79 protein-coding genes and 1 pseudogene (1 of these 80 running past the window's edge) are annotated in these 99191 nt (G+C 75.2%); 54 read left to right on the top strand and 26 right to left on the bottom strand.

Translation table 11 applies throughout. The features are described from left to right. Window positions 1-146: 146 nt before the first annotated feature. From AC3WT4_RS06290 to AC3WT4_RS06265, 6 genes are all read right to left on the bottom strand, one after another. On the bottom strand, window positions 147-452 hold the full coding sequence (locus AC3WT4_RS06290) for an SHOCT domain-containing protein (RefSeq protein ID WP_257416705.1): 306 nt from the start codon (window positions 450-452) through the stop codon (window positions 147-149). 153 nt (window positions 453-605) lie between these two features. Further along, window positions 606-1271 (bottom strand): response regulator, encoded by a 666-nt coding sequence (locus AC3WT4_RS06285; RefSeq protein WP_074804688.1) that lies wholly within the window; start codon window positions 1269-1271, stop codon window positions 606-608. Then, window positions 1268-2512 carry a sensor histidine kinase gene (locus AC3WT4_RS06280; protein ID WP_492315004.1) on the bottom strand — a complete coding sequence of 415 codons (1245 nt, stop codon included), beginning with the start codon at window positions 2510-2512 and terminating at the stop codon, window positions 1268-1270. Before AC3WT4_RS06280 ends, AC3WT4_RS06285 begins: the two co-directional genes overlap by 4 nt. A gap of 123 nt (window positions 2513-2635) precedes the next feature. Next, a complete protein-coding gene (locus AC3WT4_RS06275) occupies window positions 2636-3115 on the bottom strand; it encodes an SRPBCC family protein (protein ID WP_492315003.1) in 480 nt (159 codons plus the stop codon). Between the two features lie 162 nt (window positions 3116-3277). Beyond that, entirely contained in the window at window positions 3278-3742 is a 465-nt protein-coding gene (locus AC3WT4_RS06270; protein ID WP_257416708.1) for a hypothetical protein, read from the bottom strand. 130 nt (window positions 3743-3872) lie between these two features. Continuing rightward, a complete protein-coding gene (locus AC3WT4_RS06265; protein ID WP_492315002.1) occupies window positions 3873-4802 on the bottom strand; it encodes a quinone oxidoreductase family protein in 930 nt (309 codons plus the stop codon). 177 nt (window positions 4803-4979) lie between these two features. Here AC3WT4_RS06265 and AC3WT4_RS06260 point away from each other — a divergent pair, with 177 nt between their 5' ends. Further along, window positions 4980-5363: a TraR/DksA family transcriptional regulator gene (locus AC3WT4_RS06260; protein ID WP_074804705.1), complete on the top strand. Its 384-nt coding sequence runs from the start codon at window positions 4980-4982 to the stop codon at window positions 5361-5363. Window positions 5364-5387: 24 nt separating this feature from the next. Here the strand turns inward: AC3WT4_RS06260 and AC3WT4_RS06255 are convergent, their stop codons facing one another. Together AC3WT4_RS06255 and AC3WT4_RS06250 are read right to left on the bottom strand one after the other, a co-directional pair. Further along, window positions 5388-6152, bottom strand: coding sequence for a glucose 1-dehydrogenase (locus AC3WT4_RS06255; protein WP_061269402.1), 765 nt, complete (start codon window positions 6150-6152; stop codon window positions 5388-5390). A gap of 125 nt (window positions 6153-6277) precedes the next feature. Next, the gene (locus tag AC3WT4_RS06250) at window positions 6278-6940 is read right to left on the bottom strand and encodes a TetR/AcrR family transcriptional regulator (protein ID WP_074804708.1); all 663 of its coding nucleotides are present in this window, start codon (window positions 6938-6940) and stop codon (window positions 6278-6280) included. Window positions 6941-7116: 176 nt separating this feature from the next. Between AC3WT4_RS06250 and gad the strand changes: the two genes are divergently transcribed. Genes gad through AC3WT4_RS06230 form a run of 4 tightly spaced genes read left to right on the top strand, consistent with a single transcriptional unit; the run spans window position 7117 to window position 14731 of the window. After that, complete coding sequence (gene gad, locus AC3WT4_RS06245; RefSeq protein ID WP_074804711.1) at window positions 7117-8523, top strand: glutamate decarboxylase; 1407 nt, start codon at window positions 7117-7119, stop codon at window positions 8521-8523. A gap of 27 nt (window positions 8524-8550) precedes the next feature. Then, entirely contained in the window at window positions 8551-10194 is a 1644-nt protein-coding gene (gadC, locus tag AC3WT4_RS06240) for a glutamate/gamma-aminobutyrate antiporter GadC (protein ID WP_108048178.1), read from the top strand. Next, window positions 10191-13529 (top strand): bifunctional lysylphosphatidylglycerol synthetase/lysine--tRNA ligase LysX, encoded by a 3339-nt coding sequence (gene lysX / locus AC3WT4_RS06235; protein WP_492315001.1) that lies wholly within the window; start codon window positions 10191-10193, stop codon window positions 13527-13529. The genes gadC (AC3WT4_RS06240) and lysX overlap by 4 nt, the downstream gene beginning before the upstream one ends. Before the next feature lie 2 nt (window positions 13530-13531). Continuing rightward, window positions 13532-14731: an alpha/beta hydrolase gene (locus AC3WT4_RS06230; RefSeq protein WP_492315000.1), complete on the top strand. Its 1200-nt coding sequence runs from the start codon at window positions 13532-13534 to the stop codon at window positions 14729-14731. Between the two features lie 4 nt (window positions 14732-14735). Here AC3WT4_RS06230 and AC3WT4_RS06225 read toward each other — a convergent pair whose 3' ends face one another. The 3 genes from AC3WT4_RS06225 to AC3WT4_RS06215 form a co-directional block, all read right to left on the bottom strand. Then, on the bottom strand, window positions 14736-15158 hold the full coding sequence (locus tag AC3WT4_RS06225; protein WP_074804717.1) for a hypothetical protein: 423 nt from the start codon (window positions 15156-15158) through the stop codon (window positions 14736-14738). A 50-nt stretch (window positions 15159-15208) separates the two neighbouring features. Further along, on the bottom strand, window positions 15209-16723 hold the full coding sequence (gene gadC / locus AC3WT4_RS06220; protein WP_108048172.1) for a glutamine/gamma-aminobutyrate antiporter GadC: 1515 nt from the start codon (window positions 16721-16723) through the stop codon (window positions 15209-15211). A gap of 149 nt (window positions 16724-16872) precedes the next feature. Continuing rightward, a complete protein-coding gene (locus AC3WT4_RS06215) occupies window positions 16873-18147 on the bottom strand; it encodes an amidohydrolase (RefSeq protein WP_492314999.1) in 1275 nt (424 codons plus the stop codon). Between the two features lie 539 nt (window positions 18148-18686). Between AC3WT4_RS06215 and AC3WT4_RS06210 the strand changes: the two genes are divergently transcribed. From AC3WT4_RS06210 to AC3WT4_RS06175, 8 genes are all read left to right on the top strand, one after another. Beyond that, a complete protein-coding gene (locus AC3WT4_RS06210; RefSeq protein ID WP_108048261.1) occupies window positions 18687-18890 on the top strand; it encodes a cold-shock protein in 204 nt (67 codons plus the stop codon). A gap of 184 nt (window positions 18891-19074) precedes the next feature. After that, a complete protein-coding gene (locus AC3WT4_RS06205) occupies window positions 19075-19761 on the top strand; it encodes a Pr6Pr family membrane protein (RefSeq protein ID WP_492314998.1) in 687 nt (228 codons plus the stop codon). A gap of 10 nt (window positions 19762-19771) precedes the next feature. Further along, window positions 19772-20443: a hypothetical protein gene (locus AC3WT4_RS06200; RefSeq protein WP_492314997.1), complete on the top strand. Its 672-nt coding sequence runs from the start codon at window positions 19772-19774 to the stop codon at window positions 20441-20443. Window positions 20444-20532: 89 nt separating this feature from the next. Further along, entirely contained in the window at window positions 20533-21231 is a 699-nt protein-coding gene (locus AC3WT4_RS06195; protein WP_074804733.1) for a copper resistance CopC family protein, read from the top strand. Between the two features lie 88 nt (window positions 21232-21319). Next, complete coding sequence (locus AC3WT4_RS06190) at window positions 21320-21856, top strand: hypothetical protein (protein WP_146177670.1); 537 nt, start codon at window positions 21320-21322, stop codon at window positions 21854-21856. Window positions 21857-22038: 182 nt separating this feature from the next. Then, window positions 22039-22773, top strand: a complete 735-nt coding sequence (locus tag AC3WT4_RS06185) for a YcnI family copper-binding membrane protein (RefSeq protein WP_492314996.1) — start codon at window positions 22039-22041, stop codon at window positions 22771-22773. 3 nt (window positions 22774-22776) lie between these two features. After that, complete coding sequence (locus tag AC3WT4_RS06180; RefSeq protein WP_492314995.1) at window positions 22777-24489, top strand: copper resistance CopC/CopD family protein; 1713 nt, start codon at window positions 22777-22779, stop codon at window positions 24487-24489. Then, window positions 24486-25103: a DUF1775 domain-containing protein gene (locus tag AC3WT4_RS06175; protein WP_492314994.1), complete on the top strand. Its 618-nt coding sequence runs from the start codon at window positions 24486-24488 to the stop codon at window positions 25101-25103. The genes AC3WT4_RS06180 and AC3WT4_RS06175 overlap by 4 nt, the downstream gene beginning before the upstream one ends. Window positions 25104-25169: 66 nt before the next feature. Here the strand turns inward: AC3WT4_RS06175 and AC3WT4_RS06170 are convergent, their stop codons facing one another. The 3 genes from AC3WT4_RS06170 to AC3WT4_RS06160 all read right to left on the bottom strand — a co-directional run bounded on the left by AC3WT4_RS06170 (window position 25170) and on the right by AC3WT4_RS06160 (window position 36115). Further along, a complete protein-coding gene (locus tag AC3WT4_RS06170; protein ID WP_492314993.1) occupies window positions 25170-27086 on the bottom strand; it encodes a sigma-70 family RNA polymerase sigma factor in 1917 nt (638 codons plus the stop codon). 167 nt (window positions 27087-27253) lie between these two features. Continuing rightward, complete coding sequence (locus tag AC3WT4_RS06165) at window positions 27254-34528, bottom strand: DUF5979 domain-containing protein (RefSeq protein WP_492314992.1); 7275 nt, start codon at window positions 34526-34528, stop codon at window positions 27254-27256. A gap of 390 nt (window positions 34529-34918) precedes the next feature. After that, window positions 34919-36115 carry a CobW family GTP-binding protein gene (locus AC3WT4_RS06160; RefSeq protein ID WP_492314991.1) on the bottom strand — a complete coding sequence of 399 codons (1197 nt, stop codon included), beginning with the start codon at window positions 36113-36115 and terminating at the stop codon, window positions 34919-34921. 174 nt (window positions 36116-36289) lie between these two features. On the opposite strand from AC3WT4_RS06160, the gene rpmB reads away from it, so the two are divergent. The 7 genes from rpmB to AC3WT4_RS06125 all read left to right on the top strand — a co-directional run bounded on the left by rpmB (window position 36290) and on the right by AC3WT4_RS06125 (window position 39419). Beyond that, entirely contained in the window at window positions 36290-36526 is a 237-nt protein-coding gene (gene rpmB / locus AC3WT4_RS06155; RefSeq protein WP_021483267.1) for a 50S ribosomal protein L28, read from the top strand. Beyond that, window positions 36526-36693, top strand: a complete 168-nt coding sequence (rpmG, locus tag AC3WT4_RS06150; protein WP_021483268.1) for a 50S ribosomal protein L33 — start codon at window positions 36526-36528, stop codon at window positions 36691-36693. Before rpmB ends, rpmG begins: the two co-directional genes overlap by 1 nt. After that, on the top strand, window positions 36693-36998 hold the full coding sequence (rpsN, locus tag AC3WT4_RS06145; protein WP_492314990.1) for a 30S ribosomal protein S14: 306 nt from the start codon (window positions 36693-36695) through the stop codon (window positions 36996-36998). The genes rpmG and rpsN overlap by 1 nt, the downstream gene beginning before the upstream one ends. A 59-nt stretch (window positions 36999-37057) precedes the next feature. Continuing rightward, entirely contained in the window at window positions 37058-37357 is a 300-nt protein-coding gene (locus tag AC3WT4_RS06140; protein ID WP_074804761.1) for a type B 50S ribosomal protein L31, read from the top strand. Beyond that, window positions 37354-37476 carry a type B 50S ribosomal protein L36 gene (gene ykgO / locus AC3WT4_RS06135; protein ID WP_021483271.1) on the top strand — a complete coding sequence of 41 codons (123 nt, stop codon included), beginning with the start codon at window positions 37354-37356 and terminating at the stop codon, window positions 37474-37476. The genes AC3WT4_RS06140 and ykgO overlap by 4 nt, the downstream gene beginning before the upstream one ends. Window positions 37477-37588: 112 nt before the next feature. Continuing rightward, window positions 37589-38983: a zinc metallochaperone AztD gene (gene aztD, locus AC3WT4_RS06130; protein ID WP_074805700.1), complete on the top strand. Its 1395-nt coding sequence runs from the start codon at window positions 37589-37591 to the stop codon at window positions 38981-38983. Window positions 38984-39137: 154 nt separating this feature from the next. Then, on the top strand, window positions 39138-39419 hold the full coding sequence (locus tag AC3WT4_RS06125) for an HU family DNA-binding protein (RefSeq protein WP_021482680.1): 282 nt from the start codon (window positions 39138-39140) through the stop codon (window positions 39417-39419). A gap of 93 nt (window positions 39420-39512) precedes the next feature. On the opposite strand, the gene AC3WT4_RS06120 is transcribed toward AC3WT4_RS06125, so the two are convergent. Continuing rightward, entirely contained in the window at window positions 39513-39884 is a 372-nt protein-coding gene (locus tag AC3WT4_RS06120) for a hypothetical protein (RefSeq protein WP_074804764.1), read from the bottom strand. Between the two features lie 178 nt (window positions 39885-40062). On the opposite strand from AC3WT4_RS06120, the gene rpmF reads away from it, so the two are divergent. The 3 genes from rpmF to AC3WT4_RS06105 all read left to right on the top strand — a co-directional run bounded on the left by rpmF (window position 40063) and on the right by AC3WT4_RS06105 (window position 42639). Next, a complete protein-coding gene (gene rpmF / locus AC3WT4_RS06115) occupies window positions 40063-40233 on the top strand; it encodes a 50S ribosomal protein L32 (RefSeq protein WP_009864893.1) in 171 nt (56 codons plus the stop codon). Window positions 40234-40336: 103 nt separating this feature from the next. Next, window positions 40337-41653 (top strand): YibE/F family protein, encoded by a 1317-nt coding sequence (locus AC3WT4_RS06110; protein WP_400111505.1) that lies wholly within the window; start codon window positions 40337-40339, stop codon window positions 41651-41653. Between the two features lie 68 nt (window positions 41654-41721). Further along, the gene (locus AC3WT4_RS06105) at window positions 41722-42639 is read left to right on the top strand and encodes a ketopantoate reductase family protein (protein ID WP_492314989.1); all 918 of its coding nucleotides are present in this window, start codon (window positions 41722-41724) and stop codon (window positions 42637-42639) included. Between the two features lie 34 nt (window positions 42640-42673). Here the strand turns inward: AC3WT4_RS06105 and AC3WT4_RS06100 are convergent, their stop codons facing one another. Beyond that, complete coding sequence (locus tag AC3WT4_RS06100; RefSeq protein WP_492314988.1) at window positions 42674-43534, bottom strand: SDR family NAD(P)-dependent oxidoreductase; 861 nt, start codon at window positions 43532-43534, stop codon at window positions 42674-42676. Window positions 43535-43645: 111 nt separating this feature from the next. Between AC3WT4_RS06100 and AC3WT4_RS06095 the strand changes: the two genes are divergently transcribed. From AC3WT4_RS06095 to AC3WT4_RS06050, 10 genes are all read left to right on the top strand, one after another. Continuing rightward, window positions 43646-44239: a TetR/AcrR family transcriptional regulator gene (locus AC3WT4_RS06095; protein WP_074804774.1), complete on the top strand. Its 594-nt coding sequence runs from the start codon at window positions 43646-43648 to the stop codon at window positions 44237-44239. Window positions 44240-44401: 162 nt separating this feature from the next. Continuing rightward, window positions 44402-48607: an SCO7613 C-terminal domain-containing membrane protein gene (locus AC3WT4_RS06090; protein ID WP_492314987.1), complete on the top strand. Its 4206-nt coding sequence runs from the start codon at window positions 44402-44404 to the stop codon at window positions 48605-48607. Window positions 48608-48781: 174 nt separating this feature from the next. Continuing rightward, window positions 48782-49495: a LytR/AlgR family response regulator transcription factor gene (locus AC3WT4_RS06085; RefSeq protein ID WP_074804780.1), complete on the top strand. Its 714-nt coding sequence runs from the start codon at window positions 48782-48784 to the stop codon at window positions 49493-49495. Then, complete coding sequence (locus AC3WT4_RS06080; RefSeq protein WP_074804783.1) at window positions 49492-50874, top strand: ATP-binding protein; 1383 nt, start codon at window positions 49492-49494, stop codon at window positions 50872-50874. Before AC3WT4_RS06085 ends, AC3WT4_RS06080 begins: the two co-directional genes overlap by 4 nt. Window positions 50875-51219: 345 nt before the next feature. Continuing rightward, window positions 51220-53619: a glycoside hydrolase family 3 N-terminal domain-containing protein gene (locus AC3WT4_RS06075; RefSeq protein WP_492314986.1), complete on the top strand. Its 2400-nt coding sequence runs from the start codon at window positions 51220-51222 to the stop codon at window positions 53617-53619. 128 nt (window positions 53620-53747) lie between these two features. Then, entirely contained in the window at window positions 53748-54164 is a 417-nt protein-coding gene (locus tag AC3WT4_RS06070) for a hypothetical protein (RefSeq protein ID WP_257416728.1), read from the top strand. Between the two features lie 198 nt (window positions 54165-54362). Further along, window positions 54363-57356 carry a glycoside hydrolase family 3 C-terminal domain-containing protein gene (locus AC3WT4_RS06065; protein WP_257416729.1) on the top strand — a complete coding sequence of 998 codons (2994 nt, stop codon included), beginning with the start codon at window positions 54363-54365 and terminating at the stop codon, window positions 57354-57356. 244 nt (window positions 57357-57600) lie between these two features. Then, on the top strand, window positions 57601-60099 hold the full coding sequence (locus tag AC3WT4_RS06060) for a glycoside hydrolase family 3 C-terminal domain-containing protein (protein WP_492314985.1): 2499 nt from the start codon (window positions 57601-57603) through the stop codon (window positions 60097-60099). Between the two features lie 21 nt (window positions 60100-60120). Then, entirely contained in the window at window positions 60121-60759 is a 639-nt protein-coding gene (locus AC3WT4_RS06055) for a hypothetical protein (RefSeq protein WP_108047939.1), read from the top strand. After that, window positions 60756-61799: a glycosyltransferase family 2 protein gene (locus AC3WT4_RS06050; RefSeq protein ID WP_492314984.1), complete on the top strand. Its 1044-nt coding sequence runs from the start codon at window positions 60756-60758 to the stop codon at window positions 61797-61799. The genes AC3WT4_RS06055 and AC3WT4_RS06050 overlap by 4 nt, the downstream gene beginning before the upstream one ends. A 21-nt stretch (window positions 61800-61820) precedes the next feature. Here the strand turns inward: AC3WT4_RS06050 and AC3WT4_RS06045 are convergent, their stop codons facing one another. Then, window positions 61821-62297 (bottom strand): Lrp/AsnC family transcriptional regulator, encoded by a 477-nt coding sequence (locus tag AC3WT4_RS06045; RefSeq protein WP_492314983.1) that lies wholly within the window; start codon window positions 62295-62297, stop codon window positions 61821-61823. A gap of 142 nt (window positions 62298-62439) precedes the next feature. On the opposite strand from AC3WT4_RS06045, the gene AC3WT4_RS06040 reads away from it, so the two are divergent. From AC3WT4_RS06040 to AC3WT4_RS06000, 9 genes are all read left to right on the top strand, one after another. Further along, window positions 62440-63753, top strand: a complete 1314-nt coding sequence (locus AC3WT4_RS06040; protein ID WP_083385000.1) for a thiamine pyrophosphate-dependent dehydrogenase E1 component subunit alpha — start codon at window positions 62440-62442, stop codon at window positions 63751-63753. Further along, window positions 63750-64778: an alpha-ketoacid dehydrogenase subunit beta gene (locus AC3WT4_RS06035; RefSeq protein WP_492314982.1), complete on the top strand. Its 1029-nt coding sequence runs from the start codon at window positions 63750-63752 to the stop codon at window positions 64776-64778. The genes AC3WT4_RS06040 and AC3WT4_RS06035 overlap by 4 nt, the downstream gene beginning before the upstream one ends. Continuing rightward, window positions 64775-66490 (top strand): dihydrolipoamide acetyltransferase family protein, encoded by a 1716-nt coding sequence (locus tag AC3WT4_RS06030; RefSeq protein WP_492314981.1) that lies wholly within the window; start codon window positions 64775-64777, stop codon window positions 66488-66490. The genes AC3WT4_RS06035 and AC3WT4_RS06030 overlap by 4 nt, the downstream gene beginning before the upstream one ends. Beyond that, window positions 66487-68127 carry a carboxyl transferase domain-containing protein gene (locus tag AC3WT4_RS06025; protein ID WP_492314980.1) on the top strand — a complete coding sequence of 547 codons (1641 nt, stop codon included), beginning with the start codon at window positions 66487-66489 and terminating at the stop codon, window positions 68125-68127. Before AC3WT4_RS06030 ends, AC3WT4_RS06025 begins: the two co-directional genes overlap by 4 nt. 4 nt (window positions 68128-68131) lie before the next feature. Next, window positions 68132-70408 (top strand): acetyl/propionyl/methylcrotonyl-CoA carboxylase subunit alpha, encoded by a 2277-nt coding sequence (locus tag AC3WT4_RS06020; protein ID WP_492314979.1) that lies wholly within the window; start codon window positions 68132-68134, stop codon window positions 70406-70408. Beyond that, window positions 70405-71580, top strand: coding sequence for an acyl-CoA dehydrogenase family protein (locus tag AC3WT4_RS06015; protein WP_114554177.1), 1176 nt, complete (start codon window positions 70405-70407; stop codon window positions 71578-71580). The genes AC3WT4_RS06020 and AC3WT4_RS06015 overlap by 4 nt, the downstream gene beginning before the upstream one ends. Window positions 71581-71686: 106 nt before the next feature. Next, the gene (locus tag AC3WT4_RS06010) at window positions 71687-72328 is read left to right on the top strand and encodes a MaoC family dehydratase (protein ID WP_492314978.1); all 642 of its coding nucleotides are present in this window, start codon (window positions 71687-71689) and stop codon (window positions 72326-72328) included. After that, window positions 72322-73209, top strand: coding sequence for an HpcH/HpaI aldolase/citrate lyase family protein (locus tag AC3WT4_RS06005; protein WP_492314977.1), 888 nt, complete (start codon window positions 72322-72324; stop codon window positions 73207-73209). The genes AC3WT4_RS06010 and AC3WT4_RS06005 overlap by 7 nt, the downstream gene beginning before the upstream one ends. Before the next feature lie 115 nt (window positions 73210-73324). Beyond that, window positions 73325-73912 carry a hypothetical protein gene (locus AC3WT4_RS06000; RefSeq protein WP_051028391.1) on the top strand — a complete coding sequence of 196 codons (588 nt, stop codon included), beginning with the start codon at window positions 73325-73327 and terminating at the stop codon, window positions 73910-73912. A gap of 42 nt (window positions 73913-73954) precedes the next feature. On the opposite strand, the gene pntB is transcribed toward AC3WT4_RS06000, so the two are convergent. The 3 genes from pntB to AC3WT4_RS05985 all read right to left on the bottom strand — a co-directional run bounded on the left by pntB (window position 73955) and on the right by AC3WT4_RS05985 (window position 79936). Further along, the gene (gene pntB / locus AC3WT4_RS05995; RefSeq protein WP_257416738.1) at window positions 73955-75364 is read right to left on the bottom strand and encodes a Re/Si-specific NAD(P)(+) transhydrogenase subunit beta; all 1410 of its coding nucleotides are present in this window, start codon (window positions 75362-75364) and stop codon (window positions 73955-73957) included. After that, window positions 75361-76959, bottom strand: coding sequence for a Re/Si-specific NAD(P)(+) transhydrogenase subunit alpha (locus tag AC3WT4_RS05990; protein ID WP_492314976.1), 1599 nt, complete (start codon window positions 76957-76959; stop codon window positions 75361-75363). Before AC3WT4_RS05990 ends, pntB begins: the two co-directional genes overlap by 4 nt. Before the next feature lie 172 nt (window positions 76960-77131). Next, window positions 77132-79936 carry a flippase-like domain-containing protein gene (locus tag AC3WT4_RS05985; RefSeq protein ID WP_083384925.1) on the bottom strand — a complete coding sequence of 935 codons (2805 nt, stop codon included), beginning with the start codon at window positions 79934-79936 and terminating at the stop codon, window positions 77132-77134. 170 nt (window positions 79937-80106) lie between these two features. On the opposite strand from AC3WT4_RS05985, the gene AC3WT4_RS05980 reads away from it, so the two are divergent. From AC3WT4_RS05980 to AC3WT4_RS05960, 5 genes and pseudogenes are all read left to right on the top strand, one after another. Continuing rightward, window positions 80107-81045 (top strand): HdeD family acid-resistance protein, encoded by a 939-nt coding sequence (locus AC3WT4_RS05980; protein ID WP_492314975.1) that lies wholly within the window; start codon window positions 80107-80109, stop codon window positions 81043-81045. A 342-nt stretch (window positions 81046-81387) separates the two neighbouring features. Next, window positions 81388-83034, top strand: coding sequence for an ABC transporter substrate-binding protein (locus AC3WT4_RS05975; protein ID WP_492314974.1), 1647 nt, complete (start codon window positions 81388-81390; stop codon window positions 83032-83034). Between the two features lie 115 nt (window positions 83035-83149). Next, a complete protein-coding gene (locus AC3WT4_RS05970) occupies window positions 83150-84271 on the top strand; it encodes an ABC transporter permease (protein WP_083384927.1) in 1122 nt (373 codons plus the stop codon). Between the two features lies 1 nt (window position 84272). Beyond that, window positions 84273-85272 (top strand): annotated as a pseudogene (locus AC3WT4_RS05965) (ABC transporter permease); the annotation flags it as partial. Between the two features lie 289 nt (window positions 85273-85561). After that, window positions 85562-87292 (top strand): dipeptide ABC transporter ATP-binding protein, encoded by a 1731-nt coding sequence (locus AC3WT4_RS05960; RefSeq protein WP_492314973.1) that lies wholly within the window; start codon window positions 85562-85564, stop codon window positions 87290-87292. A 150-nt stretch (window positions 87293-87442) separates the two neighbouring features. Here AC3WT4_RS05960 and AC3WT4_RS05955 read toward each other — a convergent pair whose 3' ends face one another. The 3 genes from AC3WT4_RS05955 to AC3WT4_RS05945 all read right to left on the bottom strand — a co-directional run bounded on the left by AC3WT4_RS05955 (window position 87443) and on the right by AC3WT4_RS05945 (window position 89810). Beyond that, a complete protein-coding gene (locus AC3WT4_RS05955; RefSeq protein ID WP_370670905.1) occupies window positions 87443-88303 on the bottom strand; it encodes a CPBP family intramembrane glutamic endopeptidase in 861 nt (286 codons plus the stop codon). 182 nt (window positions 88304-88485) lie between these two features. Then, window positions 88486-88845: a type II toxin-antitoxin system antitoxin gene (locus AC3WT4_RS05950; protein WP_492314972.1), complete on the bottom strand. Its 360-nt coding sequence runs from the start codon at window positions 88843-88845 to the stop codon at window positions 88486-88488. Further along, complete coding sequence (locus tag AC3WT4_RS05945) at window positions 88842-89810, bottom strand: SPFH domain-containing protein (RefSeq protein ID WP_074804826.1); 969 nt, start codon at window positions 89808-89810, stop codon at window positions 88842-88844. Before AC3WT4_RS05945 ends, AC3WT4_RS05950 begins: the two co-directional genes overlap by 4 nt. A 189-nt stretch (window positions 89811-89999) precedes the next feature. Here AC3WT4_RS05945 and AC3WT4_RS05940 point away from each other — a divergent pair, with 189 nt between their 5' ends. The 4 genes from AC3WT4_RS05940 to AC3WT4_RS05925 are packed head-to-tail and all read left to right on the top strand — an operon-like array spanning window position 90000 to window position 92881. Beyond that, window positions 90000-90770: a hypothetical protein gene (locus AC3WT4_RS05940; RefSeq protein WP_492314971.1), complete on the top strand. Its 771-nt coding sequence runs from the start codon at window positions 90000-90002 to the stop codon at window positions 90768-90770. Next, window positions 90763-91068: a transcriptional regulator gene (locus tag AC3WT4_RS05935; protein ID WP_400111459.1), complete on the top strand. Its 306-nt coding sequence runs from the start codon at window positions 90763-90765 to the stop codon at window positions 91066-91068. Before AC3WT4_RS05940 ends, AC3WT4_RS05935 begins: the two co-directional genes overlap by 8 nt. Then, a complete protein-coding gene (locus tag AC3WT4_RS05930) occupies window positions 91065-92093 on the top strand; it encodes an ABC transporter ATP-binding protein (RefSeq protein WP_492314970.1) in 1029 nt (342 codons plus the stop codon). The genes AC3WT4_RS05935 and AC3WT4_RS05930 overlap by 4 nt, the downstream gene beginning before the upstream one ends. Continuing rightward, the gene (locus AC3WT4_RS05925) at window positions 92090-92881 is read left to right on the top strand and encodes an ABC transporter permease (protein WP_391513639.1); all 792 of its coding nucleotides are present in this window, start codon (window positions 92090-92092) and stop codon (window positions 92879-92881) included. Before AC3WT4_RS05930 ends, AC3WT4_RS05925 begins: the two co-directional genes overlap by 4 nt. Window positions 92882-92971: 90 nt before the next feature. On the opposite strand, the gene AC3WT4_RS05920 is transcribed toward AC3WT4_RS05925, so the two are convergent. From AC3WT4_RS05920 to AC3WT4_RS05910, 3 genes are all read right to left on the bottom strand, one after another. Further along, complete coding sequence (locus AC3WT4_RS05920; RefSeq protein WP_492314969.1) at window positions 92972-95617, bottom strand: heavy metal translocating P-type ATPase; 2646 nt, start codon at window positions 95615-95617, stop codon at window positions 92972-92974. 214 nt (window positions 95618-95831) lie between these two features. Continuing rightward, window positions 95832-96206 carry a heavy-metal-associated domain-containing protein gene (locus AC3WT4_RS05915; protein WP_081895986.1) on the bottom strand — a complete coding sequence of 125 codons (375 nt, stop codon included), beginning with the start codon at window positions 96204-96206 and terminating at the stop codon, window positions 95832-95834. A 23-nt stretch (window positions 96207-96229) separates the two neighbouring features. After that, entirely contained in the window at window positions 96230-96568 is a 339-nt protein-coding gene (locus AC3WT4_RS05910; RefSeq protein ID WP_034654885.1) for a metal-sensitive transcriptional regulator, read from the bottom strand. Between the two features lie 248 nt (window positions 96569-96816). Here AC3WT4_RS05910 and AC3WT4_RS05905 point away from each other — a divergent pair, with 248 nt between their 5' ends. The 3 genes from AC3WT4_RS05905 to AC3WT4_RS05895 all read left to right on the top strand — a co-directional run. Then, on the top strand, window positions 96817-97299 hold the full coding sequence (locus AC3WT4_RS05905) for a hypothetical protein (RefSeq protein ID WP_074804843.1): 483 nt from the start codon (window positions 96817-96819) through the stop codon (window positions 97297-97299). An 85-nt stretch (window positions 97300-97384) separates the two neighbouring features. Further along, window positions 97385-98482 (top strand): DUF2330 domain-containing protein, encoded by a 1098-nt coding sequence (locus tag AC3WT4_RS05900; RefSeq protein ID WP_108047976.1) that lies wholly within the window; start codon window positions 97385-97387, stop codon window positions 98480-98482. Between the two features lie 159 nt (window positions 98483-98641). Beyond that, on the top strand, window positions 98642-99191 hold the 5' portion of the coding sequence (locus AC3WT4_RS05895; RefSeq protein ID WP_492314968.1) for an HdeD family acid-resistance protein. 53 nt of this gene lie beyond the right edge of the window; the window shows 550 of its 603 coding nt (coding positions 1-550); the start codon lies at window positions 98642-98644; the stop codon falls past the right edge of the window.

The raw sequence follows: 99191 nt of genomic DNA, 5'->3' as shown, positions 1-99191 counted from the left end.
AAACAAACCCCCCCCCCCCCAGATGATACCTCCTGTCTCGTGGGCTCGGAGATGTGGAGAAGCCCCCCCCATCCGACGGATCCCGGTCGCCGACCCCGTTCTCGCGTCCGGGAGGGGTGGGGGCAAGGGGGGCGGGGGTCAGGGGGTCAGGGGTGGTGGGGGGTCTCGCGGAGGACGGCGAGGCGGGTGCGGTACTCCTGCTCGTCGATCTCGCCGCGTGCGTAGCGCTCGCCGAGGGTCGCGACCGGGTCAGGGCCGGTGGCGCGCCAGCCGCCCGGGCCCCCGCCGCGGCGTGCGCGGCGCGCGAGCAGGAACACGACGGACGCGAAGAGCAGGAACCACAGCAGGGGGAACACGAACCACCACGGCCCCGGCCCCCAGCCGGCGTGACCCCACGCCGCGACGGCGTCCGCGGGGAGCGTGCCGGCGGCCCCGGTGAGTGCGGTGAGCATGACGACCTCCGGTGTCGGTGCGCCTCGCCGGTCCCGGCGAGGACGGCCGTCCGCCGGCCGCACCTCCAGGCTCGCGGTCGTCCGACGCCGCGTCGTCACCCGGGCGTGCCGACCTCGCTCGTCCCCGGGTACCGCGCGCAACGGCCGGAGGCCTCAGCCCGCCCAGCCCGGACGGACGACGCCCGACTCGTAGGCCGCGACGACGAGCTGCGCCCGGTCCCGTGCGCCGACCTTCGCCATGACCCGCGAGACGTGGGTCTTCACGGTCGACTCGGACAGGAAGAGCGACCCGGCGATCTCCTCGTTCGACAGCCCGCCCGCGACCTCGACGAGCACCTCGCGCTCGCGCGGCGTGAGCTCCTCGACACCGCGCACCGGTCCGACGTCGCGCGTCGCGTCCGCGACCCGGGACAGCAGCCGCCGGGTCACGGTGGGCGAGAGCAGCGCGTCGCCGCGTGCCGCGACCCGCACCGCCCGGACGAGGTCGACCGGCTCGGTGTCCTTGACGAGGAAGCCGCTCGCGCCGCCGCGGATCGCGTCGGTCACGTACTCGTCGAGCTCGAACGTCGTGACGACCACGACGTGCACGTGCGCCGCCGCCCGGTCCGCGACGATCCGCCGCGTCGCCTCCAGCCCGTCGAGACCGGGCATCCGGATGTCCATGAGCACGACGTCCGGCAGGTGCTCGAGCGCGAGGCGGACGGCGTCGTCGCCGGTCGCCGCCTCCGCGACGACGCGCATGTCGTCCTCGGAGTCGATGAGCGCGCGGAAGCCCCCGCGCACGAGAGCCTGGTCGTCGGCCAGCACGACGTCGATCACGGTGCCTCCTCGCGCTGCGGCGGTGCGTCGTCGGCCGCGTCGGACCGTCGGGCGGTGCCCGGCCCGGGCGGGGAGCCCGGCCAGGGAAAGACTGCCCGCACGCGGAAGCCACGTCCAGAGGGGGACGGTGCCGGGCCGGCGACGAGCGAGCCGCCGACGCTCTCGACGCGCTCGCGCATGCCCCGCAGGCCGTAGCCCGGCTCGGGCTCCACGCCCGGGGCAGCGCCGTCGTCGGTCACGGTCACGGTCACCGCGCCGTGCGGCGCGGGTCGCACCGCGACCTGGACGTCGGCCCGCGTGGCGCCGCGCGCGTGCCGGCGCACGTTGGTCAGCGACTCCTGCACGACGCGGTACACGACGCCCGCGAGCCGGTCGGGCAGGCCCGCGGTGGCAGGGTCCACGTCGAGCGCGACCGTGAGGCCGCCGCCCTCCGCCTGGCGGACGAGCCGGGGGAGCGCGGCGAGGTCCCAGGTCGGGGCGAGCGGGGCGCCGTCGTCTCCCGCCTCGCCGCGGACGACGCCCAGCACCGCGCGCACCTCGTCGAGCGCCTCGGTGCTCGCCGCGCGGATCGCGGTGAGCGCGCCGCGGGCCTGCTCGGGGTCGCGGTCGAGCAGGTGCAGGCCGACCCCTGCCTGGACCGTGATCGCGGACAGCGAGTGCGCGAGCACGTCGTGGACCTCGCGCGCGATCCGCAGGCGCTCGTCCGCGACGGCGGTCCGCTCGCGTTCCGCCCGCGCGACGCGCTCCGCCTCCCGCGCGGCGGCGAGACGCGCCGTCCGGTCCCGGACCGACCCGGCGACGAGCAGCACGACGACCGTCCACGCCGTCCCGCCGAGCAGCGTCGCCGGGGGTGGCGCGTCCGGGCGGAGCGCCGCCGCCGCGACGACCGCTCCCGCCAGCAGCGCCGCCCCGCCCCACGCGACCCGGCGCGCGCGCCCCGCGGGGCCGCTGAGCAGCACCCCCACGAGCACGCCCACGGGGCCCGCGAGCACAGGGCCCCACGCGTACCCGGCGACGAGGAACGCGCCCGCCGCGCCCACGGACACGACGACGGCGACGACCGGCCACCGCACGAGGAGCACGAGCGCGAGCGGGGGCACGAGGAGCAGCGCGAGCGCCGCCGCGTCGAGCGGCCGGGCACCGGGCTGGCCGTGCGTGGCGCCCGCCGACCCGGCGACCGTGACCACCGCGAGCACCACGGCGAGGAACGCCCGGGGGCGGCGGCGGTCGAGCGGGCCCATGCGTCGCACGCTACGCCGCCCGCGTTCGGGGCGCGTCCGACCGGGGTGCCGGGCGGCGTCGTCCCGGGGTGCCGGGCCGCGTGGTCCCGGGGTGCCGCGCGACGGCGGACGGGGGCGCGGGCGTCAGACGCCGTCGTGCACCGCGTCGAGCACGACCGGGTCGGCGCACCCGCGCGCGAAGCCGGCGATGCGGCGGTCGACGTCGCGCTGGAGCACCCACGACCCGACACGCTCGGCGACCGGGGCGAGCCAGCGCGGCCTGCAGCGGAAGCTGTAGCGCCACGTCGCGCGCGTGCCGCCGGCGGGGCCGGGCGCGAAGCGCCAGCCGCCCGCGAGGTTCTCGAAGAACCAGGACCCGCGGACCATGCGCATGCCGACGTTGGTCGGCGGGTTGTACGAGACGTACTCGCTCACCATCGACAGCCCGCTGCGGTGCCGGGTGAAGGTGCGCACGCCCTTCGCGGGCGCGGTCGCGCCGTCGAGGAAGTGCTGGTGGCGGATGAAGGGGTCCCAGCGCAGGCGGACGGCGCCCGTCGTCTGCGAGACGGCGAACGCGGTCGCGGGGTCGACGGGGACCACGAGCGAGGACTCGACGACGGGCATGGTCGGATGCTCCCACGCCGGGCCGCGCCTCGCCGCCCGCCCCCCGGTCGCGACGAGCCCCGGCACCGGCGCGTCTCCGGGGCTCGACCGGGACCTGCCCCGGACGCGAGGACGGCCCGCCCCTCGACGAGGGACGGGCCGTCCGGACCGCGGCGCGTGGCGTCAGGACGCGAACGCGTACCCGGCCTCGACGCACTGGGCACGGAACGCGTCGAGCGACGCCTGGAGCTTCGACGTGCTGACGGTCTCGCCCTGGACGGCCGCCTCGAACGGCGCCTTGATCCCGTTGAGGTTCTCCTGGAGCTCCGGGTCGGCGAAGTTCTGCACCGCGGCGATGCGCTCGCGCGTCGTGTAGATCGCAGCGGCGGCGTCCTCGTCGTCGGGCGTGGCGAGCAGCGGCGTCGTCTCGGTGACGAGGCGCTCGGCGGAGTACTCGCCCCCGTAGAAGGTGCTGCACGTCGTGGTGACGGCGACGACGGTCGGCGTGACCTCGGGGGCCGCCTCGCTCGTGGTCTCGGTCGCGGGGGTGGTCGCCGCGTCGTCGCTCGCCGGGTCGGTCGGCGAGGCGCAGGACGCCAGCAGGAGGGCACAGGAGAGCGCCGCGGTGGCGGCAAGAAGCTTACGCATGCTAACGATTCCACACTCTGGCGCACGCGGGGCGCAAGGAGATTCGGGGTCCGCGCGGTCGGGAGCGGCGGAATCCCGCGGCTCGCGGGCCGAGCTTGTGCTCAGCGTCACAACCGAGCGAGGCCGCGCGTCACACGACGTCGAGGACGACCTTCCCCCGCACGTGGCCCGCCGCGACCAGGCGGAGCGCCTCCGCGGCCTCGGCGAGCGGGAACCGGGCCGAGATCTCGGCCCGGAGCCGCCCGTCCTCCGCGAGCGCGAGCACCTCGTCGAGGGCGCCCTTCGCGTCGACCTTGTCGGCGATCCCCGCGGCACGCGAGGCATCCGTGCCGACGACGGTCACGGCGCTCGGCGGGTCGTCGCCGTCGGCGGGGGAGAGGTGCTCGCCCAGCAGCGCGACGGTCGCGGCGACGGTCTCCTCCGTGCCGACGAGGTCGACGACGACGCTCACCTCGTCCAGGCCGTCGGGCAGCGCGCGGACCGCGTCGACGAGCCCCGGGCCGTACGCGACCGGCGTCGCGCCGAGGCTGCGTACGTAGTCGTGGTTCGCGGGCGAGGCCGTCCCGACGACGCGGGCACCGAGCGCGGTCGCGATCTGCACCGCCGCGGACCCGACGCCCCCGCTCGCGCCGTGCACGAGCACGACGTCGCCCTCGCCCGCGTCGGCCTGCACGAGCGCGGAGAACGCGGTCGCCGCGGCGACGGGCAGCACCGCGGCCTGGTCGAACGGGACGGACGACGGCTTGCGTCGCACGTGGTCGGCCCGGACGAGCGAGAGCTCGCGCTGCGCCCCCGTGCCGTGCCACACGACCTCGTCGCCGGGGGCGAGGTCCGGCACGTCGGGCCCGACGGCGTCGACCACGCCGGCCGCCTCGAAGCCCAGCACGCCGGGGACGCGGCCACCGAACGCGCCGGCGAGCCGCTTGAGGTCCGCGGGGTTGACCCCGACGACGCGGTTCGCGACGCGCACCTGACCGGGGCCGGGAGCGCCGACCTCCTCGTCGTCGACCCGCAGGCCCTCGGGCCCGCCGAACTCCTCGAAGACGACGACCGTGCTCATGCCGACCCCCGTGGTCTCGCCGTCGGTCGCCCACCGCGAGGGCGAGTCCGCGCGGTGGCCCCGGGGTGGCCGGGCGGTTCCACTCTTCCATCGCGGACCGCCGCTGTCATGCGGCGGTGATGGGCAGGAGTGCCCGTCCGGGACGGTTTCACCCCGTCCCGAGCGTTGGGGAGGGTGATGACGACACCCCCCGAGGACCCCGGCCACCCGTTCGACCCGCAGTCCGCCCGCGAGCGGCTGCTCGCCGTGCGCACGGAGGCGTCGGAGCGCCTGCGGGCGCTGCGCGCCGACGTCGCGGGCATCGTCGAGGCGTCGCGCGACTCCAACGCGGACGACGAGCACGACCCCGACGGCGCGACGATCGCGTTCGAGCGCGCCCAGGTGGACGCGCTCGCGCGCGACGCGGCCGCGCGGGTCGAGGAGGTCGACGCCGCCCTCGCGCGCCTGGACGCGGGGACCTACGGCGTCTGCGCGGGGTGCGGGCAGCAGATCGCCGCCGGGCGCCTGGAGGCGCGCCCGACGGCGCGGACCTGCGTCGCGTGCGCGGCCGCGGCGCGCTGAGCGACCGGGCCCGCCGCGCCCGGGTCAGAGCTGTCCGTGGCCCTTCTTCGACGGGACGCCGGCGATGAGGCCGCCGTCCACGACGAACTCCGAGCCCGTCGAGTACGACGCCTCGTCGCTCGCGAGGAAGACGATCATGCGCGAGACCTCCTCGGGCGCGGCGGGGCGGCCGAGCGGGATGAGGAGGTCGTCCGGGTTGAGCGACGCGGTCATGGGCGTCGAGATGAACCCGGGGTGCACCGAGTTGACGCGCACGCCGTACGGGCCGAGGTCGAGCGCGACGGACTTCGTCAGCCCGCGGACGCCGAACTTCGAGGCGACGTAGCCGTGCAGGCCGGCGCTCCCGCGCATGCCCTCGACCGACGAGATGTTGATGATCGAGCCTGCGCCGGCCTTCGCCATGATCGGCGACACCGCGCGGATGCCGAGGAACGTGCCGGTGAGGTTGATGTCGATGATCCGGCGCCACGCGGCGACGTCGAACTCCGTGATGGGGCCGCCGTTGGCGATGCCCGCGTTGTTGACGAGCACGTCGACGCGCCCGAACGCGTCGAGCGTGGCCGCGACCGCGGCGGCCCACTCGTCCTCGCTCGTCACGTCGAGGTGCACGTAGCGGGCGTCCGGGCCGAGCTCGCGTGCCAGCGCCTCGCCCTTCGCGTCGTCGAGGTCCGCGACGACGACCTTCGCGCCCTCGGCGACGAGGGCGCGCGCGTTCGTGACGCCCATGCCGCCGGTGCCGCCGGTGACGATCGCGACCTTGTTCTGCACCCTTCCGGGAGTGCTGCCCATGGTGGGGCTCCTTTCCTTGCAGGGCACGGCGGCGTCGGCCCGCCTCGTGAGCGGGGGCGTCGTCGCGCGGGTGGTGCGCACCTGCCCGCCGGGGACCGCGGTCGACCGGCGGAGGGGGCGGCTCGTCAGGGCGACGGCGTGGTCCACCAGGCGGGCAGGGCGTCTCGGGCGACCCGCGGGAACAGCCCGGGGTCACGGGGAGGGGGCGTGGCGAGCCACACCTCGAGCGCGCCGACCGTGCCGAACCCGACGTACGTCGCGAAGGCGCGCGCCGCGACGTCGGCCGTCGCGACGGTCGTGGGTCCGGACGACGGGTCGGCTGGGACTCCCGCCGAGGTGCCGGCCGGGGCCGACGGCAGGAGGCCCGGGTGGGCGTGCAGGTGCTCGACGAGCGTGCCGGTGACGTGGCTCGCGAGCAGCCGGAACAGCGGCGCGCTGAGGCCGCCCTCCAGCGCGCGCTCGTAGACGGGGAGGTGGGCCTCGACGTGCACGACGAGCGCGCGGCTCCAGTGGTCGACGACCTCGCGGGAGCGGGCGGCGACGTCGTCGGCCGTCTCGGCGGCCCGGACGTCGGCGAAGAACCGGTCGCGGATCGCGTCGAGCTCGGCGCCGAGCACGCGCGCGAGGAGCTCGGACGGGCTCGACGCGTGGTCGTAGAACGTCACGCGGTTGATCCCGGCCCGTGCCGCGACGGCCGACACCGTGAGCCGGGTGACGTCCTGCTCCGCGGCGAGCGTGAGGATCGCGGTCCGCAGGGCCGCGGCGGTGCGGGCGGTGCGCTTGTCCACGGCCACCTCCTCCGCGTCGTGTCGTGCGCTGCGTCGTCTTCGACGTTACGCCGAGGCAATCACTTAAGCAACAGGTGTTGCCTATCTCACCCGCCCGGAGGCGGTGCCGGGACCGCGGTCGTACCGTCGAGAGAGCGGCCGCAGGTCCGCGGCCACACCAACCCGAGGGGGCGGACATGGTCACGAACACGCGCCGGGCCGAGAGGCACACCGGAGAACCCGACGTCGTCGAGCTCAACCCGGTCTTCGCCAGACCCGGGGAGGCCACCGCGCTGCCCAAGTTCCGCTTCCCCGAGGACGAGTCCCTCCAGGAGACGGCGTACCAGATCGTCCACGACGAGGCGATGCTCGACGGGAACGCGCGGCTCAACCTCGCGACGTTCGTCGGCACGTGGATGGACGAGCACGCCGCGCGGCTGTACCTCGAGGCCGCCGACAAGAACATGATCGACAAGGACGAGTACCCGCAGACGGCGGCCGTCGAGACGCGGTGCTGGACGATGCTCGCCGACCTGTGGCACGCGCCCGACCCGGAGCACACCATCGGGACGTCGACCATCGGCTCGTCCGAGGCGTGCATGCTGGGCGGCCTCGCCCTCAAGCGGCGGTGGCAGCACGCGCGCCGCGCCGCCGGGAAGCCGACCGACCGTCCGAACCTCGTGCTCTCGAGCGCGGTCCAGGTGTGCTGGGAGAAGTTCTGCAACTACTTCGAGGTCGAGGCGCGCTACGTCCCGATCTCCGAGGACCACAAGGTCCTCGACGGCCACGACCTCGAGACGTACGTGGACGAGAACACGATCGGCGTCGTCGCCATCATGGGCGTGACGTACACGGGCATGTACGAGCCGGTCACGCAGATCGCGGCCGCCCTCGACCGGATCCAGGAGTCCACCGGCCTGGACGTGCCCATCCACGTCGACGGGGCCTCGGGCGCGATGATCGCCCCGTTCCTCCAGCCCGACCTCGAGTGGGACTTCCGCGTCCCCCGCGTCGCGTCGATCAACACCTCGGGCCACAAGTACGGCCTCGTCTACCCGGGCCTCGGATGGGTCGTCTGGCGCGACACGGAGTCGCTGCCGGAGGACCTCGTGTTCCGCGTGAGCTACCTCGGCGGGGACATGCCGACGTTCGCCCTCAACTTCTCGCGCCCCGGCGCGCAGGTGCTCCTCCAGTACTACCTCTTCCTGCGCCTCGGGCGCACCGGCTACGAGGCCGTGCAGCGCACGTCGCGCGACGTCGCCCTCTACCTGTCGGGCGAGATCGCGAAGATGCCCGCGTTCGAGCTGTGGAACGACGGCTCGGACATCCCCGTGTTCGCGTGGCGCCTGCGCGAGGGCCACACGAAGAACTGGGACCTCTACCACCTGTCGGAGCGGCTGCGCACCAAGGGCTGGCTCGTGCCCGCGTACCCCATGCCCGACGACCTCACCGACCTCACCGTCCAGCGCGTCGTCGTGCGCAACGGCTTCAGCCACGACCTCGCGTCCGCGTTCCTCGCGGACCTGCGCGACGAGGTCGCGCTCCTCGACGCCCTCACCGGCCCGATGCCGACCGAGGGCCAGCGCTCCAACTTCCACCACTGACCCGGGCGACCGCGGGAAGGACGGACCATGGCACAGGGGGCAGCACAGGATCCGCCCGGAGGCGCGGGACCGCACGTCCGCGCCGACGGCACGCACGCGCCGACGGCGGCGCACGTCCGGCCGCACCCGTACGGGTCGCCCGGCTCCCGGCAGCCGCCGGGCCACACGGGCCCCGCCATCGGGGCGCCCGCCGCGGGCGCGACGACGTTCATGTCGGTCGTGCAGCTCGCGATGCTCACCGTGGTGGTGGTCGCGTCGCTGCGCTCGCTGCCGGCGATGGCGTCGTACGGGCTCGGCTCGGTGACGCTCTTCATCGTCCCGGCCATCCTCTTCCTCGTCCCGACGGCGCTCGTCGCGGCCGAGCTCGCGACGGGCTGGAAGGGCGGCGTCTTCACATGGGTGCGCGAGGCGTTCGGCGAGCGCGCCGGGTTCGTCGCGATCTGGCTCCAGTGGATCCAGAACGTCGTCTGGTACCCCACGCAGATCGCGTTCATCGCGGCGAGCCTGTCGTTCGTCGTGGGCGACCCCGGCCTCACGCAGAACGGCGTCTACACGGCCGTCGTGATCCTCGTCCTGTACTGGGGGTCGACGCTCATCACGCTCGCCGGAGGCAACCTGTTCGCCAAGGTCGGGTCGTGGAGCGGCATCTTCGGCACGATCCTGCCCGCCGTCCTGCTCATCGTGCTCGGCGCGGTCTGGCTCGGCACCGGTGAGCGCTCGGAGACGACGCTCGAGGCGTCCGCCGTCGTCCCGCCGTGGACGGGGATCGCGTCCATCGTGCTCATCGTCTCGAACGTCCTCGCGTACGCGGGCATGGAGGTCAACGCGGTGCACGCGAACGACCTGCGCAACCCCGGGCGCGGCTTCCCGCGCTCGATCGCCGTCGCGACCGTGCTGATCCTCGGCGTCTTCATCCTCCCGACGCTCGCGATCTCCGTGGCCGTCCCGAAGTCCGCGCTCGGCGTGACCGACGGCATCAACCTCGCGTTCAAGGCGTTCTTCGACCACTGGGGCATGAGCTGGGGCACCCCGGTCATCTCGCTCCTCATCGCCCTCGGGGCGTTCGCGTCGGTCGTCACGTGGATCGCCGGGCCGTCGCGCGGCCTGCTCGCCGCGGCCCGGACCGGCCTGCTGCCGCCCGCGCTCCAGCGCCGGAACAAGGCGGGCGTCCAGATCGGCATCCTCGCGGTGCAGGGCGCGATCGTCACGCTGCTCGCGCTGCTCTTCGTGCTCGTGCCGAACGGCAACACCGCGTTCATCGCGCTCGTGGACATGGCGGCGGCGCTGTACCTCGTCATGTACATGCTCATGTTCGCCGCGGCGATCCGGCTGCGGCGCACCAAGCCCGACGTGGTCCGCACCTACCGCACGCCCGCGATGCGGCTCGTCGCGGGGCTCGGGTTCGTCGCGTGCGCGGCCGCGTTCGTGCTCGCGTTCGTCCGGCCGTCCGGATTCAGCGGCCTCTCCGAGACCGCCTACCCGATCGTGGTCGCCGGCGTCGTCGTGGTGCTCGGCGGCCCGCCGCTCCTCTTCTACGCGCTGCGGCGCCCCACCTGGGACCGTCGTACCGCGGCGGAGCGACAGACCGCCGACGACGTCCTCGTCAACCCGCCGGCGCAGCCCGCGTCGGCGCCCGCCCGCGCACCGCGCGACCCGAAGGAGACCACGTGAGGGGTACCACGACCGTCGGGCGCGAGACGCCCACCCCGGACGGCGGACGGCGCGCTCCAGCGCCGCCCGCCGTCGCGTCGCCCTGGGGGGAGACGGTCGCGCGCTGGGGCGGCCGCATCCTCCAGGTCTACGCGGTGTGGCTCCTCGTCGCGCTGATCCTGCGGCCCGTCGCGCACCACGCCGAGCGCCCGGTCGCCGAGGTCCTGTCGGTCACGAACGTGCCGTCGTACCCGTCGCTCTTCTCCGCGGTCGTGGTCGGGCTCGTCGCGAGCGGCTTCCTGCGCCGACGCCGGGCCGCGCTGTGGTTCGTGGTCCTCGTCTGGCAGCTCCCCTCCGCGCTCGTCATGCTGCTCGCGATCGCGCTCGACCGGATCGACCCCGCGGCGGGCGTGCTCGACGACGTGCACTGGACCGCGTACGCGGGGGGCGTCGTCGGGCTCGTGCTCGTGGTGGTGCTCGTCGCCGCGCGGCGCGCGTTCCCGGCCCGCATCGCGCGCGGCGCGTGGTGGACGGCGGCGCTCGTCCTCGTGCTCGGCCTGGCGGTCGCGACCGGGGTCGTGTGGGCGCTGCTCCAGGTCGTGCCGTCGAGCCTCGACTCCCAGACCGCGCGGCTCGGGTGGGCCGTCAGCGTCTCGGTCGGGCTGTCCCCGCACGAGGAGCCGTTCGCGATCGACGGCGTCGCGCCCGGGTGGCTGGCGCTCGTCGGCGGTCTGCTCGCGGGTGCGGCGCTCCTGCTCGCCGTGCTCGTGTTCCTGCGGACGGGCCCGCGCGACGCGCGGCGCTCCCCGGACGAGGAGCTGGCCGTGCGCCGTCTGCTCCTGGAGCACCCGAGCGACGACTCGCTGGAGTACTTCGCGACGCGCGACGACCGTGACGCGATCTTCTCCGGCGACGGTCGCGCCGCCGTGTCGTACCGCGTGGTGAGCGGCGTGCTGCTCGCGGCGGGCGACCCGCTCGGGGACCCGGCGTCCTGGCCCGACGCGATCGAGCGCACGCTCGCCTACGCGCGGCGCCACGGGTGGGCGCCCGGCGTGCTCTCGGCGAGCGAGAAGGGCGCGCGCGCCTACCGCGACGCCGGGCTCGCGGTCCTCACGATGGGGGACGAGGCGATCGTCGAGACGCGCGAGTTCGACCTCGCGTCGCCGTCGATGCGGCCCGTGCGCCACGCCGTCGCACGGCCCCAGCGCGAGGGGTACACCGTGCGCCTGCGGCGCCAGCGCGAGATCCCGGCCGACGAGCTCGCGGCGCTGGCGAAGGCCGCCGACGCGTGGCGGCACGGCGAGGACGAGCGCGGCTTCTCGATGGCCCTCGAACGCCTCGGGAGCCCGCGCGACCCGCGCGTGCTCGTCGTCACCGCGCACGACCGCGACGGTGAGCCGCGCGGCCTGCTCACGTTCGTCCCGTGGGGGCGCAAGGGCGTCTCGCTCGACTACATGCGCCGGTCTCCGGACGCGGTCCCGGGCGTCACGGAGCTCATGATCTCGACGCTCGCGAGCGAGGGCGCGGGCATGGCGATCGACCGGGTCTCGCTCAACTTCGCGATGTTCCGGGGCCTGATCGAGCAGGGCGAGTCGGTCGCGGCGAGCCCCTTCCAGCGCTTCGTGCGCCGCCTCGTCCTCGTGGCGTCGCGCTGGTGGCAGCTCGACCAGCTGTACCGCTCGAACCAGAAGTACGAGCCCCGCTGGCGCGCGCGCTACCTCTGCTACGCCGCCCCCGCCCAGCTCACGTCCGTGTCGCTCGCGGCGGGACAGGCCGAGGGCTTTGTACCGCAGTGGCCCGGCGCGCGCGGCGGCGCCGGGACCCAGGCCGCGACGGCCGACGCCGTGCTTGGCTCGCCGGTGCGCGAGCAGGAGGACGAGCTCCTCGCGCTCGACGTCCCGACCCGGCGGCTCACCGACCAGGAGCGTGCCCGCCGGGCGAAGCTCGAGGTGCTGGCGGCGGCGGGCATGCCCGCGTACCCCGTGGCCGTGCCGCGCACGCACCGGCTCGCCGACGTCGACGAGCTGCTGCTCGGGCGCGACGTGTCCGTCTCGGGCCGCGTCGTGCGGCTCCGCGACCTCGGGGGCGTCGTGTTCGCCGTCCTGCGCGAGGAGAACCACGAGCGCCAGGTGATGCTCACGGCCGACGGCGCCGCCGACCTCGCGCTCTGGCGCCGCGTCGTGGACCTCGCGGACCAGGTGAGCGTCACGGGGACCGTCGCGCGCAGCCGGACGGGGGAGCTGTCCGTGCACGCGGTGTCGTGGGTCATGGCGTCGAAGTCGCTCAAGGCGCCGCCGGACAAGTTCCGCGGGCTCGCCGACCCGGAGACGCGCATGCGCCTGCGCCACGTCGACCTCGCGCTCGACACGCGGTCGTCCGTGACGCTCCGCGGTCGCTCCGCCGCCGTGCACGCGCTGCGCTCGTCCCTCGTCGAGCGGGGCTTCATCGAGGTCGAGACGCCGATCCTGCAACGCGTGCACGGGGGCGCCAACGCGCGCCCGTTCCGCACGCACATCAACGCGTACGACATGGACCTGTACCTGCGCATCGCGCCGGAGCTGTTCCTCAAGCAGCTCGCGATCGGCGGCATCGAGCGCGTCTTCGAGCTGGGCCGCAACTTCCGCAACGAGGGCGCCGACGCGACGCACAACCCGGAGTTCACGTCGCTCGAGGCGTACCAGGCGTTCGGCGACTACACGACGATGCGCCACCTCACGCGCGAGCTCGTCGTCGCGGCCGCGGTCGCGGTGCACGGCGACGCCGTGTCGCGCCGGCCCGACGGCACCGAGGTCCGGCTCGACGGCGAGTGGCCGGTGGTCACCGTGCACGACGCCGTCTCGCGCGCCGTGGGCGCCGAGGTCACCCCGAACACCCCCGCTGCGGAGCTGCACGCGCTGTGCGCGCGGTCCGGCATCGAGGTGGGCGAGGACGAGACGCACGGCGCGGTGGTGAACGAGATGTACGACCGTCTCGTCGAGGGCCAGACCGTCGAGCCGACGTTCTACACCGACTTCCCGGTCGAGACGTCGCCGCTCACGCGCGTGCACCGCCACGACCCGCGCCTCGCGGAGCGGTGGGACCTCGTCGCGTTCGGTGCCGAGCTCGGCACGGCGTACTCGGAGCTCATCGACCCGATCGACCAGCGCGAACGCTTCACGCAGCAGTCCCTCCTCGCGGCGGCGGGCGACCCGGAGGCCATGGAGATCGACGAGGACTTCCTCTCGGCGCTCGAGTTCGCGATGCCGCCGACCGGCGGTCTCGGGCTCGGTGTCGACCGCATCTACATGACGATCATCGGCGCGTCGATCCGCGAGACGCTCGCCTTCCCGTTCGTGAAGCCGCAGCGCCGGTCCTGACCGTGGCGACCGACCTCCCCGTCCCCGACACCGACCCGGCGCTGCCCGCCGACGTCCTGCGCGAGCTGGAGCCCGCCGGGACGTTCCTCACGAGCTACCCGGTCGCCGTCGTGCTCGTGGTGCTCGGGGCAGGCGCGGTGGTGTGGGCCGTGGTGCGCGCGCGGCGCGGCGCCCGGGCGCGCCGGGAGCGGCGCGCCCGGGGCGAGGAGGCGCGTCGGCCGCGGCGCTCGCGCGTCGCGACGGCGGCACTCGCGACGCTCGGCGCGCTGTCCCTCGTGCTGGGTCTGGCGGTCGGCGCGAACGCCTACTCCGGCTACGTCCCGACGTGGGACGCCGCCCGGGTGCAGCTCGTCGGGCTGGGCCTCGCCGACCTGTCGGGGGGCTCACCGGGCGGCGCGCACCGCGGCCAGGTGCGGACGCTGTCCATCCCGGGGACGGCCGCCGAGCAGATCGAGGACGAGGACGCCTGGGTCTACCTCCCGCCGGGGTTCGACCCCGACGGCTCGACCCGCTACCCGGTCGTGTACCTGATCCACGGGTCGCCCGACGACCCGACCAGCTGGTTCGCCGCCGGGCGGGTGCCGCGGACGATGGACGTGCTCGTCCGGCGCGGGCTCGTCGACCCGATGATCGTCGTCGCGCCCACGGTGAACGGCACGGGGCCGGGCGGGCTGGACACCGAGTGCCTCGACTCGACGACGGGCGGCGAGCAGGTCGAGACGTACCTGACGACGACCGTCGTCGACACCGTCGACGCGACGTACCCGACGCTCGCCGACCGGGAGCACCGCATCATCGGCGGCATGTCGTCGGGCGGGTTCTGCGCGCTCAACGTCGGCCTGCGCCACCTCGACCTGTACGGGACCATCCTCGGCATCGAGCCCTACGGGAACCCGGGGCCCGGTCCGGAGCGGACCATGCTCTCGACGCAGGCCGAGATCGACGCGAACACCCCGACCACCTACCTGCCCACGATGACGTTCACGCACCCGATGCCGGTCTTCCTCGACTCGGGGGCGGACGCGCCGCAGGAGGCGCTCACGACGGTGCGCCGGATGGCGAAGGACCTCGAGGACCAGGGCCAGACCGTCGAGCTCCGCGAGGAGCCCGGCCAGGCGCACACATGGTCCATGGCCGCGGTCGCGCTCCCGTACGGTCTCGTGTTCGCGCAGCGGCAGATGGCGGGCTCGGGCGGCGGCTGACGCGTCACTCGTCGGTGAGGAACTGCCCGCCGATGCCCGCCTGGGTCTCGAGCAGGTCGCCGGTGTCGCCGAGGACGACCCAGTTCGGCCCGGCGAGCGCGGCCTCGCCCTCCTCGGTGGGCTGGCGCGGCAGGAGCGCGAGGAACTCGTCCTCGGCGATCCCGTCGGCGAAGACCGCGAGGAGCGTCGTGTCGTCGCACGCGCCCAGCTCGACGTCGTCGCTGTCCGTGCTCTCGGTCGTGAACGACAGGCACGTGAGGCCGGCGGTCGTGGCGGCGCGATGGAGCGCGTCGAGCGAGTCGTACTCGACGTCCTTGTCGCCCGGGCCGGGGCCGGAGCAGGCGGCGAGCGCCCCGACGAGGACGACGAGACCGACGACCGGGCCGGTCGCGGCGCTGCGAGGGCGGGGAGCGGGTCGGGTAGGCATGTTCCGATGGTCCGCCGCCGCGCGGGTTCGCGCCACGGGAACCGCGCCCGTCATCCCGGCGGGCCGGGACCGTCCCGGCGAGGGGCGACGTCCGCGGACTGCCAGGTGAAGGGCGCGAACGTCGACGAGCCGTCCCGCCAGGCGGGGGTGCGGGCGCGGTAGAGGAGCAGCGGGAGGGCCACGAAGAGGGCGGCGAGCGCGACGAGGAGCACGACGTACGTCGTCGGGCTGCCGACCGCGACCTGGCCGGGCGGGGCGAAGCTGGTGAAGAGCGCGAGCAGCGACGCGACGAACCCGAGCCCGCCGACCGCCCAGACCCCGACGCGGCCCCCCGGCACCCGGTAGGGGCGCGGCCGGTCGGGCTGCGTGCGGCGCAGCACGACGACCGCGGCGAACATCAGGAGGTACGCCACGAGGTAGAGGATCACCGTGAGCTGGCTGAGCAGCTGGTACGCGGACTGCACGGAGGGCATGACCACGAACAGCACGGACAGCACGGTCACGACCAGCGCCTGGACGAGGAGGATGTTCGTCGCCATGCCGCGGTCGTTCGTCCGGTGGAACCACCGCGGGAGGAACCCCGCCCGCGCGACGGCGTGCAGCCCGGTGGCAGGTCCCGCGACCCACGTCGTCACACCGGCGAGGACGCCGACGGCGAGCATCGCCGCGACGACCGGTCCGGCCCAGCCGATCCCCGCCCAGGCGAGCAGGTGGTCGAACGCCTGGAGCAGGCTCGTCGTGAGGCTGATGTCCTGCTGCGGCACGACGACCGCGATCGTCAGCGTGCCGAGCGTCAGCACGACGACGGCCACGAGCGCGGCGACGAGGATCGCGAGCGGATAGGTGCGTTCCGGCCGCCGGATCGAGCGCACGTGGACCGCGTTGACCTCGATGCCCGCGTAGAACAGGAAGATCCCGGCGGCGAGCACGATGTTGTCGAGGCGCGTGAGGTCGGGGACGAACGCGCCCCACGAGAGCGTGGTCCGAGACGGCTCCCCGCTGAGGAGGTAGGCGGCGCCGAGCCCCACGAGCAGCGCGGCGGGGACGAGCGTCCCGACGATCCCGCCCCAGCGCGCGGTCCGGGCGAACGCGGACGCGCCGCGCAGGGCGATGAGCGTCGCGGCCCAGAACACGACGAGCACGATCGCGAGGACGAAGAGCCGGTCGTCCGCGACCTGTTCGTCGAACCGCGCGTCGGGCCCGGTGTAGGCGAGCGTGACGGCGGCGAACGTGAGGACGGTCGGGAACCAGATGCAGCCCTCGACGAAGACCATCGCGATCGCGAGGAACCCCCACCGGCTCCCGAACGCCTCGCCGACCCAGCGGAACATGCCGCCCTCCTCCGGCCACGTGGACGCGAGCTCGGCCGCGACGACGGCGACGGGAGCGAGGAAGCACGCGGCCGCGAGGAGGTAGTAGAACGCGGAGGAGAGCCCGTACTCCGCCTCCGCGGGCAGGCCGCGCAGGCTGACGACCGCGGCGACGTTGAGCATGACGAGCGACGTGGCGGTGATGGTCCCCGCGCCGGGGCGGGCCGGGTGCTGCGGGGTGGTGGTCCGAGCCATGACGTCCCCCTCGGCGGGCGCGACGGCCCTCGAGGGAACGCTAGCGACGCCGCGCGCGACCGGCGAGCGGACCGGCTCGGCCCGGGGCGACCCGCACGGCCGAGACCCTCGGACGGGTCGGTCCCGGGCCGCGCGGGTCGCCCTCGACGTCAGGCCCGGAAGCGCTCGCCGCGCTCGACGACGCGGCCCGCGCCGCGCCCGTCGGCCGCCGTCGCGTCCCACGTGTAGACCTCGGTGCCGGTGATGAGCACGTGCTCCGCGCGCGACGTCACGTCGAGCGGGTCGCCTGACCACACGACGACGTCCCCGTCGAGGCCCGGCGCGAGCGCTCCGACGCGGTCGTCGAGACCGAGGAAGGCCGCGGGGTTCACCGTGAGGGCGCGCAGGGCGGTGTCCCGGTCGAGGCCCTCCTTGACCGCGAGCGACGCCTGGTGCACGAGGAAGTTGATCGGCACGACGGGGTGGTCGGTCGTGATCGCGACGCGCACCCCCGCGCGGGCGAGCGCCCCGAGGTTCGCGATGTCGCGGTTGCGCAGCTCGATCTTCGAGCGCGAGGTGAACAGCGGGCCGAAGATCACCGGCACGTCGCGCTCGGCGAGCACGTCCGCGACCGCCGCGCCGTCGGTCCCGTGGTTCACCACGAGCCGGTAGCCGAACTCGTCGGCGAGGCGCAGCGCGGTCGCGATGTCGTCGGCGCGGTGCGTGTGCTGGTCCCAGTACAGCTCGCCCGCGAGGACGCGCGCGAGGGTCTCCTTCGCGAGGTCGCGGTCGAAGGGCTCGCCCTTCGCCTCGGCCGCGTCGCGCCGGGCCGCGTAGTTCTGCGCGTCGACGAACGCGGCGCGGATGACCTTCGCGACGCCGAGACGCGTCGAGGGCGTCTTCTTCTGGTCCCCGTAGACGCGCTTGGGGTTCTCGCCGAGCGCCGACTTCACGGAGACCGCCTCGCGGATCACCTGCTCGTCGACGGTGCGGCCGCCCCACGTCTTGATCGCGACGGTCTGCCCGCCGATGGGGTTGCCGGAGCCCGGCTTCACGACGGCGCTCGTCACGCCCCCGACCAGCGCGTCGCGGAAGCCCTCGTCCTCGACGTTGATCGCGTCGATCGCGCGCAGCGCCGCGCCGTTCGGGTCGGTCATCTCGTTCGTGTCGTTGCCGGCCCAGCCCTCGGCCTCCTCCATCACGCCCATGTGGGCGTGCGCCTCGACGAAGCCGGGCAGCACCCAGCGGCCGCGCGCGTCGAGGGTCGGGACGCCGTCGGGCACGACGACGTCCGCGCCGACCGCGGTGATGACCCCGTCCTCGACGAGGACGGTCCCGTTCTCGATCGGGTCGGACACGACGGGCACGACGTAGCCGTTCACGACGGCGACGCTGCGACGCGCGGTGCGGGGGGTGGTCCGGGCAGGGCTGGATGAGGTCGTCATGCCCCCATCATCGCCCGGGGCGACCACTCGTCCCGCGCCGTCGTGTAGCCTGGAGGCTGCGCCAGGTCGCGGGCAGGGTCCCGCGACGATCTTCGGTCCTCGGCATCGAAGCACGACCGCGGCGCCCGGCAGCAGACGCTGCCGACGACGATCTCCGCCCCACGAGCGCGGAGCGAGAGCAGAGACACATCACTTCTTCCACCATCCTCGACCGCCCGGCGACCGCACCTGCGGACGCGGGCACGCCCGGACCAGACCTCGTGCTGCGCCGCGCCGACGACGACCTGTGGGTCGCGACGGCCGACGGCGAGTACGCCGGGATGGTCACCCGACGCCCGGACGGCTTCCACGTCCACGACCGCTTCACGCGGCCCGTGACCGTCGTCGCCGCCCTGGAGCACGCGAGGCGCCACCTGGTCGCCCCGCCCGGTCGCCCGGCGGGCTCCCGCCGCGACCGCCCCCACAACCGTCGGCGCCCTGCGGGGCGCGGCACCCGGACCCGCGCACGCGGGCCGGTCGTCTCAACGAGAGAAGACATCATGGCTACAGGCACCGTGAAGTGGTTCAACGCGGAGAAGGGCTTCGGCTTCATCGCCCCCTCCGACGGCACCGCGGACGTGTTCGCCCACTACAGCGAGATCCAGTCGAGCGGCTACCGCTCGCTCGAGGAGAACCAGAGCGTCTCCTACGACGTCACGCAGGGCCCCAAGGGCCCGCAGGCGACGAACATCCAGGCGCTCTGATCGCCCACCCGCCCGGCGCCCCGCGCCGGCGCGGGTGACGATCCCCACCGGAGGGCCGTGCCTCGTGCACGGCCCTTCGGCGTGCCCGGACCTCGACGCGCGCGACGACGCCCGACGGCGGTCGTGCCCCGGTCCCGGGGACTAGGCTCTCGACCGGAGCCACACCGCGCGCGAAGGAGCCCGCATGCACGTCGTCGTCGGACTGTTCCGGCTGTTCCTCGTCGTCCTCGCGCTCGTCGGGACGCGCGCGATCTGGCGCGACGGGGACATCGAGGGCCTCGTCTACTTCACGAACCAGACGGGCTTCCTCATCGCGGTCGTCTTCGCCTGGGCGGGCGGCGCGTCCCTCCTGCGCCGGCGGCAGCCGCCGGGATGGCTGAAGGGCAGCGTGACGCTGTTCGCCGCGATCACGGGCCTCGTGTCGTGGCTCGTGCTCGCGCCCGAGGACCCGGGCGCGCCCGCCGTCTTCCTCGGGCTCACCGACGGCCAGATCGAGCACGAGGTGCTCCCGCTCGCCGTGGTCGCCGACTTCCTCCTGCTCGACGCGCACCGACGCCTGCGCGGCCTCGACGCCGCACGCTGGCTCCTGTACCCGCTCGCCTACTTCGCGTTCACGACCGTCCGCGGGTTCGTCAGCCCGGGCAGCGAGTACCCGTACGGGTTCGTCGACCTCGACGCGCTCGGGTGGACCGGGCTGCTCGTCAACGTCGTGCTCTACGGGGCGGGCTTCCTCGTGCTCGGGCTCGTGATCGTCGGGCTCGACCGGCTCCTGCCCACCGGCCCCGCGATCGGTCGGTACGCGGAGCGCCGGACCGCCCCGGCCGCCGCGTCGCAGCGGTCCCGGGCCGAGGGCGCGGACACCTCGCGCTAGGGTGGCCGTCGTGCCCTCCCCGGTCGTCGGTCCGCTGCGCGTCGCCCGCGCCGCGCTCGTGGCGACCCTCGTGCTCGCGCTGACGGCGCTCGCGCACCGCGTCGCCGGGGGCGCGCTCCCGGACCCGCTGGTCCTCGCGGCGCTCGCCGCGTTCACGCTCGCGGGCACGACGGCGGCCGCGCGCCTGCGCTTCACGCCCCCCCGGCTCGTCGTGCTCCTCGGGGGCGCGCAGCTCGCGCTCCACCAGGCGCTCACCGTCCTGACCCCGGGGTCGTGCCACGCCGTCGGCGGGGGAGCCGGGCACGGCGCGCACCTCGCGGCGTCCGCGGGCGCGGTCGTGTGCGCGGTGCCGTCGGCCGACGGCGCGGCGTCCCCGCTGCACCCGGAGCACCTCGCGGCGTCGGGCGCGTGGATGGTCGCCTCCCACGCGGCCGCGACGGTCGTGCTCGCCCTCGTGCTGGCGCACGGCGAGCGGGCGCTCGAGCGGTTCCTCACGTGGGTGACCCCGCGCGGTGCGCTCCCGCTCCCGGCCCGCTCGGCGGTCCTCGGCCGCCGCGGCGTGGCGCCGGTGCGCTCGGTGCGCGTCGTCGGCCTGTGGCGGTCGCTCCGGGCCCCGACGCGCGGGCCGCCGCGGGCGCACGGCCCGTCGGGAGCACTGCTGCGCCCCCTCGCCGCGTCCTGACGCGGCACCCGACGAGGCCGACCCGGCGACGGCCGGGTCCCGGGGCACCACCGTGCGGCCACCGGCCGCGCCTCGGACGGAAGAACCTCATGAACCTCTCCCTGCGCCGACCGCTGTCGGCCCTGCCCACCCTCCTCGCCCTCCTCGCCGCCGCGGTCCTGACGCTCGGCCTCACCGCGACGGTCACGACGCTCACGGCCGGCCCGGCGTCCGCGCACGACCGGCTCCTCACCTCCGACCCGGCCGACGGCGCGCAGCTCGAGGCCCCGCCCGCGGCGATCACGCTGACGTTCAACACCGAGCCGCTCCCCGTCGAGCCGCAGGTCGTCGTCTCCGACTCGGCCGGCACGGTCGTCACGCAGGGCGCGCCCACGATCGAGGGCAGCACCGCGACCCTCGCGCTCGACCCCGCCGTCGCGCTCGGCGGCGACACGTACACCGTCGCGTGGCGCGTCGTCTCGTCCGACGGGCACCCGATCGAGGGCACGTTCGCGTTCGCCGTCGCGGCCCAGCCCGAGGCGCCCGCGACGGAGGACCCGGCGACGGACGCCGCGACGCCCGCGGAGACGGCGACCGAGGAGCCGACGACCGACGCCACGACCGAGCCGTCCGCGACCACGACCACCGACGCCGCCGAGACCGCGGACGACGGCACGTCGTCGCTCCTGCCGGTGCTCGTGGGGCTCGGAGCGCTCGTCGTGGCCGCGGTGGTCGTCGTCGTGGTCGTGCTGCGCCGTCGGGGCACGGGCGGCACCGACGACGGCGCCCCCCACGACCCGCAGGACTGACCGTGCTGGCGCACGCCGCCCTCTCCCGCGCGGAGAGGGCGGCGCCGGACCCTGCCGCCGGAGCCCCTTCTCCCGCTAGGGTGCGTCCGTGACGTCGCCCGGAGCAGGGGTGCTCCGCGGCGTGCGGGTGCTGCTGCTCGCCGCCGCGGTCGTCGGGCTGTCCGTCGTCGCGCACGGCCTCGCCGGAGGTACCGACCCCGGGGCGGTCCCGCTCGGGGTCCTCGCGGTCCTCACCGCCGTCGCCGTGCGACCCCTCACCCGGCGCGAGGTCGGGCTGCCGCGGCTGCTCGGCCTGCTCGGCGCGGGCCAGCTCGTGCTGCACGTCGTCTTCGACCGCTGCGCCGCGCTGTCCCCGGCCGACGCCGCCGCGCACGCGCACTCCTCCTCGCCGCTCGCGATGCTCGGCGCGCACGCCGTCGCGACGCTCGCCGTCGCGCTCGTGCTGCGGTACGGCGACGCCGTGCTGTGGCGCCTGTGGACGTGGCTCGCGGGACGCCGGGTCCCCGGCCGCCCGCGCCGCCTCGTCGTCCCCGCGGCACCTCCCGCCGTCGGCGCGCTGCCGACGGTGCGCGACCTGCTCGTGCGCGGCGCCGCGCCCGGGCGAGGGCCGCCCCTCCCTGCCTGACCGCTCCCGGACGCCTCCGCGGACGACGTCGCCCGACGACGTCCGCGGCGTCCCGCTCCCGCGCGCCCGCGCGACCGCCCACCCGCCGCAGGCCGGCTCCGCCGACCCGTGGCGCGGCCCGCCGTCGTGCCCGCCGGAGCGCCGCAGTCCTTCTCCCGCAGCTCTCCCCGAAAGGCACCACCATGCGAAAGACCCTGCGCGCCGTCGGCGCCGCCGCACTGACCACCGGGCTCGTCGTGACCGGCGCGGCCGCCGCGTCCGCCCACGTGACCGTCACGCCCGACACGACCGAGGCGGGCTCGTACGCCCTCCTGACGTTCGGCGTCCCGCACGGGTGCGGCGACTCCCCGACGACGAAGGTCTCCGTACAGGTCCCCGAGCAGGTCGTCACCGTGACCCCCACGGTGAACCCCGGCTGGGACGTCGAGAAGGTCATGGAGGACCTCGCCGAGCCCGTGGACGACGGGCACGGCGGCCAGTACACCGAGCGCGTCGCGGAGGTCGTGTACACCGCGAAGGCGCCGCTGCCCGACGGCTACCGCGACGCGTTCGTGCTGTCGCTCAAGCTCCCCGACGCGGCGGGCGAGACGCTCGTCTTCCCGACCGTGCAGGAGTGCGCCGAGGGCGAGAGCGCCTGGGTGCAGGTCCCGGCCGACGGCGAGGACGGCGAGGAGCTCGACCTGCCCGCGCCGCTGTTCGAGCTGACCGCCGCGACCGGCGGCGACGCGCACGGCACGCAGGACGCCGCGGCCGACGCGACCGCTGAGCCGGCCGCCGCGGACGGCGAGGCGTCGGAGGCCGCCGCGAGCACGGCGAGCGGCCCGGCCCCCGCCGTCACGTGGACGGCGCTCGTCCTCGCGGCGGCCGGCCTCGTGCTCGGGCTGCTCGGGTTCGTGCGCTCGCGCCCGCGGGCCTGACCCGTGGGCCGCCCCCTGGCGCTGCGCCGGGTGGTGGCCGTCGTCGTCGGTGCCGCGGCCGCGGTCCTGCTCGCGATCCTCGCGAGCGGCCCGGCCGCGGCCCACGCCGTCCTCGTGGGCACCGACCCGCAGGACGGCACCGTCCTCGACGCGCCGCCCGACGCGCTGACCATCACCTTCAACGAGCCCGTCCAGGTCGTCCCCGGCGGCACGACGGTCCTCGCGGCCGACGGCACGCCCGTCGACGTGGACGTCGCCGCGGTGGACGACGCGCTCGTCGTCACGCCCGGCTCGACCCTCGACGACGGCACCTACGTCGTCAGCTGGCGCGTCGTGTCGCTCGACACGCACCCCGTGGCGGGTGCGTTCACGTTCTCCGTCGGCGCGCCGAGCGCGACCGCGGTCGAGGCGCGCGTGGCCGAGCCGACCGTGGCGCTCGTCGCCGTCCGGGCGCTCGACCAGGCCGCCGTCTACGCCGGGACGTTCCTCGTCGCGGGGCTCGTCGCGTTCGAGCTCCTCGTGCTGCACGTCTCGCCCGGCGCGGCCCCCGTGCTGCGGCGGCGGCTCCAGCGCGTCCGGCGCGGGGCGCTCGGCGTCGCGGTCGTCGGGACCGTGCTCGCGGTCCCGCTCACGCCCGCCTGGCAGGCGGGCGGCGGGCTGGGCGCGCTCGCCGACCCGGCGACGTGGTCCGCGGGCCTCGCCTCCGACACCACGGTCGCGGGCGCGCTCGGGCTCGCGGGGCTCGTCGTCGCGACGGTGCTCGCGCCCCGGGCCGCGCGCGAGACCCGGGCCGCGTGGCCCGCGGGCACGGTCCTCGGCGCCGCCGCGCTCGCGCTGGGGTCGCTCGTGCTCGTGGGGCACACGCGGACCTTCGGCCCGCCATGGCTCGTCGTCACGGCGGACGCGCTGCACGTCGCGGCCGGGGCGGTGTGGCTCGGTGGCGTCGTCGGGCTCGCGCTCGTGCTCGCGCCGTCCGCCCACGTGGACGCCCGTCGCGCGGGGGTGACCGTGGCGCGGTTCTCCGCGCTCGGCGCGTGGGTCGTTCTCGCGCTCGCGGTCACCGGGACCGTCCTCGGGTGGCGCATCCTCGGGTCGCTCGACGCGCTCGTCTCGACGACGTACGGCCGGACGCTGCTCGTCAAGGTCGGCGTCGCGCTCGTGCTCGTCGGCATCGCGGCGTGGAACCGGTACCGGCTCGTCCCGGAGGTCGCCGGGCCGGGAGGTGCCGGTGCGGCGGGCGGCACGACCGCCACGACCGCGCGCCGCCGCCTCGGCCGGACCGTCGCCGTGGAGGCGGCGCTGCTCGTGCTCGTGCTCGCCGCGACGGGCGTGCTGGTCTCGCGCAGCCCGGTCGTGCCGACGACGCCGTCCGCGCCGGAGGCCGCGACCTCCGGCGTCGAGGTGGTCGAGGAGCTCGGGGACGGGACGCTCCGTGCGCGCGTCACGCCGGGGCGCGTGGGCGTCAACGCGCTCGAGATCGAGCTGCTCGACGCCGCCGGGGCGCCGTTCGAGCCCGTCGCGGTGCCGGAGCTGGCGACGACGCTCGCCGACCCGGCGCTCGGCCCGTTCTCGCGGCCGCTCACACGCACCGGGCCGGGCGCGTACGAGGCGACGCTCGACCTGCCGATGCCCGGCTCCTGGACGCTCGAGGTCAGCGTGCGGACGTCCAAGTACGAGAACCCGATCGTCCGCATCCCCGTGGAGGTGACCTCATGACCCCCGACCGCCGTCCGCCCGGGCCGCACCGCGGAGCGCGCGCGCTCCTCGCCCTGGCCACGGCCGGGACGCTCGCCCTGCTCACGGCCGCGCCCGTCGCCGCGCACGTGCTCATCGAGACGGTCGAACCGCGCGGCGACGGCTCGGCGCGGCTCACGTTCACGTTCGACCACGGGTGCGACGGCGAGCCCACCGACGGCCTGCGCGTCACCCTGCCCGCCGGGGTCGAGGCGCTCGGCGCGGGCCAGCCGTCGGGCTGGACCTCCGAGGTGACGGACGACGCCGTCGCCTGGGCCGGCGAGCCCGTGCCCGACGGCGAGCGCGCGGCCTTCACGCTCGACGTCCGCGTGACGGGGGAGCCCGGTCAGGCGTTCGTCTTCCCGACGGTGCAGGAGTGCCCGTCCGGGGCCTCGTACGCGTGGACGGACACCGACCCGGCGGGCGCCCGCCCGGCACCCACGTTCGTCGCGACGGCGGCGTCCCTCGCCCCCGCGCCCGTCGCGGCGGGCGCGTCCCCGACACCGACCGGCCCGCTCGTCGGGGCGGTCGTGCTCGGGGCGGGCGTCGTCGGCGTCGTGGGCGGGGCGTGGTCGCGCCGTCGCGTGCGGGGGTGACGTCCGGGTCCGCGCAGCGTCACGTCGAGCGAGCGACGATCGCCGCAGCCGTCGCGGGTCCCGTTCTCAGGGGCCCGCGACGGTGAAGCCGACGCTCACGGTCGGCCCGAACCCCGCGACGTCCGACGCCGGCTCGACGAACCGGAGCCCGAACGTGTGCGGGCCCGGGGCGAGGCCGCGCACCTGGCGCACCGCAGGCTCGTCGCCGAGCTCGTGGAGGTTGCCGGTCGGGCGCCCGTCGACGAACGCCTCGACGACGAGGCCCGCGGTGCCCGCGAAGGTCACGAGCACGGAGAAGCGCGGGTCCTCCCAGGGTGCGGTCTCGCGCGCGCCGTCGACGGTCTCGCCGGGGCCCGGCGACAGCACGCGCGGGAGGTCGAAGACGTAGGGGCCGAGCGGCGCGGCGGCCGCGGAGGCGACGCCGTCGACGTCCTGGACGACGTCGAGCACGTGCTCCCCGGTGGCGCCGAGACCGGTCGGGACGAGCGCCCAGCGGCCGTCGGGCGCCGCGGTCGTCGTGCCGACGACCGTCCCCGCCGCGTCGAGCGCCCGCACGCGAGCCCCGGGCTCCCCGGTGCCGCGCAGGGCGGGGTAGAGGGTGAGCGTCCCTGCCGGGGGTGCCTCGTCGACGACGGGCGCCGGGGGCGCCGGTTCCTCGGGCGCGGGCTCCTCCGGCCCGGGCTGCTCGGGCTCCGGTGGGCTCGGGGCGGCCGGCTCGACCGACGGCGGGGCAGCCTCGGGCACGGTCTCGCCGGTGCCGGGCGCGCCCTGCCCGTCCGGACGCGAGGCGGGCGGGACGTCGAGGCCCGCGTCCGGCGGCTCGGGGCGGTCGCCCGCCCCGGCGGGGACGTCCGGCTCGGTCGTGACCGGCGCGTCGCCCGCACCGCTCTCCGCCGGATCGCCGTCCGCCGGGACGGGGAGCGGCGCGGCGAGACCGGGAGCGGACGCCTGCTGCCCGGCCGCGGCGGCGGGCGGCTCGGCGGCGGACCACGGCCGCGCCACGGCCAGCACGCCGACGACGGCCGCCACGACCACCGCGGCGAGCGCGCCGACCAGGACGCCGGGCGCGCCGGCCCCCGCGGCGGCGGCTCCGGCCCCGGCGCCGGACGCTGCCCCGGTGGCCCCGCCCCCGGCCGTGCCGGTCGTCGGGCCGGTCGTCGCGCCGGGAGCCGGGCCCGTCGTCGTGCCGGGCGCGGCGGTCGTCGCCGCGAGCGCGGACGTCGCGGCGTCGACCGCGACCGGGACGCCGAGCACGAGCGGCAGGAGGACGATCCGCAGGCGCGAGGCGACGTCGTCGAGCTCCTCGGCGAGGATCGAGCACGACAGGCACCCGGTCAGGTGCTCCTCGACCCGGTCCCGCGCGGCGCGCGACAGCGTCCCGCGCGCGTGGTCGCCCAGGCGCTCGACCGTCCAGCGGCACTCCGGTGCCACCGAGTCGGTGCTCACGTGGGCCTGGAGCCACTCGCGGCGCAGGCCCTCGCGGGCGCGGTAGGAGAGCGCGGCGGTCGCTCCCGCCGACAGCCCGAGCAGCGGCGCCGCCTCGCGCGGCTCCATCCCCTCGACCTCGGTGTACCAGAGCACGGCCTGCCACCGCTCCGGGAGGCGGCGGAACGCGCGGACGGTCACCGAGCGCTCGAGGACCTCGGTCGACAGGTCGCGCGGGTCGACGACCTCCGGCACGTCCTCGACGGGCAGCGGGTCCGGCGTCCGGGCCCAGCCCGCCGCGACGTGGCGCAGCGTCGTGTAGAGGTAGGGCCGGAACGGTCCGGTCGGCCCGTGGCCGGACTGCAGCGCGCCGAGCACGCGCAGGTACGCCTCTTGGACCAGGTCGTCGGGGTCGTACGTCGCCGTGAGGCGACGCGCGGCCGAGCGCCCGGCGTCCGCGTGCCGCTCCCAGAGCACGGCGAACGCCTCGGAGCGACCCCCGCGCACCGCGTCGGCGAGCTGCTCGTCGCCGAGCTCCGTCAGGTCCTGCGTGTGCACGCCCGCTCCCGTCCCGGCCGCCTCCGTCCGGCGGCCCTCAGGGAGGAGGACGCTCGAGAGCCGCGATCATGACGCGGTCCCGGGCGTGAGATGCATCTCGCCACGGCCCCGGAGCGGGAGACGGCTCGGCCCCGGACCGCGAGGCGGTCCGGGGCCGAGCGGCCGCGTCAGGCGTCGGGGCCCCTGCGTCGCCGCGCGAGCACGAGCGCCGCGCCGCCGAGGGCGAGGAGCAGCGCGAGCGCGGCCACCGCCCCGAGACGCGCGCCCGTGGTCGCCAGCCCGGTCCCGGTGCCGTCCGTCGTGCCGCCGGGCGTCCCGGCGGGTGCGTCGAACGTGTTCGTCACGACGACCGCCGCACCCGGCCGGACCGTGAGGTCCGCCGACGTGCCGTCGACCGTCGTCCCCGGCTCGCCCGGCGCCGTCACCGCGACCTGCGTGGCGGCGGCGCCGCCGGTCGCCGACTCCTCGACGGTGCACGCCGCGTCGAGCGGGAGGTCGGCGTACTTGACCGTCTCGTCCGCGCCGAGGTGGCGCACGCCGCCCCCGGGCACGTCGAGGGCGACCGCCTCGCCGTCGACCTCGCGCGTGCAGACCAGGCGGACCGTGAACGGCGCGTCGGCGCCCGGCGCGTCGGCCGCGCCCTCGACGCGCTTGGTGACGTCCAGCGACGCCACGTCGAACGTGTTCGTCAGGGTCACGACGGCGGGCTCCTCGCCCCCGACCACGACGGCCCCGTCCGCGCTGGTGGCGGTGGCGGTGGCCCCGCCCGTCCGCGTCTCGGTCACGACGCACCCTGCCCCGACGGGCAGGTCGCGCACGGCGGCGCGGTAGCCGCCGTCGGCCGTGAGGGCGAGGCGACCGTCGGCCGGGAGCGCCAGCGTGCGCGTCTCGCCGTCCACGTCCCACGTGCACACGGCCTGCGCCTCGAACGGTCCGGCGCCCCAGAGCTCGGCGCCCGCACCCTCGACCGTCTTGACGACCTCGAGGTCCGCGACGTCGAACGTGTTGGTCGCCGTGACGACGGCCTCCGACACCGTCCCCGCCTCGGCGGGGCCGTCCACGACGACCCGCCCGTCGGCCGGGGCGAGCGCCGAGCGCGTCGCCCCGCCCGCCGTCGTCTCCTCGACGACGCACTCCGTCCCGACGACGAACGTCCCGAACGTCCGGGTGCCGCCCGCGTCGAGGTCGAACGACTCCTCCAGCACGGTGCGGCCGTCCCGCGTGCAGACGACGTCGAACCCGAACGGCCCGGCCCCGTACGCGGCGGCGCCCGCCCCGTCGACCTCCTTGGTCACGCGGACGACGCCCGCGTCGTACCCGTTGTGGACGACGACCTCGGCCGGGGTCGTGCCGACGAGCACGTCCGCGCTCCCGTCCCCGTGGTCGGTCACGCCGTCGCCCGTGACGACGACGCGCTGCGGCGCGTCCGTGGTCGTCTCGGTGACGACGCACGTGGCGCGTGCCGGGATCGTGCCCTCGGGTGCGGTGAACGTCTCCCCGGCGCCGATCGTGAACCGCAGCTCGGTCGAGCCCGCGGCGTCGAACGTGACGGGAGCGCCGGTGGCCGACGTGCAGACGAGCGTGAAGTCGAACGGCCCCAGCTCCTCCTGCGTGGCCTCGGTGTCGACCTGCTTGGTGACGGACAGGCCCGAGAACGCGTAGTCGTTGCCGACCGTGACGACCTGGGTGGCCGGCACGTCGGCCTCCGGGGACGTCGCGACGTCGACCGCGACGGTCGCCGGCGAACCGGTGCGCGTCGTCTCGCCGTGCTCGCCGAGGGTCCCGCCCTCGGACACGACGCACTCCGTCCCCACCGGGAGGCCGTCGACGCGGGCCGTGAGCCCGCCGTCGACGGTCAGGGACAGCCGCGCCGCGTCACCGAGGTCGAGCGTCACGCCGTCGACGGTGCACACGACGTCGACCGGGTAGGCGCCGGGCGCGTAGCCCGCGGCGTCGCCGGTGACCTGCTTGTCGACGCGGAGGGTGCCCGTCGGGAGCGCGACGCCGACCTGGCTCGGCGCGAACCGCTCGAACGTCGTCTCGCCCGTGTAGCGCCACTTGACGCCGAACTGGTTCCACGCCACGTCCGGGCCCGCCGGGACGACGGGTGCGACCCCGCCCGGCGTCACGTCGGACGCCATGCGGTTGACCGTCGAGTAGATGACGTCGACGGCCCCACCGCTGTCGAGGCGCCCGGCCGCGGTCGTGCGGAAGTCGAGCGAGACGCGCAGGCCCGTCACGGCGGACCAGTCGGTCGCGTCGTCGGCCGGGGCCCACACCTCGCCGTTCTGCTCGCACACCGCCTGCGTCGTGAGGTCGCGCCACGTGCCCGCGCACACGTCCGGGCTCGTCGTCACCTCGACGACGGCCGTCGTGCCGTCCGGTGCCGCGAGCTCCGGCATGCCGGTGAGGACGGGGCGGTAGGTCGACCCGCGCGACGCGCCGGTCAGGAGCATGCGGTCGCCCGCGGTGGGGAGCTGCTCGAACAGGACCATCTCCTCGACCGGGGTCGTGCCCACGTTGACGACGTGCAGGAGCCAGTCGTCCGTCCCGCCGACGACGCTGTTCGCGACGCACGGCGTGCGGTACCAGGCGCCGCCGGCCGCCTCGAGCGTCGGACGGCACGCGGTGGCCGGGGCGGACGGGTTCGTCGCGCCGTCCACCGCGCCCCGCACGCCCTTGACGCTGTAGAGGTTCGGCCCGTCGACGGGGGCGACGAAGTCCGTCGTCCCGCACGTGCGCGGGTCGCTGCCCCAGGCCGGGGTCGTCGCGGCACCGTCGAGGCCCGTGCAGGTCTCGAGCGGCTCGTCGGTCCGCACGGTCATCTGGTTCGTCGCGCGCTCGCCGGAGGCGAGCCCCGGCTGGAGCTCGAGGAACAGCCGCACGCGGAACGTCTCGCCCGGCGCCATGACGCGGCCGTCCTCGGGCCACGTGAGGACCAGGTCCCGGCCGTCGACGGCGAGCGTGACGTCCGTGGACAGCAGCCCGCCCTCGGACGTCGCGTACGACGGCGCCGGGTCGCCCGGGTGCACGAGCGTGGTGGGCAGGGTGTCGCGCAGCTCGGTGAGCGTGAGGTACCCCGTGCCCGTGTTGGTGAACGACAGGTCCCACGGGACGGCTGCGCCGACCGAGACCGTCCGGCTCCCCTCGTTGGCGACCTTGCGGACCGCGATCTCGTGCGTGCCCGGGGAGAGGGAGACGGTCGCGCTCGTGCTGCGCTCCGGGGACGTCTCGCCGTCGGGGCGCTCGCTGCGCACCGTCACGGTGTTGTCCACGGAGCCGTCCAGGACGACCGGGTCGCCCGTGGATCGGGAGGCGTCGCGCAGCACGACCGTGAACGCGGCCTGCGCGTCCCAGGCCGGTGCGGGGACGTCCGGGCTGAAGAAGCCGCCGTCGGCGCGCGAGAAGGTGATGCGCACGCCCTGCACGTCGGGGTAGGCGTCGGCCGCCACGGGCAGCACCGGTGCGTCGACGGCCGTCGGGGCGCCCTCCGCCCAGGCGAGCGCGCCGTCCGTGCCGAACGGCCCGTAGACGTCGACCGCCACGCGGTCGGCGCCGTGCGGTGCGGTGAGCGCACCGAGCCCGGTGAAGGTGAACGTGTCCCAGAACTCCGGGGACGACGCGACGTCGTCGCGCAGCCAGACCTCGGCCGGCGCGAGCGAGCTCACGGGCCGGGTGCTGGAGGCGGCGCCGAGCGTGACGGTCACCGGCGTGCGGCGCGACGGCTCGGTGAGCGACGCGGGGGACACGGACTTCGTCGGCGCCACGTCGATGTCGCCGCCCGTGAGCACGACCCGCACGTCGTCGAGGTCGCCCGTGGACGTGCCCGGCGCGAGCACCGGGTCGGACGACTGCGCGAACGCGCGGTTCGGGACCTCGGTGGTCTGCCCCGCCCGCAGCGCGATCGGCTCGCCCGTGCTGCGCACGTGCGCGCGCAGGACCGTGTCGAGGGTGAGCGTGAGGCGGTTCGCCGCGGAGATCGTCCCCCCGGTGACCGCGGGGTCGCTGCCCTGGAACGTCACGCTCACGCCGACGACGTCGGCGAGGCGCTCGGGCCCCCACGTCACGAGGTCGGCGACCGTGGTGCGCTCGCTGACGTACCCGCCGTCCGCGGTGCGGTGCAGGACCCACGCGACGCTCTCCGCGAGGTCGACCTCGTGCGCGAGGCTCGCGTCCACACGCACGCCGGTGACGTCGTAGCGGTCGAACGCGCTGGCCGCGCCGTCGGGCGCCAGCCAGTCCACGTCGGCCGTGAACGGGTCGCCGACGGCGGCCTCGGCCGTGCCGGGCACCTCGCAGCCCGCCACGCCGCTCGCGGTCTCGGAGCACGCGGCGGGGTCGGTGATGCGGACGAAGGACGCGCGCGAGACGGACGTGCTCCGCGCCTGGATCGTGAACGTCGCCGTCGGCTGCGGCGCGTCCGAGTCCTCGCGGGGGACGTGGACGGGCTGCGTCGGGGTCACGGACTTCGTCACCGCGACGCCGGGCGCGTGGTCGACGAGCGAGATGGTCGCGGAGTCGGTGTCGCGGACGGGGTCGCCGCCCGCGGCGGGGACCGCCTCGACGCCCGCCGTGTTGACGACGCTGCCCGGGCGGTCGCCGTTGAGGGCGCTCTCCTGGGTCACCCACGCACCGGTCGAGCGGGTCGTGGAGCGCACCTGCCAGTCGAGCACGAAGCGGCGGTCGCTGCTGCTCGCAGCGACGCCCGTGCCGGGCTGCGGTGCGTACGGGTCGAACCCGGCGCCCGGTCGTCGGGCGGCCTCGCGCGCGGCGACGTCCTCCGCGAGGACGAGCCGCACGCCCGTGGCCCCGGCGCGCTGCTCGGCGGTCAGGGTGTGGCCGACGAAGCGGCCGTCCTGCACCCAGCCCCCGGCCGGGACGGGAAGAGCGGTCCACGTGCCGTCGACGAAGAGCTCGACCGCGGTCACGGTGTCGTACCGCAGGTACCAGCCGGTGCTGAAGGGCACGTCGCTCGCGTCGACCGGCGCGACGCGCACCAGGTCGAACGCGTCGAAGACGGTGCCGGCCACGTCCGCGGGGTCGCCCGCCGGGTCGCTGATCGTCACCGACGAGAAGCCCTCGCGCACGCGCCAGTCCAGCGCGGTGCTGCGCTGCTCGCCCGACTGCGACGCGACCGTGCCCTGCAGCCAGGACTTGTCGATCCCGACCTGGCCGGTGCCCTCGCGGGTGACGACGCGCGCCGTCGCCGAGTCCTCGGCGTCGTCGGTCAGCGTGGTGCCGCCCCGGGTCACGCCCTCGGCCCGCACCGTCGCCGTGTTCACGAACGCGGTCGCCGCGTCGGGCCGCTCGGTCACGTCACCGCCGGAGCGCAGCGTGCCGCGCGCCTGCGTGACGACGTACGGCGTGAAGCTCGTGTCGACGGGGAGGCCCGTGGCCGACTCGAGCACGAAGCGGATGCCCGTGAGGTCCGACGGCGAGACGCCCGCGGGGAGCGCCGCAGCCAGGTCGTCCGCCGTGACCTCGGCGACGAAGGGTCCGTCCTGCGCGGGGAACGCCGCCACGCGCAGTGCGGAGCCGTCGGGGCCGATCGCCTCCACGGTCAGCGACGCACCGGTCGGGACCTGCGTCGGCGCGACGCCCGACAGGTCGAACGCGTCCCAGAACTCCCCGGCGCCGCCGGCCCACGCGTCCTCCACGACGAACGTCCGAGGGCTGACGTACTCGGAGGTCCCGACGACCCGCGCGGCGAGGCCGGCGACGACGCGCGCGCCCGGCTCGACGGCGGTGCCCGGACGGACCGTCTTGTCGAGCGTCGCGTCGAGCGCGGGCCGGACGAGCTCGAGCGTGTCGCTCGCCTCGTCGGTCGCGGTCTGCCCGTTCGGGGCGACGACCTCGGCGCTCGCGGTGTTGCGGGTGGCGCGCGAGACGGCGTCGCCCGCGGCGTCCTCCGTCGTGACGACGTCGAGGACGAGCGTCGCGGTGGCGCGCGGCACGATCGCCCCGGTGAACGTCACCGCGAAGCCGGTCACGTCGGTGTCCGGGACGTCGGGCGTCTCGCCGGGCGCCAGGGTGACGGTCGTGGTGGAGCCGTCCGTGCGGTGGAGCTCGAGGTCGGCGGACTCGGCACCCTCGGGCCAGGAGAACGTGCTGAAGCCGCCGAGCACGACGCCGTCGGTGAAGTAGTCGCGATCGGTGACGGTGAGGGAGCGGACGGGGACGTCGGACGTGCTCGTCGCCGTGATGGTGGCCGTGGCCGTCTCGCCCGCGGAGATGCGGTCGGGGGTGATGTCTTTGACGACGTCGACGCCGACGGTCGCGGGCGTGACGCGGTGCTGGGCGGTCGCGGTGTCCGTCACGGGGTCACGACCCTCGGCGGTCGCGGTGGCCGTCGCGACGTTGTCGACAGCGTGGGTCGCGGCCGACAGGTCGGCACCCTCCCGGTCCGTCGCGCGCTGCGTGAGGTCGAGGCGCGCCGCGGCGGTCGCCCCGGGGACGATCTCGCCGGCGTAGGTCAGCCGGAGGCCGCCGACGGCGGTCGGGTCCACCCCGGCCGGGAGCGCTGCGCCGGCGGCGGGGGTGCCCGCGACCCAGGACCACGTGCCGTCGTCGCCGCGGACGTAGGCGTCGACCTGGACGCTCGTCGCGCCCTCGGGCAGCGGGTCGGCGGCGAGCGCCGTGAGGTCGGTGAGCGTGAACGGGTTGGTCGGGTCGAGCGTGCGGGCGCCGTCGGCCGACGCCTGCGGCTCGGTGACGACGAGCGTGCCCACCGGCACGTTCGACGTGTTGGTCGCCGTGAGCGTGACCGTCGACGGCGCGCCCGCCTCGAACGTCCGTGCCGCCGGCTCCCAGGACTTCGCGAGGTCGACGCCCGTCTCGACGGGGACGCTGAGGTGCACGGTCGCGCTCGCGCTGTCCGGCGCGGAGTTCGCCGCGGTGGTGGTGGCGGTGTTGACGATGTCCGTCTCGCCGGGTCGGGCGTCGTCGGGCACCTGGAGCGTCAGGGTCAGGGTGAACGTCGCCCCCGGCGTCAGGCCGACGCCCGCGGGGGTCTCGTCGCGGAACGCGACGTGGACGGCGGTGGCGGCACCGACGACGGCGGGCTGGTCGACGGGCTGGCCGGCCTCGGTCCACGACACGTCGTGCACCGGACCGGTCGTGGTGCGCACGGCCTGGAGCTCGTAGCCCGCGAGCTCTGCGGGGAGCGCGTCGGTGAGGAGGGCGTCGACGCACGTCGTCTCGGAGCACGTGACCCCGACGCTGTACGTGAAGACGTCGCCGGGGGAGAGGGTCTTCTTGTCGACCCGCTTGCTGACCTCGAAGTACTGCGGGTCGCCGTCCGCCGCCGTGGCGGTCGCCGCCCCGGCGAGGGCGAGGGGCGCGGCGAGCGCGACCGCGAGGGCCGCCGCCCACAGCCGTCGCCAGGTGTGTCGTCGCCTGTCGTGCCGTCGTGTGCCGAGCCGTCGTGTGCCGTGGTGGTGCACCAGTGCGTCCTTCGTTCAGTGGTCGAGCGCGCGCCCTGCGAGCTGGGCAAGCGTCCAGGAGGTCCACACGAGAGGACTCGCTCGGGCACGGGCCATGACGCGACCTCGCAGGTGAGGCGGGTCACGTCGGCGCGCGCCGGTGCGCTTCCGGTCGTACTGTGATCCACATCACTGGCAACGCGCGTCACGAACGGGCGCCCCGGTGCTCTTGCACTGGTGGGGGACGTCGCCACGACGGGTCACGTGGCGACACACCTGGACCGGTGGCGGTCCGCGACGAGAGCTTCGCTGGGGGGAGCTCTCGCGGCGGATCGCCACCGGTTCTCCCGTCTCCGGGAGGTCCCGTCCTTCCGGCCCGCCCTCGCGTCCCGGCAGCAGCGGCCCCCGACCTCAGACGGCGTCCGTGCGCGCGCCGAGCCAGGGCGCGAGGACGTCGGTGCGCCCGAGCCAGCGCAGCCCGCCGTCGGCCAGCTCGTCCGGCGTCGCGAGCACGTCGCGGAACGCGTCGAGGATCCGCTCGCGCACGTCGTCGCCGGGCTCGCCCTCCGGCGGCGTCGCGCCGACGACCACCACGCGCGTGTGCGGCTCGACGGGCCGCCCCTCGGCGGTGGTCGCGTCGTCCCACGTGCCGAGCGTGCCGATGCAGAGCTGGCCGCCCGCGCCGTCCCACGCGCACAGCGAGTCGGGGCGGTTCGCGACGTGGAAGACCCCGCGCGACCGGACCCGCCCCGTGCCCAGGTCCTCGATGCGGCGCAGCAGCCGCTCGGGGTCGAAGGGGCGCGCCGAGCGCAGCTCGACCGTCCAGCTCCGGTCGCCCGTGCGGCGGGCGTGCCGGGGGAGCGGGCCCCGCACGCCGAGCGGGTGCGCCCGGCGCTCGCCGGCTCCGGCGTCGTGCGTGCGCCCCGCGAGGTCGGCGGCGGCGAGCGCGTGGAGGCCGTCGAGGCGCCGCGTCCCGACGCCACGCAGCCGGTCGACGAGCCCCGACCCGGTGGCGGCCGCGACGCGGTCCCCGGTCGTCACGACGAGGTCGGCGTGCTCGAGCTGTGCGGCGAGCACCTCCCCCACGGCCCGCTGGTCGTCCTCCGTGAGCCCCACGCCGCGCTCGGCGACGAGGTCGTCGTCGAGCAGGTCGTGCTCGAGCGTGTCCACGTCGGCGACGGCGAGCACGGTCGCGAGGCGCAGCCGCTCGAGCTCGGCGCCGGGGGTGGCCTGCGCGGCGAGCGCGCGGACCACGGGCAGCGACTCGGCGGCCACGGGCAGGGCGAGCACCACGTGGTCCCAGCGGCCGTCCTCGGCGAGCCGGCGCAGGGTCGGGACGGCGTCCTCCCGGACCGCGCACGACAGGCACGCGTGCTCGAGCGGCACGACCTCGTCCTCGACGACGCCGGTCGCGTCGACGACGACCCGGCGCAGCGCGCCCTCGGCGGCCCGGATGTCGTGGCGGAGCGCGACGACGCGCGGCGCCCCCACGACGAGCCCGAACACCGCGCTGTCGCGCAGCACGGGGTCGATCGTCGCGAGGACGCTCAGTGCGACGCGGGTGTCGTCGGGCGACGGGTCCGGCGAGGGGCGTGACGAGAAGGGCATGAAGCGCTCCGATCCGTGGTCTGGGGTGTCCCGGAGCGGCTCGTCGGCCGATGCGGGAACAACCTGCTCCTGAGAACTGTTCTCGACAGCGGGTCAGCATAGCGTCTTGACGGGAATGATTCTCACTATCTAGTGTCGTCCCCGTCGCCCCGACCGACCCCGAGAGGAACCGCCATGTCCGCCGTCTGCCAGGTGCTCGGCACCGCTCCCGGGTTCGGCCACGCGATCTCGCACTCCCACGTGCGGACCAAGCGTCGCTTCGACCCGAACATCCAGAAGAAGCGCTACTGGGTGCCGTCGCTGGGTCGCCACGTGACCCTGCGCGTCAGCGCCCGGGGCATCAAGACCATCGACCGCCAGGGGATCGACGCCGTCGTGGCGCGGATCCTCGCCCGAGGGGAGAAGCTCTGATGGCTACCCGCACCGACCTCCGTCCCGTGATCAAGCTCCGGTCCACGGCGGGCACCGGGTTCACCTACGTGACCCGCAAGAACCGCCGCAACGACCCCGACCGCATGGTCCTGCGCAAGTTCGACCCCGTCGTCCGCCGCCACGTCGACTTCCGCGAGGAGCGCTGATGGCGAAGCGGTCGAAGATCGCGCGCAACGAGCAGCGGGCGGCCGTCGTCGCCCGCTACGCCGAGCGTCGCGCCGAGCTGAAGCGCATCGTCGCGTCGCCGTCGTCCTCGCCCGAGGAGACGGCGGCCGCGGTGCGCGAGCTCCAGCGCCAGCCCCGCGACGCGAGCGCCACCCGCACGCGCAACCGCGACGTCGTCGACGGCCGCCCGCGCGGCTACCTGAGGAAGTTCGGGCTCTCCCGCGTCCGCCTGCGCGAGCAGGCGCACCGCGGCGAGCTGCCCGGAGTCACGAAGTCGAGCTGGTGACGGCGGCCGCCCAGCGCGGCGGCCCCCCACCCGTCACCGGCCCAGCGAGGAGAACCACCATGAAGAAGGACATCCACCCCGTCTACGGGCCCGTCGTCTACCGCGACAAGTCCGCCGACTTCTCGTTCCTGACCCGCTCGACCCTCGCGGGCGACCACCCGCAGGGCCCGGGCATCCCGCGCGAGACCGTGACGTGGACGGACGGGAACACCTACCCCGTCGTCGACGTCGAGATCTCGAGCGCGAGCCACCCGTTCTACACGGGCACGCAGCGCGTCGTGGACACCGCCGGGCGCGTGGAGAAGTTCCGCCAGCGCTACGGCGCCCGCGGCGGCGCGCAGGGCGGGAGCGCGCGATGAAGGTCCGCGCCTCGCTCCGCTCGCTCAAGGACAAGCCCGGGGCGAAGGTCGTGCGCCGGCACGGCAAGACCTTCGTCCTCAACAAGGCCAACCCGCGCTGGAAGGCCCGTCAGGGCTGACCCGCGCACCACCACCACCGGAGAGGAGCGGCCGCCCGGGTGTCCGGGCGGCCGACCACGCATGCACCACACCGCACCCGACACGACCGACGCCGCTGCCGATCCCGCCAGGGTGACGGCCCCTCCCGGCGCCCGTGCCCGACGCCGCCCGCTCGCCCTCGCGCTCGGCCTCGCCCTCCCGCTCACGCTCGTCGCGGCGTGCGCGCAGGGCGCGGGCGCCGAGGGCGAGCAGGGCGACGCGGCCGAGCCCGCGCCGTCGGCCACGTCCGACGTGAGCGAGGCCGCGGCGCTCACCCCCCGCCTCGCGATCACCTACGACGGCGGCATCCAGGTGCTCGACGCGACGACGCTCGAGCTCGTCGACGACCTCGAGCTCGACGGCTTCAACCGCCTCAACCCCGCGGGCGACGGGCGGCACCTGCTCGTCTCGACGTCCGGCGGGTTCCAGGTGCTCGACGCCGGGACGTGGGCCGAGCCGCACGGCGACCACGCGCACTACTACACGGCGGACCCGGTCCTCACGGACGTGACGTACGCGGCCGAGAAGCCGGGGCACGTCGTCGTGCACGACGGCCGCACCGCGCTGTTCGACGACGGCACGGGCGAGATCACCGTGCTCGACTCGGCCACGGTGGCTGACCCGCACGGCATCGACGACGCGCGCACCCTGACGACCCCGGCGGCGCACCACGGCGTCGCGGTCGAGCTGTCCGACGGCTCGCTCGTCGTCTCCGAGGGCACCGAGGACGCGCGCACCGGCGTCCGCCTCCTCGACGCCGCGGGCGCCGAGGTCGCGGCGAACGACCAGTGCCCCGGCGTGCACGGCGAGGCCGTCGCCGCGGACGAGGCCGTCGTCATCGGCTGCGAGGACGGCGTGCTCGTCGTCGCGGGCGGCGCGATCACCAAGGTCGCGGCCCCGGACGCCTACGGGCGCATCGGCAACCAGGCAGGCAGCGAGGCGTCGCCCGTCGTGCTCGGCGACTACAAGTCCGACCCCGACGCGGAGCTCGAGCGGCCCACGCGCGTCTCCCTCGTGGACACGCGCGACGCGAGCCTGCGCCTCGTCGACCTGCCCGCGAGCTACACGTTCCGCTCGCTCGCGCGGGGCGACGCGGGCGAGGCGCTCGTGCTCGGCACCGACGGGTCGCTCCACGTCATCGACCCGGAGTCGGGCACGGTCGTGCGGTCCGTCCCCGTCGTCGACGCGTGGGAGGAGCCCGAGGAGTGGCAGGAGCCGCGGCCGGCCCTGTTCGTCCAGGACGGCATCGCCTACGTCACGGACCCGGCCGGTCGCGCGATCCACGCGGTCGACTACGTGGGCGGCGAGGTGTGGAAGAGCGCGGAGCTCGACGTCGTCCCGAACGAGCTCGACGGCGTCACCGGGAAGCCGGCCGCCGCGGGGGGCCACGAGGCCGACGAGCACGCCCACGAGGACGGCGACCACGGTCACGACGAGCCCGCGCACGACGAGCACGAGGGTCACGACCACGAGCACGAGGACGGCTGAGCGAGGACACGCGACGACGAGACCCGCGAGAAGTCGCGCGAAACTCCGCATGTTCCCTAGTGTTGTCCCCGGTGCACGGCCCCGCGGCTGGCACACTGAGACCGTGACGACGGGTGGTGACCACCGCGCGTCGTGAACCGAAGAAGGGATTCGCATGTCGCTCAACAAGTCCGAGCTCGTCTCGGCCATCGCCAGCAAGGCCGACCTGTCGAAGGCGGACGCCGAGAAGGCTCTCAACGCCTTCCAGGAGGTGCTCATCGAGTCGCTGGGCAAGGGCGAGGCCGTCAAGGTCACGGGCCTCCTGTCCGTCGAGCGCGTCGAGCGTGCCGCCCGCACGGGCCGCAACCCCCGTACGGGCGAGGAGATCTCGATCCCGGCCGGTTACGGCGTGAAGATCAGCGCCGGCAGCCTGCTCAAGAAGGCCGTCGCCAAGTGACGTCCCGCTGACCGGCCGTCGCCGGCCCGGTCAGCAGCACGAAGGCCCGGACCCCCGTGAGGGGATCCGGGCCTTCGTGCGTACGGGGGCAGGTCAGGCGTGCACGACGTTCGCGAGGATGCCGTGCTGCGTGAGGCGCGTCCCGATCGCCTGGTCGACCTCGCCGAACGCCTTGTTCGAGCGCGCGACGCCGACGGCGCCGGCCATCGCGCCGTGCCCCGTCGGGCGGTCGATGCGCGCGACGAGCTGGTCGCCGTGGAGCATGAAGTCGACCGTGAAGACGAGGTGCTGGGCCTTGCCGGCGAACGCGCCGAGCCAGAACGTCTTCTGCTTGCTGCCGCGCTCGGCGGCCCACTGGCCCGTGGGGCGCGTGGTCACCGTGAAGCCCTGCTCCTGGAGCGCGGCGTGCAGGTGCTGCTTGGCGACCTCCGGGTCACCGGAGAGGAAGTAGTCGACCGTGGCCATGAGGGCTCCTCGTGCGTCGTGGTGGCGGGTGCGGCAGTCGCGCCGGGTCCGGTGGGTCGTGGCAGGGCGCGCGCGGCCCCGGGGATGCTACCGCCGGGCCGGACCGACAGCGCGACTGTCTTGAGAATCGTTCTCACGAACCGGTAGGCTGGTCGCTCGCCCACCGGAAGGACCCCTCATGGCCGTGCCCAAGCGCAAGCTCTCCCGCTCGAACACCCGTGCCCGTCGCTCGCAGTGGAAGGCGCAGGTGCCCGAGCTCGTGACCGTCGTCGTCGACGGCCGCGAGGTCACCCTGCCGCGCCGCCTCGTCGCGGGCGTGCGCCGCGGCCACGTCACGCTCCCCGAGTGAGCCGGAGGGGCGGCGTCGGGCCCCGGGCGGCCCGGCCCGCGCGATCGGTGCCCGACGGCGCGTGCCGCCGGGCGCCGTCGGGCCGCCGTGGCAGCATCCTCGGGTGAGCGCACCGACCCCTCCCGAGACGCCCGGGCGCGGCGAGCGACGCACGCGGTCCCGGCGGGTGCCCGACGTCCTCACGCGCGGCGCTGCGCACGCCCCGGCGCACGCCCACGGGCACGCGCACGCCCACGGCCCGGCGGCGCCCGCGACCCGGCGCGTGCGGCTCACGCTCGCCGCCCTCCTGGTGCCCGCGCTGCTCGTCACGCTCGCCGGGCTCGTCGCGCTGTGGCCCGCCGCGGCGGACGTGCCCGCGCGCATCCCCGTCGCCGCCGAGGGCAGCACGGTCCTGCGCGCGACCGTCACCGGGCCGGTCGACGAGGCGACGAGCGAGGTGCCCGCCCGGCTCGACGCGGGCTCCCGGGCGGGCGGCGAGGACGTGGGCGGCGACGCGATCACCGTCAACGCACCGCCCGAGTACGTCGCCTACGGGTTCGACGAGGGCGACCGCCTGCGCGTCCTGTACATCGCCGAGGCCGCGGGCGCGGGCGGGACGCCGTACGTCTTCATGGACTTCGAGCGCGGGCTGCCCATCGGCCTCCTCGCGGTCGCGTATGCCGTCGTGGTGCTCGCCGTCGCGCGGTGGCGCGGCCTCGCGGCGCTCGCCGGGCTCGCGGGTGCGTTCGTCGTCATCACGTCGTTCACGCTGCCCGCTCTCCTCACCGGGCAGAACGCGCTGGGCGTCGCGCTCGTGACGTCGTCGCTCGTCATGTTCGTCGTGCTGTACGTCGCCCACGGGTTCACCGCGCGGACGTCGACGGCGCTGCTCGGCACGCTCGTCGGCCTCGCGCTCACGGCCGTGCTGGGCTGGTGGGGGTCCGGGGCGGCCAACATCACGGGCCTCACGTCGGAGGAGTCCCTGTGGATCCCGCAGTACGCGCCCGAGCTCTCGATCCGGGGCGTCGTGCTGTGCGGGATCGTGCTCGCGGGCATGGGCGTGCTCAACGACGTGACGATCACGCAGGCGTCCGCGGTGTGGGAGCTGCGCGCCGTCGCGCCGCTCGCGACCCGGCGCGAGCTGTACGCGCGCGCGATGCGCATCGGTCGCGACCACATCGCCTCGACCGTCTACACGATCGCGTTCGCGTACGTCGGCGCCGCGCTCCCGCTCCTCATGGCGGTCTACCTCTCCGACCAGAACCTCGCGACCAGCCTCACGTCGGGCGAGATCGCGGAGGAGGTCGTGCGCACCCTCGTCGGGTCGATCGGCCTCGTCCTCGCGATCCCCATCACCACGGGCATCGCCGCGCTCACCGTGCCCGGCGCCGGGTCGGCGCGATCGGTCCCCGTGGGTAGGGTCGAGGTCCCCGCGACCTGACGGCGGGGCGCCCGCCCGCGCGGGCACGACGACCGGGGCGGCCCGGTGGCACGACGAGAGGACGACCGGTGACGGAGACGACGGGCGGATCGAGCGGCCGGGACGGCCGGGACGTGGCGGTGCTCGGGCCGGGCGGGGTCGGCGGGCTGGTCGGCGCGCTGCTCGTCCGGTCGGGCGCGCGGGTGACGTTCCTCGCGGGCGAGGCCACGGCGGCCACCCTCACGGAGCGCGGCATCCACGTGCGCAGCCGCCAGGTGGGCGACCTCCACGTCCCGGTGCGCGCGGCCACGCGCCTCGACGCCCCGGTCGACGTCGTCGTGGTGGCGGTCAAGCAGACCGCGCTCGACGACGCCCTCGACCGCGTGCCGGCGGAGGTGCTCGGCGACGGCGTGGTCGTCCCGATGCTCAACGGCCTGGACCACCTCGACGCGCTGCGCGCGCGGTACGGCACCGCGCGCGTGCTCCCCGCGACGGTCCGCGTCGAGTCCACGCGCGTCGCTCCGGGCGAGATCGAGCACACGAGCGCGTTCGTCGAGGTCGACGTGGCGCCGGGCGGCGTCGACCCCGCGCGGGTCGAGGCCGTGCGTGCGCTCCTCGACGGGGCGGGCATCCCCACCACCGTGCACGACGACGAGACGGCGCTGATGTGGGCGAAGCTCGGCTTCCTCGCACCGTTCGCGCTGCTCACGACGGCGCACCGCGCCCCGATCGGCGAGGTGCGGACCACGCACCGGGCCGAGCTCGAGGCGCTCGTCCGTGAGGTCGCCGCCGTCGCGGCGGCGAGCGGCGCGCCGTCGGACCCCGAGCGCACCCTGCGGTTCTACGACCGTTTCGGGCCCGACGCGAAGTCCTCGATGCTGCGCGACGCCGAGGCGGACCGCCCGCTCGAGACCGACGCGATCGGCGGCGCGATCGTGCGCGCCGCCGACCGTGCGGGGGTCGACGCGCCCCTGACGCGCGCGCTCGTCGAGCGACTCCGGGGCTGAGCGCAGCCGTCGCGAGGGCTCCCGGCGCGCGGGCTCATCCCGCGCCCGGGCCGGGCGCCGCGACGGCGTGCTCGGCGGCGCGGCTCACGTCCTCCCACGCCGCCCACGTGTCCTGGCGCTGTCGGGAGATCCCCTGGGCGAGGTCGTAGACCATGCTGCCGAGCAGGAGGCGCAGCGGCGGGTCGTCGCTGTCGACGAGCGTGAGCACCGCGGCGGCGGCGAGCCGCGGGTCGCTGTCGACCGAGCCGTCCGCCCACTGCTTCTCGAGCTCCGCGCGCAGGGGTGCGTAGTCGTCGAGCGCCGTCGTGGTCGCCATGCTCGTGTACAGGTCCGTCCAGTACCCGCCCGGCTGCACGAGGGTGACCGAGACGCCGAAGGTCGCCGCCTCCAGGGCGAGCGCCTCGCTCATCCCTTCGAGCGCGAACTTGCTCGCGCTGTACAGGCCCGTGCTCGGGAAGCCGGCGAGCGCGGCGATGCTCGACATCTGGAGCACGTGGCCCGAGCCCTGACGCCGCAGGTGCGGCAGCACCGCCTGGCTGACCCACAGCGCCCCGAAGAAGTTCACCTCGAGCTGCGCGCGCGCCTCCGTCTCGGTGAACTCCTCGACCATGCCCATCGACATCGTCCCGGCGTTGTTCACGACGACGTCGAGCCGGCCGAGGTGCTCGACGGCGGTGTCGACCGCGGCCACCACCGCGTCGCGGTCGGTGACGTCGAGGGGGAGTGCGAGCACGCGGTCGTGGTGCTCCGGGGCGAAGGCGTCCCGGGACGCGGTGCGCGCGGCGGCCACGACGCGGTCGCCGCGCTCCAGCGCCGCGACGGCGATCGCGTGGCCGATGCCGCGGCTCGCGCCGGTGACGAACCAGGTCCGGGCGGAGGGGGAGGTGTGTCGCACGGGGATCCCTTCGAGTGAGACGAGACGGTCCGTCTCGTTTGTCCGACCGTAAGGCGACGCGCGCCTGCCGTCAAGACGAAACGGTCCGTCTCGCCGAGGTAGGCTGCCGCCATGCCCGCACCCGACCCCTCGCGCCGCAGCGAGTCCTCCCGCCGCGCCGTCCTCGCCGCCGCGCTCGACCTCCTCCAGGAGGTCCCGTACCCGCAGCTGAGCATCGAGGGCATCGCGGCGCGCGCCCGCGTGGGGAAGCAGACGATCTACCGGTGGTGGCCCTCGAAGCCCGCGATCGTCCTCGACGCGTTCCTCACCCTCAGCGAGGGCGAGGACGGTGGAGCGCCGGTCCTGCCCGACACCGGCGACCTCGTCGCCGACCTGCGGCACGTGCTGCACGCGACCGTCGCCGAGCTGGACGACCCGCGCCTCGACGCACCGATGCGCGCGCTCGCCACGGAGGCGGCCCACGACCCGGCGCTCGCAGACCTCTACCGCGAGCGCCTCGACGAGCCGCTCCGCGAGGCCAAGCGGCAGCGGCTCCGCAGCGCGCAGGAGTCCGGGGAGCTGGCCCCCGGGCTGGACCTCGACGTCGCGGTCGACCTCGTCTGGGGCCCGGTGCTCAACCGGTGGCTCCAGCGCACCGGCCCGCTCACCGTCGAGTACGTCGACCGCGTCCTCGACACGGCGCTGGACGGCCTGCGACCGCGCTGACCGCGCCACCCCCTCAGCGGTGCAGCCGTCGAGGAGGGCCCGGACCCGGTGCGCGAGCACCCCGGGGTCCCCACGGCGTCGGCCGAGCCCTTCACCGGACCGCCACGCGACCCCCTGTGGACACGTCCCCAGGCGCCTCACAGGTTCGCCAGGATGTCCGTCATGAGAGAACCGTGGGTCGACGTCGCGCTGACGCGGCTGCCCGAGACGCGTTCCTGCCCCGCGTGCGCCGCGCCGTTGCGGTCGTCGCGGTGCGACCGGTGCCTGCTCGACCTCGTCGGGCCGCTCGCCTTCGAGGTGGCGGCGGCGTCGACCGACGCGGCCGACGCGCTCCGGCGGCGCCAGACCGCCCTCGACGCGCTCCGGGCCGCCCAGCCCGACGCGGCCGCGTGGGCCGCCCGTGCCGCCGTCGCGGCCCCGCCCGGCACGCTCCCCGGCACGCTGCGCGGTGGCCGGCCGGGCGCAGCAGCGGGCGGCGGCTGGGGAGCCCCGGCCGGCCCGCCGCCGATGCGTCCGCTCGACGCGAGCGGGCGCGGCGCGGCGGGGCCTCGCTCGTCGACCCTGTCGCCCGTGGCCGGACCGGGCGGGCCGGCGTGTTCCGGAGCGGCCGGCCCGATCGCGCCTGTGCCGGGGCCCGCGGGCGCGCGCGCCGGTGGCGTCGGTCCGGGTGCGACCCCCGCGCGGTCCGTCGGCCTCCAGCCCGTCCTCGCCGGGGCGGGCGCCGGGCTGCTCGCCGTGGCCGCCGTCGTCTTCGTGTTCTTCACGTTCGCCGACGACCTGGCCCTGCGCGCCCTCGTCACCGGGGTGGTCACCGCGCTCACGGTCGGCGCCGCGGTGCTCCTGCGGTCGCGCGGCCTGCGGTCGTCCGCGGAGGCCGTCGCGGCGCTGGCCGTCGTGCTCGCGCTGGTCGACGTCGAGCTCGCGCTCAGCGCGTGGGCGCTCGACCCGGTGGGAGCCGCCGCGGCGCGCGCGACGCTGCTCGCCGTCGTGCTCGTCGGCCTCGGCGTCGTGGGCGAGCGGGCGCGCGTCCGAGCCTGGGTGACGGGCGCCGTCGTGCTCGGCCCCCTCGTGCCGCTGGTCGCGGCGCCCGCGGCGCAGGCGTCGTGGGGCTGGGCCGTCGCGCTCCTCGCGACGGCGTGCCTGACGGCGGTCGCCGGCCCCGTCGCCGCGGCGGCGGGCGCGCGCGTGGGCGGCACCCTCGGCGCGGAGCGCGGGTTCCTGGGCGTCGTGCGCACGGTCGCGGTGCTCCTCGCGGTCCTCGTCGGGCTCACCGTCGCCGCGCCGCCGGGGCTGCCCGGGGGAGCGGGCGCGGCGCTCGTCGCGCTCGGGGCGGCGCTCGTCGCGACGCTGCTCCGGGTCACGACGGGCGAACGGCGCTGGTACGCGGTCGGCGGCGCCGCGGCGGTGCTCGCCGGCGCGCTGCTCGGCACGGGCGACGGCGTCGGCTTCGTGGGCCTCGCGCCCGCGCTCGGCGCGCTCGCGTGGGTCGTCGTGCTCGTGCTCACGGGCCGCCGCGTGTCGGCGGGGGTGCTCCGGGCACCCGTCCCCCCGGTCGGCCGCTCCGACGCGCTCCTCGGGGGCGCCGTCGTCGTGCTCGTCATGGCGGGACCGGCCCTCGCGCTCGCCGGCCTGCGGGCCGCCGAGGTGCTCGTGACCCCGACCGCGGGGACGAGCACCGCGCTCGACGACGCACCGCTGGGCGTCGGCATCCTGTCCGCCGGGCTGGCGGGCGAGGGCACGGCGCGCGGGACCGTCGGCGCCACGCTCCTCGACGGCACGCTCGTCGGGCTCCTCTCCGTGCTCGTCGTCCTGCTCGTCGCGGCCCGCCTCCTGCTGCGCACGCCGCGGACCGCGCCGCCCCTCCTCGGTGGGGCGCCGCGGCTCCGGACGGCACCCCTCGTCGTGACCGGGCGCGCGCTCGCCCCGTGGGCGGCGCTCGCGCTCGTCCTCACCCTCGTGCTCGACCCCCGGCTCGCAGGCGTCACGTCGCTCGTCCTGCTCGCGCTGCTCGCCGCGGCGCTGCTCGTCGCGACGGCGCGGCCGGCCCCGGTCGCCGCGCCCGCCGGGACCGATCGCTCGGCGGCGGCCGCCGCGGGCGCCCCGGCGCCCGGGACCGCCGTGCGTGCCGTCCGGCGCGGGCTCGGACGCGCCCTGCGCCCCGTCGCGCGCCTCGTGCCGGGCCCGCGCACCGCCGTCCGCCACGGTCTGCTCCCCGTCGGCCGGTCCGAGCGGCGTGCCGCGCACACCGCCGCCGTCGTGGGTACCGTCCTCGCGCTCGTCCTCCTCGTCGCCGGTTCCTGGTTCGCGCGCCCGACGGCGACCGTCGGGGCCGTCGTCGTCGGTCTGCTCCTGCTCGCGGCGCGCGCCGCCGCGCCGCGGTCCCTGCACGCGCCCCTCGTCGGGGTCGCGTACGGGTACGCGCTGCTCGTGCTCGGCGTGACGCTCGCCTGGAGCGGGGCCGGGACGGTCGCCGTGCTGTGCGGGGTGTCCGGCGTCGCCTCGCTCGCGGCGCTCGCGGTGACGCTCGCGCCGCGCGTCGACCGGGGCTCGTGGTGGGCGGTCCTCGGCGTGACCGCCGTGCCGTTCGGGCTCGGGGTGCTCACCGTCGTGGACGAGCGCAGCACCTGGTCCGTCGCGGCGTGCCTCGCGATGCTCGCGCTCGAGGTCGTCCTGGTCGGCTCCCGGCGCCCCGGTTCGGTGACGGCGCTGCGCGTCCTCGCCGCGGCCCTCGTGCTCCCGACGGCGGCCGTCGCCGTCGTGAGCGCGGGCGCGCTCGTGCTCCCGGGCAGCGGCTCGCCGGTCGTCCTGCCCGTCGTCGCCGTCCTGGTCGCGGCGGCGCTCGCGGGGGCCCGGCCGCTCGCGGCACGGCTCGACCTCGGGGCCGGTCGCGTCGCCGTGGAGGCGAGCGCGGCGGTGACGGGCGCCATCGCGGTCGGGCTCGCGTACGGGCGCCCCGCCGCGGGGCCGACGGTCGCCGTCGCCGTGCTGCTCCTCCTCGCCGTCGGCGCGGGGCTCGCCGCGCGCGACCGCGACCGCCGGGGCGAGTGGTGGCTCGCCTCCGCGCTCGGCACCGCGGCGCTGTGGACGGCGCTCGCGGCCGCCGAGGTCGGGCTCGTCGAGGCGTACACCGCGCCGCCGGCGCTCGCGGCCGTCGTCACGGGCGCGCTCCTCGCCCGTCGTGCGCGGCGCTGGTGGGAGCTTGCGAGCGCGGGTCTCGTGCTGCTCGTCGTGCCGTCGGTGCTCGTCCTGGGCGCTGCCCCGGGCGCGGGCGACGTCCGCGCGTCGCTGCTCGTCGTCGCCGGTGCGGTGGCGGTGGCCGGTGCGGTGCTGCTCCGGCAGGGCACGACGGCGGGCGGCGTCGCCCCGGCCGCGACGATCCGCAGCGCGTGGCGGCGAGCCGGTGCGCTCCGGCTCGCCGGTGCCGCGGTGCTCGCCGCGGTCGCCGGGACGGTGGAGTCGCTGCACGTCGCGCACGTCCCGGGCGGTGGTGCGCTGTTCGTCCTCGGGTTCGCCTGGGCGCTCGCGGCGGGTGGCGTGGCGCTCGGTGCCGGGCTCGCCGCGGCGCGCACGGCCTCGGGGCGGGGTGCCGCGGTCGCGCGGCGCTGGGCCGTCGCGCCCGCCCTGGGGCTCGTGGTGGTCGGCGCCGTCGCGAACGTGCGGCCCGTGTGGGGCGTCATCGCGGCGGTCTGGCTCGTCGAGGTCGCGCTCCTCGCGGTGCTCGTGGTGGCGGTGCGCCGCGCCGTGCGCGGGCGGCTGGACCTCCCGCCCGCGTGGTTCCTGTGGCTGCTCGCCCTCGTCGCCGCGATCGGTGCGTGGTCGCCGCGCGAGCTGCGCGTCGAGGTCTTCTCCCTCCCGCTCGGCGCCGGGCTCCTCGTCGCGGGCTACCTCGCGCTCGTGGCGGGCACGGCGGGGAGCGCGGGCACGGCGGGCACGGTCCCGGGCGGACCGGGCGGTCTCCCGGCCGTGCCCCCGCGCACGGCCCGGCCCCTCGGCGGCTGGCCCGTCGGCGGCGTCGGGTCGTGGCGCGCGCTCGCACCCGGGCTCCTCGCGCTCGTCGGGCCGTCGGTGCTCGCGACGTACACCGACGCGCGCACGTGGCGCGCGATGCTCGTCGTCGTGCTCGCGCTCGCGGCGGTCCTCGTCGGGACGCGCAAGCACCTCGCGGCGCCGTTCCTGCTGGGCGTCGCCGTGCTGCCGGTCGAGATCCTCGTGGTGTTCGTCTCGCAGCTCGGCACGCGCATCTCCGCCGGGCCGTGGATGCTCACGCTGGCCGCGGCGGGCGGCCTGCTGCTCATCATCGCGACGTACTACGAGCGGCGGATCGCCGCGTACGACGGCGCCGCCGCGTACGTCCGGGACCTGCGCTGACCGTAATCCCTACCATGTGGCCCGTTTCTCCGCCGGGTGGCCCATAATGTTCGGGATCCGCCGCACGACGGCGGGCTCATCGGCAACGTAGGCGGGGGCGAGGCCGCGACGGCACACGGAGGTGTCCGGTCGTCGGGCCACGCCCCGGGGGCGCAGTCCCTGGAGAACGGCATCGTGATCAGGATCGGCATCGTGGAGGACGACCCCGCGAGCAGCGCGCTGCTCGTGGAGTACCTGCGACGCTACGAGCAGGAGCACGGCGAGCAGTTCGCCGTCGCGCTCTTCGCCGACGGCGAGCAGGTGGTCGCCGGGTACCGGCCGGACTTCGACATCCTGCTGCTCGACGTCGAGATGCCGAACCTCGACGGCTTCAGCGCCGCCCGGCGCATCCGTCAGGTCGACGCGGACGTCGTCCTGATCTTCATCACCAACATGACCCAGCACGCGATCAAGGGGTACGAGGTCGACGCGCTGAGCTACATGCTCAAGCCGCTGCGGTACTTCGCGTTCTCCCAGGAGCTCAAGCGGTCCGTGGCTCGGCTCCGACGACGGTCGGCCGACTACCTCCTGCTCGCGGTCGACGGCGGGCTGGCCCGCGTCGCGACCGACGACATCGTCTTCCTCGAGAGCGCGAAGCACCGCACGACGGTGCACACGGTGGACGGGAGGCACTCCGTCGTCGGGCCGCTCAAGGCGCTCGAGGCCCAGCTGGAGGGCCGGGACTTCTTCCGGAGCAACAGCGGCTACCTCGTGAACCTGCGGCACGTGCTCGCGGTCCAGGGCAGCAGCGTGCTCCTCGTCGGCGGGCACGACCTGCTCATCAGCCGGGCGCGGAAGAAGGCGTTCCTCGCGGCGCTCACCGACTACCTCGGGGCGCGACGGGCATGAGCGCCGCGACCGACCTCATGGCGACCCTGCCCGACATCCCGCGCGCCCTGACCGGCCTCGCGGAGTGGCTCGCGTGCCTGGTCTACGTGCTCCTGCGCCGACCCCGCCTGCCCCGGTCCCGGCTCGTGGCGCTCGCCGCCGCCGCCCTCGCCGCGCAGGTCGGGGTGCAGGCGCTCGCCGACCTGCTCCCGCGCCAGCTGTGGACCGTCGGCATGGCCGCCGCGGTCGCGTGCATGTACGGGTTCATCGTCGCGGCGGCGCGCGTCTCGGCTCGCGACGCGGGCTACTTCGCGGCGCGCGCGCTCGTGCTCGCCGAGCTCGTGGCGGCGCTGCACTGGCAGGTCCACTGCTTCTTCTTCCTGCCCGACGGCCGCCCCGGCACGGCCTGGCAGGTCGCGTTCTTCGTCCTCGTGTACGCGGTGGGGTACGGGGTCGCGTACGTCGTCGAGTCCCGCCACTTCCGCCCGGACCAGGAGCTCGACGTCACCGTCGGCGAGCTCGCGTCGGCGGTCGCGATCGCGCTCGTCACGTTCTTCATGAGCAACATCAGCTTCCTCAACGCCAACACCCCGTTCAGCGGGCGCCTCGGGCTCGAGATCTTCTACATCCGCACGCTCGTCGACCTGTGCGGCTTCGTGGCCCTCTACGCCCAGCAGGGCCAACGGCTCCAGCACCAGGCGCGGTCCGAGGTGCGCGCCATCGACGAGATGCTGCGCCGGCAGCACGAGCAGTACCTGCAGTCGAAGCGGAACATGCAGATCGTCCACCGCAAGTACCACGACCTCAAGCACCAGATCGGGGTCATCCGCGCCGAGGCGGACCCGGGACGGCGCGCGTCCTACCTCGACCACCTCGAGGCCAGCATCTCGGGCCACGCCCGGCAGGCCGACACGGGCAACGGCGTGCTCGACGTCATCCTCACGACCAAGAGCCAGGAGTGCGCGGAGCGGGACATCGACCTCACGTGCGTGGTCGACGGCGCCCTGCTCGACTTCATGTCCGCGATGGACGTCGCCGCGGTCTTCGGCAACGCCCTGGACAACGCGATCGACGGCGTCATGGCCGTGCCCGACCCGGAGCGGCGCATCATCAAGGTCGCGGTCTACGCGCGCGACCGCTTCGTGCTGCTCACGGTCGAGAACTACTTCTCCGGCGAGCTCCGCACCGAGGGCGGGGACATCGTCACCCGGCGCGCCGACCGCACGCGGCACGGCTACGGGCTCAAGTCCATCCGGTACACCGCGGAGAAGTACGGCGGGTCGATGACCGTGAACACCGAGGACCGCTGGTTCCTCCTGCGCGTCCTGCTGCCCATGCCGGAGGACCGCCCGCCCACGGGCTCGCCCCGGCAGGCGGCGTCGGCCACGCACCCGGCGTAGTCCCGCGCCCGGCGGCCACGGGCCCTGCCGGGCTGTCACGGGCCGTCGCACGGCCACGGCCGCCGCCCCGGAGGCCGACGGACGACCCGTCCGGGCGGGACCTGGGACCCGCCCGCCGTGACCCCGCCGTGACCTCGGCGACCGTTCGTGGACGCAAAGCGACGGTTCGTGCACCCGGCCGCCCCGGCCGTCCCCGGCGTCCATAGCGTGACGGCGCGGCTCAGGGACCACGACGTCCCGGGCCTCGACGGGTTCGCAGAGCTCGCTGCGCCACGCACGCGCCTCCGGGTGGGTCGCCGGGGTCGGTGCGGAGCGGGTGGGCGCGGAGACGACAAGGGAAGGTCGATGAAGACAACGACAACGGCGGGACACCGCGACAACCGGGCGGGCCGCGTCAAGGGAGCGGCGGCGCTCGCGAGCCTCGCCCTCGTGGCCGCGGCGGGATGCACGGCGGGCACCACGGACGACGAGAACGCGGCGGACGCGTTCACGACCCGGGAGGTCACGGACGGGACCACGTCCTTCGTGGTCGTCGACAACCCGGGCGACGGGCCCACGCTCTCCTACGGGAAGGACAGCGCCGTCGAGCTCCTCACCGAGGAGGTCGACGGCCAGGAGCTCGCGTTCAAGGACATGAACGCGAACGGGACGCTCGACACCTGGGAGGACTGGCGGGAGCCGGCCGAGGACCGTGCGGCGGCGCTCGCCGAGGAGCTCACGATCGAGCAGATCGCGGGGCTCATGCTCTTCAGCTCGCACGAGCGGTCGCAGGCCGACGGCCTCACGGACGCCCAGAAGGAGTACCTGACGGACTCCCACCTGCGCAACGTCCTGCACGCAGGCCCGAGCGACGTCGAGGCGACCGTCACGTGGGCCAACGAGATGCAGGCCTACGCCGAGTCGCTCGCGACCGCCGACGAGCCCTACGTCCCGGTGAACTTCGCCTCCGACCCGCGCTCGACCGCGGGCTCCGGCGGCTACAACGCCGAGGGCGCCGACATCTCGCGGTGGCCGTCGAACCTCGGCCTCGCCGCGACGTTCGACGTCGAGCACATGGACAACTTCGCCGAGATGTCCTCCGCGGAGTACCGCGCGCTGGGGATCACGACGGCGCTCAGCCCGCAGATCGACCTCGCGACCGAGCCGCGGTGGCTGCGCGTCGGCGGCACGTTCGGCGAGGACGTCGAGCAGAACACCGAGCTGGCCGCCGCGTACGTGGACGGCTACCAGAGCACGACCGGCCAGGACGGCTGGGGCCCCGAGTCCGTCAACGCGATGATCAAGCACTGGGCGGGCGACGGCCCCGGCGAGGGCGGCCGCGAGGCCCACACCGACGCCGGCAAGTACGGCGTCTACCCGGGCGACAACTTCGACGCGCACACCGAGGCCTTCCTCGGGTCGCTCGACTCCGCGGCCGTCATGTCGGCCTACTCGATCGCGCTCGACGGCGCGGGCGAGCCGCTGTTCGGCGAGCGCGTCGGCACGGCGTACGACGACACGCGCATGAACCTGCTCCGCGAGGAGAACGGCTACCAGGGCGTCGTCGTCACCGACTGGGGCGTCACGACCGGGGTGAACGACGAGGGCGCGGTCATCGCGACCGGCTGGGGCGCCGAGGACCTCACCAAGGAGCAGCGCCACTACGAGATCCTCAAGACCGGGCACGACATGTTCGGCGGCAACAACGACGTCGCGCCGGTCCTCGCGGCCCACGAGATGTGGCAGGCCGACTTCGAGGCGGGCACGAACGACGTCGACGCCGACACGCGCTTCCGCGAGTCCGGCGCGCGCATCCTCACGATGTTCTTCAACCCGGGCCTGTACGAGAACGCGTACCTGGACCTCGACGAGTCCACGACGATCCTCGCGAGCGACGACAAGGTCGACGCGGGCTACGCGGCGCAGCTCGACTCCGTGGTCCTGCTGAAGAACGACGGCGAGACCGTCAGCGCCGCGGACGCCGAGGCGTGGAAGGACAAGACCGTCTACGTCCCGCGCAGCTTCAACACCGGCTTCGCGAGCTCGTTCGGTCCGGGCGAGTACACCGAGGGCGCCGGGATCGACCTCGAGGTGGCCGAGCAGTACTTCGGCACCGTGCTCACGGACGAGGCCGTCACCGACGCCGACGACAAGGTCACGAGCTACACCGCTCCCGACCTGTCGGACGTCGACCTCGTGCTCGTCGGCATGGACAGCCCGGACAACGGCGGCACGTTCTCGAACATCGGGCACGACGTCGAGAACGACACCTGGTACCCGCTGTCGCTGCAGTACCGCCCGTACACCGCGGACGGCCCGAACGTGCGCCAGACCTCGATCTCCGGCGACCTGCTCCCGGACGGCACGCGCCAGAACCGCTCGTACTTCGGGAACACCTCGAAGATCGCGAACGAGTCGGACCTCGACGCGTTCGAGCGCGCCGTGGCGGCCGTCGAGGCGTCCGGCAAGGACATCCCGGTCGTCACCGTCCTCAAGGCGACCAACCCGGTCGTCCCGGCCGAGTTCGAGCCCGCGTCCGACGCGATCGTCGTCGGGTTCGGCACGAGCGACCAGGCGCTCCTCGAGGTCGTGCTCGGCCTCCACGAGCCCCAGGGCCGCCTGCCCGTCCAGCTCCCCCGGGACATGGACACGGTCGAGGCGCAGCAGGAGGACGTCGCGAAGGACATGACGCCCTACACCGACGCCGCGGGCAACGCCTACGACTACGGCTTCGGACTGAGCTACGGCGGGCCGATCACGGACTGACGGACCGCACGGGCGGGCGGTCGTACGAGCGGCCGCCCGCCCGGGGCGGACGGCGCCCGTCCGGCGCCGTCCGGCCCCGACCACGCCGCGGGGTGGGCCCGCGGCACGAACGAACCAAGGAGCAGGAAGTGAAGCGGAACAAGGCGCTGACCACGGGGATCGGGCTGCTCGTCGCCGTCACGGGGGCCTTCGGGCTGACGGCGTGCGGGAGCGGCGACGACTCCGCCGCCGGGCCGTCGTCGTCCGAGAGCCAGGCGACCGACGTCGACGTGGCGACGGACCTCGAGAACGCGCGCACGGCGGTCGCCGACGCGCTGGCGGAGGACGACAGCTGGGCGCAGATCATGCTCGCCAGCGACGTCAAGGAGCCGACGGTCAAGTACGGCCTCCTCGTGGTGCCGTTCGTCCCCTCCGACGCCGCCTCGCGCGTCCAGGGCACGGTCGACATCAAGGACGGGAAGTACACGATCGAGGCCGACTCCGCCGCGACCGGCGAGACGTGGCAGATCGACCAGGACGGCACCATCACCCCGGCCGGGGAGTAGCCGTACCGCGCCCCGCCGTCCGCCTCTCCGCCCGCCTCGCCGGGCGGACGGCGAGGCGGGCGGCGGGCGCTCCGGACGGCACGGGTCGAGCACGGCCGACCGTCCGTGCCGCAGAAACGACCGATCGTGCAGCCGCGGCGGGCGGCGCCGTACCCCGTTCCTAGCCTGAGGAACGGGCCGCACTCGAGGAGGAATGCAGTGAACGCCAGGGCGAAGAACGCCGACGGTGCCAGGACACCGATGTCGAACAAGAAGTTCCTGTGGATCTGGGTCCCCGTGCTCGCGACGGTGACCGTGCTCGTCGTCGTCGCGAACGTCGCGCTCAACGTCGCGGGCGGCTGGGTCGCGTCCCAGCTCGGGTCCGGCACCTACACGTTCACCAACTCCGAGGAGTCCTCGGGCTGGGACACCGCGTACTACACGGCCGAGCACGACAGCCAGGAGTCCGTCGACGAGGCCGCGAAGACCCTCGTCGAGGAGATCGCGGCCGGCGGCATCGTCCTCGCGAAGAACGAGGCCGGCGCGCTGCCGCTCACGTCCGACGCCCGCGTGACCATGCTGGGCCGCGCGTCCGCGGACCCGGTGTTCGGCGGCTCGGGCTCCGGCTCGGTCGACACGAACTCGGCCGTGACCGTCCGCGGGGGCCTCGAGAACGCGGGCCTCACGGTCAACGACGAGGTCTACGCCACGATCGAGGCGTTCGCGGCGGAGAACCCGCGCGGCCACATCGAGATGGACAACCCCGACGCGTCGAGCTACACCGTGGGCGAGCTGCCCGTCGGCGACTACGAGGCACGGTCCGGGACGTTCGCCGAGTTCGGCGACGCCGCGATCGTCACGATCGGCCGCCCCGGCGGCGAGGGCGGCGACCTCACGCGCGACATGACGGGCTGGGACGACCACGCCGAGCCCGGCCAGCACCAGCTCGAGCTGAACAAGGACGAGAAGGACCTGATCGCGCTCGCGAAGGCGAGCTTCGAGACGGTCGTCGTGGTCGTCAACGCGTCCACGACCCTGGAGCTCGGCGAGCTGCAGGCCGACCCGGAGGTCGACGCGATCCTCCTCGCGGGCTCGCCCGGCGCGACCGGCTTCAACGCCCTGGGGTCGGTCCTCACGGGCGAGGTCAACCCGTCCGGCCGCACGGTCGACGTGTGGGCGGCCGACTTCACGGCCGACCCGACGTTCGCCAACTTCGGGAGCTTCTTCTACTCGAACGTCGAGGCGTCCTACCCCGTCTCGGCGGTCGAGAAGGCGACGTCCAACGCGACCGTCACGAGCAACGCGCCGTTCGTGAACTACAGCGAGGGCATCTACGTCGGGTACCGCTACTACGAGACCGCGGCGGCCGAGGGCTTCCTCGACTACGACGACGCGGTGGTCTACCCGTTCGGCTACGGCCTGAGCTACACCGACTTCGCGTGGGCGGTCACGGGCACCGAGGCGGGCGACGTCGACGGGACCGTCGCGGTCACGGTCGAGGTCACGAACACGGGCACGGTCGCCGGCCGCGACGTCGTCGAGCTCTACTACTCCGCGCCGTACACGCCCGGCGGGATCGAGAAGTCCGAGGTCGTCCTCGGCGACTTCGCCAAGACCGGGACGATCGAGCCGGGCGCGAGCGAGACCGTGACCCTCGAGCTCGCCGTCGAGGACATGGCGTCCTACGACCACCTGGGCGCGGAGGCGTACGTGCTGGAGGCGGGCGACTACACGCTCAGCCTGCGCACCGACTCCCACACCGTCGCGGCGGGCACCGAGCCGATCACCTACCCGGTCGCGTCCGACGTCGTGTACACGGGCGAGGAGCACCGCGCGTCGGACCTCGCCGAGGTGACCAACCGGTTCGACGACGTCTCCGCGCGCTTCAGCGCCGACGGCGCGGACGGCACGGTCGTGCCGATGTCCCGCGCCGACTTCGCGGGCACGTTCCCGCAGGCCCCGACGGCCGAGCAGTCGGTCGCGGACGAGGCCACCCAGGAGGGCTTCGCCGCCTGGGACCACGAGGCCGAGGCCGCCGCGTTCGACGGCCCGATGCCCACGACGGGCGAGCGCTCCGACCTGACGCTCGTCGACCTGCGCGGCCTGCCGAAGGACGACCCGCGGTGGGAGGAGCTGCTCGACTCCCTGACGGTCGGGGACATGACGGACATGCTCCTCAACGGCGCGTACCAGACGGCCGCGATCGCCTCGATCGCCAAGCCGCAGACGGTCGAGCCCGACGGCCCGGCGGGCTTCTCGTCCTTCATCAACTCGTCGATCAACGGCGTCGCCTACCCGTCCGAGGTGCTCATCGCGCAGACGTGGGACGTCGACCTCGGGACCGCGATGGGCACGATGATCGGCGAGGAGGCCCTGCAGAAGGGGCTCAACGGCTGGTACGCGCCCGCGGTGAACCTGCACCGCTCGCCGTTCGGCGGCCGCAACTTCGAGTACTACTCGGAGGACCCGCTCCTCTCGGGCCGGATGGCCGCGGCCGTGTCGAACGGCGCGGCGAGCAAGGGCGTCTACACGATGCTCAAGCACTTCGCGCTCAACGAGCAGGAGACGAACCGCGTCGACAACGGCCCCGCGACCTGGGCGACCGAGCAGACGATCCGCGAGATCTACCTCAAGCCGTTCGAGCTCGCGATCAAGGACGTCTCCCTGGACGTCCGGTACATCGCGGACGACGAGGGCACGATCGAGGAGACGACGGTCGGCGCGCTCGGCATCATGAGCTCGTTCAACCGCATCGGCGCGACGTGGACGGGCGGCTCGAAGCCGCTCATGACGGACGTGCTGCGCGGGGAGTGGGGCTTCGAGGGCTTCGCCATCACGGACTTCAACCTGTACCCGTACATGAACCCCAACGAGGGCCTCGACGGGGGCACGGACCTGACGCTCACCTTCCAGCCGTCGAAGTCGTTCGGCGACACGACGTCCGCGAAGGCGGTCACGGACATCCGGAACGCGACCCACAACATCCTGTTCACGGTGGCCAACTCGAACGCCATGAACGGGCTCGCCCCCGGCGCGACGGTCACCTACACGCCGCCCACCTGGGTCTACGTCCAGATCGGCGTGTCGGTGCTCCTCGGGCTGCTCGTCCTGGTCGGTGCCTTCCTCGTGGTCCGGCGCGTCCGCCGGCACCGGTCGGCGGCCGAGGAGGTCGCCGCACCCGCCTCCGAGCCGGCGGTCCCCGCCGCCCGGTAGCCGGTGACCACGGGTCTCCCGGGCGGGCGACCGCCCGGGAGACCCGGCACCCGGCGCCGTCGGGCCGGTGGCGCCCACCACCGCCGGCCCGACGCCGGGGCCCGGACCGCCGTCCGGCACCGGGCCCCCACCGCACGTCCCGAGCAGCCGCCGTCCGCGGCGCACCGCCGACGGCCGACCCCGGCATGCCCGGGACCGCTCGGACGCACCCCGCACGACCCCACGACCACGCAAGGAGAGCACCGTGCAGCTCCACGGCGAGACCACCGCCGCGGCCGGCGAGACGGCCGCGGCCCCGGGCACGACGCCCGCGACGACCGGCGTCGTCCCGACCGCGAGCCTGACGCTCCTGGAGAAGGCGGCCCTGCTCACGGGGAAGACCGTGTGGGAGACGCACGACCTCCCGCGGCTCGGCGTCCGCTCCCTCTGGCTGGCCGACGGCCCGCACGGCGTGCGCAAGCAGCTCGGCGCGGCCGACCACCTCGGCATCGCGGCCTCGCAGGAGGCCACGTGCTTCCCGACGGCGGCCGCCGTGGCGAACACGTGGGACGTCGAGCTGGCCGAGCGCGTGGGCACCGCCCTCGGCGCGGAGGCCGCGGCGCAGGACGTGGACGTGCTGCTCGGCCCGGGCCTCAACATCAAGCGGTCGCCGCTCGGCGGGCGCAACTTCGAGTACTTCTCCGAGGACCCGCTGCTCGCGGGCCGGATGGCCGCCGGCTACGTGCGCGGGATCCAGTCCCGCGGCGTCGCCGCGTGCCCCAAGCACTTCGCGGTGAACTCCCAGGAGCTGCGCCGCATGGTCTCGGACTCCGTGGTCGACGAGCGCACGCTCCGCGAGGTCTACCTCACGGCGTTCGGGATCGTCGTCGCGGAGGCGAGCCCCCGGACGATCATGTCGTCGTACAACCTCGTCAACGGCGTCTACGCCCACGAGGACCCGTTCCTCCTCACCCAGGTCCTGCGCCGGGAGTGGGGGTTCGACGGCGCCGTCGTCTCCGACTGGGGCGGCTCGAACGACGTCGTCGCCGCGGCGGCGGCCGGCGGCACCCTCGAGATGCCGGCGGCGGGCCTGAGCTCGGCGCGCCGGCTCGTCGACGCGGTGCGGTCGGGCCGCCTCGACCCGGCCGACCTCGACGCGCGCGCCGAGGAGGTGCTGCGGCTCGTCGCCGCGGCCCGCGAGCCGGGCACCGCCCCGGCCGTGGACGCCGACGCCCACCACGCGCTCGCCCGCGAGGTCGCGGCGCGCTCGGCGGTGCTGCTCAAGAACGAGGACGCGATCCTGCCGCTCGCCGCGGGGACCCGGGTCGCGGTCGTCGGCGACTTCGCGCGCACCCCGCGCTACCAGGGCTCCGGGTCCTCCGCGGTGAACCCGACCCGCCTCGACAGCGTGCTCGACGTGATCGAGGGCTCGGGGCTCGAGCTGACGACGTTCGCCCCCGGCTTCCGTCGGGACGGCACGCCGGACGCCGCGCTGCGGGAGGAGGCGGTCGCGGCCGCGCAGGGCGCGGACGCGGTGCTGCTCTTCCTCGGTCTCGACGAGATCGCCGAGTCGGAAGGTCTGGACCGCACGACGCTCGCGCTGCACCCGGCGCAGGTCGAGGTCCTCGAGGCCGTGGCCGCGATCAACCCCGCGACCGTCGTGGTCCTCGCGGGCGGGGGCGCGATCTCCACGCCGTGGCTCGGCGCGGCCCGGGCGCTCGTGCACGGGTACCTCGGGGGGCAGGCCGGGGCCGGAGGCGTCCTCGACGTGCTCACCGGCGCCGTCAACCCGTCGGGACGGCTCGCCGAGACGCTGCCCGTGCGGCTCGCGGACACCCCGACCGCCGCGTCGTTCCCCGCGACCGGGCGCACCGCCGTCTACCGCGAGGGCCTGTACGTCGGCTACCGGTACTACACGAGCGCGGACGTCCCGGTCGCGTTCCCCTTCGGCTTCGGGCTGTCGTACACGACGTTCGCGCACTCCGACCTCGTGGTCGACGCGGACGCGGCAGCCGTCGACGTGACGGTCACGGTCACCAACACCGGGCCGGTCGCGGGGGCGGACGTCGTGCAGGTCTACGTGCGTCGGGAGACGCCGGGCGTGCACCGCCCGGACCGCACGCTCGCGGGGTTCGCGCGCGTCGAGCTCGACCCGGGCGAGTCGCGCACGGTCACCGTCCCCCTCGGGGACGCGGCGTTCCGGCACTGGGACGTGGCGACCGGCGCGTGGCAGGTCGAGGAGGGCGCCTGGTCGGTGCTCGTCGGCCCCCACGTCGACGACCTCCCGCTGCGCGCGACGGTCGAGCTCGACGGCACGGTGCCTCCGCGCACCGAGGACGACCTGCCCGAGCCGTACCGCACCGGAAGCGTCCACGACGTGTCGGACGCGCAGTTCGCGGCGCTCCTCGGCCGACCGGTCCCGACCGCGGCGTGGTCCGGGGGGCTCGGCGTGAACGACCCGCTCTCGCGCCTCGCCGAGGCCCGCTCGCCCCTGGCCCGGCTCGCGTTCCGCGTCCTGTCCTGGCGGCGCGACGCGGCGGACCGCAAGGGCGCGCCGGACCTCAACGTCCTGTTCCTGCTCAACATGCCGTTCCGGGCCATCGGGAAGATGACCGGCGGCATGGTCGACGACGCGATGGTCGACGGCATCGTCCGCATCGTCAACGGCCACCTCTTCCGCGGCACCGGCGCCGTCGTGCGCGGGTTCGTCCGCAACCGCCGCGCCGACCGCCGTACCGCCCGCGCGCTCCGCGGCGACTCCTGACCCGCTCGAAAGGGAAGACCCATGCTCACCCGCCTCCGCGACGCCTGGCGCCGGTTCTCCGAGAAGCGACCGGGGACCGCGCAGTTCGTCGTGTTCTTCGTGCTGAGCAACGGCATCACCGTGCTGCAGCTCGCGCTCATGCCCCTCATCAAGTGGGTCTTCGGCATGACCGCCCTGGTGGACGTGGCGTTCCAGGTCTGGCCGGTCGGGGCCAACCCGGACGGGTCGGCCTACTACGTCTTCGACTACGCCGCCGGTCCGCTCCCGGGCGGCGGCGGGGGGCTGGCATACTTCCTCGCCGTGCAGATCACCTTGCTGGTGGCGCAGGTGATCAACTTCTTCGCTCAGCGCACCATCACGTTCAAGTCCAACTCGTCGGTCGCGAAGGCCGCGCTCTGGTACACCATCGCGTACGTCGTCATCTCGATCGCGGCGGCCGCCGCGCAGGGCCTGTACAAGACGCCGATCTACGAGCTGTTCATCGACACGTGGGGCCTGGGAGGCGCCGGCGAGACCCTCGCGGACTTCACGACGATGATCATCAACGCCGCGATCTCGTTCTGGGTGTTCTTCCCGATCTTCAAGGTCATCTTCAAGCAGGTGCCCGAGGCGCCGGCCACGCCGGAGGCGGAGCACGCCGGAGAGGTGCGTGCGTCGTGAACCCCCTCCTGACCGTCGTGGTCCCGGCGTACGACGCGGAGCCGTACCTGGCGCGCGCGCTCGACTCGCTCGTCGGGTTCGGTCCCGAGGTGGAGGTGCTCGTCGTCGACGACGGCTCCACCGACGGGACGGCGGCGCTCGCCCAGGGCTACGCGGACCGGTACCCGGGCGAGGTGCACGTGCTGCGCAAGGCCAACGGCGGGCACGGGTCGGCGATCAACACCGGCCTCGACCACGCGCGGGGGGAGTACCTCAAGGTCGTGGACGCCGACGACTGGGTGGACCGCGCCGCGCTCGCCCAGGTGCTCGCGACGCTGCGCGGGTTCGTGCGCCGGTTCGTGGACGCCGGGACCCCCGGCGGGGAGCCCGTCGACCTGCTGGTGAGCAACTTCGTGTACGAGAAGGTCGGCAAGCGCGTGAAGACGGCCGTCCGGTACCGCGGCGCGCTGCCGCGCGGACGCGTGCTCACGTGGTCGCAGACGAGACGCTTCGCCAAGCGCCAGTACATGATGATGCACGCCCTGATGTACCGGACCCAGGTGCTGCGCGACGCCGGCCTGCGGCTCCCCGAGCACACGTTCTACGTGGACAACCTGTACGCGCTGGTGCCGCTCGCACACGTGCGCACGCTGTACTACCTCGACGTCGACCTCTACCGGTACTTCATCGGCCGCGAGGACCAGTCGGTGCACGAGGCGGTCATGCTCAAGCGCCTCGACCAGCAGCTCCGCGTCAACTGGCTCATGCTCGAGCACGTCTCCCGGACCCCGGTGGCCGACCGGCGCCTGCGCCGCTACCTCCTGCACTACGTGGAGATCATCTGCGCGGTGTCGTCCATCCTGCTCGTGCGAGCGGGGACGCCCGCGTGCCTCGTCGAGAAGGAGCGGCTCTGGTCGCGCCTGCGCGCCCAGGACCCCCAGCTCTACCACCAGGTGCGCTGGTCGGGACTCGGGCAGATCGCCAACCTCCCCGGTCCGGCGGGACGGCGCGTGTCGGTCCTGGCCTACCGGGTCGCGCAGCGTGCGATCGGCTTCAGCTGACAGTCCCCGTCCCCGTCCCCGTCACCGCGGGCCGCGACGCCGCTTCTCGATGAGCGGCCGCAGCCGGTAGGGGATGAGCTCGCCCATGGAGAGCGACGTCTCCGTGCGCTCGACGCCGTCGATGGCGAGGATCGCGGCGTCGATGCGGAACAGGTGGTCCGTGTCGCGGCACGCGACGGTGACGCGCAGGTCCGCGGTGCCGCTGCGCCCGAACGCCTGCACGACCTCGGGGATGCGCGCGAGGTCGTCGACGATGCGCGCGAGCTCCTTCTGCCGGAGCTGCACCTCGACGAACGCGGTGAGGGGGTGCCCCAGCACGTGCGGGTCGATGCGCCGGTCGAGGTCGAGGAACGCGCCCTCGGCCTCGAGGCGGGCGAGCCGCGCCGCGACCGTGTTGCGGGAGAGCCGCAGCCGGTCGGCGAGCGCGACGATCGTGGCCCGCGGGTCGTCGGCGAGCGCGAGCAGGAGGTCGAGGTCGACAGCGTCGGCGCTGTGCATGGTGCTCACCCTAACCGAGTGACGGCGGTCACAGTGCACGGTGCGTCAGGCGTCGGTGGAGCCATGTGCGTGACGCGGGTTACGTTCCCCCTACCTCGGTCCTCGACGGAGAGGACCGGCTCCCCGAGGTGAGGTGGCGACGATGCCCAGCGAACCTGCGGTGCGGACCGGACCGACGGCGGCGACCCCGCCGAAGGCGTACGACGGTCACCGGGCGGCAACCCCGCGCGACGCACGAGCAGACCGGAAGAACGTGGTGCGCGACGTGCGCAAGGACGCGCCGCGGCAGGACCCGCCCGACCCAGGCGCCGGGTCGACGCCGACCCTGCGCGTGCTCGACGAGAGCGGCACCCGCCACCGCGACCCGGACCTGGACCGGTGGCTCGCGGACCTCGACCCGACGGCGCCCGACGACGCCGCGCGCGCGTCGGCCCGGTCGGCGCTGCTGCGGCTCCACGAGGACATGGTCGTGGCGCGTCGCATCGACGCGGAGGCCACGGCGCTCCAGCGGCAGGGCGAGCTCGCGCTCTGGCCGCCGCTCCTCGGCCAGGAGGCGGCGCAGGTCGGCTCGGCGCGCGCGCTGCGCGACGACGACTTCGTCTTCTCCTCCTACCGCGAGCACGCTGTCGCGCGGGTGCGCGGTGCGGCGCTCGTCGACCTCGTGCGCGTGTGGCGCGGCGTGGCGGTCTCCGGCTGGGACCCGTACGCGATCGGCATGGCGTCGCCGCAGGTCATCATCGGCGCCCAGGCGCTGCACGCGACGGGCTGGGCGATGGGCGTGCAGAACGACGTCGACGCCGGCCGCGTCGACGCCGCCGCCGGGCTGCCGGTCGGGGTGTCGTACTTCGGCGACGGCGCGATGAGCCAGGGCGACGTCAACGAGGCGTTCGTCTTCGCGTCCACGTACCGCTCGCCGGTCGTGTTCTTCTGCCAGAACAACCAGTGGGCCATCTCCGAGCCGGTCGCGCTCCAGTCGCGCGTCCCGCTCGCGGAGCGCGCCCGCGGGTTCGGCCTGCCGGGCGTGCGCGTCGACGGCAACGACGTCCTCGCGGTGCTCGCCGTGACGCGCGCGGCCCTCGACCGCGCCCGGCACGACGGCGGCCCGACCTTGATCGAGGCCGTCACCTACCGCATGGGCCCGCACACCACGGCCGACGACCCGAAGCGGTACCGCGACGCGGCCGAGGTGGAGGAGTGGACGCGCCGCGACCCGATCGCGCGCTTCGAGGCGTACCTGCGCGCCGTCGGGGTGCTCGACGACGCGGGCGCGGCGCGCGTGCAGGAGGTCGCCGACGCGGCGGCCGCCGAGCTGCGCGCCGGGTGCGTCGCGCTCACCGACCCGCCGCCGCTCTCGCTCTTCGACCACGTCTACGCGGAGCCGCACCACGCGCTGGACCGCGAGCGCGCGGAGTACGCGCACTACCTCGCCGGCTTCGACGGGGAGGAGGCGCGATGACGACCCTCACGCTCGCGAAGGCGCTCGGCGCCGGGCTGCACCGCGCGATGACGGACGACGACCGCGTGGTCGTCATGGGCGAGGACGTCGGCCGGCTCGGTGGTGTCTACCGCGTGACGGACGGGCTCCAGGCGGAGTTCGGGCCGCGCCGCGTGCTCGACACGCCGCTCGCGGAGTCGGGGATCATCGGGACGGCCGTCGGGCTCGCGTACCGCGGCTACCGGCCGGTGTGCGAGATCCAGTTCGACGGCTTCGTGTTCGTCGCGTTCGACCAGATCCTGTCCCAGCTCGCGAAGATGCACGCCCGCACCGGCGGGAAGGTGCGCCTGCCGATCACGATCCGCATCCCCGTGGGCGGCGGCATCGGTGCGGCCGAGCACCACTCGGAGTCGCCCGAGGCGCTGTTCGCGCACACGGCCGGGCTGCGGGTCGTGTCGGTCGCGAACCCCCAGGACGCGTACACCGTGCTCCGCCAGGCCGTCGCGTGCGACGACCCGGTGATCTTCTTCGAGCCCAAGCGGCGCTACCACCTCAAGGGCGAGGTCGACCTCGACCCCGTCGACCCGCCGGCCATGGACCGGGCCCGCGTCGTGCGCGAGGGCCACGACGTCACGCTCGTCACGTGGGGCGGCCTCGTCGGGACCGCGCTCGACGCCGCCGTCGCCGCGTCCGACGACGGCGTGTCCGTCGAGGTGATCGACCTGCGCTCGCTGTCGCCGATCGACCACGACACCGTCGCGGCGTCGGTCCGCAAGACGGGGCGGGTCGTCGTCACGCACGAGGCGCCCCGCCAGGCGGGGCTCGGCGCGGAGATCGCCGCGACCGTGACGGACCGCTGCTTCGAGCACCTCGAGGCACCGCCCGTCCGCGTCACGGGCCACGGCATGCCGTACCCGCCCGCGAAGCTCGAGGGCCACTACCTCCCCGACCTCGACCGCATCCTCCACGGCGTCGACCGCGTCCTGGGGCGGGTCGAGCCGTTCGTGCCGTCGTCCGGGCGTCCGGTCGCGGAGGTGGCCCGATGACGGCGCTGCGCGAGTTCCGCCTCCCCGACCTGGGCGAGGGCCTCACCGAGTCCGACATCGTCAGCTGGCACGTCCACGCGGGCGACCACGTCGAGCTCAACCAGGTCATCGCCGAGGTCGAGACCGCGAAGGCCCTCGTCGACCTCCCGTCCCCGTACGCGGGCGTCGTCGCGTCCCTCCACGCCGAGGAGGGCCAGACGGTGAGCGTGGGCGAGCCCCTCGTCACCTTCGAGGTCGACGACGGCGCGGCACCCGCGTCCGGCGGCGGGGCCGCCCCGGTGGCGGACGGCACCGCGGCGCCCGGGTCCGCCGAGGGCGCGGTGGGTGCCTCCGGCGGCGGTCCGGAGGGCTCGTCCGCCGGGGTCCCGGCCCGGGTGCCCGACGCCGTCCCCGCCCTGGTCGGGGCGGTCGCCGGGGCGGGGGTCGCCCGGGCGGGAGACCCGCCCGAGGGCCCGGCCGGCTCCTCGGCCGTCGACCCGGCCGTCGACCCGGCCGCCGCCGTGGCCGACACCGCCGACGCGCCCGAGCCGAACCTCGTCGGCTACGGGGCACGCCCCGACCGGGTCGGGCGGCCCGCGCGTCGACCCCGGCGGGCGGTAGGCGAGGCCCAGGTCGCACGGCCCGACGTCGCCGTCGCGCCCCACCGCACCACCGTGACCGGCGAGCGGCCCCGGTCGACGCCGCCGGTGCGCGCGCTCGCGAAGAAGCTCGGCGTGCGGATCGACCGGGTCGAGGGGTCCGGCCGCGACGGGCTCATCACGCGCGAGGACGTCCTCGCGGCGGTGAGCTGCCACCGCGACGTCGCACGCCGACCGCGCGACGAGCACAGCGCGAGCGTCCACCCCGCGCCGGCCGCCGGCCCGGGGGCACCGAGCGGCGAGAAGCGAGAACTGGCCCCTCCGGACCGCGTCCCCGGGGCCACTTCTCCCCTCTCGGCGCCGGGTGCGGCGGCGGGCATGGGCGCCGACCGCGCGGCCGGCCTCGACCCGGAGGTCGTGCCCGTGCGGGGCGTGCGCAAGCACACCGCGGCGGCGATGGTGGCGAGCGCGTTCACGGCGCCCCACGCGACGGTGTTCCTCACCGTGGACGTGACGCGGAGCGTCGAGCTCCTCGAGCGGCTGCGCACCCACCGCCTCGCGCGCGGTGCGCGGATCACCGTGCTGGCGCTCGCGGCCCGCGCGCTGTGCCTCGTGCTGCCGCGCCACCCCGCGCTCAACAGCGCGTGGCGCGACCTCCCCGACGGCTCGGCGGAGATCGTGCGGCACCGGCGGGTGCACCTGGGGATCGCGGTCGCGACCGACCGGGGGCTCGTCGTGCCGCACGTGCCCGACGCGCAGGCGCTCGACCTGCCCGACCTCGCCGCCGCGCTGACCGACCTCACGACCACCGCGCGCGACGGTCGCACGACGCCCGAGCGCCTGACCGGCGGGACGATCTCGATCACCAACGTCGGGGTGTTCGGCGTCGACGCGGGCACCCCGATCCTCGTCCCCGGCGAGGCGGCGATCCTCGGCCTGGGGGCGGTGCGGCGTCGGCCCTGGGAGCACGACGGCGAGGTCGCGCTGCGCGACGTCGTCACCCTCAGCCTGTCGTTCGACCACCGCGTGGTCGACGGCGAGCAGGGTGCGCGCTTCCTCGCCGACCTGGGCGTGCTGCTCGAGGACCCGGCGCTCGCGCTCCTCGCCGGGGGCCGGCAGGAGGTGGTCGCGTGACCGTCCTGACGAGCGCCGTCGAGCCCGGGTCGGACGCGGCCCGGGCGAACGACGCCGCGCAGCGCGGGCTCGCGGACGAGCTGCGCGAGCGCACGGCCGACGTCGCGCGCGGCGGCCCGGCGTCGGCGCGCGACCGGCACGTGGCGCGCGGCAAGCTGCTCCCGCGCGACCGCGTGGACCGGCTGCTCGACGAGGGCAGCCCGTTCCTGGAGATCGCGCCGCTCGCCGGGTACGGCGTGGACGACGGCGCGTGGCCGGCCGCGGGCGTCGTCGCCGGGATCGGGGTGGTGAGCGGGCGGCAGGTCATGGTCGTGTGCAACGACGCGACCGTGAAGGGCGGCACGTACCACCCGCTCACGGTGAAGAAGCACCTGCGGGCGCAGGAGATCGCGCTGGAGAACCGGCTGCCGTGCGTCTACCTCGTCGACTCGGGCGGCGCGTTCCTGCCCCGGCAGGCCGAGGTGTTCCCGGACCGCGACCACTTCGGCCGGATCTTCTACCACCAGGCGCGCCTCTCGGCGGCGGGGGTCCCGCAGATCTCCGCCGTCCTCGGGTCGTGCACGGCGGGCGGCGCCTACGTGCCCGCGATGAGCGACCAGACGGTCATCGTGCGCGGGCAGGGCACGATCTTCCTCGGCGGGCCGCCGCTCGTGAGGGCGGCGATCGGCGAGGTCGTCACGGCCGAGGAGCTCGGCGGCGGCGAGCTGCACGCGCGCCGCAGCGGCGTCGTCGACCACCTGGCCGACGACGACGAGGACGCGCTCGACACCGTGCGCCGCATCGTCGCGACGCTCCCGCCCGACCCGGAGCCCGCGTGGGACGTCGCGACCAGCGAGCCTCCCCGCGTGGCGGGGGCCGCCGTACAGGACTCGGGGGAGGATCTGTACGCCGCCGTCCCGGCCGACGTCCAGGCCCCCTACGACCCGCGCGAGGTCATCGCCCGGCTCGTCGACGGGAGCCGGTTCGACGAGTTCAAGCGCGAGTACGGCGACACGCTCGTCACGGGCTTCGCGCGCATCCACGGGCACCCGGTGGGGATCCTCGCGAACCAGGGCGTGCTGTTCTCGGCGTCCGCGCTCAAGGGGGCGCACTTCGTCGAGCTGTGCGACCAGCGCGGCATCCCGCTGCTGTTCCTGCAGAACATCTCCGGCTTCATGGTCGGTACCGACGCCGAGGCCGGCGGGATCGCGAAGGACGGCGCCAAGATGGTCACGGCCGTCGCGACGACGCGCGTCCCGAAGCTCACGGTGATCGTCGGCGGGTCGTTCGGGGCGGGGAACTACTCGATGTGCGGCCGCGCGTACTCGCCACGCTTCCTGTGGTCGTGGCCCGCGAGCCGCATCTCCGTGATGGGCGGCCCGCAGGCCGCGTCCGTGCTGTCGACCGTCAAGCGCGAGCAGCTCGCGGCGCGCGGCGAGACGTGGGACCCCGACGAGGAGGCCGCGTTCTCCGCCGACATCCGCGCCGACTACGACGAGCACGGCAGCCCCTACTACGCGACCGCGCGGCTGTGGGACGACGGCGTGATCGACCCCGCCGACACGCGCCGCGTGCTCGGCCTCGCCCTCGGCGTGTGCGCGCGCACGCCCCTCGCCGAGACCTGGACCGGTGACCGGTTCGGCCTCTTCCGGATGTGAGCCGATGACCTCCCGCACCCTCCACGACGCGACCGACCGCCCGACCGGCGGTCCCGGGTTCCGCACGGTCCTCGTCGCGAACCGCGGCGAGATAGCGTGCCGCGTGATCGGCACGCTGCGCCGCCTCGGCGTGCGGTCCGTCGCCGTCTTCTCCGACGCCGACGCCGACGCGCGCCACGTGCGCGAGGCCGACGTCGCAGTCCGGCTCGGGCCCGCGCCGGCTGCGCAGAGCTACCTCGACGTCGACGCCGTCGTCGCCGCGGCCGTCGCGACCGGGGCCGAGGCGGTCCACCCCGGCTACGGCTTCCTCTCGGAGAACCCGGCGCTCGCCCGGGCGTGCGAGCGCGCCGGGATCGCGTTCGTCGGGCCGGGCGTCGACGCGCTCGAGGCGATGGCCGACAAGCTCGCCGCGAAGAGCATCGTCGGCGCGCGGGGCGTGCCCGTGGTCCCAGGCGCGGGCGAGCCCGGGATGTCCGACGACGACCTCCTCGCCGCCGCGGGCGCCGTCGGGTTCCCGCTGCTCGTCAAGCCGTCCGCCGGGGGCGGGGGCAAGGGCATGGTCGTCGTGCGCGCGGAGGCCGACCTGCCGGGCGCGCTCGCGTCGGCGCGGCGGGTCGCGGCATCGTCGTTCGGCGACGACACGCTCCTGCTCGAACGGCTCGTCGAGGCGCCGCGCCACATCGAGGTGCAGGTGCTCGCCGACACGCACGGGACCGTGGTCCACCTCGGCGAGCGCGAGTGCTCGCTCCAGCGCCGCCACCAGAAGGTCGTCGAGGAGGCGCCGTCGCCGCTCCTCACCCCCGCGCAGCGTGCCCGCATGGGCGAGGCCGCGTGCGAGGTCGCGCGGTCCGTCGGGTACGTGGGTGCCGGGACGGTCGAGTTCCTCGTCCCCGCCGCGAGCCCGGACGAGTTCTTCTTCATCGAGATGAACACGCGCCTCCAGGTCGAGCACCCCGTGACCGAGATGGTCACCGGCCTCGACCTCGTCGCGCTCCAGCTGCGCGTCGCGGCGGGCGAGCCCCTGGGGCTGGCCCAGGACGACGTCGTGCTCCGTGGCCACGCCGTCGAGGCGCGCCTCTACGCCGAGTCCCCCGAGCGCGGCTTCCTCCCGGCCACCGGATCGGTCCTCGTCTACGACGACGGCGGCGCCCCGTCCGGGCCCGGCGCGTCCCCGCTGCGTCTGGACTCCGGCATCGGCGCGGGCACCGTCGTCGGCGGCCACTACGACCCGATGCTCGCCAAGGCCGTCGCGTGGGCCGAGACGCGCGACGAGGCCGTGGAGCGCCTCGACGGTCTGCTCGCGCGGACGGTCGTGCTGGGCGTCGAGACGAACACGGCGTTCCTGCGGTCTCTGCTCGCGGACGACGACGTCCGTGCGGGCCGGCTCGACACCGGCCTGATCGACCGGCTCGTGGCGTCGGGTTCGGGGTCGGCGGCCGGGTCCGGCGAGGGGCCGGGGGGTGCGGACGCTCTTCGGTCCCTCGCCGCGGCAGTCCTGTTCCTCGCCGAACATGGGGTTGTTGCCCGTCCGGGGGACGGGACGGGCCACGACCCCATGCTCGGCGGGGGAGCGGGGGGTCGTGACGGCGATCCCTGGCGGGTGGGGGACGGGTGGCGGCTCAACGGGGCCGCGGCAGCGCGGCGGGTTCTGCTCGTCGATGCGACCGGGGGCACGCACGAGGTGCGGGTGTCCGGGGTGGTGGGGGACGCCGTCGTGCACGTGCCGGCACCCGACGACGGTGCGTGGCCCGGCTCGACGACCCACGCGGTACGGGCGTCGCTCGCCCGCGACCCCTGGGTCGACGGCGCGTGGTGGCTCACCGTGGACGGCGTCCGCGAGCGCGTGCGGCTGGCCCTCGACGCGCCCGCCGGCGACGGCGAGCCCGCGACGGTGTGGGTGTGGCGCGACGGGCGGACCGTCGCCCTGGCCGCCCCGGACCGGGAGCAGCGCGCCGCACGGGCGCGGGCCGACCGCCGTCGGGCACGGGGCGACGCGCCCGGCGCGACCGACCCCGAGGTGCGCGCCGCGATGCCCGGCACGGTCGTCACGGCCGCCGCGGACGGCGAGCCCGTCACCGCCGGGGACGTCCTCGTCACGGTCGAGGCCATGAAGATGGAGCACCCGCTCCTCGCCCCGCACGACGGCGTCGCCGACGTGCGCGTGCGCCCCGGCGACCTCGTGCGCCGGGACCAGGTGGTCGCCGTCGTCCACCCCCACGACTCCGGTGCGGCACAACCCGCCGCCCCGGTCCCGCAACCCGACACCCAGGGAGCATCATGATCGAGGCCGACGTCCTGCTCGACGACGAGCAGCGGAAGCTCAGCCAGGTGGTGCGCGACTTCGCGGACAGCGTCGTCGCGCCCGCCGCCTACCGCTACGACACGGAACGCCGCCTGCCGATGGAGATCATCGCGCAGATGGGGGAGCTGGGGCTGTTCGGGCTGCCGTTCCCGCGCGACGTCGGGGGCCAGGGCCAGGACTACGTGTCCCTGTGCCTCGCGGTCGAGGCGCTCGCGCGCGTCGACCAGTCGATCGCGGTGACGCTCGAGGCCGGGGTCGGGCTGGGGATCGTCCCGCTCTACCGGCACGGCTCGCGCGAGCAGCAGGAGCGGTGGCTGCCCGACCTGCTCGCCGGGCGGGCGCTCGCAGCGTTCGGGCTCACCGAGGCCGGGGCCGGGTCCGACGCGGGCGGGACCCGCACGACCGCGCGCCTCGACGGCGACGAGTGGGTGATCGACGGGTCCAAGCAGTTCATCACCAACTCGGGGACGCCCATCACGAGCCTCGTGACCATCACCGCCGTGACGGGCGAGACGGTCAGCCAGGACGGCGAGGTGCGCAAGGAGCTGTCGAGCATCATCGTCCCGGCGGGGACGCCCGGGCTCGAGGTCGGGCCGTCGTACGACAAGGTCGGCTGGCACACCTCCGACACGCACCCCCTCACGCTGACCGACGTGCGCGTGCCCGCCGGGAACCTCCTCGGCGAGCGCGGCCGCGGGTACGCGAACTTCCTCCGCGCGCTCGACGAGGGCCGCATCGCGTTCGCCGCCCTCGCGACCGGCGCCGCGCAGGGCTGCCTCGAGGAGGCGCTGCGGTACGCGCGCGAGCGCGTCGTGTTCGGGCGGTCGATCGGGGAGAACCAGCACGTCGCGTTCACGCTCGCGCGCATGCAGGCGCGCGTCCACACCGCGCGCCTCGCGTGGCTCGACGCCGCGCAGAAGCTCGTGCGCGGCAAGCCGTTCAAGGCGGAGGCGTCGGTCGCGAAGCTCGTCGGCGGCGAGGCCGCGATGGCGAACGCGCGCGACGCGTCGCAGATCTTCGGCGGCTACGGGTTCCTCAACGAGAACCCCGTCGCGCGCCACTACCGCGACGCCAAGGTGCTCGAGGTCGGCGAGGGCACGACCGAGGTGCAGCTCATGGTCATCGCGAGGAGCCTGGGACTGGACGGCTAGCGCGGGACCGACGCCGACCACGACGGTGCTGTCGTTCTCACGGTCATCCCGACAGCAACCTCGTGGTCGGCGGCTGGCGACGTCAGGGACGAGGGGAGGAGCAGCGATGCGCGAGGTGGTCCAGCGGGGCCTGTACTACGACGAGCTCGAGACGGGCGTGGTGTACCGCCACCGGCCCGGCCGCACGCTCACGGAGGCGGACGACGTCGTCTTCTCCACGCTCACGATGAACCACCAGGCGCTGCACCTCGACGCCGCGTGGGCCGCGACCCAGCCGTTCGGGCAGCGGCTCGTCAACTCGATGATGACGCTGTCGACGCTCGTCGGGCTGTCCGTCGGGCAGGTCACGCAGGGCACGATCGTCGCGAACCTCGGCTTCCGCGAGGTCGAGTTCCCGAAGCCGCTGTTCCACGGCGACACGCTCTACGCCGAGACGGAGGTCGTCGAGAAGCGGCTGTCCGCGTCGCGGCCGGGGCAGGGCGTCGTGACCCTCGAGCACCGCGGCCTCAACCAGGACGGCGTGCTCGTCGCGCGCGCCGTCCGCACCGCGCTCTTCTGGACGCGCGCCGCGCACGAGGCGGCGTCCACGGTGGTGCCCGACGACGCCCGGCCCCCCGGGGCGTCCACCGGACCCGGGGTGGTGGGCGCGGCGGACGCCGATCCCGGCGACACCCCCGGGCTCGGCGAGCACGCGGCGGGGGTGCACGAGCCCGCGCTCGAGCGCGGCGACGAGGAGAGCGCGTGGTGACCGACGGCGTCGGGCACCGCGCCGCCTCCCCGCCAGGGTTCGGGCTCGGGCCCGCGCTGCTGTTCTGCCCCGGCGACCGTCCCGACCGGTTCGCCAAGGCCGCCGACCGCGCCGACGCCGTGATCCTCGACCTCGAGGACGCCGTCGCCCCGCACGCCAAGGACGCCGCGCGGCGTGCCGTCGTCCAGGCGTCGGTGACGCTGGACCCGGCGCGCACGGTCGTGCGCGTGAACCCCGTCGGGACGCCCGAGCACGCGCTCGACGTGGCGGCGCTCGCGGACACGCGCCTGCGCACGGTCATGGTCGCCAAGGCCGGGCCGGAGCTGCTCGCGTCGCTCGGGGCGCTCGCGACCACGCTGCCGGGGGTGCGGGTGCTCGCGCTGTGCGAGACGGCGGCCGGCGTCGTCGCGGCGCCGGAGATCGCCCGCAGGCCCGAGGTCGTCGCGCTCATGTGGGGCGCGGAGGACCTGGTCGCGTCGCTCGGCGGGGCGTCGAGCCGACGCCCGGACGGCACCTACCGCGACGTCGCGCGGCACGCCCGCGCCGCGGTGCTGCTCGCGGCCGGCGCGGCGGGGAAGGCCGCTGTCGACGCGGTCCACCTCGACGTCGGCGACCTCGACGGGCTGCGCGCCGAGGCCGAGGACGCGGCCGCGTCGGGGTTCGCCGCGACGGCGTGCATCCACCCGAGCCACGTCGCCGTGATCCGCGCCGCCTACGCGCCGACCGCCGAGCAGGTGGCCGACGCCCGCGCGCTGCTCGACGCCGCGGCCGCGAACCCGGGCGGCCCCGGTGCCGTCTTCACGTTCGAGGGCCGCATGGTCGACGAGCCGGTCCTCCGGCACGCGCGGGCGGTCCTCAGCCGGGTGCCGTCGGACGGGTGAGCGCCGGGAGGCCGCGCTCGCGGGACGGGCCGGAGGCGCCCGAGCGCGGCTGACCGGACAAATACCCCGCTCCGCCCGTTCCGCTTGCGGGCTCGGGCATCGTATGGTCACTCGCGTGAACGTCTACGTCGTCCTGTCCCGCAGTCGTACGGTCCTGTCCCGGACGATCGCGCTGGCGACCCGCGACGAGTTCACGCACTCCTCCCTCGCGCTCGACCAGGGGCTCGACCTGATGTTCAGCTTCGGCCGGCGGCGGGCGGGCAACCCGTTCGTCGGCTGCTTCCGGCGCGAGCGGTTCGACGACGGCCTGTACCGCGGCATGGACGTCGTGCCGGGGGTCGTGCTGGCGGTGCCCGTGACCCCGGAGCAGCACGAGGCGATCCGCGTCCGGATCACCGAGTTCCTGCTCGACTCGCACGCGTTCTCGTACAACGTGCGCGGCCTCGTCGGCGCGCGGTTCGGCCGCGGGCACGAGGCCGAGGACCGGTTCTTCTGCTCCGAGTTCGTCTACCACGTGCTGCACGGCGCGGGCGTGTGGGACCTCGGGGTCGAACGGTGGCAGGTGCGGCCCCAGACGCTGCTCGACCTGCCGGGCCGCGTCGTCTTCCGCGGGGACCTCAAGGACTACGTCGCCGCCCACCGGACCCTCGAGACCCTGCCGTCGCTGACGTTCGCCCCCGCCCGGGAGCGCGTGCCCGGCTGATCGCCGCCGCGAGCCCCGCGCCGTCCCGGTCGCCCGCGCCCCTCAGCCCGCGCGGAGCGCCGCCACGATGTCCTCGACCCGTTGCTTGGCGTCCCCGAAGAGCATCCCGGTGTTCTCGCGGAAGAAGAGCGGGTTCTGCACCCCGGCGTAGCCGGCCGCCATGGACCGCTTGAAGACGACGACCTGCTTCGCGTCCCACACGTGCAGCACGGGCATGCCCGCGATGGGCGAGCCCGGGTCGTCGAGCGCGGCGGGGTTCACGGTGTCGTTCGCCCCGATGACGAGCACGACGTCCGTGCCCGCCAGGTCGTCGTTGATCTCGTCCATCTCGAGCACGATGTCGTACGGGACGCGCGCCTCCGCGAGCAGCACGTTCATGTGCCCGGGGAGCCGGCCCGCGACGGGGTGGACGCCGAAGCGGACCTGGGCGCCGCCGTCGCGCAGGATCTGCACGAGGTCGGCGACGGGGTACTGCGCCTTGGCGACCGCCATGCCGTAGCCGGGGGTGATGACGACGCTCCGGGCGTCGCGCAGGAGGTCCGCGACGTCGTCGGCGCTCACCTCGCGGTGCTCGCCCTGCGGCCCCTCGCCGCCCGCGGGGGCCGCGCCCTCCTCGGCCCCGAAGCCGCCGAGGATGACGGACACGAACGACCGGTTCATGGCCCGGCACATGATGTAGCTGAGGATCGCGCCGGAGGACCCGACGAGCGCGCCCGTGACGATGAGCAGGTCGTTGCCGAGCATGAACCCCGCCGCGGCGGCGGCCCAGCCGGAGTACGAGTTGAGCATCGAGACGACGACGGGCATGTCACCGCCCCCGATCGACGCGACGAGGTGCCAGCCCAGGGCGAGCGACACGACGGTGAGCAGGAGCAGCGGCCACACCGACGGCGCGACGACGAACCACGCGACGAGCCCGAGGCTCGCGACGAGCGCGGCGAGGTTGAGCAGGTTCCGGCCGGGGAGCTGGAGCGGTGCCGACCGCGTGCGACCGGACAGCTTGAGGAACGCGACGACCGAGCCCGTGAACGTCACGGCGCCCACGAGCACGCCGAGCGAGACCTCGACGAGGTGCGCGACGTCGTCGTGCCCCGCGGCCTGCGCGGTGAGGTACGAGTTGAAGCCGACGAGCACGGCCGCGGCCCCGACGAAGCTGTGCAGGATCGCGATGAGCTCGGGCATCTGCGTCATCTCGACGCGGCGGGCCCGCCACGTCCCGACGGCGGCGCCCACGAGGAGCACGACGGCGACGAGCAGCGCGGTGACGAGCACGGGGCGGGCGCTCGTGCCGAGCGCGAGGACGATCGTCGCGGCGAGCGCGAGGACCATGCCGACCATGCCGAGGACGTTGCCGCGGCGCGCGGACTCCTGCTTCGACAGGCCCGCGAGGCTCAGCACGAACAGGACGGCCGCGAGGACGTAGACGGCCTGGGCGACGGACGTGGCGGTCATCGGGCCACCCCCTGCGCACGGGCGGGGACGTCCTTGCGGAACATGCCGATCATGCGGTTCGCGACGAGGAAGCCACCGAACACGTTGATGCTCGCGAGCGTCGCCGCGACGAGCGCGAGCGTCGTGACGACCCAGTCGTCGGAGCCGAGCTGCAGGAGCGCGCCGACGAGGATGATGCCGGAGATCGCGTTCGTCTGGGCCATGAGCGGCGTGTGCAGGGAGTGCGTGACGTTCGAGATGACGTAGTACCCGACGATCACCGCCAGCGTGAACACCGTGACGTGCCCGACGAGCGACGGCGGGGCGAACGACAGCGCGAGCGTGACGAGCACCGCGGCGAGCGCGGCGCCGACGGTCCGACGGCGGCGGCGCAGGCTCGCGGCCGCGGCGGCCTCCGCGGCGGCCCGCTCGCGGTCGGCGGCCTCCCGGGCGGGGTCTGGTGGCGGTGGCGCGGCGGGGGACGGCGCGGCGCTCACCGCGACGGGCGGCGGCGGCCAGAGCACCTCGCCGTCGCGCGCGACGGTCATCCCGCGCTGGACCGGGTCGTCGAGGTCGAGCACGGGCACGCCGTCCTCGCCGGGCGTGAGCAGCTCGAGCAGGTGCACGACGTTCGTCCCCAGGAGCTGCGACGTGTGCTGCGGGAGCCGGCCCGCGAGGTCGGTCCAGCCGACGACCACGACGCCGTTCTCCGTGACGACGCGCTCGCCCGGCACGGTGAGCGCGCAGTTGCCGCCGCCCGAGGCCGCGAGGTCGACGACGACGCTCCCGGGCCGCATCCCGGCGACCGCCTCGGCCGTGAGGGTGCGCGGCGCCCGGCCGCGCACGAGCGCCGTCGTGACGACGACGTCGGCGTCGGCCGCCTCGCGCGCGTAGACGGCGAGGGCCGCGGCCTCCTGCTCGGGCGTGAGCGGCTTCGCGTAGCCGTCGGCCGACATGCCCTGCTGCGCCGCGGGCTCGCGCACGGCGGTGCCGCCCATGGACTCGATCTGCTCGGCCGCCTCCGACCGGACGTCGAACGCGCGCACCTGCGCGCCGAGGCTCGCGGCCGCACCGACCGCGGCGAGGCCCGCGACCCCGCCGCCGATGACGAAGACCTTCGCGGGCGGCGTCTTGCCCGCGGCGGTGACCTGCCCGGCGAACATGCCGCCGTACTCGGCCGCGGCCTCGACCACCGCGCGGTAGCCCGCGACGTTGGACAGCGTGCTCAGGACGTCGAGGGCCTGGGCACGCGAGATGCGGGGCACGGCGTCGAGCGCGAGCGCGGTCACGCCGCGGTCGGCGAGGCGCCGCACGAGGCCGGGGTCGTTCGCGGGACCGAGCATCGCGACGAGGGTCGCGCCCGGGCGCAGGAGCGCCACCTGCGCGTCGGTGGGCGCGTTCACGGCCGTGACGACGTCGGCACCCCACGCCGTCGCGGCGTCGACGACCGCGGCGCCCGCGGCCTCGTACGCCGCGTCGGAGAACGTGGCCCCCGCGCCCGCGTCGTGCTCGACGACCACCTCGTACCCGAGCGCGCGCAGCCGCTCGACCGTGCGCGGGGTCGCGGCGACCAGCCGCTCCCCGTCCCTCACCTCGCGGGGGACACCGATCCTCACGTGCGGGCTCCTCACCTCGTCGAGCATCGTGGGCGCCCGCGCGACCGGAGACGACGGCGGGTGCGCGGCGAGCCTATCGGGGGCCGTCCGCGCCGTCCCGGGTCGAACGTCCCCGGGCCTGCGGCGTCCGCCCGCGCGGTGCGCGGACCGCCTCGGGGCCGGCGGTGGCGCGCTAGAGGTCGCCCTTCTTCTGCAGGAACCGCATGGCGAACCAGCCGATGGGGATGCGCGCCCAGTACGTCGCGACGCGGAAGAGGAGGGTGGCCGACGTGGCGAGCGCGACCGGGACGCCGGCTGCGGTGAGGCCCGCGGTCAGCGCGAGCTCGATCGTGCCGAGGCCGCCCGGCGTCGGGACGGCGGCACCGGCCGCGTTGCCGACCAGGTAGATCACGGCGACGTCGACGAGGTCGAGCTCCTGCCCGAACGCGGCGAGCGCGGCGTCGAAGGCCAGCACGTAGCCGAGCGTCATGACGATGTTGCCCGCGAGACCGACGGCGAGCCGCCCGGGCTGGCCGAGCATCTCCGAGAGCCGCGGCCACACCTGCTGGACGGTCGGCCGGAGCTTGGCGAGCGCCCAGTTCCGGACGGCGGGCACGAGGAGCGTCGCGAGCACGGCGAGCGCGACGCCGCCGATGGCGAGCAGCACGGTCGTCGAGGGGAGCTGGACGAGGCCGCCCTCGCCGGTGAAGACCGACAGCACCACGAGGATGAGGATCGTCACGACGAACTGCGACACCTGCACGAGCGCGACGGTGGCGACGGCCATCGGCGTCGAGATGCCGCGCTTCGTGAGCAGCCGGAGGTTGAGCGCCGCCGGGCCGATCCCCGCGGGCGCGGCGAGCGCGACGTAGGAGCCGGCCGCCTGGGTCAGGTTGACGCGCCAGAACGGCAGGCGCTTCGGCGAGAACGCCGTGAGCGTCATCGCGGCGCCGACCCACGTGAGGATGCCGAGCACGAACGACAGGACGGCCCACCACGGGTTCGCCTCGGTGACGGCCTCGGCGATCTGCTCGAAGTTGAACGACGTCACGAGCGCGGTCACCGCGGCGATCACGAGCGCGATCGTCAGCACCGTGCGGGCGCCGAACCGCGTGATCCGCTGCGGCTCGACGTCGGCCTCGGGCAGCCGCTCCACGAGCGCGGCGCGCAGCTCCTTGAGCAGCTCCTTGTCCTGCCGGATCTCCTCGCGCGTGCTCGGCGGCAGGGCGACCGACTGGAGCAGCGGGCCGATGGCGGCGATGTCGTCGTCGGGCAGCACGCTCACCGCGGACTCGACGGCGCGCTGCGCCCCGACGCGCAGCGCGAGCAGCGCGACCATCTGGGCGAGGTCCATGCGGCGTGCGAGCTCGGACGACGCGATGTCGCCCTGCTCCCACCCGGTGAGCCACACCTCCGGGGCGCCCGTCGACGGCTCGTGCGAGACGAGCACGACGTCGGAGGTCAGGGCACGGTGGGCGATCCCCGCGGAGTGGGCGAGGCGGAGCTGGCGCCACGCCTCGTTGAGCACCGAGCCGGTGACGTCCTCGACGGGGAGGTCGCGCAGCGACACGGCGCCCGTCGCGTGCTCCTGGACGAGCACCATCGAGTCGGCGGACTCGGCGACGCCCAGGAGCCGCGGCGTGCGGACTCCGGCCGCCCGCGCGGCGTAGGACAGGAGGGCCGTGCGCTCCGCGGCGGCGCGCAGCGAGATCGCGGCGCGACCCTCGCTGCCGCGCAGGCGCAGCGACCGCCAGAAGCGGGTGAGGAAGCCGACGACCTGGCGGTCGCCGTCGAGCACGACGACGTCCCGGCGCACGTCGTCCTCCGCGAGCATCGCGTAGACGCGGTTGTCGCCCGCGCGCGTCAGCGCGATCGCGGCCGGGTCGGACGGGGCGTCCTGCGGCTCGGGCGCGGCGTCCGTGCCCTCCGGGACCGTGTCCTCGTCGGCGTGCTGAGCCCCGAGGTGGTGGGCCGCGAGGGCCGCGTCGGCGGTGAGGACGGTCCCGCCGTCGTCGGTCGCGCCCGGCGCGCGCAGCACGCCGACGTGCACCTCGGCCGTGATCCGGCCCTCGGCGTCGACCTCCGTGATGGGGTCGTCCGCCGCCTCGGCGAGCTCGTCGTCGTCGGTGACGTCGCGCACGCGGACGAGCGCCACGGGGGAGAACCCCGCGCGCCGGACCCCGGCCACGAGCTCGGGCCCGTAGGCCCGCTCGCTGCGCACGCCCGAGACGTAGCGCACGGCCAGCCCGGCGATGCGCCCGAGCAGCAGCGTGATGATGATGCCCGGCAGCGAGACCTGGCCGGTGATGAGCACGACGCCGATCGCGACGAACAGCAGGTTCCACGACCACTTGACGGTGCGTCGCCGGGTGCGCGTGCCCGCGGCCGTGAGGAGGCCGGCGATCGCGGCGACGTACAGGTAGTCGGGGATGGTGAGCTGCCACGACCCGTCGATGAACGCGGAGAGCCCGCGGATCAGGTCGTCGGAGCCCCACGTGCGCAGCGCGAGCACGACCAGCACCCCGAGGAGCAGGCCGAGCGCCGCGGCGACGATGGACTCGACGACCTGCCGCCCGAGACGGCGCAGACCGAGCTCGACCAGCACCGCGAGCGGGACGAAGAGCGTGATGAGCCCTTCGAGCACGGTGACCGGGAGGAAGAGCACGCGGGCGAGCACGTCCGAGAAGTTCTGCACGTCCTCCGCGACGCCCTCGGTCGTCCCGTGCGCGTACACCGACATGAGCATGACGACCGCGACGCCGACCGCGCACAGCACGAGGTTGACGAAGTCGATCGGGTGCCGGACGCGCTGCTCGGCGGTGTCGACGACCCGGACCGTGCCCTCGTCGTCGCCGTCGCGCGGGGCGAGCAGCGCCTCGAGCGCGCCGGTCTGGGGGCGGGCGTCGCGGCGTCCCGACGCGGCGAGCGACCCGACCTCGACGACCGCGCCCACGTGGGACGTGTCGCCCGGCGTCGGCTCGGGCGCGGGGGAGGACATGCCTGCGAGTCTAGGTCCGGGGGTCCCGGCAGGCGCGGTATTTGGCCGATTCTTCCGGGCGATTCGCCCGGTTCGACCGGTTGTCCGATGCCCGTGGGGGGTTGTTCGACGGGCGGGTGTGAGGAAGGCCTCCCTAGCATGGGGGTGCGAGCACCCCTGGGGAGGTCGGCATGGCACGTGGCACGACGACGCAGCGCGACGAGGCCGGAGGCGCCGCACCCGCGACGCCGGACGAGAGCGGGCAGGAGCGCAACCCCTTCCGCCGGGTGTGGTGGCTCCCCGTCGTGCGGGGCACGCTCCTCGTCGTCCTGGGCCTCCTCCTCATGATCGAGCCGCTCGAGCAGCTGGGGACGCTCCGGGTCGTCCTGGGGGCGTTCCTCGTGGCCGACGGCGTGCTGGTCGCCGTCCAGGGGTTCGTGCACCGCAAGCAGGTCGGGTCGGCGTGGTGGCTCGCGCAGGCCGGGGTCAACGTCGTCTTCGGCGTCGTGGTGGCGCTGTGGCCGGACCTCGGCGCCACGGCGCTGTACTACGTCCTCGCCGTCTGGGTGCTCGTCCTCGGCATCACGACGATCGCCGGGGCGGCGGCGCTCGCGCGCAACCGCGACCTCGGCTGGGCGTGGATGCTCGCCGTGGGGATCGTGTCGGTGCTCTTCGGGATCCTGCTCGTCACGCGCCCGCTCGACGCGTTCGACGTGCTGCGCCTCGTCACCGTGGTGTTCGCCCTGTACGCGTTCGTGTCCGGGGCGATCCACGTGGTCTCCGGCTTCGCGGTCCGGGCGGTCGCGCGGGAGCTCGCCGACCTGCGCGCGCAGGCGGTCGCGGCCGGCGTCGTCGTGACGGGCGGGTCGGTGCTGGGCGCCGCCGCCGTGCACCCGGGCGTGGCCCCGCCGTCGGCCGTGGGCGGCGCGCCCGCCGGGCCCCCGACCACCGACCCGGCGGCTCCCGCCGCCGACCCGTCCGCGACGAGCGGCCTCCCTCCGGTCGAGCCCGCCTCCGACGGCCCGACGGCGCCCGGTCCCGTCGCGGACGAGCTCGGCGCCGACGCGTCGGGCGGCCCGACGTCGGGTGGTCCCGGCGCGGCCGGGCCGGAGGGTCGCGAGCGCGCCTGAGGGACGTGTCGGTGCCGTCGGCCGGGAGTCGTCGGCCGCTCGACCGGCGACCGCCGGGCGCGCCGTCCGCCAGGGTCGGGCGTCCCGAAGAGGGGCGGACCTTACACCCGCCGCGCGGGCGCCGTGAGTGTGTCTCACGTCACGACCGTTGCCCGGGGCTCAGGGTTACGACCGGGTAACAACGCTGGCGTTCTGTCCGGGTTTCTGTCGATCCTGACACCTGCACGACACAGCACTGTGCTAGAAATCACGGCACTCCGCCGACAGGTCGGGGTCCTGGTGCGTGCAAGGTCGCGCCACCGGTGTCTCGCACCCCGAGAAACCCGAGAAAGAGGTAGACACATGACAGCGGTGTCCAGGAAGCGGCTCCTCGCCGCGGCCGCCGGCATCACGGCGGTGACGCTGACCCTGACCGCGTGCGGCGGGGGCTCGAGCGACGGCGAGGGCGACGGGGACGGCGGCGGCTCGGCGAGCGGCTCGCTCGTCATCGGCACCACCGACAAGGTCACGGTGCTCGACCCGGCCGGATCGTACGACAACGGCTCGTTCGCCGTGATGAACCAGGTCTTCCCGTTCCTCATGAACACCCCGTACGGCAGCCCCGACGTCGAGCCCGACATCGCGGAGTCGGCCGAGTTCACCTCGCCGACCGAGTACACCGTCACGCTCAAGCCCGGTCTCAAGTGGGCCAACGGCAACGACCTCACGTCGTCCGACGTGAAGTTCTCGTTCGACCGCCAGGTCGCGATCAACGACGAGAACGGCCCGGCGTCGCTGCTCTACAACCTCGACAGCGTCGAGGCGCCCGACGACACGACCGTCGTCTTCCACCTCAAGAGCGAGAACGACCAGCTCTTCCCGCAGATCCTGTCCAGCCCGGCGGGCCCGATCGTCGACGAGGACGTCTTCGCGGCCGACGCGCTCACCTCGGACCAGGACATCGTCGACGGCAACGCGTTCGCGGGCCAGTACACGATCACGGGCTACAAGTTCAACGAGCTCGTCTCCTACGAGGCGTACGACGGCTACGAGGGCCTGCTCGGCCCGGCGAAGACCGACAAGGTCGCGGTGAAGTACTTCGCCGAGGCGTCGAACATGAAGCTCGAGATCCAGCAGGGCAAGATCGACGTCGCGTGGCGCAGCCTGTCCGCGACGGACATCGAGGACCTGCGCGGGAACGACGACGTCAAGGTCGTCGACGGCCCCGGCGGCGAGATCCGCTACATCACGTTCAACTTCGACACCCAGCCGTTCGGCGCCAAGACGCCGGAGGCCGACCCCGCCAAGGCGCTCGCCGTGCGCCAGGCCGCCGCGTCGCTCATCGACCGCGACGAGCTCTCGGACCAGGTCTACAAGGGCACCTACACCCCGCTGTACTCCTACGTCCCCGCGGGCCTGACCGGCGCCGCCGAGCCGCTCAAGGAGATGTACGGCGACGGCGCGGGCAAGCCCGACGCCGCGAAGGCGCAGCAGCTCCTGGCCGACGCGGGCGTCGAGACGCCCGTGACGCTCAACCTGCAGTACTCGAACGACCACTACGGCCCGTCGTCGGCGGACGAGTACGCGCTCATCAAGGACCAGCTCGAGAAGGACGGCCTCTTCACGGTCAACCTGCAGACCACCGAGTGGGTCACGTACGCCAAGGAGCGCACGTCCGACGTCTACCCGGCGTACCAGCTCGGCTGGTTCCCGGACTACTCCGACGCGGACAACTACCTCACGCCGTTCTTCCTCACGGAGAACTTCCTGGTGAACCACTACGCCAACCAGGAGGTCAACGACCTCATCCTCCAGCAGGCGGCGACGCCCGACGCCGACGAGCGCACCGCGCTCATCGAGGAGATCCAGAGCAAGGTCGCGGCGGACCTGTCGACCCTCCCGTACCTCCAGGGTGCGCAGGTCGCGGTCGTCGGGACGGACGTGGAGGGGGCCGAGGACACGCTGGACCCGTCCTTCAAGTTCCGCTACGCGGCGCTGTCCAAGGGCTGACCGGCAGCCGCCCCAGCCGCCCGGCCCTCCCCGCGCGACCCGCGGGGAGGGCCGGGCACCGCACGTCCGGACCGGCGACCACGCCGACGCCCCGGGCACCTGAGGAAGAGACGACATGACGACCACCACCACCGACGTGCCCGTCGGCGAGGACGCGCCCCGCGACCCCGGCGGCACGGGGCGGGTGCGCACCCCGCGCACGACCCGCCGTCGCGGCGGCGGGCTCGGGAGCTACATCCTGGTCCGCGCGCTGCTCATCATCCCGACGGTCTTCATCCTCGTGACCACGGTCTTCGTGGTCATGCGGGCCACGGGCGACCCGATCACCGCGGCGCTCGGCGGCCGGCTCACGCCGGACCAGCTCGCCGAGCGCATCCACGAGGCCGGGTACGACCGCCCGGTCGTCGTGCAGTACCTCGAGTACCTCGGCGGCATCGTGCGCGGGGACTTCGGCACGACGATCAGCGACAACCGCCCCGTCACGGAGGTGCTCGCGACGTACGGCACCGCGACGCTCGAGCTCGCGGCCTACGCCCTGCTCGTCGCGTTCGTCGTCGGGATCCCGCTGGGCATGCTCGCGGGCTACCTGCGCGACCGCGTGCCCGACGCGATCCTGCGCGTCTCCGCGATCCTCGCTTACGCGACCCCCGTCTTCTTCGCCGGCCTCATGCTCAAGCTCGTCTTCTCGGTGTGGCTCGGCTGGCTGCCCGTGTCCGGGCGCGCGTCCACCGACGCGGAGATCGAGCTGCAGTTCCTCGACGACCCGTCGGGGTTCTACCTCGTCGACGCGATCCGGACGGGCGACCCCGCGATCGTCGGCGACGTCCTCCAGCACGCCGTCCTCCCGGCGCTCGCGCTCGGGCTCCTCACCGCGGGCGTGTTCCTGCGGCTCGTGCGCACCAACGTCATCGGGACGCTCTCGACCGACTACGTCGTCGCGGCGCGGTCGCGCGGCGTGCGCGAGTCCCGGCTCGTGCGCGCGCACGCGTGGCGCCCCGCGCTCATCCCCATCATCACCGTCATCGGGCTCCAGGTCGCGATGCTCCTCGCGGGCGCCGTGCTCACCGAGACGACGTTCGAGTGGAAGGGGCTCGGCTTCCAGCTCGCCGAGTACCTCCAGGCGCGCGACTTCGTCGCCGTGCAGGGGATCGTCGTGCTCATGGCCGTGATCGTCGCGGTCACGAACTTCCTCGTCGACATCATCGCGGCGCTCATCGACCCGAGGGTGAGGTACTGACATGGTCGCGGAGACCGTCGTCCCGGCCGGTCCGGGCGCCGGGGGCCCCGTCCCCGCCGTCGTCCCCGAGCGCGGGCGCGTCGCGTGGTGGAAGCGCCTGCCCGTCGTGCACCAGCTCCGGCAGAGCGTCGGGCTGCAGCGCGGCATGCTCGTCACGGGCCTCGTCATCACGGGCCTCTTCCTGCTCACCGCCGCCCTCGCGCCCGTGCTCGCCCCCTACGGGTACAGCCAGCTCCGCACCGCGGACGGGCCGTTCGGCGCGCAGCAGCCGCCGTCGGCCGAGCACCTGCTCGGCACGACCGTCGGCGGCTACGACGTCCTGTCGCGCGTCATCTGGGGAGCCCAGACGGCGCTCCTCGTCATCGTCGTGGCGATCCTCGCGTCGATCGTCGTCGGGGTGCTGCTCGGGCTCGTCTCCGGGTACTTCGGCGGCTGGGCCGACCGTCTGCTCGTCGTGGTCTGCGACGCGATCTACGCGTTCCCGTCCCTGCTCCTCGCGATCCTCATGGCGATCGTCATCTCCGGCGGCCAGTCGAGCATGTGGGGCGGCATCCTCGCCGCGGCCCTCTCGATCACCGTGGTGTTCGTGCCGCAGTACTTCCGCGTCACGCGCGCGGAGGTCGTGCGGATCAAGGGCGAGGCGTTCGTCGACTCGGCGCGCGTGCTCGGCACGCCGCACCGGCGGATCATGGTCCGCCACGTCCTGCGGAACTCGACCCGCACGCTGCCGCTCATCGTCACGCTCAACGCGTCCGAGGCGATCCTCACGCTCGCGGGGCTCGGATTCCTCGGGTTCGGCATCGAGCCGACGGCGGCCGCCGAGTGGGGCTACGACCTCAACAAGGCCGTGTCCGACGTGACGAGCGGCATCTGGTGGACCGCGCTCTTCCCGGGCCTGGCGATCGTGCTCGTGGTGCTCGGCATCACGCTCGTCGGCGAGAGCCTCAACGACCTCGCCGACCCGCGCCTGCGCTCGCGCCGCGCGTCCGCCGAGGTGTCGGGCGACGTCGCGGAGACGTCGGTCGTCCCGGGCGGCACGCTCATCGCCGGTCCCGGCGGCCTCGACGCGATCGAGGGCGCGGGCTCGCGCTCCGACGAGCTCGCCGCCGTCCCGGGGCAGCGCGACCCCGACGCCGTCGGGATCGACGGGCGGCTCGGCGGGCGGCTCGGCGACGCGCCGGACGACGACGCCCCCTCGACGGGCCCCGCGACCGGCCCAGCGACAGGACCGGCGACGGGCCCCGTGAGCCGCCCGGCGGACGCACCCCACGACGAGACGGAGGACCGGCGATGAGCGCCGTGACCGAGACGACCCGCCGCCCCGGCGGCGACGCCGCACGCCCCGTCGTGACGATCCGCGACCTCGCGGTGTCGTTCGCGACCGACGCCGGGGCCGTGCGCGCCGTCGACGGCGTCGACCTGGAGGTCGCGCCCGGAGAGGTGCTCGCCGTCGTCGGCGAGTCCGGGTCCGGCAAGACGGTGACCGCGAAGACGATCCTCGGCCTGCTGCCGTCGACCGCGACGGCGCGCGGCGCCGTCGTGCTGACGAACAAGGCCGGGACGGCCGACCACGACGTCGTCACGCTGGGTGGGGAACGGCTGCGCCAGGTCCGCGGGACCGACGTCGCGATGGTCTTCCAGGAGCCGTCCGCCGCGCTCAACCCGGTGTACACGGTGGGCTGGCAGATCGTCGAGGGCATCCGCGCGCACACCAAGGTGTCGCGCCGGGAGGCGCGCCGGCGCGCGGTCGACGTGCTGCGGCGCGTCGGCATCCCCGACCCGGAGACGCGCGTCGACCACTACCCGCACCAGTTCTCCGGCGGGCAGAAGCAGCGCATCGTCATCGCCATGGCCCTCGTGCTCGACCCGGGGCTCATCGTCGCGGACGAGCCCACGACCGCGCTCGACGTCACCGTCCAGGCCGAGATCCTCGACCTCCTGCGCCGGTGCCGCGACGAGTTCGGCACCGCCATCGTGCTCATCACGCACAACATGGGCGTCGTCGCGGACCTCGCGGACCGGGTCGCGGTCATGTACCAGGGGAAGGTCGTCGAGCAGGCGCCCGCGCGCGAGCTGTTCGCCGCCCCGCAGGCCGCGTACACGCGCGCGCTGCTCGACTCCGTGCCGCGCGTCGGCGAGGGGACCGCGCGGGCCGAGGCCCGCGCGTCGGCCCGCGACGCCGGGTGGGCGGACGCGGAGCCCGTGGTCGCGGCGCAGGGGCTGACCCTCACCTACCCGGGCCGCCTGCGCCGTCCCGGCTTCACCGCGGTCGACGACGTCTCGCTCACCATCCGGCCCGGCGAGGTGCTCGGCCTCGTGGGCGAGTCCGGCTCCGGCAAGACGACGTTCGCGCGCGCCGTCGCCGGCCTCACCCGGGTGACGGACGGGTCGCTGCGCGTGCTCGGCGTCGAGATGAACGGCGTGAAGGAGCGCGAGCTGCGTCCCGTGCGGCCGCGCATCGGGTTCGTCTTCCAGGACCCCGCGACGAGCTTCAACCCGCTGCTCACGATCGCGGACTGCGTCGCGGAGCCGCTCGTCGTGCACGGGCGCGCGGAGTCGCCCCAGGCGGCGCGCGGGCGCGTCGACGAGCTCCTGGAGGCCGTGCAGCTCCCGCGGTCGTACGGCGACCGGTTCCCGCACGAGCTCTCCGGCGGGCAGCGCCAGCGCGCGTCGCTCGCCCGGGCGCTCGCGCTCGACCCGGAGCTGCTCGTGGCCGACGAGCCGACGTCGGCCCTCGACGTCTCCGTGCAGGCGCGCGTGCTCGAGCTGTTCGCCGAGCTCCAGCGCGAGCTCGGCTTCGCGAGCCTGTTCGTGTCCCACGACCTCGCCGTCGTGGACCTGCTGTCCGACCGCATCGCGGTGCTCTACCGCGGGCGGCTGGTCGAGGAGGGCACGGGCGCCGAGGTGCTGGGCAGCCCGCGCGAGGAGTACACGCAGCGCCTCCTCGCGTCCCTGCCCGTCCCGGACCCGGTGCTCCAGGCGGAGCGCCGCGAGCAGCTCCGCGCCCTCCGCGGGGCCTGACCCTCCGGCCCGCCGAGACAGAGTCCTTGTCCCCTGAGGGAGAGCCCTGGCCCGCCGAGGGAGAGCCGTGGTCCCGTGAGGGAGAGCCGTGGTGGTGCGGGGCAGGCCGGTGCTCTGCTCCGGACGACCGCGGCTCTCCCTCGGCGGACGTCAGGCGAGGCCCAGGGACTGCTTCCACTCCAGGGGGAGGAGCGCGTACCCGACGAACGCGACGACGTCGAGCAGGGTGTGCGCGATCACGAGCGGCATGACGCGGTGCCGTCCCCAGCGGGACGTGTAGAACCACGAGAACACGACGCCCATGACGACGTTCCCGAGGAACGGCCCGAAGCCCTGGTACAGGTGGTACGACCCGCGCAGGAGCGAGCTCCACACGACGAACTTCACGCGCCCCCAGCCGAGGTCGCGCGTGCGCTCGAACAGGTACCCGACCGCGATGACCTCCTCGAGCAGGCCGTTCTGCAGCGCGGCGAGGATGAGCACGGGCACCGTCCACCACGCGGCGTTGAGCGCCGACGCCTGCACCTCGACCGTGATGCCGAGGACGCGGCCGAGCGCGTAGAACCCGAGGCCGGGGATGCCGATGGCTGCGGCGAGGGCGAACCCCCAGCCGACGTCGCGCAGGGGCCGGGCGCCGTCGAGCCCGATGGCGCGGACGGCCGACCGGCCGCGCGCGCTGAGCAGGTAGAGCGCGAGCGCGACGGGCAGCACGGCGAAGAAGATCCCGACGAGCTGGTAGGTGAGGTCGAGGTACGGCCGGGCCGACCGGCTCACGTTGAGGCTCGCGGACTGCTCGCCGAGCGGGGTCCCGGCGGTGAGCCGCGCGACGATGTTGATGACCGCGTAGACCGCGGACTTGCCGAGGCTCAGCCCGAGCACGATCCAGATCTCCGCGCCGATGCGACGGCGCGTGGCACGGTCCGGGCGCGCGGGAGCGCCGTCGGCGGTGCCGGGGACGACGGCGGCCGTCGGGCCGGGCACGGGCGCGGCGGGGGAGCCGGGAGCGGTCAGGTCGGGCACGGTCCGGTTATAGCACCGCTCCCCAGAAGCCACCTCGACGCCCCCTGAATGAATCCTGTCCGCCCACCACGGGCACAGCGCCCTGCGAGCACGCGATCCGCGACCGGATCGTCGTCAATGTGGTCGCGTACCCCGTGTTCGGCGGGTGGGGTGGAGAGGGGAGGGGCAGTGGGTCAGGGGCGGGGTGGGCGGCCCGGGCGGCGGGGCGGGCGGACGTCGCGGGGGAGGCGGCCGGCGTCGTCGAGCGCGCGGCGCAGGAGCATCTCGATCTGCGCGTTGACGCTGCGCAGGTCGTCGGCGGCCCAGCGGGCGAGGGCGTCGTGCACGGCGGGGTCGAGGCGCAGGAGGACCGACTTGCGCTGCGGCCGCTGCGCTCGGCCTGTGCCCGACGACGCCTGCTCGCCCGACGAGGACGCGTCGCCCTCCGGCGTGGCCTGCTGCCCGCCCGAGGGCACGCCGCGGCCCGACGACGGCTGGTCGCCGTCGTCGGGCGCGTCGCGCTTCTCGGGCGGCGTGGGCCCGACGGGCGTCACTGGTACAGGGACCCCGTGTTGACGACGGGCGTCACGCGGCTGTCGCCGCAGAGCACCACGAGGAGGTTGGAGACCATGGTCGCGCGGCGCTCGTCGTCGAGCGTGACGATGTCCTCGGCCTCGAGGCGGGACAGGGCGTCCTCGACCATGGACACCGCGCCCTCGACGATGCGCGAGCGCGCCGCGATGATCGCCCCGGCCTGCTGGCGCTGGAGCATCGCCTGCGCGATCTCGGGCGCGTAGGCGAGGTTGGAGATGCGGGCCTCGATGACCTCGACGCCTGCCACGACGACGCGCTCCGCGACCTCCGCCGCGATCTCGGCCGAGACGACCTCCGTCGCGCCGCGCAGCGACTCCTCGCCGGCCTCGGCGTCGTCGTAGGGGTGGGACATCGCGACGTGGCGCAGCGCGGACTCGGCCTGGACCACGACGAAGTCGTCGTAGTCCTCGACCGCGAACGACGCCTTGGCGGTGTCCGCGACCTGCCAGACGACGATCGCGGCGATGTTGATCGGGTTGCCGTCGGCGTCGTTGACCTTGAGCTCGCTCGTCTCGAAGTTCCGGACGCGCACGGACACGCGGCGGCGGGTGCTGAGCGGCACGGTCGCGACGAGGCCCGTGGTGCGGACGGTGCCGAGGTAGCGGCCGAAGAACTGGACGACGACCGTCTCGCCGGGGTTGATGACGGCGACGCCGGTCGGGACGAGCACGCCCGCGAGGAACGCCAGGACGCCGAGCGTGATGAGCACGGCGGGGTTGCCGGCGTCCGCCGCGGCGGCGACGACGAGCCCCGTGCCGCCGAGGAGCAGGACGATGCTCAGCGCGATGACGGCGGCCGCGCCGCCCGCGCCGAGGGACCAGGCGGGCCGCTCGGTGACGTCGACGCGCGTGCCGTCGTGGCCGACGGGGCGGCCGGTCGGTTCGCCGCCGACGGACTCCTGCGGGGGTGCTGCGCTCTCGGTCACGGTGGTCGTCCTCTCCTGCGGCGGGGCCGCGTCGTGTATAGCAAAGTGATATCACATTTGCGAGCGAGGCCGCTATGCGTCCCGCGAGGCTTGCGCGACGCGGCCCGCGCGTGGGAACCTACAAACAGGTTTGCAGCACAAAGTAGTTTCCGGAGTCACCCGAACGACCCGAACGACCGAGAGGCCACCATGACGACCGATCACGGCGACGCCGTCCACGACGGAGCCGTCGGCGACCCGGACGAGCCGACCCTCGGCGCCGCCGAGACGCTCCACCTCATCCGCGAGCAGCAGGAGCGCGCGCGCCGGGCGACCGAGCCCGACCCGCGGCTGCTGTTCCTCGCGTGGGGCGTCGCGTGGCTCGTCGGCTACCTGTGCCTCTGGACGAGCGCGGTCCGCGTCGCCGACGGGACCGCGACGGTCCGCGTCACGAGCGGGGCCGGCCAGGTCATGGGCGCCCAGCCCGAGCCGTGGGCCTTCTGGGTCTTCTTCAGCCTCATCGCGGCCGCCGTCGCGTTCACGATCGTCCACAGCGTCACGCGCACCGCCGGGACGCGCGGCGTGAGCGCCCGCACCGGAGCGATGTACGGGTGGTCGTGGATGCTCGGGTTCGTGTGCTTCGGCCTCGTGCTCGGCGGGCTGGCCCGCGCCGGGGCGTCCGAGGAGGTCATGGCGCTCGCGAGCAACGCGTTCGCGTGCGTCGTCGTCGGCCTCCTCTACCTCGGCGGCGCGGCCGCGTTCGGTGACCGCGGGCTGTTCGTGCTCGGCGTGTGGATCCTCCTCACCGCGGCCGTCGCGACCTTCGCCGGGCTGCCGCTCACCTACCTCGTCATGGCGCTCGCGGGCGGCGGCGGCTTCCTCGTCATGGCCGGGATCGAGCAGGTCGTGCGCGTCCGACGGCGGCGCCGCGCGCCCCGGCCCGTGCCCGCCCGGCCGGCGGGAGGTGCGGCCGATGCCTGAGGTCGGGCTCGATCCCGTCATCCACGCGCCCGCGCGGCTGCGCGTGGTCGCGACGCTCGCCACCCTCCCGCCGGGCGACGAGCTGTCCTTCCCCAAGCTCCAGAAGCTCCTCGACATGACCGCGGGCAACCTCTCCACGCACCTGCGCAAGCTCGAGGACGCCGGCTACGTGACCGTCACCAAGACGCACGAGGGCCGCACGCCCGCCACCTACCTGTCCCTCACCGCCCGCGGTCGCGGCGCCTTCGAGGACTACACGACCGCCCTGAACGCCCTCCTGAAGGGAGCCCGACCATGAGCGACGAGCGCACCAGGCGCACCGAGCGCACCGAGCGCACCGAGCGCACCGAGAGCGCCCCGCGCACCGGCCCGGTCCGGACCGCCCGGGCCGAGCCCGCGCCGTCGGGCACGGACCGCACCCCGCCCGTGGTCGCCGTCGACCGCGTGACGCGCCGCTTCGGCACGGTCGTCGCGCTCGACGACGTGTCCCTCACCGTCGGGGGCGGCGAGCTCGTCGGTCTGCTCGGCCCGAACGGCGCCGGGAAGTCGACCCTGCTGTCCCTGGTCAGCGGGCAGCGTCGGCCCGACTCCGGGACGGTGCGGCTGCTCGGGGGCGACCCGCGCGACGCGCGCAGCCGCGTCGGCCTCGGCCTCACGCCGCAGGAGACGGGCCTGCCCGCGACGCTCAAGGTGCGGGAGGTCGTGGACTTCGTCGGCGGCCACTACCCCGACCCGGTCCCGACGGCGGAGCTGCTCGAGCAGTTCGGCCTCACCGAGCTGGCGGGCCGCCAGACGGGCGCGATGTCGGGCGGGCAGAAGCGCCGCCTCGCCGTCGCGCTGTCGCTCGTGGGCCGCCCGCGCGTCGTCCTGCTCGACGAGCCGACGACGGGCCTCGACGTCGGCGCGCGGCAGGCGCTGTGGGACGCGATCCGCGCGTACCACGCGGCCGGCGGGACGGTGCTCCTCACGAGCCACTACCTCGAGGAGGTGCAGGCGCTCGCGCAGCGCGTCGTCGTCATCGACCAGGGCGTCGTCAAGGCCGACGACTCGCTCGACACGATCCTGCGGCGCGTGTCGCTGCGGCGCGTCGTCGTCGGGTCGGCCGTCGACCTGCGCGACCATCCGGGCGTCGTGCGGGCCGACCGCCTCGGCGACGGCCGCCAGGAGCTGTACACGCCCGACGCCGACGCGCTCGTGCGCGAGCTCGTCACCTCGGGCGTCGACTTCCACGACCTCGAGATCCGGGGCGCGAGCCTCGAGGAGGCGTTCGAGCAGATGGTCGCGCGCGACGCGGCCCCGACGACGGAGGCACGGGCCCGATGACCACCACGACCACCACCCCGCGGACGGCGGCGCTGCCCGGGCCGCTGCGCCTCACGTGGCTGCACCTCAAGTACCAGTTCCTCGAGACCGTGCGCGTTCCCGTCGCGGTGCTCGGCAACCTGCTGTTCCCCGCGCTCGCCATGTTCTTCTTCGTCGTGCCGCAGAAGGCGGTGGCGCAGGACCCCGTGGCGGCGACCATGGCCGTCGCGTCGCTCGGTCTGTTCGCGATCTGCTCGGCGAGCCTGTTCACGTACGGGCTCGGCGTCGCGGAGGACCGGCAGCTGCCGTTCGACCCGTTCGTCCGCACGCTGCCCGCGGGGCCCGCGCCGCGCATGGCCGCGCGCGTGCTCAACGGCGGGATCTTCTCGCTGTTCGGGCTCGTCCCGCTCATCCTCATCGGCTGGCTGTTCACCGACGCGAGCGTCACCGCGACGCAGCTCCTCGCGGGCGTCGGGACGGTGCTGCTCGTGTCCGTGCCGTTCGTGCTGCTCGGCATGGCGATCGGCTACTCGCTGTCGGCGAAGGCGGCGCTCCCGGTGGTCCAGGTGATCCTCTTCCCGCTCGCGTTCGCAGGCGGCCTGTTCCTGCCGCCGTTCCTCTTCCCCGACTGGCTCGACGCGATCTCGAAGGTCACCCCGACCCGCGCGGGCCGCGACCTGCTGGTCCAGGCCCTCACGGGCGAGCCGGCGTACGGCGCGGCGTGGTTCGTGCTCCTCGGCTGGACGGTCCTGTTCGCCGTCCTCGCGGTCGGCGCCTACCGCCGCGACGAGGGCCGCCGCTTCCGCTGACCCACACCCTCCGCCGAGCACGGGATCAGCGACCGGATCCGAGCGATCCCGGTCGCCGACCCCGTGCTCGGCGGGTGTCGGTTCCGGGGATCAGGCCGCGCGGCGGAGGCGGAGGGAGTTGCCGACGACGAGCACCGAGCTCGCGGCCATCGCCGCGCCCGCGATCATCGGGTTGAGCAGGCCGGCCGCCGCGAGCGGGATCGCCGCGACGTTGTACGCGAAGGCCCAGAAGAGGTTCTGCTGGATGACGCGCAGCGTCCGGCGCGACAGCCGGATCGCGGTCGCCGCGCTGCGCAGGTCCCCGCGGACGAGCGTGAGGTCGCTCGCCTCGATCGCGACGTCGGTGCCGGTCCCCATCGCGAGCCCGAGGTCGGCCGTCGCGAGCGCGGCGGCGTCGTTCACGCCGTCCCCGACCATCGCGACGACGCGCCCCTCGTGCTGGAGCCGGGCGACGACGTCGACCTTCTCGTCGGGGAGGACGCGCGCGACGACGTCCGCCTCCGCGATGCCGACGGCGCGCGCCGCCTCGAGGGCCGCGCCCTCTCCGTCGCCCGTGAGCAGGTAGGGCCGCAGACCGAGCTCCCGGAGCTCGCGCACCGCCTCGGCCGACGTGGGCTTCACCGGGTCGCGCAGCACGAGCACCGCGCGCGCCCGGCCGTCCCACGCGACGACGACGGCGCTCGCCCCCGACGCCTCGGCCGCCGCGAACGCGTCGTCGAGCGCCGCGTCGGGCACCACGCCCTCGCGCGCGAGCCACGCCGGCTGCCCGACGAGCACCCGGCGCGCGGTGAGCCCCGCGGCGCCGTCGGCCCCGAGCGAGAGGCCCGAGTGCGCGGTCCGGACGACGGCCTCGACCCCGCCGCCCGGGGCGCTGCGGAAGTCGAACGCCTGGAGCGAGCCCACCACGACGCCGTCGGCCCCGACCGTGGGACCGTCGTCCGACGCCGGGGCGCCCGCGGGCAGGTCGCGCGCCGCCGCGGTGATCGCGCGCGCGATCGGGTGCTCGCTCAGGGCCTCGACAGCGCCCGCGTGCCGCAGGGCGTCGCGCGCGTCCGCGGCCGCCGGGTCGTCGGCCACGAGCCGGTCGAGCGGTGCGCGGCCCGACGGCGTCACGACCGCCTCGAGCGCCATCGCGCCCTGGGTGACCGTGCCCGTCTTGTCGAGCACGACCGTGTCGACGCGGCGCGTCGACTCGAGGATCTCCGGTCCCTTGATGAGCACGCCGAGCTGCGCGCCCCGGCCCGTGCCGACGAGCAGGGCCGTGGGCGTCGCGAGCCCCAGCGCGCACGGGCACGCGATGATGAGGACCGCGACCGCGGCGGTGAACGCGAGCTGCGTCCCCGCGCCGGCGAGGAGCCACGCGGCCAGGGTGCCGACCGCGAGCACGAGCACGACGGGCACGAACACCGCGGAGATGCGGTCCGCGAGCCGCTGCACCGGGGCCTTGCCCGTCTGCGCCTGGCTGACGAGCCGGCCGATCTGCGCGAGCGTCGTCTCCTCGCCGACGCGCGTCGCCCGCACCAGGAGCGCACCCGCCGCGTTCACCGTCGCGCCGGTCACGGCGTCGCCCGGGCCGACGTCGACCGGCACCGGCTCGCCCGTGAGCAGCGACGTGTCGACGGCGCTCGACCCCTCGAGCACGACGCCGTCCGTCGCGATCTTGTCGCCCGGGCGCACGAGGAACGCGTCCCCGACCGCGAGGTCGGCGGCGGGCACGCGCTCGGTGACGCGCGCGCCGTCGGGCCCGGTGCGCGGGGTGCCGTCGGGGGCGAGCAGGACGCGCTCCGCGTCCTTCGCGCCGAGCTCGAGCAGCGACCGCAGCGCGTCGCCCGCGCGCCGCTTCGAGCGGTGCTCGGCGTACCGCCCCGCGAGCAGGAACGTCGTGACGACCGCCGCGACCTCGAAGTAGAGCTCGGGGGTGGCGCCCGCGTGGCCGCGCGACGGGACGAGCGTCGGCTCCATGCGCATCCCGAGCTCGCCCGCGCCGCCCAGCAGCAGCGCCCACAGCGACCAGAGCGTCGCCGCGACCACGCCGAGCGAGACGAGCGTGTCCATCGTCGACGCGCCGTGCCGGGCCGCGCGGAACGCCGCCGTGTGGAACGGCCACGCGGCCCAGGTGACGACGGGCAGCGCGAGCGCCGCGACGACCCACTGCCAGCCGGTGAACTGCAGCGCCGGGACCATCGACAGCGCGACGACCGGCACGGTGAGCACCGCCGCGACGCGCAGGCGCTGCGCCAGCACGACGCCGCGGTCGGTCGGGGCGGCGCCGTCGTCGGGTGCGGCGGTGGCGCGGTCAGCCCTGGTGGCGCGGTCGGCCCCGACGGCGCGGGCGGGCTCGGTGGCAAGGTCGCCGGAGGTGCTCGGGCCCGCCTCCGCCTCCTCCGGCCGCGCCGGCGCCTCGGCGGTCGTCTCGCCCAGGTCCGCCGGGGGAGTGCTCTCGACGGTGGTGGCGGTTGCGCGGCGGGTCGTGACGCGGGCGGTGTAGCCGGCCTTCTCGACGGCGTCGACGAGGTCGGCGTCGGTGACGTCGGCCGCGAGGACGACGTGCGCGGTCTCGAGCGGCAGGTTGACCGTCGCCGTGACGCCCTCGACGCGGTTGAGTCGCTTCTCGACACGCGCGACGCACGACGCGCACGTCATGCCGCCGATCGCGAGGTCGACCTCGGCGACGGGCCGGGCCTCCGCGGCTCCGCCGGGTGCGGCGGTCGGCGTGGGGGCGGGCTGTGCGGTCATCGGTGGGGCTCCTCGACGGGGTGCGGGGCGAGGTCGCCGCGGTGGTCCGGCGTGGTGGCCGTCGCGGCGGGCGCGGCCGTGCCGGTGCGGACGGGCGCGCGGGGGTCGGGGTCGTGGTGACGACCGGGACCCGGGGTGCCCGACGACGGTCGCGGCCTCGTGCGGTCGAGGCGCGTCCCGCCGTCGGGCACCGGGGAGGTGCGGACCGGGACGGTCAGGCGCGGGGCGGGACCTGGAGGTCGTACGTCTTCGTGGCGGGTGCGGCGTCCGCGGCGGGCTCGGTGCCGCAGCCGCACGCGCAGTCGTGCGCCTCCTGCTTGTCGGCCGCCTGCTCGGCGTACTGGGCGGCGAGGGCGTCCTGCTGGACCTCGACGGACTCGACCGCGTAGCCGGCCTCGTCGACGGCCTCGCGCAGCGCGGCCTCGTCGAGCGGGTCGTCGGAGAAGACCGTGACCTCGGACGTGCTGCCGACGCGGAGCTCGACGCTCACGTTCTCGACGCCGGCGACGGCCTCGAGGTCCTTCGTGACGTGGGCGACGCAGTTGCCGCAGGTCATGCCGGTGACGCCCAGGGTCGTGACGGTGCTCATGGTGCTCCTCGGGTGGTGGGTGGTCAGCTGCGGACGAGGCGGGCGATGGCGTCGGCGGCCTCCTTGACCTTCGCCGCGCCCTCCGTCTCGGACTGGCGGGCCGCGTCCACGACGCAGTGGCCCAGGTGGTCCTCGACGAGGCCGATGCTCACGGCCTGGAGCGCCTTGGTGACGGCCGAGACCTGCGTGAGGATGTCGATGCAGTAGACGTCCTCGTCGATCATGCGGGCGATGCCGCGCACCTGGCCCTCGATGCGGCGCATGCGCTTGAGGTACGCCTCCTTGTCGGACGCGTAGCCGTGCGGACCGGTGTGGACCGCCTGCTCCTGCTCGACGGCCGTCGCCTCGGTCGTGTCGGTCATGCTCTCCTCCTCGTCCAGGACGCGGTAGCGCGCCCGCCGCCTCGGTGGTGCGGCGGTGATACCCCGTCAGGGTACGCCCCATCATACCCCGGTGAGGTATGCGCGGGGAGGCTCCCCCCGCGCCTCCCCGCGCATGACACGTGTCATGCCCGGCGCGTGAGGACTCCACCCCGACCGGTGACGGGCCGCACTGCCGCAGGCGCCCCGACGCCGCGAGGCTGGAGGCACCACCACACGAGAGGCGCACCATGACCGACATCGTCACCGGGCTCCAGGAGCTCACGCAGAGCCTTCCCCCGTTCCTGCGCTGGGTCGGCGTCCTGCTCGCGGGCGCGATCCCGTACGTCGAGGCCGAGGGTGCCGCGGTCCTGGGGGTCGTGGCCGGCGTCAACCCGTTCGTCGCGATCCCGGTCGCGATCGTCGGCAACGCGATCGCGCTCGCCGCGGTCGTCTGGCTCATCAGCGCGGCCCGCTCCGGGATCACGCGCGGACGCACCGTCGAGAGCTCGCCCAAGCGCCAGCGGATGCGGCAGGTCTTCGACCGCTACGGCGTGCCCGGCGTCAGCCTCCTCGGGCCGCTGCTCCTGCCGAGCCACGTCACCGCCGCGGCGATGGTCGGGTTCGGCGCACCGCGCGCCCGCGTCTTCACGTGGGGCGTCGTGGCCGTCGCGGCCTGGGCCCTCGTGCTGGGCGTCGTCGTGCACCTCGGCGTGAGCGCCGCCGTCGGCTGACGGCCGGGTCACGACGCCGTCACGGCGGCATCACGATTCGGCGCACGCCGCGCGGTGCGGTGACCCCGCCCCTACCCTCCGAAGCATGGGCAGGGGAGCCGGAGCACGACACGCGCTGCGCGTGACGGTGATGTCGGTCGCGCTCGCGGGCGCCGGGCTGGTCGCGGCGCCGCCCGCGGGCGCGTGCGCGTGCGGCGGGTTCGTCGACGGGCCCGCGTACGACACGTCGGTCTCGCACGAGACCGCGGTCCTCCAGTGGGACGGGACCACCGAGACGATGCTCGTCGAGCTCGCCACGCTGTCGAACGCGCCCGAGGTCGGCCTGCTGCTGCCCACGCCCGCACCGGCGGAGGTCGCGCTCGCCGACCCGCAGGTGTTCCGCGAGCTCGACGAGCTCACCCGGCCGCGCGCCGTCGTCTCCGACACGCGGTGGTGGCCCGAGCTCGGCTTCGGGAGCGGGGCGGACGCCGCGGCGGGTGCGGGCGTGACGGTGCTCGACGAGGTCCGGCTCGGGCCGCTCGACGTCACGACGCTCGGCGCGACCGACACGGGCGCGCTCGACGCGTGGCTCACGGAGCGCGGGTTCCAGCTCCCCGAGACGATCTGGACGGCGCTGGCCCCCTACGTCGGGGAGGGCTGGTCGTTCGTCGCCGCCCGGCTCGCGCCCGAGGAAGCGGCCGCGTTCGACGGCACGCTCCAGCCGCTCCGGGTCACGTTCCCGAGCGGCTCGCTCGTCTACCCCATGCGCATGTCCGCCGTCGCCGAGGACCCCCAGAGCACGCGCACGTACGTCCTGGCCGACCACCGCGTCGACCGCGTCGACCCGACCGCCGAGGCGCAGGCGCCGACCGTGCGGTTCGCCGGGCGCCTCGACCCGGCGGACGTGACGTCGCAGGAGCTCGCCGCGCTCCTCGCGGGAGGCGGCTTCGTCACGGCCCACGAGCAGGTGTTCACCGAGCCGGCGACCCAGATCGTCTCCGACTTCTCCTTCGCGCCCGCCGCCGCGGACGTCGCCCACACCCCGACGTACGCCGTGGTCGCCGAGAAGCGGATCGGCCCGTTCTTCGCCGGGCCCGTCCTCGCGTTCGCCGGCGTGCTCGCGCTCGCGGCGCTCGTCGTCTGGAGAGGCCGACGACGTCGCTCGCCCTCGCCGGCCCTCGCACCGCACCCCGCCCGCGCCTGAGCGGCGCGACCCGGCCCGCGCCCGGGTCACCCCGTACGGGCGAGACGCGCGGTTCGCCGCGACACGCGGCACCGCCGGGTGTTCCATGGAGGCGAAGCGGGAGGCGCCCGGGCCCAGGCCGTCGGGAGCCGGCCCGTCACCTCGGCAGGGGAGTGACCCATGACGATCCAGGACCCGATCCTCACCGCCTTCTCGCGCACCGCGAAGCAGGTCTGGTACTGGCCGGTGATCCGCGGCGTGCTCGCCATCCTCTTCGGCATCGTCGCGCTCGCGTGGCCGGACAAGACGGCGGCCGTCGTCATCTGGGTGATCGGCATCTTCGCCGTTGTCGACGGCATCGTCGAGATCGTCGAGGGGATCCGGCGCCGCGGCACGGGGAGCGGCACCGCGCTGCTCGTGACGATGGGCGTGCTGAGCCTCGCGGTCGGCGTCGTGCTGCTCGCGTGGCCGGGCAAGACGGCGATCGTGCTCACCTGGATCGTCGGCTTCTGGGCCGTGGTCTACGGCCTGTTCCAGACGGTCGCGAGCCTCGACCTGCGCAAGGTCCCCGGGAGCGGGTGGGGCTGGGGCGTCGTCGCCGGCCTGCTCGGCATCGTGTTCGGCCTGCTCGTGCTCTTCAACGTCAACGCCGGCCTGGTGTCGATCGTGTGGCTGCTCGCGCTCTTCGCGATCGTCTGGGGTGTCATGCTCATCGCGTTCGGCGTCCAGA

The organism is Cellulosimicrobium sp. EB106-03-01-XG111 (assembly GCF_058792115.1).
Note: the sequence above shows the minus strand (reverse complement) of the source record. Positions and strands in the feature narration are given on the sequence as shown.

Coding starts and splice junctions, on each gene's coding strand:
- AC3WT4_RS06290 (WP_257416705.1), bottom strand. CDS start 452: ATGCTCACCGCACTCACCGGGGCCGCCGGCACGCTCCCCGCGGACGCC.
- AC3WT4_RS06280 (WP_492315004.1), bottom strand. CDS start 2,512: ATGGGCCCGCTCGACCGCCGCCGCCCCCGGGCGTTCCTCGCCGTGGTG.
- AC3WT4_RS06275 (WP_492315003.1), bottom strand. CDS start 3,115: ATGCCCGTCGTCGAGTCCTCGCTCGTGGTCCCCGTCGACCCCGCGACC.
- AC3WT4_RS06270 (WP_257416708.1), bottom strand. CDS start 3,742: ATGCGTAAGCTTCTTGCCGCCACCGCGGCGCTCTCCTGTGCCCTCCTG.
- AC3WT4_RS06265 (WP_492315002.1), bottom strand. CDS start 4,802: ATGAGCACGGTCGTCGTCTTCGAGGAGTTCGGCGGGCCCGAGGGCCTG.
- AC3WT4_RS06260 (WP_074804705.1), top strand. CDS start 4,980: ATGACGACACCCCCCGAGGACCCCGGCCACCCGTTCGACCCGCAGTCC.
- AC3WT4_RS06255 (WP_061269402.1), bottom strand. CDS start 6,152: ATGGGCAGCACTCCCGGAAGGGTGCAGAACAAGGTCGCGATCGTCACC.
- gad (WP_074804711.1), top strand. CDS start 7,117: ATGGTCACGAACACGCGCCGGGCCGAGAGGCACACCGGAGAACCCGAC.
- gadC (WP_108048178.1), top strand. CDS start 8,551: ATGGCACAGGGGGCAGCACAGGATCCGCCCGGAGGCGCGGGACCGCAC.
- AC3WT4_RS06225 (WP_074804717.1), bottom strand. CDS start 15,158: ATGCCTACCCGACCCGCTCCCCGCCCTCGCAGCGCCGCGACCGGCCCG.
- gadC (WP_108048172.1), bottom strand. CDS start 16,723: ATGGCTCGGACCACCACCCCGCAGCACCCGGCCCGCCCCGGCGCGGGG.
- AC3WT4_RS06215 (WP_492314999.1), bottom strand. CDS start 18,147: ATGACGACCTCATCCAGCCCTGCCCGGACCACCCCCCGCACCGCGCGT.
- AC3WT4_RS06210 (WP_108048261.1), top strand. CDS start 18,687: ATGGCTACAGGCACCGTGAAGTGGTTCAACGCGGAGAAGGGCTTCGGC.
- AC3WT4_RS06205 (WP_492314998.1), top strand. CDS start 19,075: ATGCACGTCGTCGTCGGACTGTTCCGGCTGTTCCTCGTCGTCCTCGCG.
- AC3WT4_RS06195 (WP_074804733.1), top strand. CDS start 20,533: ATGAACCTCTCCCTGCGCCGACCGCTGTCGGCCCTGCCCACCCTCCTC.
- AC3WT4_RS06185 (WP_492314996.1), top strand. CDS start 22,039: ATGCGAAAGACCCTGCGCGCCGTCGGCGCCGCCGCACTGACCACCGGG.
- AC3WT4_RS06175 (WP_492314994.1), top strand. CDS start 24,486: ATGACCCCCGACCGCCGTCCGCCCGGGCCGCACCGCGGAGCGCGCGCG.
- AC3WT4_RS06160 (WP_492314991.1), bottom strand. CDS start 36,115: ATGCCCTTCTCGTCACGCCCCTCGCCGGACCCGTCGCCCGACGACACC.
- rpmB (WP_021483267.1), top strand. CDS start 36,290: ATGTCCGCCGTCTGCCAGGTGCTCGGCACCGCTCCCGGGTTCGGCCAC.
- rpmG (WP_021483268.1), top strand. CDS start 36,526: ATGGCTACCCGCACCGACCTCCGTCCCGTGATCAAGCTCCGGTCCACG.
- rpsN (WP_492314990.1), top strand. CDS start 36,693: ATGGCGAAGCGGTCGAAGATCGCGCGCAACGAGCAGCGGGCGGCCGTC.
- AC3WT4_RS06140 (WP_074804761.1), top strand. CDS start 37,058: ATGAAGAAGGACATCCACCCCGTCTACGGGCCCGTCGTCTACCGCGAC.
- ykgO (WP_021483271.1), top strand. CDS start 37,354: ATGAAGGTCCGCGCCTCGCTCCGCTCGCTCAAGGACAAGCCCGGGGCG.
- AC3WT4_RS06125 (WP_021482680.1), top strand. CDS start 39,138: ATGTCGCTCAACAAGTCCGAGCTCGTCTCGGCCATCGCCAGCAAGGCC.
- AC3WT4_RS06120 (WP_074804764.1), bottom strand. CDS start 39,884: ATGGCCACGGTCGACTACTTCCTCTCCGGTGACCCGGAGGTCGCCAAG.
- rpmF (WP_009864893.1), top strand. CDS start 40,063: ATGGCCGTGCCCAAGCGCAAGCTCTCCCGCTCGAACACCCGTGCCCGT.
- AC3WT4_RS06095 (WP_074804774.1), top strand. CDS start 43,646: ATGCCCGCACCCGACCCCTCGCGCCGCAGCGAGTCCTCCCGCCGCGCC.
- AC3WT4_RS06090 (WP_492314987.1), top strand. CDS start 44,402: ATGAGAGAACCGTGGGTCGACGTCGCGCTGACGCGGCTGCCCGAGACG.
- AC3WT4_RS06080 (WP_074804783.1), top strand. CDS start 49,492: ATGAGCGCCGCGACCGACCTCATGGCGACCCTGCCCGACATCCCGCGC.
- AC3WT4_RS06075 (WP_492314986.1), top strand. CDS start 51,220: ATGAAGACAACGACAACGGCGGGACACCGCGACAACCGGGCGGGCCGC.
- AC3WT4_RS06055 (WP_108047939.1), top strand. CDS start 60,121: ATGCTCACCCGCCTCCGCGACGCCTGGCGCCGGTTCTCCGAGAAGCGA.
- AC3WT4_RS06045 (WP_492314983.1), bottom strand. CDS start 62,297: ATGCACAGCGCCGACGCTGTCGACCTCGACCTCCTGCTCGCGCTCGCC.
- AC3WT4_RS06040 (WP_083385000.1), top strand. CDS start 62,440: ATGCCCAGCGAACCTGCGGTGCGGACCGGACCGACGGCGGCGACCCCG.
- AC3WT4_RS06035 (WP_492314982.1), top strand. CDS start 63,750: ATGACGACCCTCACGCTCGCGAAGGCGCTCGGCGCCGGGCTGCACCGC.
- AC3WT4_RS06030 (WP_492314981.1), top strand. CDS start 64,775: ATGACGGCGCTGCGCGAGTTCCGCCTCCCCGACCTGGGCGAGGGCCTC.
- AC3WT4_RS06020 (WP_492314979.1), top strand. CDS start 68,132: ATGACCTCCCGCACCCTCCACGACGCGACCGACCGCCCGACCGGCGGT.
- AC3WT4_RS06015 (WP_114554177.1), top strand. CDS start 70,405: ATGATCGAGGCCGACGTCCTGCTCGACGACGAGCAGCGGAAGCTCAGC.
- AC3WT4_RS06010 (WP_492314978.1), top strand. CDS start 71,687: ATGCGCGAGGTGGTCCAGCGGGGCCTGTACTACGACGAGCTCGAGACG.
- pntB (WP_257416738.1), bottom strand. CDS start 75,364: ATGACCGCCACGTCCGTCGCCCAGGCCGTCTACGTCCTCGCGGCCGTC.
- AC3WT4_RS05985 (WP_083384925.1), bottom strand. CDS start 79,936: ATGTCCTCCCCCGCGCCCGAGCCGACGCCGGGCGACACGTCCCACGTG.
- AC3WT4_RS05980 (WP_492314975.1), top strand. CDS start 80,107: ATGGCACGTGGCACGACGACGCAGCGCGACGAGGCCGGAGGCGCCGCA.
- AC3WT4_RS05975 (WP_492314974.1), top strand. CDS start 81,388: ATGACAGCGGTGTCCAGGAAGCGGCTCCTCGCCGCGGCCGCCGGCATC.
- AC3WT4_RS05970 (WP_083384927.1), top strand. CDS start 83,150: ATGACGACCACCACCACCGACGTGCCCGTCGGCGAGGACGCGCCCCGC.
- AC3WT4_RS05960 (WP_492314973.1), top strand. CDS start 85,562: ATGAGCGCCGTGACCGAGACGACCCGCCGCCCCGGCGGCGACGCCGCA.
- AC3WT4_RS05940 (WP_492314971.1), top strand. CDS start 90,000: ATGACGACCGATCACGGCGACGCCGTCCACGACGGAGCCGTCGGCGAC.
- AC3WT4_RS05935 (WP_400111459.1), top strand. CDS start 90,763: ATGCCTGAGGTCGGGCTCGATCCCGTCATCCACGCGCCCGCGCGGCTG.
- AC3WT4_RS05930 (WP_492314970.1), top strand. CDS start 91,065: ATGAGCGACGAGCGCACCAGGCGCACCGAGCGCACCGAGCGCACCGAG.
- AC3WT4_RS05925 (WP_391513639.1), top strand. CDS start 92,090: ATGACCACCACGACCACCACCCCGCGGACGGCGGCGCTGCCCGGGCCG.
- AC3WT4_RS05920 (WP_492314969.1), bottom strand. CDS start 95,617: ATGACCGCACAGCCCGCCCCCACGCCGACCGCCGCACCCGGCGGAGCC.
- AC3WT4_RS05915 (WP_081895986.1), bottom strand. CDS start 96,206: ATGAGCACCGTCACGACCCTGGGCGTCACCGGCATGACCTGCGGCAAC.
- AC3WT4_RS05910 (WP_034654885.1), bottom strand. CDS start 96,568: ATGACCGACACGACCGAGGCGACGGCCGTCGAGCAGGAGCAGGCGGTC.
- AC3WT4_RS05905 (WP_074804843.1), top strand. CDS start 96,817: ATGACCGACATCGTCACCGGGCTCCAGGAGCTCACGCAGAGCCTTCCC.
- AC3WT4_RS05900 (WP_108047976.1), top strand. CDS start 97,385: ATGGGCAGGGGAGCCGGAGCACGACACGCGCTGCGCGTGACGGTGATG.